This is a genomic window from Undibacterium sp. GW821-FHT07F11, from assembly GCF_059418665.1.
Window position 1 is genome coordinate 173015 of record NZ_JBWKQH010000005.1, and the last position, 115343, is coordinate 288357.

Below are 115343 nucleotides of genomic sequence, written 5' to 3' on the forward strand. Positions count from 1 at the left end.
CCGGCGATGTTTTTAGCGACGCCTTTGATTTGGTCTTTGTTCATGATTTTTCCTTTAGTGTTTAGTAGCAAGCACATTTGCTTGATTTAACTAGATATGAAGAGCAATCTGATTCAGATAAGAATCTGCCACACAACAAATTTATGCTCTTCCCTGCCTTGTCTCTGTGCGCTGGCACACTCTGCAAGAGAAATTTCAAAAAAACGCCTGCTTATGCTGTGTTAATGAAATATATATTGAGCAATGTTCGATACCGCACAGATGAGTAGTGGAGCTGACATCAGAATCGGGCATCGGACTTTTCCGACGCTGCAATTGTTGATGGCAGATGATTGATTTGCCTGATATTCACACCTAAGGGGAAAAATATGAATAGAAAATTAGCCATGATGCTGGTTTGTACAGCTACACTGAGCAGTGCAGTTTGGGCTGCTGCAGATGAAAAATCAGTTGCTTATACCGCTGCAAAAGAAGCTGCAAGCACTGAGTTCAAACTGGCTAAAAGTAAATGCGACGCGATTACAGGCAATCCAAAAGATGTATGCCTGGCCGAAGCTAAGGCTGCCCGTGTGCATACTGAAGCAAATGCCAAGGCAGAATACAAAAATACCGTGGCAGCACGCACCACTGCCAGAAAAGATATCGCCGATGCTGACTACGATGTAGAGAAAGCCAAATGTGGCAGCATGACTGGCAATGATAAGGATGTCTGTATCAAGCAGGCAAAATCTAATAAAGTCGCTGCCGTATCAAATGCCAAGGCAGATAAAAAAGTGGTCGATGCCCGCGTTGATGCGAATGACGATAAGGTCAATGCAGAATACAAAGTGGCGATAGAAAAATGCGATGCCTTGTCCGGTCAGAGTAAAGATAACTGTGTCTCCGCTGCAAAATCGAAATTCGGTAAATAAATTTACTTCAGCGCAAAGTCGTAGTCGATATATCTAAGTATCAGGTGGCTTTGTGTTTAGTTGATATACGTAATTCCAATTAATTCTTGAAAGAAAAAAATGAAAATCGCTCAACGCATGATGACTATGGTATTCGTCGGTTCCATGATGGTAATCACTGGCTGCGCCTCAACTTCGACCAAAGAAGGCACTGGTGAATACATTGATGACTCCGTCATCACGACTAAGGTCAAGGCAGAAATTTTTAATGAACCTACACTCAAATCAGCAGAAATCAATGTTGAAACTTTCAAAGGCACCGTGCAACTCAGTGGCTTTGTGAGTTCAAATGCCAATATTGAAAAAGCAGTTGCAGTTGCGCGCAGTGTCAAAGGTGTACGCTCTGTGAAAAATGATATGCGTGTTAAATAAGATTTACTTCGCATGAAGAAACGCTGTCAGATGACAGCGTTTTTTTTCGCCCAAAGAATGCTGGCCACTTAGCCTGGCCAGCATTCTTTCCACGCAGTCTCGCCTGCTCTGCTTGATAAATAAAACCTGTCCGGCTGATCATACAGATAGCTCAATATGCGGATGAGTAATCCGATTCTTGCTACTTGCCAGACACAGAAAGTACCAGCGAGCTTGCAGTTGCAACGTATCCCTATCTTCTGTAGCAGCGGCTTTAGCCACGAATGGCTGCGGAAACTGACACAACCGGTAAGGCAAAGCATTCGCGGCTAGAGCCACTCCTACGAAATTATCGAAGCTTGCCTGAGCGCTTTTTCGAATCCCGTGTTGATAATTCCAGCGCATCAACCCGCGCTTGGGCAGAGTTTCCTTGCAGGTACATGCACACTGCTATTTCTTTGCTTTGTAAAGCAAAGGCAATGCTCATTTTAAGAACTCGACTACAGATAAAAAAACGGGAGCCCAAGCTCCCGTTTTCCTCATGCAGCATTGATTATTTTACGCGTTTTTCAACTGTAAATTGTTCAATCTCTACACGGCGGTTAGGTTCCAGGCAAGCGATCAGGTCAGCGCGTTTTTTGTTGTTGCAAACAACAACTGGATTGCTTTCGCCTTTACCTACGGCATTCAGCCTCTGTCCATCGACACCCTTATCGTTCAGATAGGTTTTGACGGAATTGGCACGCCTCTCAGACAATTTCAGATTGTATTGATCTGAACCGATGCGATCTGCATAGCCAGTGATCACTACCTGATTGATTTGCGGATTGGCATTCAACGCTGCAGCGATGTCATCAAGTTTTGGTTGCGGGATGCTCAGCAATGAACTATTGAAAGCAAACAACTCGGTCGCCGACAGTGTTATTTTTTGATAGACCGGTGGCGGTGGTGCAACTGGCTCAGGTGGTGGCGGTGGTGCTTGCACGACTACCGGTTCTGGAGGTGGCGGAGGTGTGTAGCTGGCAGTTTTAACTGCTGCCTTCGGCTTGTCGAATGCATAGTTCAGACCAAATGACAGGTGGGAATTGCTGGCTTGGCTGAATCCAAAGTCATTGTTATGCAGATAGCCATGCACTTTACGCCATTCTACTTGCGCAGACCATTGATCACTCAGGGTAAACTGCGCGCCCAGGCCACCGCTGACTGCAGGGGCTGTGCTGTCGCCAGCTTTCAGACCGCCATTGCTTCTGTCACGGTTTGCTGCAATGCCTAATACCAGGTAGGGACGAAATGCTTCACGGGAAAACAGATACAGCACATCAACGCCAAGGGCATTTTGCTGATAGCGTTTGCCATTGTCTGTGGCGCGCGTGTAATTGGTATTGATTTGTGCATCCCAGTTTTGCGCCAGTGGCTTACCCAGACGCAGGCCGACGCCATAACCACGGTTGCCCGCGCCAAAGGTTTCATCTGTTTCTGCCGCATGGACGCTGCCACCAATGTACCAGGATGGATTGTAATCTTCTGCCATTGCGCTGCCTGCGCAGAACAGCAATGCCAGTGCAGAGGGAAGTGCTTTTAATTTGCTCATGGATATTCTTTCTAAGTATGTAAATGCAAGGAAAATGTTGTGCTAATCCGGAATGTCACGAAAACGTATTTTTCCCGTTTGGGGAATGAGTTTTACGTAATTTAATCCTGACCGACAGACTAAAGCCCCGACGATATTCCATCGGTGCGCTGCCGCACAATGTGGTTTTTTTGCATTAAGAAGGGACTTTTTGCGCTCAGCTTGCAGATACAATTGGAAAAAAGGATAGGGCGTCGAAGAAAGTTTTCTTCGCTCCGTATCGTGAATTTTTCATGTAGCAGCACCTATTTTCCGCACGGAAAATCTTCGATTGGCTACAGCGCAACTGGCCGTGGGTAGGGATAGGGTAGGAGAATGCAGGCTGTGGGAAATTGATAGCCGATGCTATTGCTGCCGACTATCATTTCATATGGCCGGTACAGATCAGTACGCAGACCGTGTTGCCAGTGACTAATATTTATTTTTGCTGCCTTACTGTCTTATTGTTTTACACCTTCATTTTTCATCGCTTCCAGTTTGTCGTAACCGATAGCCGCTGAAGCAGTTTTGATGGTCGCCATATCGACGTTGTCACCATGGGCTTCTACCAGGAAACGGCCGCCAACCAGCAGGCTGTATTCGCTGGACGGGCCATCTTTCTGGAATCTTTCATGAGTGGGACGGCCATTCACTTTGCCCATCTTTTCATAGCCAGTGTCCGTCTCTTTATCCTGCTCCATCATACCCCAGGCGAACATGGCGCCAAACATCTTGCTGCCACCGGTATCGGTGATTGTCATCCTGATCTGATGATTGTTTTCATCGCCATAGCGGGCTTCTGCCTTGGCAATCTTGAACTCACCCATGGCAGATTTTTCACCTTCGAGGCTATTGCGTTTCAAATTGCCTATGGCTTCAGGGAACAAGGCTTTTAACTTGTCTTTGTCCACAACTTCTGCCTGGCTGCCACCACCCAGCGCTACACCCAGTGCTTCGGTTGCTGCCTTCATTTCAGCCTGTGGGTCACCAGATTTTTTAGCTTCCTCCATCTTCTTATTGGCTTCTTCCATTTTCTGGCCCATCTTTTCCAGCTCGCCCAAGGCACCGCTGGTTGCGGGAGTGCTGCTTGAGGTATGCATGCTGCCCGCGCCGTACATCGCGCTGCCGCCAATAGCACCGATTACCATGCTAAACACCACCATCAGCACTATGGAGCAGATGACAGAGACTGCCGTATAGGCCGTAGCCTTTTCTTCGGGAGCTTTCATCAGTACCGGCAAGCCCAGGTACAGTATATAAATGCCATACAAGCCGGCAAGGAGGCTGAGCACGCTTAATGATGGCAGCAAGGATAAAATGCCTGCCAGCCATGATGGTGTAAAAGAATAGACGGCGAGCTTCAATGCCTGTGCCGGATTTTTTTCTGCGCCAAATTGTGGAGCCAAAGCATCGATAATCAATGAGATCAGGTAAACCCCGATAAAGGCAAAAACAAAGCTCAATACCATCGCTGTAATACCGGTAACGATAGGGAGCCGTATATTACCCAGCATAGGCACACCAAAACCAATAATGCTCATGCCAATAAAACTGGCTACTGCAGGGATGGCAGCGAGTGGTGCTACATAATTTTTAAACAGATCAGCCGTGCTGGTGGTTTCTGCGGCAATAACGGGCCATTCGCTTTTTGGCGTCAGTGTAATATTTTTCGCGCGTTCAACGAGATTCATGGGTTTTTCCTTTAATAAAGGGTAAGGTCGGTATCTGCGACCAAAAACAGGAAAACTGAAGAAAACAGGCTACTTAGCTTTTGACTAACTGACAAAGTTTATTACAGTTTTTTGCAAGTTGGACAAAATTAAGCGCTTTTCTGCAGTTTTCCACACATGAAATCTCATGTCTTGCTAGGTGTCATCATTTTCTATCATGGGCAGGAACTGTATCCCCGTTTTATTGACCAATTCCTTATAGCTTATGGGTTTGCTGGCATGTGCCTGGTCTGTGTTTTCTACCCAGTGCGCCCAGGCACGCCCACTGGCGGGGTCATATACCAGCTTGAACAGGTATTTGGGCACCCAAATCTTATTGTTTCCAATCGTCGCCGGGCGGGAGTCGTAAACCGGGCCGGTAATAACATAAACATCGCCCGATGCCCGCAACACATACTGGCGCGTGGCTTTTTCTATGGCGGCCCAGGTTTTGCGGTTATTGGCCGGTGCCTGCGGCACCATATTCGCCAGTGAAAAGCTTTGCGCCATCGCCGTACTGTCTGCCATATCGGCAGCCGGGGCCATATGGCCACGGTCATAACCAGAGCCCTTGTAGTCATCCAGCTCAGCCCTCTCCGTACGGGGCAACCTGGCATCAGCATAGAACTGATCACTGCGCTCATTTTCTCTCGCCTTGTAAATAATCTGGCGATTCAGCCGTTCAGCGACATAGATGGGCGTGTGGCTTTTACCCGAGTGCAGTACAGCAAATGCCGAGAAACAAAGGGCGCGCGGGCGCATGTCAGTGGATGTACGTATGGCCGGGATCTGTCCTTTGGCAAAGAACTGGCGACATCCGGCAAATTCCCCCGTGCTTTGCGTTGGAAAATTGAGAAAAGAGACATCAAAAAAAGAAAGATCAACAAAAGAGAGATTGATGACAGCAAAAACGAGCAGGGGACTGAGTTTGGTGAGTTTTTTTAGCATGAATATGAAAGCAGATACCGGGTAGAGGCAAGCCTGATGTGAGTCAAATCCATTTATTGAGCAGAATGCGAAAGGGCTGGATTCTATATGATTTTTCTCGGGGTATCTTGCTGGTAAGTAAATACCTGTATTGTCAGATGGAGATGGCCTGTAACAAATGGAGACTACTTTGACAATAAAATACTTGCCTATTTGACCTGATTGACAGACCATGCGGCAAATTAAAAAATGAATATTGCTCTAGATGTTTTCCACTGTAATCCTGACTGCCGCCAGAAATAAATTGCTCAAGTTGGAAACGCGCTGGGTATTGCCAGGCTTGTTTCTGCTTGAAGCCTTGCTGTATTGCCTCGATGAGTTCACGGGGCCGCATAGTTTTTATGCGCCGTTTTATATCTTCCCCGTTGCCTTTAGCGCGGCCTTGCTTTCCCGGCGCATGACATTTTTCTTTGTCATGCTCTCCAGCCTGGCCAGGGCGCAGGTATTCAGTCAATTTTTCCAGGCGGGTAGTCTGGTGCTGCTGGCATTTGATATTGCACAAAGCATGTTGTTGTATGGCGCAATTGCAGTATTGGTGATGATGGTCAAAAGCATGCATCAACGCTTGCTCAGATATGCCGAATATTTGCGTGCCAATATCAGGCAGATGCGCCAGCAAAGGCGCAACAGAGCCAGCATACGCAGGGCTTTGCCAGATGATGCCGATAGCATAGTGAAGCTGGCCGTGAATGGCGCGCAAAACGGTGATTTGTCGGAAGACATCTCAAATGCGGTTTTGCAGCGTACGTTGGCTACCGCTTTCAGACAGGGCATAGTCGAGGGCCAGACAGTCAGGCATACCTGGGCTGGCGGCCAGCAAAAAGTGCCGGTCGAATTCTGGGTTTCCATCATCAATGGCCGCATGGCCGGGTTTTTCATGCTGTATGGTGTCGATAACCAGCAAGGCTCAGAGCGTGAATTGCATGCCATGGTAGTGGCAGATGAATACCGTGGCCTGGGCATAGGTGCAGCCATGACCGATTTCTTTTGCATGCATTTTAAAAATCGCCGCCTGTTTGCCGCTTGCAAGACAGGTTCAAACATGATGAAAATGTTGAGCCGGCGGGGCTTCAGTTTGTTCTGCACGACGGAAAACGAGTATGTCATCATAGAACGGCATAACTGAAACTTGCCCAGGCTTCAATTCCTGTGCAGGGCATCCCACTGCAAGCCAAACTTGTTGAGATATTTCTTCAGCCTGTCTGCGTCATTGGGATTGGCTTTATTGCTGCGCGAAGCAGCAAACAATTTCCGGCCTGCTTCCGACATATTTTTAGAACGCAAGCAAACCGAGATGACAGCCTGCAATTGCACGGCATCAAATAAATCCAGTTGAGCTACTTGCTCTGTATCCAGATAGTCATCCAAATCCACCTCGTGCGTTTCCCTACCGTCCTCTTGTGCATGTGACCACAGGCGTTGCAGGCGCTTGATTTCTTCACTGGCATTCTGATCATTGATGCGTCCGGCATCGGCCAGTGTCGCCATACGTGTGACAGATGCTGATAAATCACGGAAATTACCTGCCCACACGGCTTGAGCGGAGGTCGCGAATTCCATATAACTGTCTTTCGCTTCTTTATTGAAACGCACCATCTGCCCGTTCTCGGCACTGTATTGCGATAGCAGATAATCGATATTCGGGGCAATGTCTTCAACCCGGCCACTCAGGCCAGGCAATTCATACGACCACAGATTGATACGGGCATACAAGTCTTCACGGAAACGGCCTGCTGCTACTTCCTTGCCCAGGTCACGGTTGGTGCCCGCAACCAGCTGGAAATCGCTTTGCACTTCATGATCGCCGCCAACCGGGAAAAAGCGTTTTTCTTCCACCGCCTTGAGTAGCATAGCTTGTTCGTCCAGGCCCAGTTCACCAATTTCATCGAGAAACAGCAATCCCTTGTGTGCTGTCCTCAGCAAACCAGGGCGGTCAGACATGGCACCAGTGAACGAACCTTTGATATGGCCAAACAGGGTGGAACCCGCGCCATCACCGCGCAGGGTGGCGCAGTTGACTTCGACAAACTTGCCTTCCAGTCTGTGCCTGGCTTTTTTCAGTTCAAAGATACGTCGCGCCAGGAAAGACTTGCCCGCACCAGTCGGGCCCATCAACAGAATCGCTGCCTTGGACTTGATGGCGACACGCTCTATCTCATCGATCATGGTATTAAAGCGCGCATTGCGGGTGGCAATGCCAGACTTCAAAAAAGCCACACCTTCTTCCTGCTCACGACTAAAGCGTTGGGCGATCTGATCATAGCGTGACAGATCCAGATCGATGATAGTCATCTCACCTGAATTTGCTTTGGTCTGACGGCGCGGCGGCGACGTTTGCAAGAGCTTGCCTGGCAGGTAATTGGCCTCTGTCATCAGGAATAGGCAAATCTGTGCCACGTGGGTGCCGGTGGTGATATGCACCCAGTATTCTTCTTTGTCGGTATCGAAGGGATAAGACTTGGCAAAGTCAAACAGGCAGCCGTACACATCTTCAAAATCCCAGGGATCTTTTATTTCCAGCTGATGTGAACGTAGCTTCGTTTCTGGTGAGGTATCGGCGATATCCTTTTCCAGTTGTGCGAGCAATGGCTCATGCTGGCCGCTGTAGAGCAAATCAATGCGATCAATGACGATATCTTCATGCTGGGTCAGCGCAACAGTGGGGCGCCATTTTTCCCAGCGACCACTGCCACGGCCACTATCGAGTTGCGTGCCTATAAAACCAATGACGACTTTTTTCTTCTTAATCATTTTTGATAAATATTTATCTGTTTGGATAATTATATAGGAAATTAGGTCTATGAGTTGATCTTGTGAGTTGTCATTGATTTCTTTATTTATCTATTTAAATCAATAACTTAAGAAGACGTGTGGCGCTATGGCGCAGACCTGGCACGCCCATTGCAATAGATGGAGCGTAGGGCATGCAGGCATGAAGGGAGTGCCACCACCGAAAACGATTGAGTCCTGGGTGGGCTGGATAAAACCAGATGCAGTCTAAGTATTGTCATGAGCAAGGTTGCAGATGCAGGTTGCCGCTCCCAGTAAGGGTGTCAACTGGCGCGCGTTTCCAATCATGGCAGTGGCCAGAAGTAATGCTCTGGTTGTTGCATTGTGCGGGTTCGAATCCCGTCGTGTCCACCAGATCAGAGAAGTCTGAAAGAGTTTAATAAAAAGAAAAAAGGAAATGAAATGGTTAACACACAATTGTTCCAAAGTTTGAAAAACTCACTGACAAACAAATTTTTGCCAGTCACAGATACAACAAATTTTTCTGGCGTAGCAGCCTACAAATTCACTGCCGAACACAAGCTGGCGCAATATGCAGCTACCGGTTGCCTGAACGCGACTTACTACGCCAGTGCAGAAGCACAACTGGCAACAGTGCTGGATTTGACTAAAGAGGTGTCCCCTCTGTTCGTGGCGCAAACGGCGATTTACTGCCGTGAACGTGGCTATATGAAAGACATGCCAGCCTTGCTGGTGGCAGCGCTGACCATGCGCAATGCAGTGGAGTTGCCGCGTACTTTCAAGCGTGTGATGAACAATGGCAAGATGCTGCGTAACTTTGTGCAGATTGTCCGTTCAGGTGCGATAGGTCGTAAGTCTTTGGGCTCTCGTCCTAAAAAATTGGTACAGGCATGGCTGAATACTGCCAGCGAAAAAGAACTGCTGTCAGCAGCGGTGGGTACTACACCATCACTGGCGGATGTTGTGAAGATGGTGCATCCAAAACCAGTCGAGGCATGGCGTGAAGCCTTCTTCGCCTGGTTGATAGGCAAGCCATACAAGGCAGAAGCTTTGCCACCTATAGTGTCAGCGTTTGAAGCATACAAGAAAGACCGCAGCCTGGCTTTGCCGGACGTGCCTTTCCAGATGTTGACAGCGATGGATTTGACGACAGAAGACTGGGCGCAAATCGCCCGTCAGGCTGGCTGGCAGATGTTGCGTATGAACTTGAACACCTTTGGCCGTCACGGCGTGTATGCCTTGCCAGGCATGGTGGAGTTGATCGCAGCTAAATTGAGTAATGCAGAAGCGATTGCCAAGGCCAAGGTATTTCCTTACCAGTTGATGGCAGCTTACAAGGCAACGAATGAAGAAGTGCCATTGCCTATCAAGAATGCCTTGCAGGATGCGATGGAAATCGCCTTGAGTAATGTGCCAGAAATATTTGGTAAGGTCGTGGTCTGTGCTGACGTGTCCGGTTCCATGTCGTCAGCAGTCACAGGTTACCGTGGCTCTGCAACGACAGCAGTACGTTGCATAGACATCGCTGCCCTGGTAGCAGCTGCCATGTTGCGCAAGAATCCATCGACCCTGGTCTTGCCGTTTGAAAACCAGGTCGTGAAATGTGATTTGAACCAACGTGACAGCGTGATGACCAATGCGCAAAAGCTGGCAGCGATAGGTGGTGGCGGAACCAATTGCAGTGCACCACTGGTGAAATTGAACAAAGAGGAGGCGCAGGCTGACCTGGTGATTTTTGTCTCTGACAATGAATCGTGGATGGATGCAGGTCGTAGTCGTACCACTGCAACCATGGCGGAATGGAATGTGTTCAAGCAACGCAATCCACAAGCCAAACTGGTGTGTATAGACATTGCGCCTTATGGCACGACACAGGCAGCAGAAAGAGACGACATTTTGAATGTAGGTGGGTTTTCTGACGCCGTATTTAAGATCATCGCTGCCTTTGCTGCTGGTCAGCTAAGTGCAGAGCATTGGGTAGGTGAAGTAAAGGCAATTGATATTTAGAGAACCGCTGGCGGGGCAAATGCAGTATGTGTCTCGCCAGTCCAGGTAGCAAAAGTTTTTGAACGCAGCATGAATGTAAATGTGATTACATATGAAAACTGTAAAATCACCTTTAAACCTTGTCATGTCGTGCTTCAAAAACCATGTGAGTGTGGTCTTGAGTTTGAAATGCAGTACGAATGCGCGGGCGATTACATCCCAAAAAATCGCAGGCAATCCTTGTCGTACAGTATTTCTCAATACCGCAATCAGATGTCGCAATACAGGTTTTGAATATGGCTTGAACGCTGACGTGATTACATTTGAAACGTAATATCACCTTCTATTTTTGTCATGCCGTATTCAATAAATATCATTGTTGCAGTTTTCTTGAATACTCTATGAATGTTCATGTGACTACATTTGCAATGTTCACAGCAATTCTTGTCATGGGGTAGTCAGGGAAATAGATTTGTAAAGGTTTTGAATGAGTTAAGAATGCTGGCGTGATTACATTTTGCGAAAATGAGACTTCACTTCAAACTCTTGTCTTGCCTTGTTCAATCAGGTTGTACCCGAATGCCATCAGGATTACATCGGTTAAATTGGTTCGACTCCAGTCTGGTCTGCACCGCAAGGACAGATCAGAAAGTCCTGGTAACACTTGTCGGGGTTTTATTATAAAAGTAGAGACGTGATGATAAGTGGAAAACAAAGAAGATCAGAAATCATGGAAAAGCGGCGTGCCCGCATACCCGTGAAAGAAAGTTTCGATGTTTATGCTTTGCCAGTTCCAGTTGGTGCGATTCCAGCGAATCGCGAGACATTAAGACACAACAATACTTGTGGCCTGTTGCCTTTGTTTTATGTGGACTATGCCTTTAACTGCAGGGATTGTGAGTCAGCACAGATTTGGACAGCGAAGCAGCAAAAGTGGTGGTACGAGATTATGCAGGGAAACATCAATAGCGTCGCTATACGATGCCGTCCTTGTCGCAAGACAGAGCAACACAGAAAGAAACAAGCCAGAGACATCCATTTAAGTGGCCTGGCAACAAAGCACAAACAATAAATTTTCCAGGCGAATGCCAATGAACATGCAACGGTCCTAAGGTGGTGAACAGATACATGAAGATGTATTCTTGGTCTGGTGTAGCCTGGGTACTGACTCTGACAAGAGTTTCCCGGCCGTCGATTTCACATCTCCTTGTCGCCGCAGTATTTAAAAAATGAAAGTTTGGAAATGAAAGAGTTTGTGTGGTGAGGCAGTAAGTAAGAATTTAGGCGAATGCTGGTGAAATTACATCACTTTTAATGAGGCGGTCGCGGGTTCGAAGCCCGTCACGAAATCTCGGTTTCGTGTAGCTCAGTTGGTAGAGCACCTGTGGGTAACCACATACATTTCACCCAATATTGTCGCCACCCTAATTTGAAAAAGAAAAAAGAGAAAATATGAAACACGAAGATTATGATGTAGTGCAGTACAAAGATGGTCGTCCTATCAAAATGTGGACCAAAGGTGTTCCCGTTGAAGAAGAGGCCAAACAGCAATTGGCGAATACGTCCCGTTTGCCTTTCATCTACAAACATATTGCCGTGATGCCGGACGTGCATCTGGGTAAAGGTTCTACCATCGGTAGCGTGATACCTACCCTGGGTGCGGTGATACCGGCTGCTGTTGGTGTGGATATCGGTTGCGGGATGATGGCTGCCAAGACCACCTTGTTTGCCCATGATTTGCCAGATAACCTGGGCCCTTTGCGTACCGCGATAGAAAAAGCCATACCGCATGGTATGTCACCTAAGACCCGTAGCTTCAAAGGCCGTGATAAGGGGTCTTGGGAATCGCCACCAAGCGCTGTGGATAATGCTTGGGCAGAATTGAAAGACGGTTTCGATGAAATCTGCTTGAAAACACCACGTTTGAGAAACACCAATAACTATCGTCACCTGGGGACTTTGGGTAGTGGTAACCACTTCGTTGAAGTATGCCTGGATGAAGCCAATGCCGTATGGTTCATGTTGCACTCAGGTTCTCGTGGAGTAGGTAATGCGATTGGTAGCCATTTCATTGAACTGGCCAAGCAGGATATGCGTACCCATTTCATTAACTTGCCTGATCAGGATCTGGCTTATTTGCCAGAAGGTACTGAGCATTACAAGGACTACATTCAAGCAGTAGGTTGGGCGCAGAAATTTGCGCGTATGAACCGTGAAGTAATGATGCAGAATTTGATTGCTGCCGTGCGTACCGTGATCAGCAAACCGTTTGAAACCCATGTAGAAGCGGTGAACTGCCATCATAACTATGTACAGAAAGAGCATCACTTCGGTAAGGATGTATTGGTAACCCGTAAAGGTGCAGTATCTGCGCGTGCTGGTGAGTTGGGTATTATCCCAGGTTCCATGGGCGCAAAAAGCTTCATCGTGCGTGGTAAAGGGAATGAAGAAAGCTTCCATAGCTGCAGCCACGGTGCAGGCCGTACCATGAGCCGTACCGCAGCCAAGAAGCTGTACACTGTTGCTGATCAGATCGCCGCAACAGAAGGTGTGGAATGCCGTAAAGATGCCAACGTGATTGATGAAATCCCTATGGCATATAAAGACATCGACGCTGTGATGTTGGCCCAAAGCGCCCTGGTAGATGTGGTGCACGTATTGAAGCAGGTAGTGTGCGTTAAGGGTTGATTTTGCGAGTTCAAGACCTCTGTAATCAGAGGTCTTGAACTTGATTTGAATTGAAAATAAAAATAATGAATAAGAAAATGATAGAGCTGGATGGCTCTTTGGGCGAGGGTGGCGGGCAGATTTTGCGTACGTCTTTGAGCCTGTCCATGATTACCGGTCAGCCGTTTCGCATCATCAATATCCGTGCTGGCCGTGCCAAGCCGGGCTTGTTGCGCCAGCACTTGGTTGCGGTGCAATCGGCTGCGGCAGTCAGCGGTGCACAGGTGACTGGTGCAGAACTGGGTTCGACCACGCTGGAATTCATTCCATCGGGCATCTATGGCGGTACTTATCAGTTCGCCATAGGCAGTGCTGGTAGTTGTACCCTGGTGTTGCAGACTTTGATACCAGCATTGCTGTATGCCGATAAACCTTCGAGTATCAAGATCACAGGTGGTACACATAATGACATGGCACCACCTGCGCAGTTTTTGCAAAAGGCCTATGGCCGGGTATTGCAGCAAATGGGTGCAGATATCAGCTTTGAATTAAAGCGCTATGGTTTCGTCCCTGCTGGTGGTGGTGAAATCATCGCCCAGGTACAGCCATGCAAGCAGTTGAAGAAAATCGACCTGCTGGAGCGCGGCGAAAGACTCAAAGGCTATGCTGAAAGCTTTGTTGCCGGCGTACCTGTCGATGTTGCCAAACGCGAGCTTGAATGTGTAGGTGCGGGCATGGGCTGGACTACAGATCAATTGCTGGTGCGCGGCCTCAGCAATGACCAGGGGCCTGGCAATGTGCTGCTGATTACGCTGGAACACGAACAGGTCACCGAAGTGTTTTGCGGTTTTGGCGAAAAAGCCGTCAAGGCAGAAAACGTCGCCAAGCGCACAGTGCAGGAATTGCGTGAGTATGTCGCATCTGGTGCGGCCTTGGGCGAGCACTTGGCAGACCAGGTCATGTTGCCATTTGCACTGGCGGGTGGTGGCAGCTTTACTTGCAGTGTTGTATCGCAACATGCCAAAACCAATGCGGATGTGATAGCCAGGTTTTTGCCAGTCAGTACAGAATTCAGGCCACAGGATAAACGCTTCATATACACGATGAAGCACAATTAAAAAGGAGAGCGAGATGAAACTTGCAGAAGCCTTGCTATTACGAGGCGATTTACAGAAAAAACTGGCATCCATGCGTGAACGCATCGTGCGCAATGGTTTGGTACAGGAAGGCAATACGCCACAGGAAGATCCTGAAGCCTTATTGCTGGAAGCCTATGCCGTGACCACGGAACTGGAAAAGATGGTGTTGGCGATTAATGCCGCGAACATGGCGAACAAACTGCCAGATGGCCGTAGTCTGACAGCTGCCATTGCCGAACGCGATAGCTTGATACAACGCCATGCCTTGTTGCAGGCGGCCATAGGATCGACGCATAAAGAACCAGATCGCTATAGCGCACGTGAAATAAAATGGGTGTCCGTATTTGATGTGAAAAAATTGCAGAAGCAGTCAGAAGACCTGGCCAAGAAATTGCGCGAATTGAATGCGAAGATTCAGGAAAGTAACTGGCAGGTAGTGTTGTAGCTGAGCTTGTAAAGTTTTCGGAACATAGGGTGAGCGTGGAACCCCGGCCCGATGACAGGGGGTGGAAAATATACTGGGATCGCTAACCGAGCGCGATGGGCAGCGCCAACAAATGACAACTCAGCCTATCACATCGCACTGTTGAAATTGCATACTGCAAACTTAACCACCACACGCTGGCTATGTTCCATTTTATTTTTATATTTACGATGCCTTGAATCGAGCGTCAAAAATACTTATACGTATATTTCTCTCAACATGAAAATAACTGTCGAACCAAAATCTAAATCGTATTCAGGAAAAGTGTTCACTGGCGTTAGTGAGTTATCGCTCGGCGCTACTGGTCTTCGTATTGTTGTTGCTGCTACTGATGAGACTAGTAAGAAGCGTACCTTGATAGAAATTCATTTTGAGGAGGCAAGAGGTTTTCGAGTTCTTGACGAAGGCGATCTTATTCCTTATTGGCAAAGTAAAGTATTTGAGCCTGGATACTGCCTGTTTGAAATCAAGTCTGGTGGTTGGCTAGAACAAGAAAGGCAATTTCCAGGGATGTTGGCAATTACAGAAGCGGTAGGCGATTTCAGGGAATGGTTTATTTGCACTGAATACAATTGCGTTAATGTTCTAGCCGTGAATCCACCATTGATCAGAGAATTTTCTTGATGCGATGCACGTCTGATACTTATCTCTAATCCCTGATAGCCAAGCTTTTGCTGAACTGAGTGTCAATATTTTTTTTGAATTCTATTGACACAGTAATTTAATCTCGTGCAGAATCGAGTCTCTTCGATATGCAGCAATATAAAAAATTCGCAGCAATCCGATTTTTTCATCAACACCCAATTCAAGAAAGGAACGGCCATGCCACGGAATACGGCTAGTAAGAACAATCAATACTTTTAGCCCCGTGCACGACGCTCGGGGTTAAGGCAAATCGCCAACCCGAGCCGGTCGTTTTTTTCAAAAACCCCGGTGAGGAAACTCGTCGGGGTTTTTACTTTTCAGCAGCTGATTTTTTGTTGGAACGCCAGAACTTGCATTGCCTTGCGCCATGCAGGCAGGGATGGTGTTCGCCAGAAAAAATATGCAGCCTTATTGGCAAAGAAAAGCAGCCAGATATGTTCCACGCAAGCAACACGATTTGCTGAAGCGGCAGGAGTAACTGTCTGAAAAAACACCGGCATGACAAGAAGGAAAATTGTATGCCTATAGCTCAAAGTTTGCACAAGGCCAAAGTACCTGTGCATATATTTACCGATGATGTTGATCACACTGCCATACAGCAGTTGCTCAATATCGCTAATCTAAACATCGTCCATCCCCACGTTGCCGCCATGCCTGATGTACATGCGGGTGTGGGGGCTACGGTAGGCAGCGTAATACCTACCCGTGCCGCCATCATCCCGGGTGCTGTGGGTGTCGATATCGGTTGTGGCATGAATGCCGTGCGCACCACGCTGACAGCCAGCCAGTTGCCTGACAATCTGGCGAAACTGCGCAGTGCTCTGGAAGCCGAGATACCAGTCGGTTTTCGCCAGCATGCCTGGAACAGGATGCGCGGGTCTGCGCTGGTCAGGGTGGGCAAGCCCTTGAATGACAGGCTGGACAAGATCGTTGCCAAGCACAAAAGCATCATGCGCATGCTGCCAAAGTTTTACCAGACCTGGATTTGCCAGTTAGGTACCCTGGGTGGTGGTAATCATTTCATTGAAGTGTGTATCGATGAAGAGCAGCGCGTCTGGATCATGTTGCATTCTGGTTCGCGCGGTGTGGGCAGTGTCATCGGCAAGCATTTTATCTGGGCTGCCAGAAAAGAAATGTGGCGACATCAGATACATTTGCCGGACAAGGACTTGTCTTATTTTACTGAAGGCTCGGAATTGTTTGATGACTATGTCGAAGCGGTGCAGTGGGCGCAGGATTATGCGCTGGCCAACCGCAGTGAAATGATGCGCAGGGCACTCGCTGTGCTTGAGAAAGAAGTGACCAGTTTCAAGCTTGATGGTGAAGCCATCAATTGCCATCACAATTATGTGTCGCAAGAAACGCATAATAATGAAAACCTGTTCATTACCCGCAAGGGGGCGATTTCTGCCCGCATGGGTGAGATGGGAATTATCCCTGGCAGCATGGGGGCGCGTAGTTATATCGTCAGGGGCAAGGGTAATCCTGAATCATTCTGTTCCTGCTCGCATGGGGCGGGGCGCAGGATGAGCCGGGGTGAGGCCAGAGAGACGTTTGATGCTGATGACCTGGCAGCACAGACTCAGGGTATAGAATGTCGCAAGGATAAGGGAGTAGTGGATGAAATTCCGGCTGCCTATAAGGATATCGATGCAGTCATGGCGCATCAGCGTGATCTGGTTGAGATTGTGCATACCTTGCGTCAGGTTGTTTGCGTGAAAGGATAAGAGATGAAGATCACTGTCAAATTACCCAAACCGCGAAATCCACTGGCAGTAGTGGCAAAGCAACGGAATGCCGGTGTCCATGGCGCACTCAATCCCAAGCGTACTGAACGCAGGCAAGAGAAGCAGCGTTTGCAGCAACTCAAAAGCGGGCGATTGAAGGATGAAGAGTAAGTAAGCAACTGGTCTTAAGCCGGGCGCTCATTTGGCAACAAATGGGCGCTTTTTTATTTGCATGGCTTGAAATACTTTGCTACGTGCCGTGAGTGCTGGATAGAATTGCTGCATTAAAAATATAAAACTGCGCCTGGTCGCAGACGGGGGATACACCATGATGCGGCAAAACCGGTTACAAGCCATAGACCTCTTGCGTGGTCTGGTCATCGTGCTGATGGCACTGGATCATACCCGCGACTTTTTTGCGGTCACCCCATTCGATCCATTGGATTTGCAGCAAGGTTCGCCAGGCTGGTTCTGGACGCGCTGGATTACGCATTTATGCGCACCCATCTTTGTGACCCTGGCGGGTATGTCGGCTTTCTTGCGGGCGCAACAGCGTGATAAAAAAGATATGACACGCTATCTGCTGAGCCGGGGTGCCTTGCTGGTTTTGCTGGAATGTACCTGGGTCAGCTTCAGTTGGCAATTCGGTTTCAATGTCTTTATTCTGCAGGTGATCTGGGCGATAGGCGTGGCGATGATGGCGCTGAGCCTGCTGATCTGGCTGCCACGTTGGGCGATTGCCCTGGTTGCGACTGCTCTGATACTGCCACATAACCTGCTCGATGGCATGCATGCCAAAGGCAGCCATGTCTTGTTCATGGCCTGGCACCAGGGTGGCTTTTATCCCCTGACTGACAAACTGGGTATAGTGTTTGCCTACCCGCTTATGCCATGGATAGGCTTGATGGCTGCAGGCTATGCACTGGGGCCGGTGATGTTGTGGGAACCTGTCAAACGCCAGCGTTTCTTGTTTTCAGCAGCGATAGTTTTGTTTGCGAGCTTCTTGGTGTTGCGCAGTGGCAATTATTATGGTGACCCTGACTTCTGGTCAGCACAAGGCAAGGGCTGGTTTGTGGATTTCATGTCTTTTGTGAAGGTGCATAAATATCCACCTTCCTTGCTTTACCTGTGCATCACGCTCAGCATAGGCTTGGGTACCCTGGCTTTGATGGACAGGTATGTGAAAAAACCCTTACCGCTATTGATGCTGTTTGGCAAGACGCCGATGTTCTTTTATCTGGTGCATATTGCACTGATCCATGCGCTGGGTTGGATTTACATGCAGCTGCGTTACGGCCAGATCGTTGATTTCCGCAAGCCTGAAGCGACACCAGAGTATGAAGCATCGCTGCTGGTTTGTTACCTGGCGTGGTTGTTTGCCTTGGCCCTGATGTGGGGGTTGACCAAATTATGGTTGGCGCGCAGGTCGCAAGCAGTTGCTACACCAGGCACTGCCTAAGACTGTATTTTTTGTTTTTGAGTAGCTGTATACAGCATGAGTCCCAGCAGGCTGATACAGGCAAAAATGGCACCTGCGTAAAAGGTAAAAGCGGATCCAAATTCCTGCCACAGCAACCCCGCGACAACACTGGCCAGCAACAGGCTGACACCACTGGCCAGATTGAAAAAACCAAAAGCGGTACCTCGCAAATCAGCCGGAGCACTGGCAGCGACCATGCTGGACAATAAACCCTGGGTCATGCCCATGTGTACTCCCCATAGGGCAATCCCCGCAGCCAGTCCATACCATTGCTGGCTATAGCCGAGAACCACATCTGAGGCCACCAGCACAAGCAAGCCCCAAGCCAGCAATTGGGAGTGCGATATCCGGTCAGACAGTTTGCCAAACGGGTAGGCTGTCGCTGCATATACCAGGTTCATGGCGACCATGATGAGGGGGACATAAGCGATGGGTATTTGCATTTGCTGGGCGCGCAGTATCAAAAACGCTTCGCTGAAGCGGGCCAGGGTAAATATGCTGCCCAGTGCCACCACCCACCAATAAGCTACGCCCATGCGGCGCAGATTGTGCATGCTGATGGGGTTGCCAGGCTTGTCTGCTAACTTGTTATCTGGCTCGTCTACGCCGACGAAAAGCAAGACCATCGCGGCAAGACCAGGGATGGCCGCCAGCCAGAATATCCGCCGGTAATCATTCATCCACAGTAGCATCAAGGCGGTTGCCAGCAAGGGGCCCACCACGGCGCCTATGGTATCCAGCGATTGTCGCAAACCGAAAGCTGCGCCGCGTATTTCGGCTGGGGTAATGTCCGTGATCAAGGCATCGCGTGGTGCGCCACGTATGCCTTTGCCTATTCTGTCCATCATGCGGGCTGTCAGCAGCATGCCCATGCCCTGGGCGATGGCAAACAGGGGTTTGGTGAAGGCACTCATGCCATAGCCAAACACAGCCAGTGCCTTGCGTTTGCCCAGGCGGTCACTCAGCGCACCTGAAAACACTTTGACGATGAGGGTGGTTGATTCAGCGATGCCATCTATCAGGCCAACGGCAAACACGCTGATGCCCAGCGTGCCGACCATGAACATGGGCAGCAGGCTATGTATCATTTCTGAAGAAATATCCATGAGCATGCTGACAAAACCGAGTACCCAGATACTTTTAGGCAGTGAAGGTTTGCTCATGTGGGCATCTTCCCGTGGAGGTAATGATGGGAGTGTGCCTTAATTTGTGGATTGTGGGAATGCTGTCTTGCTTGTTGCAGCGCAAACCAGCTCCGGGAAAGTCCCGAAGCCGGTCCAAGAAAGGTCAGGCCTTATTTACCTGCATCTTGCGCAATCTTGCGCATGGTTTCCAGCGTTGCCCCTGGCGTGATCAGGTTGCCGTCATAACGCAGTTCTATGAGAGCTGGAAGATTGTGTTTGCGGCTATGCTCCAGTGCACGTTCGAGGGCGGGGGCAAATTCTGCTGTGGTATTGACGACTTCACCACTGCCGCCAAAGGCGCGGGCCAGCGCGGCAAAATCCGGGTTGTGCAATTCTGTGCCGGAGACACGTGCCGGGAATTCTTTTTCCTGGTGCATGCGTATGGTGCCATACATGCCGTTATTGAAGACGATGATGACCACGCCTGCCTTGTATTGCACGGCAGTTGCCAGTTCCTGGCCATTCATCAGGTATTCACCATCGCCGGCAAAGGTGATGACGGTGCGTTGCGGGTCTATGATCTTGGCGGCAACGCCAGAGGGTACGCTATAGCCCATGGCACCAGAGGTGGGGGCCAGTTGCGTGCGCATGCCGCCGTAAGGGAAGTAACGATGCGCCCAAGTCGCATAATTGCCTGCGCCATTGGTGATGATGGTGTCTTTTGGGGCCAGACGTTTGATGTCCTGCACCACTTGCCACAGATTTAACGGGGCGTTTTCCTTGGAAAAAATCGCAGGCTCGGTTTGCCAGGCCAATAAATCAGCGCGTGCTTCGCTGACTGTTGTCTTCCATTTGGTGGCGGCATCCAGGCCTTCCATTTCGGCCAGTGCTTCTGCAATTTCCTTCATGCCGCTATTGATCATCAGATCAGCCTGGTAGACACGGCCCAGTTCCAGCGCATCGCTGTGGATGTGTACCAGCTTTTGTTTTGGCACTGGCGCTTCCAGCACGCTGTAACCGCTGGTGGTCATTTCACCGAGGCGCGGGCCTATGGCAATGATCAGGTCTGCATCTTTCAGTCTTTGCGCCAGCTTGGGATTGATGCCTATGCCTACATCGCCTATGTAGTTGGGATGGGCATTGTCCATCAAGTCCTGGAAGCGGAAGGCACAAGCCACAGGCAGGTGATTGCTGGTGGCGAATTCGCTGATGTGCTGACATGCCGCCTTGTCCCAGCCGCTGCCACCCAGCAACAGCACAGGGCGTTGCGATACAGTCAGCATATTGCGCAGTTGCGCCAATTGCTGCGGCGAGGCAGATGCCTGCACCGGCGTGTAATGACGGGTGTCGGCAACTTCTGCCACCTGGGCCAGCATGTCTTCTGGCAATGCCAGTACGACAGGGCCGGGGCGGCCACTGGTCGCTACCTGGAAGGCGCGGGCGATGTACTCTGGCACGCGGTCGGCGCGGTCTATCTGGGCTACCCATTTCGCCATCTGGCCAAACATGCGACGGTAATCTATCTCTTGAAAAGCTTCTCGTTCTACAAAATCATTGCCAACCTGGCCTATGAACAAAATCATGGGTGTCGAATCCTGATAAGCCGTATGCACGCCGATAGAGGCATTGGTGGCCCCCGGCCCACGCGTGACAAAGCAGATACCTGGTTTACCGGTCATCTTGCCATAGGCGTCTGCCATGAAGGCTGCGCCGCCTTCCTGGCGGTTGATGATGAAACGTATGGGGCTGTCATGCAGGGCATCCAGCACCGGCAAATAACTCTCGCCAGGTACACCGAAGATGGTATCGACACCGTGGACTTGCAGGGCATCCACAATCAACTGGCCGCCAGAACGTGATTTCAGCATGATAGACAATGAAAAAAAGTAAAAGCAGTACGCTACCAGAAAGCCTGCTTAATTTGCATCGTATTTGAGGCTTGTGCACGGAATTATCATTGAATAGGTTAGATTAACTAACCCTGAATGAGGTAAAATAGCGCCCGAAGCAGGCCAGACAATCGCTGGTTGCCTTGAGCAATCAAGGTGACGGGAGGAAGGTCCGGACTCCATAGAGCAGGGTGACGGCTAACGGCCGTACGTTGAAAGCCAGGGCGCAAGCTTTGGTATAAGGCGAGGAATAGGGCCACAGAGACGAGCGTATTAAGTTACGGTGAAACGCGGTAACCTCCACCCGGAGCAATTTCAAATAGGCACGCGTTGATGTGGCTCGCGGAGCGTGCGGGTAGAAAGCTTGAGCGGCGGAGCAATCCGTCGCCTAGAGGAATGATTGTCATAGCAGACGGCAGCAATGCATTATGCCGTAACAGAATCCGGCCTACCGGCCTGCTTCAACTTATTTAGATTTGCACAAAATCGCCCCAGTTGCACTCAGTTCACTATTTAGCTCCCGCCTTTACCTTCCTTGTACTAAAGTACTGTCTTCGTCGCTACGGTGAAGGCGGGGTTTCAGACAATATATTGTCTGCCGGCGTAACGAACCGCCCTTGCAAGGGCGGTTTCCTAAAGCATGGCCTTGCTGGGACAATTTTGTGTAGGTCCTATTATTTAATTTGCACATTTCTTTGGCTTCGTCCCAAACATCCTCACAATATGCGGCAGTCTGCTCCAGAATGTCGCCACCAAGCATCATTCCTTGCAAGCAAGTCCTTGTTCTGAAAATACCAGTGGTACACTGGTGCAATGAGTTCTACTGACCCTGTATCTACAAAAAAATTGCAAAACGCATGGAGACTGGCGGTCTGAAAAAAGAGCGCGATGTGCCTATACTGGCATTCGCTATTTGCATCTGCCTGATTGCAGTCGCGATCATAGCGCAGAGCTGGTGGTCTATAGCCCAGGACAAGACGCTGACCATCAATGCTGCTCAGGAGCATAATTTCCTGGCCGTGCGCATGCTCGAAGAACATGTCAGCGAAGTCATGCGCGGTGCGGTGCGTGTTACGACCGTGGCAAGTGAAGAAGTCCTCTCTGAAACTAAAGTAACTGCTGCAGAAGCCCGGCAGTTGCAGCAAATCCTCGCCATGCAAAGGCAGGAGTCTGAATCCATACACGCGCTTTCTGTATTTGATTCTCAAGGAAATTGGCTTGCATCCAGTCAGATGGGGGTGGTTGTACCTGCGCCTGAAAGAGTCGCAAACCAGCGCCATATAAAATTTTTGCTTGAGCATCCTGAAGATACCAAAGTAGTACTGGGCGAGGCTTATCAACTGAGCCAGACTGGGCAGTGGATTTTACCTGTGCTTAAAAATTTTTTTGATAAAACTGGCAAACGCGCAGGTTTGATGCAGGCTGATATTCAGCTCCGTTATCTCTATGATTTCTATGAACGTATTGCTCTTGGCAGTGGTGCCAGCATCGTCTTGTATGATGAATCTGGTAGGAAATTGGCTGCTGCTGGCTTGAAAGAACGCGATTACTCCAGGTCTGTACTGGACAACATCATCCGCAAAAAGACACCGGAAGGGGCCTTGCGGGATGAAGATGAAGAGGGTAAAGCCTGGTTGATCAGTTATCGCAAAATCAGTGATTTCCCCTTGATACTGGTCTATGCGCGCGAGAGTAATGTCATATTGACAGACTGGAATGCCAGGGTAACGCAAAAGATCATGGTGACAGCGGCGACTGCGGGCTTCATTTTTTTATTGGCCTTGCTGTTGTTATGGCAGATTCGTCATTTGCGTGATTCCAAAAACCGTCTGGAAGCCAGCGAGAGCCGTTACCGGCTTATTTATCAGGGGGCACAAGATGCCATCCTGCTCATTAGCCGTGACTATATCTATGTCGATTGCAACCCGGCTGCTGTGGCCTTCTTTGGCGTCAATACCCAGGAAGAAGTGATAGGGCGCAAGGTGGGCAGTTTCTCACCCAGTATCCAGTCAGTGGCTGGTTATGCCTCCCAGGACAAGGACGTACTGGTCGCTACCCTGATAGACCAGGCTTTTAAAGGGCAGCCACAGCGCTTTGAATGGGTCACAGTCAGGAATGACCAGATACAGCACACAGAAATTTCCCTGAGCCGGGTCGAGGTCGATGGCGAAATGCTCTTGTTTTGTGTGGAGCGTGATATCAATGCTCGCAAATATAGTGAATTACTGATCGCCGGGCAAAATCGTCTGCTGAAACTCATCGGTGGTGAAGAGGAGTTGACTTCCATACTGGAAGCCATCAGCCAGTTTGTGGAAAAGCTTTGCCCTCATTGGCGTTGCGGGATACAACTGCTGGCCGATGACAGGCGAAGCTTTGCCCATGCTACCGGCAGTCGCTTCCCTGAGGTTTTGCTGGCGCAGATACCTGGCATGACAGTAACCCATGGCAGCGGCATCTGGTCTGAGACCGCATTGACCATGGAGCCTATCTGGTTGCGTGAGTTTTTGCAGGCACCTGCCATGCAATTCGTGAACGGGGTAGAAACCCTGGTTGAATTCTCTTCTTGCTCAGCCTGGCCCATCTTTGGCAAGAATGGTCAGTTGCTGGGCAGTTTCAGCCTGTTTTCTTATAGCCGCGAGCCACTCAGCGAAAAAGATCTGGGCCTGGTCAGGATTACGGTGGATATTGCCGGTATTGCCATAGAAGGCCGCCGCTCCGAAAAGAAAATCATGCAGCTCGCCCATTATGATGAGCTGACGGGTTTGCCTAACCGCTTCCTGTATAACCAGCATCTGGCTCGTTCGCTGGCGATTGCCGAACGTAATCGCAGTCAACTGGCCGTGCTCTTCCTTGATCTTGACCGCTTCAAAAACATCAATGACACTTTTGGCCATGACGAGGGTGACAATGTCTTGCGCACCATTGCACTCAGTTTCCGGCAATGCCTGCGCGAGTCCGACATCATTGCCAGGATAGGCGGTGACGAATTCATCCTCCTGATAGACCAGTTCAATGAGGCGCGCGACCTTGGCGACGTTGCTGACAAGCTCTTGTATGCTGCTGCCCAGCCTTTCGAGATAGATGGGCAGGAATGCCAGCTCAGTGCCAGCATAGGCATTGCTACCTTCCCGGCTGATGGCAGGGATGCCCAGACCCTGTTGAAAAATGCTGACATTGCCATGTACAAGGCAAAAAACAAGGGCAAGGACAATTACCAGTTCTATGCCTCGGAAATGAATACCCATACCGTCGAGAGGCTGGCCTTTGAAGCGCGCCTGCGCAAGGCACTGGAGCGACGCGAGTTTGTCGTCCATTACCAGCCCAAGCTGGATGTCAAAACCGAGCGCATCGTCGGTGCCGAGGCGCTGGTACGCTGGAACCACCCAGAACGCGGAGTACTGTCTCCGGTTGAATTCATTGCCCTGGCAGAAGAGGCAGGCCTGATCGCCCGCCTGGGTATGCTGGTACTCGATATTGCTTGCCGTGACATCCTGAGTTTCCGCAATGTTGACAAGGATTTTGGCCGGGTGGCAATCAATCTGTCGGGTGCCCAGTTCAATGATGCGCACATGCTGGAAGAGGTCAAAAGCGTCGTCGATTTCTGGCGCGTGCCCGCCAATTCCATCGAGTTTGAGATTACCGAAAGCATGGTCATGCATAACCGTGAGCAGGCAATCTTGCTCATGGATGGCCTCAAGGAGGCTGGCTTTACGCTCTCCATAGACGATTTTGGGACTGGCTATTCTTCCCTGGCCTACCTGAAGCGCTTTCCTGTTGATAGCGTCAAGGTCGATCGTTCCTTCATTAAAGACATACCTGACGACCCAAATGACACCGCCATCGTGCTCGCCATTGTCGCGATGGCACATACCCTGGGCATTAAAGTCATTGCCGAGGGAGTGGATTCCGCCATACAGCTGGAAACCTTGCGTGAATGCAAATGCGATGAATTCCAGGGTTTCTATTTCAGCAAGGCTGTCCCGGACAAAGAGTTTTTGCAATTATTGCAACGTCAAAGAAGGGAAACTTAATAGCTATATATCGTCATGCCGCCGACCGGGCATGCTGCACTGAATTACCTCACTATTTCACCTGCTTTTGGCTTGAAAACCTGCCCATGCAGGCCAATTTTCAGCGATAATCTGCACCCTTGTTCATCACCTTTAGTACAGCAACGTTTATAAATTGTCACTTCAGCGGCTAAAAAGCGGCGATCTCCTCTTTCTTGCAGGCATTTTCCTTAAGTCCCCCATCCCAAAACGCAACAGTCCGGGATAAACACATGGTTATATGTAAGGCGCTACTTTCACTGTGCGGTGTAAGTGCCTAATTTATCAGGATAAATTGTCTGGGCTTGACTGAGCTTCACCTCAAGTGTTGGCGCTAAGTCCTTGACTTCATTAGAAATTTTTCCAAATTACCCCATAAATACGCTTGACCGGGCTCAAGTCATCCTCTAAAGTGGGCAATAGTGTGAAAAAGTGTAATTTTGTGGCATAAAATTCCCGATTTCGCTTACATTCCATGCGTGGCCGGACATACAGATTTTCAGGAAAAAGGTAGATAGCGTGTTTCAGGGGGCGTCCTCACTCAATCTCGATGCAAAAGGCAGGATGTCCATCCCTGCCCGGCACCGTGACGCGCTCAATGTGCAGTGCGAAGGCCGGATTACCCTGACACGCCACCCTGACGGTTGCCTTTTGCTCTTCCCGCGCCCTACCTGGGAATCTCACCGCGAACAAATCGCTGCCTGGCCCATACAGGCACGCGACTGGAAACGTATTTTTCTCGGTAATGCCTTCGATGTGGAAATGGATGGCGCTGGTCGTATCCTGGTCGCGCCTGAGTTGCGCAGTGCAGTAGGCATGCAGCGTGACGTCATGCTCTTGGGTATGGGCAGCCATTTTGAGATTTGGGACGCTGCCAAGCTGGCAGAAAACGAAGCAAAAGCCATTGCTGGCGGTGCTCCTGATGTATTAAACAATTTTTCTTTCTGATCGCGGGCAATGAGTATTCAGCAAGCGGCAGATTTTACGCACCAGACTGTGCTGTTGCATGAGGCTGTAGACGCCCTCGGCATCACAGATCAGCGTGCCAGCGGGATTTATGTAGACGGTACCTTCGGCCGTGGCGGACATAGTCGCCTGATCTTGTCGCAACTGGGTAGCAATGGCCGCCTGATTGCTTTTGATAAAGACACCCAGGCTATCGCCAGCGCAGCAGAAATACAAGACCCGCGTTTCCATATCGTGCATGACAGTTTTGCAGCTATTGGTGAGGCTTTGCCTGACTGTGGTGTTGGCAAGGTCGATGGCATCCTGATGGATTTGGGCATTTCATCCCCGCAAGTGGATGATGCCAGCCGGGGTTTCAGTTTCAGATCAGATGGTCCGCTCGACATGCGCATGGATACCACGCGTGGCATATCGGCTGCCGAATGGCTGGCGACTGCCGAAGAAGAACAAATTACGGAGGTTATAAAAAATTATGGGGAAGAACGGTTTGCTTTTCAGATTGCAAAGGCGATTGTTGCTCGCAGGAAAACAGACGCCATTCGTGGAACACGACAGCTCGCAGAAATCGTCGCACACGCCGTCAAAACTCGCGAGAAGGGTAAAGACCCGGCAACTCGCACCTTTCAGGCTATACGGATTTTCATCAATCAGGAGCTTGAAGATCTCGAAATAGGTTTGGCAGCAGCTTACGACGCATTGGCACCGTATGGACGCATGTCGGTCATCAGTTTCCATTCACTGGAAGACCGCATCGTGAAGCAGTTCTTTGCTTCCAAGGTCAAGGTGGAACAGCCTGACCGTCGCTTGCCGATACGTCATATCGATTTGCCGAAACCGCAAATGCGCTTGCTGAACCGCATCAAGCCTACCGAGGTTGAGGTCAGTGCCAATCCGCGTTCGCGTTCGGCCATTTTGCGGGTAGCAGAGCGTTTGCCAGAGGTGGGCGTATGAGTACCCGCTGGAACATTATTCTGGCAGCGGCATTGATCACTTGTGCTCTGTCATTGATTAATGCGCAGTACCAGGCACGTCGCCTGTTTATAGAGCTGGAGCGTGAACAAAGTTTAAGCAAGCAATATGAATTGCAATGGACGCAACTGAAACTCGATCAATCCACTTACGGCAAGCATGCGCGCATAGAAGCAACAGCGGCGCGTGAATTGAATATGGTGGCAGTGACACCCGATCGTACCCAGTACCTGAAAGCGGTGGAGACAAAATGAGCAGATCAGCCAGTACATCCCGTACCGCCGCTGCACGCGGCGTCGCCTTTTCTTCCAGCCCTGTGCTGGACGTGAAGCTGCCTGCCTGGCGTTCACGCTTCGTGCTGTTCCTGTTGTTTGCCGCCTTCATCGCCCTGATCGCCAAAGCCCTGTATCTGCAAGGATTTACCAAGGACTTCTTGCAGAAGGAAGGGGCTAACCGCTACGCCCGTACGCTGGAGTTGCCAGCCACCCGCGGCAAGATTACTGACCGCAATGGCCAGGTGCTGGCCTCATCCGTACCTGTAAAAGCCATCTGGGCCATTCCTGATGATGTGCTGGAAGCGCCAAAAGAAAAACTGCAGCAACTGGCCAAATTGCTGGACATGACTGAGGCTGAATTGCGCAAGAAGCTCGATTCTGACCGTCAGTTTGTCTATCTGAAACGCCAGGTCGAGCCTGCTGTTTCTGACAAGGTCGTGGCGCTGGGCATAGCCGGTATAGAAACCCGCAAAGAATATAAACGCTTTTACCCAGAAGGCGAAGTCATGGCCCATGTGGTCGGCTTTACCAATGTAGAAGATGTAGGACAAGAAGGCATAGAGCTGGCATCGGAAAAAAACCTGGCGGGTAAGACCGGGAGTCGCCGTGTCATCAAGGACAGGCTGGGCCATATTGTTGAAGATATACAAGCCGTACGCGAACCGCATGACGGCAAGGATTTGACGTTATCGATAGATAGCAAGATTCAATACATTGCTTTCACTCACCTGAAAGAAGCAGTAGAAAAACATAAGGCCAAAGCAGGTGGCGCAGTGGTGCTGGACGTGCAAACCGGTGAAGTGCTGGCGTTGGTGAATCTGCCCACGTACAATCCCAATGATCGTTCTGCGCTGACTGGTGCGCAATTGCGTAACCGTGTCATGACCGACACTTTTGAGCCTGGCTCCACCATGAAACCGGTGACCGTGGCACTCGCTTTGGATACTGGCAGGGTAACACCTGATACCGTATTCCAGACTGCGCCTGGTGTCATGGCCATAGGCCCGGCATTGATACATGATGCGCACAAACAGGGCTCTTTGACAGTAGCGCAAGTCATACAAAAATCATCGAATATTGGTACGGTAAAAATGGCATTGCAAATGCCACCACAAGAAATGTGGGAGATGTTTACTACCCTGGGTTTTGGCCAGCAACCAAAATTCGGTTTCCCTGGCGCGGTGGCCGGGCGTTTGCGTAATTACAAAAACTGGCGTCCTATTGAGCAGGCCACCATGAGCTATGGTCACGGTATCTCGGTATCGCTCATACAGATGGCACGCGCCTATATGATTTTTGCCAGGAACGGTGACATGATCCCGCTGACTTTCCAAAAGTCGGCTGAGTTGCCACAAGGCTCACGCGTGATTTCTGAAAAAACTTCAAAACAAATGCGCCTGATGATGGAAGCCGTGACCGAACCGGGTGGCACTGCTACCCAGGCGCGCATCGCTGGTTACCGTGTTGCAGGTAAAACTGGTACTGCCCACAAGCTTGAGGGTGGCCGCTATGTCAATAAATATGTGGGTGATTTCGTCGGCTTTGCGCCAGTATCCAATCCGCGCGTCATCGTCGCGGTCATGATAGACGAACCCAGCTCTGGCGGTTATTACGGTGGCACCGTTGCTGCCCCGGTATTTGCGGCCATTACGGCGAACGTCTTGCGTTCGCTGAACGTGCCGCCTGACTCATCCGTCACCAGCATTATTCCTGATACCAGCGTACAGGAAAGCATGTAATGACACAGAAAAATATAACTATGACAGCAATACTGGACTGGCTGAAGCAGCATGCGCCGAATGCGCAATTGCGCTCAGATTCCCGCTCCATACAAACTGGGGATGTCTTCTTCGCCTTGCGCACCCATATCACTGATGGCCGTGCGCATATCGCCCACGCAATTGCCAATGGCGCAGTCGCCGTGGTATATGAAGCTGATAATTTTGTGTGGGATGAAACACTAAACACTCCTCATCTTGCAGTGCAGGATTTGCAGGATGTGGTTGGCCATGTTGCTCATGCCTGGTACGGCCAGCCTGATCAGGGCTGGTTTAATGTGGCCGTGACCGGCACCAATGGCAAGACTTCCTGCTCGCAATGGATAGCCAGGGCACTGTCACTGAGTGGCACACCTGCTGCCGTTATCGGTACGCTTGGCATAGGCCAGTATCGCAATGGCATCCTCGGACAACTGGCCGAAACTGGTTACACCACACCAGACGCGATAGGTTTGCAGCAAAAACTGGCAGACCTGCAGCGCGATGGCGCACAGGCACTGGCGATAGAAGCTTCTTCCATAGGTTTGCATCAGGGTCGTTTGAACGGCCTGCATTTTGATGTGGCGGTCCTGACCAATCTGACACGTGATCATCTTGATTATCATGGTGATATGCAAGGCTATGCGGCTGCAAAAACCAGACTTTTTGACTGGCAGGGGCTGGGTACTGCTGTCATCAATCTGGATGATGCCTATGGTCTGGAATTGTTGAGGCATTTGCAAGCCAGTCAGCCAGCTACAAAACTGCTGGGCTACAGTCTGGAAAAAGACCTGGTGCCAGGTGTTGATGCACTGATCGCCAGCAATCTGAAAACCAGCCATGCAGGCACCAGCTTCCATCTGGAATCCCCTTTTGGCGCGGCGCAAGTCAAGACTCAGCTCATAGGCAAGTTCAATGTCAGCAATATCCTGGCGGTACTCGCCGTATTGCTGAGCAAGGGCATTGCCCTGAGCAAGGCGGTAGGCATCATAGAAAAACTGACGCCTGTTCCTGGACGCATGCAATTGCTGGGCACTGCCGGTCATGTCATGGTCGTTATTGATTATGCGCACACACCAGATGCGCTGGAAAAAACCCTGGAAGCCTTGCAGCAGGTTGCGCAAGAAAGAACCGGGGCCTTATGGTGCGTGTTTGGTTGTGGTGGTGACCGTGACCCAGGCAAACGTCCGCAGATGGGCAAGATTGCTGAGCTGGCGCAACATGTCGTTGTCACCAGTGATAATCCGCGCAGTGAAAATCCATCGCAGATCATAGAAGATATCCTCAAAGGCATGACAGGCACGCCGCAAGTCATCGAAGATCGCGCCAATGCGATCCTGTATGCGATCAAGCATGCAGATCATCATGATGTGGTTTTGCTGGCTGGCAAAGGGCATGAAACCTATCAGGATATCAATGGGAAAAAATGGCCATTCTCTGATGAAGAGCATGCCGCGCTCTCACTCGCTACCGTGGCAACCAGCGGTAATATGAAGAGGGGAAGCTGATGGAGTTCTCTCTTCAGGAATTGCAGACTGCCTTACCTGCGGCCAAGTTGACTGGCGATGCTGGTGTCATTATCCGCATCACTGGCCTGACTACCGATAGCCGCAAAGCCGGCTCTGGTGATCTGTTCGTCGCCTTGCGTGGTGAAAATTTTGATGCGCATGATTTCTTGCCGCAAGTAGCGGCTGCTGGTGCCGCTGCAGTGATTGCCGAACATCTGCCAACAGACTTCAATCTGCCGGCTTTGCAGGTAGCAGACAGCAAACTGGCACTGGTAAAAGTAGGCCGTTTCTGGCGTCAAAAATTTGACTTGCCTGTCATTGGTGTGACAGGCAGTAATGGCAAGACCACCGTCAAGGAAATGATTTCTTCGATTTTGGCCGCAGCCTTTGGTATTGATGGCCGCCTGGCGACTGCAGGTAATTTGAATAATGAAATCGGTGTTCCTCTGACCATCATGCAATTGCATGCAGAGCACAAGGCCGCTGTTATAGAAATGGGCATGAACCATCCTGGCGAAATCGCCTTGCTGGCATCTGCTGCCATGCCCACCGTGGCCCTGGTCAACAATGCCCAGCGTGAACATCAGGAATTCATGCAAAGCGTGGAAGCAGTGGCGCGCGAAAATGGCGTGGCGATACAGTGCCTGCCAGATGATGGCGTAGCTGTATTCCCTGCCAACGATACTTACACAGCTTTATGGCAATCCTTTGCGTCTGAACGCGGTCAGCGTAAAACCCTGACTTTTGGTCTGACGCCCGATGCTGATGTGCATGCGACTTACCTGCCCAGTGTGTTTGGCAGCGACCTGCAAATCAACCTGGCAGGTCAGATCTTGTCAGTGCGCCTGAGCGCAGCTGGTCAGCACAATGTCTTGAATGCACTCGCCGCTGCAGCTTGCTGCCACGCAACCGGCGTCAGCAAAGAAGCCATCGTTGCCGGTCTGGAAAATTTCGCACCTGTGAATGGCCGTTTGCAACGCAAGCAAGCCAAATCTGGTGCAACCGTCATTGATGACAGCTATAACGCCAATCCTGATTCTGTACGTGCCGCAATAGATGTGCTGGCACAAATCGGTGGCGACACAGCCCTGGTACTCGGTGACATGGGCGAGGTTGGTGAAAACGGTGCGCAATTTCATCATGAAATTGGTGAGTATGCGCAGCAGCGGGGTATCAAAAAATTGTTCTTGCTGGGTGAACTGGTTGCTCATGCAGCGCAAGGCTATGGTGTCGGTGCACAGCATTTTGCCAGTGTAGAAAACCTGTGCCAGAACCTTGATGCGCAAACTGCGGCTGACACCATAGTGCTGGTAAAAGGCTCACGCTTCATGAAAATGGAAAGAGTCGTTGCTCATCTGCTGGCAGCAGACGAAGCAGATAAAAACACATTACAACAAAAAATAATAGGGAATCACTAGTATGTTGCTCTGGTTGGCTGAAATGTTAAAGCAGGATATAGGCTGGCTGCGCGTATTCGGGTTTATTACCTTCCGCGCAGTATTTGCCACAATGACGGCCATCTCCATCGGTATTTTTGCTGGACCAGCGGTCATACGCATGCTGACCAGGCTCAAGGTAGGCCAGGCTGTACGCAGCTATGGCATGGAAACACATCTGGTTAAATCCGGCACGCCGACCATGGGTGGTGTACTGGTCTTGATTTCCATTGGTATTTCCACTTTATTGTGGGGAGATTTGAGCAACCGTTTTATCTGGGTCGTGATGATAGTCACGCTGGGCTATGGTGCAGTTGGCTGGGTCGATGATTATCGCAAGGTAGTTTATAAAGATCCTGAAGGCATGCGCTCCAGGGAAAAATATTTCTGGCAATCGCTGATAGGTTTGATCGCTGCTTTTTACCTGGCGTTTTCAGTCTCCGCACCAAGTAACTCAAAAGTGCTGGAATTGTTTATCGCCTGGGTACAGTCCGGTTTCAATATGGACTTGCCACCGAAAGCAGATCTGATCGTGCCTTTCTTTAAAACCGTCAGCTATCCCCTGGGTGTCTGGGGTTTTATTGCGTTAACCTACTGCGTTATCGTCGGTACCAGCAATGCCGTGAATTTTACTGATGGACTGGATGGCCTGGCCATCATGCCTACCATCATGGTCGGTTCAGCGCTTGGTCTGTTTGCTTACCTGACCGGTAATGTGGGTTATGCCAAATATCTGTTGATACCGCATATACCAGGTGCCGGTGAGTTGCTGATTTTCTGTGGTGCGATGGCAGGGGCTGGTCTGGCTTTCCTCTGGTTCAATGCTCACCCTGCGCAAGTATTCATGGGTGACGTAGGAGCGCTGGCCTTGGGTGGAGCACTGGGTACCGTGGCAGTCATCGTCAGGCAAGAGATCGTGTTGTTCATCATGGGTGGTATTTTCGTGGCCGAGACTTTGTCCGTCATGCTGCAAGTCAGTTACTTCAAATACACCAAGAGGAAATATGGCGAAGGCCGCCGCTTGTTGCTGATGGCACCTTTGCATCACCACTTTGAAAAAAAGGGCTGGAAAGAAACCCAGGTTGTCGTACGTTTCTGGATCATCACCATGTTGCTGGTCTTGATAGGCTTGTCTTCCCTGAAGTTGCGTTAAAAAGTGAATAAGTAGTTTGATGTTTGTTTTGTTGGATAGAAATAGCAGATATGGATTTTTCGGGTAAACATGTACTGGTTCTGGGCCTGGGTGAAACCGGGCTGGCGATGGCGCAATGGTTGCTGCGCGCCGGTGCGCGACTGCGTGTTGCTGACACTCGTGAAGCACCTGACAGATTACTGCAATTGCAAGCCTTGTCGGATCAGGTGGAATTTATTGGCGGTGCTTTCAGCCCGGCTTTGCTTGATGATGTTGAGTTGATGGCAGTCAGCCCTGGCTTGTCACCTCTGCGTGAGCTGCAAGAACTGTTACCTGTTGCTGCTGAAAAAAATATCCCGGTCTGGGGCGAGATAGAATTATTTGCCCAGGCACTGCAGGCTTTGAAAGCCGAGCGCGAATATCAACCTAAAGTCATCGCCATCACCGGCACCAATGGCAAGACCACCGTCACCAGCCTGGTTGGTTTATTAGTGGAGCGCGCTGGCCTGACAGTTAAAGTCGCCGGTAATATCAGCCCGGCTGTACTCGATGTTTTGCGTGAGTGCCTGGAGCAAGACAGTTTGCCGCAAGTCTGGGTGCTGGAGTTGTCCAGCTTCCAGTTGCACACTACGCATAGCTTGCAAGCCGATGTGGCGACAGTGTTGAATATCAGCCAGGATCATCTGGACTGGCATGGCAGCCTGCAAGCTTATTGCACTGACAAGGCAAAAATTTTTGGCGAACAGACTTTGCAGGTCCTGAACCGCGATGATGCGCTCGTCATGTCCATGGCTAAGCCGCTTGGTAATGTCGTCAGCTTTGGTGTTGATGCACCAAAACATCTGGCTGATCTGGGTTTGCTGAATGAACATGGCATGGGTTGGCTGGCAGTAGCAAATCCGGCAGAAGATGCACCAGTAGTGACGAATAGCCGTCGCAAGAAAAAAGAAGTAGAAGAAATGCCGGTCATCGTTAGTCGTCTGATGCCTACCGATGCCCTGCAAATCCGTGGCCAGCACAATGCTGCGAATGCCCTGGCTGCCCTGGCTTTGTGCCGTGGCATAGGTCTGTCATTTGCTCCCTTGTTACATGGTCTGCGTGATTACAAAGGTGAGCCGCACAGGGTAGAGCAGGTTGCCAATATCGCTGGTGTTGATTATATCGATGACAGCAAAGGTACCAATGTAGGTGCGACAGTCGCCGCCTTGAAGGGCCTGGGCCAACAATCCGATGCATTGCACAAGCGGATTATTTTGATTGCCGGTGGTGAAGGCAAGGGCCAGGATTTCTCTCCTTTGGCTGATCCGGTAGAACGTTATACCAAGGCTGTCATCCTGATAGGCAAAGCCAAAGAAGACTTGCAGCAGGCATTGGCGGTTACTGGTGTTTCTGTACATGATGTGACAACGCTGGGAATGGCAGTGCAGGCTGCGGCTGAACTGGCTGCAGATGGCGATATCGTTTTGCTCTCACCAGCTTGCGCCAGTCTGGACATGTTCCGCAATTATGCGCATCGTGCTGAGGTGTTTGTGGATGCCGTGCGCGAAATCGCACTGGCACGTGGGGAGGTTTGTTGATGCGTCAGCTCTTGCTCCCACTGCAAAGATGGTCTCCGTTTGGCGCAGCGCCAGCGAGTACCAACCTGGTCAGCCGGTCCAAGATGATGGACTATGACCAGCCTTTGGTGTGGGTGACAATTATCCTGATGCTGTTTGGTATGGTGATGGTGTATTCGGCTTCCATCTCTTTACCTGATTCACCCAAATACGCCAATTACAAGAATTCACATTTCCTCATGCGTCAGGCGATTTTCGTGGTGGTGGCCCTGATCGCCGGCGCTTTGGTGTTCCGCATCCCTGTCGCGGTCTGGCAAAAATATGCGCCGTATTTATTTGTTGCCACTTTGGTGTTGCTGGTGGCTGTACTGATACCTGGCCTCGGTAAAGGTGTGAATGGTGCCAAGCGCTGGCTGTCTTTCAAAGTATTGAATTTGCAGCCATCTGAATTGATGAAGTTGTTCATGGTTTTATATGCCGCTGACTATACCGTGCGCAAGCAAGAGTACATGCACAAACTGACCAAGGGTTTTGTGCCCATGCTGGCGGCGGTTGGCATCGTCGGTTTGCTGTTATTGCTGGAGCCTGACCTGGGTGCTTTTGGCGTTATCGTCTGTATCGCCATGGGCATCCTGTTTTTGGGTGGTATCAACGGCGTCTGGTTTGGTGGCATTGCTGCCACTCTGATCGGTATCTTTACTTCAGTGATTTTGTTATCGCCATGGCGGCGTGAGCGTATTTTTGCCTACCTTAGTCCGTTTGAAGAAGACCATGCGCTGGGCAAGGCTTACCAGTTGACGCATTCATTGATTGCTTTTGGCCGTGGCGAGTTATTTGGCGTAGGCCTTGGTGCCAGTGTACAAAAACTGCATTATCTGCCAGAAGCACATACAGATTTTTTGCTGGCTGTCATCGGAGAAGAGCTGGGCTTCGTTGGTGTCATGGCGGTGGTGCTTTTATTTTACTGGTTGCTGAAACGTGCTTTCGAAATTGGCAGACAAGCCATAGCGCTGGATCAGACCTTTGCCGGTTTGCTGGCCAAGGGCATCGGTATCTGGATAGGTGTGCAGGCGTTTATTAATATGGGGGTGAACCTGGGCTTGTTGCCTACCAAGGGTTTGACCCTGCCTTTGATGAGTTACGGTGGTTCTGGTGTCATGATTAATTGTGTGGGCCTGGCAATTTTGTTGCGTGTTGATTATGAAAACCGCGTATTGATGCGTGGAGGCCGTGCATGAGCCAGGCCATACAAAAAATGCCAAAAAAATTGTTGATCATGGCAGCAGGTACCGGTGGCCATATCTTCCCTGGCCTGGCGATAGCCGACATCATGCGTGAACGCGGCTGGCAAGTCAGTTGGCTGGGCACGCAAATTGGCATGGAAGGGCAGATAGTCCCTAAACACAATATCGTCATGGACAATATTGATTTCTCTGGCTTGCGTGGCAAGGGTTTGTCGCATACGGTCAGCGGTGCTTTCAAGCTGGTCAAAAGTTTCTTTAGCTGCTTCAGCATCATCGGTCGTCGTAAGCCTGACGTGGTATTGGGCATGGGGGGTTATGTGACTGTGCCTGGCGGCATCATGGCTGCCTTGCGTGGCAAGCCTGTGGTTCTGATGAATGCTGATGCTGCCTTGCTGTTGTCGAATAAGGCTTTGCGTCCTTTCGCCAGCAAATTATTGTTTGGCCTGCCTTCGGCAACGGTGACTGCAGATAACAAAACAACTGTCATCGGCAACCCGATACGCAAAGAAATTTGCGAATTGCCTGCACCAGCAACACGTTATGCCGCACATACTGGTCCTTTGCGCATACTGGTGGTGGGTGGCAGCCTGGGTGCCAAAGTATTGAATGACGCAGTACCGCAGGCAGTGGCCCTGTTGCCAGAAACCCAGCGTCCACTGATTACACATCAGTCTGGCAAACAACATATAGAAGCCTTGCGTCAGAGTTATGCGCAGGCAGGTGTACAGGCCGAAGTGCTGGATTTTATTGATGACATGCCGCGCCGCTATGCCGAGGCTGATCTGGTGATTTGCCGTGCCGGTGCGATTACTGTGTCTGAACTGACTGCGGCCGGTGTGGCTAGCATACTCGTACCTTTCATGGCATCAAGTACTTCACACCAAAAAGAAAACGCCATCTGGATGGCAGGGCAAACAGCTGCCATCCATTTGCCACAAACTGAATTAAGCCCAGCCTTGCTGGCAGAGAAATTAAAAGTACTGGACAGAGCGCAATGCCTGGCGATGGCTGAAACAGCCTACGCCCTGGGGCAGCGCGAAGCCAGTGCCAACATTGCCCATATTCTGGAAGCATTAGCATGAAACACAAAGTAAAACACATCCATTTTGTAGGCATAGGTGGCTCGGGCATGAGCGGTATCGCCGAAGTCTTGTTGAACCTGGGCTACACTATTTCTGGTTCTGATCTCGGTAGTAATGCTGCATCAAAACGCCTGGCGCAACTGGGCGCCAATGTCGTGCAGGGTCATGCTGCTGAAAATATCGCTGGTGCCGATGCCGTCGTGACATCGACCGCAGTCAAGGGTGACAACCCTGAAGTCATCGCTGCCCGTGCCAAACATATTCCCATCGTGCCACGTGCAATGATGCTGGCAGAACTCATGCGTTTGAAAAGCGGTATCGCGATTGCCGGCACGCATGGCAAGACGACAACGACCAGCCTGGTTGCCAGTGTGTTAGCGCAGGGCGGCCTGGACCCGACTTTCGTCATCGGCGGTTTGCTCAATAGCGCCGGTGCCAATGCCAAACTCGGTAGTGGCGATTTCATCGTGGCCGAAGCCGATGAATCAGATGCTTCTTTCCTCAACCTCTTGCCAGTGATTGAAGTCATCACCAATATCGATGCTGACCATATGGAAACCTATGGCCATGACTTCGCCCGCCTGAAACAGGCTTTCATCGAATTTACCCAGCGTTTGCCCTTCTATGGTGTGGCAGTCTTGTGCCTGGATGATGCGAATGTGCGTGAAATCATGCCTTTCGTGTCCAAACCCATCGTCACTTATGGCTTTCATGCAGATGCCGATGTACGCGCAGTTGATGCCACAGCCGCCAATGGCAAGATGCATTTCACGGTAGTGCAAGATGGCTATGAGAATATGCAGGTCAGCCTGAACCAGCCTGGCATGCACAATGTACAAAATGCCTGCGCCGCGATTGCGATTGCGCGTGAAGTGGGTGTCAGCGATGAGGCAACCCAAAAAGCCCTCTCCGAATTCAATGGCGTAGGCCGCCGCTTTACCCGTTATGGAGAAATTGCTCTGGCAAATGGTGGCACTTTTGCCCTGGTTGATGACTACGGTCATCACCCTGTAGAAATGGCGGCGACTTTGGCAGCAGCACGTGGTGCTTATCCAGGCCGCAGGCTGGTGCTGGCTTTCCAGCCGCACCGCTATACCCGTACCCGCGATCTGTTTGAAGATTTCGTCCGCGTGATTTCTGATGCAGATGCAGTGGTGCTGGCAGAAGTGTATGCCGCAGGTGAGGCACCAATACTGGCGGCCGATGGCCGTTCCCTGTCCCGCGCATTGCGCGTCATGGGCAAGGTAGAGCCGGTATTCGTCGAAGATATTTTGGAGATGCCCGACAGTATTTTGCGGGTATTGAAAGACGGCGATGTGGTCATCGTCATGGGCGCAGGTTCCATCAATGCTGTGCCGGCAAAACTGGCGCAGTCAGTGTAAATGTAGAAAACAAGTGATCAGATCATCATGAGCGAATTGAATTTGAAATCTCTGGGCAAAGTAGGCGTGCTGTTTGGCGGGCGTTCGGCTGAACGTGAAATCTCCATCATGTCTGGTACTGGTGTACTGCAAGCCTTGTTGAGCAAGGGCATCGATGCCCATCCTTTCGACACGGCAGAACGCGGCATTGCAGAACTGGCAGCAGAAAAATTTGACCGCGTTTTCATCGCCCTGCATGGCCGCTACGGTGAAGACGGCAGTCTGCAAGGCGTGCTGGAACAATTGAATATCCCTTATACCGGTAGTGGTGTGATGGCATCGGCGATTGCCATGGACAAGATTTTTACCAAACGCATCTGGCAAACCTATGGCCTGAGCACACCTGCTTATGCCGTACTGACCGGTCAGACTGAATTGCGCCGAGTACCGGATGAGCTGGGTTTGCCTCTGATCATCAAGCCGCCACATGAGGGTTCTACCATTGGTATTACCAAAGTCGTGGGTTACTCCGACATGCAGGAAGCTTATGCCCTGGCTGCCCAGTTTGATGAAGTCGTACTGGCAGAAGAATTTGTCGAAGGCCGTGAACTGACAGTGGCGATTCTGGGCAAGGGTGAGCAGGCGTATGCCTTGCCGATTACTGAAATCGTGGCACCCGATGGTAACTACGATTACCAGAACAAGTATTTTACTGACGACACACAATACATTTGCCCGGCTGTGCTGGAGCAGGATCTGACGGATGCCATCCGCAAGATGGCTGTCGATGCTTATCGCGCACTGGATTGCGAAGGCTGGGCCAGGGTCGATGTCTTGTTGCGCAAGTCGGATAACAAACCGTTTTTGCTGGAAATTAATACTTCTCCAGGCATGACAGGGCATTCGTTGGTGCCCATGGCGGCCAAGGCAGTTGGCATCAGTTATGAAGACTTATGTGTAGAAATTTTGAAGACGGCAAGTTTGAAAATTAAATCTGAACAAAAAAAGTAAAAGAGTAAGAGCAAAAAAATGTGGCATGACAGCAAGCTGATGAACAATACCGCGAATGCCCTGTTTGGGCTGGTGCTGTTCATCCTGGTGTTGTCTGGTGTGTGGTGGGTAATACAAAGACCGTTTTTTACTTTGCGGGTGATCCGGGTGGAGGCCAGTAGTACAAGCGATAGTGCGGGTTTGCGGCACGTCAATCCACTCACGATCAGGAACACGGCTTTGCCCAAGATCAGGGGTAATTTTTTTACGGCGAATCTGGATGCGGTGCGGTCTGCATTTGAAACCGTGCCTTGGGTACGCAAGGCAAGTGTACAAAGAGAATGGCCCAACAAGCTTATCGTCACTTTGGAAGAGCATGTGGCACTGGGCACCTGGGGTGAAAATGGTCAATTGATTTCTGCCAAAGGCGATGTGTTTACTGCCAACCTGGCTGAGGCTGAAGATGATGCAGATCTGGTCGCCCTGAGTGGACCAGACGGTAGTGAAAAAGAAGTGCTGGCGCAATATGTGGAATTTAAGAACTGGTTTGCCAAAATTAATCTGGCACCAGACTCAGTAAATTATTCCAGTCGTTATGCCTGGAGTCTGAAATTGAATAATGGCATGCAGGTGCAATTGGGCAGGGTGCAGGATGCAACAACGCTCAAGAACAGGGTGGATAAGTTGATGACAGTTTACCCGCAACTGCTGGCCAGTTTGCAGGACAGTATTGAAAGTGTGGACATGCGTTATCCGAATGGCCTTGCGCTCAAATCGAGCCATAGCAATCTCGGATCAAAAAAGCAAACAAAAGCAAGTGGAAAGACATGACAAAAGACGCTAAAAATCTGATCGTTGGTCTCGATATCGGCACCTCAAAAATTGTGGCGGTCGTGGCAGAAGTCATGCCTGACGGCAGGCATGAAGTCATAGGCCTGGGCCAGCATGAATCCAAGGGCCTGAAAAAAGGTGTCGTCGTCAATATCGAGGCGACCGTCGAATCCATACAGCGCGCTTTGGAAGAAGCCGAGTTGATGGCTGACTGCAAGATACGCAATGTGTATACCGGTATCGCTGGCAGCCATATACGCAGCTTTAATTCCAGCGGCATGGTGGCGATCAAGGATAAAGAAGTCACCGCGGCCGACGTTTCGCGTGTGATAGAAACTGCCAAGGCAGTCAATATTCCGACTGACCAGCAATTGCTGCATACCTTGCCACAAGAATTTATCGTCGATAGCCAGGACGATGTGCGCGAACCGATAGGCATGAGTGGCATACGTCTTGAAGTCAAAGTGCATATCGTTACCGGTGCCGTTTCTGCGGTGCAGAACATCGTCAAATGCGTACGCCGTTGCGGTCTTGAAGTATCTGACCTGATCTTGCAACCGATGGCATCAGCTGAAGCAGTGCTGACCAAGGATGAAAAAGAGCTGGGCGTGGTGTTGATTGATATCGGTGGTGGCACGACTGACGTAGCGGTATTCAGTGAAGGTGCGATACGCCATACCGCAGTGATACCGATTGCTGGTGATCAGATCACCAATGATATCGCGATGGCTTTGCGCACGCCGACATCAGAAGCAGAAGAAATCAAGGTGCGTTTTGGTGTCGCCAAGCAGGTACTGGCTGATCCTTCAGATACGCTGGAAGTACCTGGTCTGGGCGATCGTGGCCCGCGCTCCTTGTCGCGTCAGGCTTTGGCGGCAGTGATAGAGCCGCGGGTGGAAGAATTGTTTGCGCTGGTGCACCAGGTGGTGCGCGAATCCGGCTATGAAGATGTGCTGTCGTCCGGCATCGTTTTGACAGGTGGTTCTGCTGCCATGCCAGGTATGGTCGAGATGGCAGAAGACATCTTTTTGAAGCCGACCAGATTAGGTATGCCGGCTTACAGTGGGCAGTTGGCAGATGTCGTGCGCAGCCTGCGTTATGCCACAGTTTTGGGGTTGTTGTTGGAAGCGAAGAAGCAGTATTTGCGCGGTCATCTGGTCACTAGGCAAGAAGGTTCAGCCAAAGCGGTCTGGCAACGCATGAAAGAGTGGTTTTTAGGGAATTTTTAGCTTGTATTTTGTATCTAAATTAGTGTAGTCATTTTATAATAGTTCGATATACAGTTATTAGTCGCTAGTCGTCACACCCCGGTGATGCCTAGCGACTGATAACTGCCTACCTGGAGGAGTCATGATGGAGTTCGATATGGTTGATAACGCCACACAAGGCACCGTAATCAAGGTTGTCGGCGTAGGTGGCGCAGGCGGCAATGCGGTTCAGCACATGATCAACAAAGGCGTGTCCGGCGTTGAGTTCATAGCAGCAAACACAGATGCGCAAGCACTGTTGCAGTCTAAAGCAAACAACGTGATACAGATCGGCGAGACTGGTCTGGGCGCAGGCATGAAACCGGAAGTCGGCCGCAAGCTGGCGGAAGATTCCCGTGCCCGCATTGAAGACGCATTGCGCGGCGCGCACATGGTATTTATCGCTGCAGGTATGGGCGGTGGTACAGGTACCGGTGCTGCTCCCGTAGTTGCACAAGTCGCCAAGGAATTGGGTGCACTGACAGTTGCGGTGGTTTCCAAGCCATTTTCTTACGAAGGTCAGAAATGCATGGACATCGCTGACGAAGGTCTGGAAGCCTTGTCTCAGCACGTCGATTCACTGATCATCATTCTGAACGAAAAACTCGAAGAGATTTATGAAGACGACAGCATGATCGAATGGCTGCAACATGCAGATGATGTCTTGAACAATGCCGTCGCCGGTATTGCCGAGATCATCAATGTACCTGGCCATATCAACGTCGACTTCAATGACGTGAAAACGATCATGGGCGAACAAGGTAAGGCCATGATGGGTACGGCAACGGCTTCTGGCGTTGACCGCGCACGCATCGCCGCTGAACAGGCAGTTGCATCACCACTGCTGGACGGTATTGATTTGTCCGGTGCCCGCGGCGTGTTGGTCAATGTCACGGCCAGCCGTGGTCTGAAAGGTAAAGAAATCAAGGAAGTCATGTCGACAGTACGCGCCTTTGCTGCACCGGACGCATCGATTGCCCAGGGTATCGCTTACGACGACAACATGGGTGACGATATCCGTGTAACGGTAGTCGCAACCGGCCTTGGCCGTGGCAAGAAAAACATTCAGCTGGTGCAAACACCAATGCTGCGTACAGGTACTCACAATGAAACAGTGATGGCCAGCCCAGTCATGACATCTGCCACCATCAGCACTGGTGCTACAACTGGTTCAGCAGGCTTTGATGGCTTGAGCAAACCTGCTGTATGGCGTCGTGAATCTGCATCAGAAACAGTACGTGCACTGGAAAAAAATGGCATGGAAACTTACGATATCCCAGCTTTCCTGCGCAAACAGGCTGACTGATTTATCTGGTTTTCAGCAGAGCGCCAGCTTCGGAAGAGGCTGGCGTTTTTTATTTGTCATATGGCTTTCTTCTTCAAAGGGGGCATTTGGATAATGTCCTTTGATGACTCCTTCCCCTTGAGAGGGAGGGGGCTCGTGAGTTTTTTTTGCAATACGCGATGTCGACGTTAAAGCGCCTGGATGTTCACACTTTTAACTTCTGCAAGAAAATTCTAGCTCAGGCATACTTGCGTCCTTCACTGTCGGTGTTGATATGGCTCAAACTTTCTGCTTTTTATGCGGAGGCGGCATACAGCAAGGCAATGAATATCCGAATACTTATCTAGGGAGTACATAAAATGACAATCAAGATTGGCGATACCCTGCCTGAAGGCAGCCTGGCAGAATTTATTGAAGTGGAATCAGAAGGATGCTCACTCGGCCCAAATACGTTCAAAGTTGCAGACCTGACCAAAGGCAAAACCATTGCGATTTTTGGTCTGCCTGGCGCGTACACGCCAACTTGTTCAGCCAAGCATGTGCCTGGCTATGTTGCACTGGCAGCAGATTTGAAAGCCAAGGGAGTTGACGAAATCTGGTGTATCTCTGTGAATGACGCATTCGTCATGGGTGCTTGGGGCCGTGATCAAAAATCCACAGGCATCGTTCGCATGATGGCTGACGGCAATGCCGATTTTAGCAAGGCGCTGGGCCTGGATGCAGATTTCAGCAAATTCGGCATGGGCACACGTTCCCAGCGTTATTCTCTGCTGGCTGTTGACGGTGTCGTCAAGCAATTGAATATCGAAGAAGGCGGCAAGTTTGAAGTGTCTAACGCAGAAACACTGCTGGCACAATTGGGCTAATCAGATTTTCTGATCGCATTAAATAAATAGCGCTGAGTGTAACTTCAGCGCTATTTTTTATCCTGCAAATATTTGCTATTCCAGCGACTTGCTCATGATATGTGACTGCACGCCATAACCCTGAGCGGCATAAAAATCCATGGCATTGCGGTTGAAGTCGAATACTTCCAGCCTGATCTCTACTGCGTCATGTTGACGTGCCCAACTGCTTGCACCATCCATCAATAACTTCCCTATGCCTAGCTTCTGATGTGAGTCAGAAACCACGATAGTCCCTATGCGGCAGATGCGACGCCGGTACAAAAAAGGGATGGTCGCATTTTCATGCCAGCTCATGGTGATAAAACCCAGGACTTGCTCTGCATCGCAGGCCAGCAATGCACAACCGACCGGATTTTCAAATGTGCCGTGCCAGAACTGGCGGTCAAGTTCACGATTCGGTTTTTGTACAAAAATCCTGGGGGCGGCAGCATGATGCTGGGCGTTGATCTGATCAGCGAGGTCGCACATGGCATCCAGATCAGTGACCTCTGCGGGACGAATTTGAATTGTTGTTTTTGTATTCATTTTTAATATGTGAAACAGCTAATTTTCCCCACTCCCGCATGGGAAATTGCCTGAAACGCTATAATAGCGCGATGTTAAAGCAAAGAACCATCAAACAAATAGTGAAAACCGTTGGCGTCGGCCTGCATTCCGGCACCAAGGTTGAGCTCGTCATGCGTCCGGCACCAGTAAATACCGGCATTATCTTTACACGTACCGACCTGATACCACCCGTGGTCTTGCCGGCCCAGGCGCTGGCTGTGGGCGATACCCGCATGGCTTCGACCTTGTCGAATGAACATGGCAAGGTGTCTACGGTTGAGCATTTGCTGTCTGCCTGCGCCGGTCTGGGTATCGATAATCTCTACATCGATGTCAGTGCAGAAGAAATTCCCATCATGGATGGCTCTGCTTCATCTTTTGTGTATTTATTGCAGCAGGCTGGCATGCAGGAACAAGACGCGGCCAAGAAATTTATCCGTGTATTAAAGCCAGTAGAAATCCGCGAAGGTACAGGTAAATCCGAGAAATGGGCCAGACTGGAACCTTTTAATGGTTTCAAATTGCATTTCTTTATTGAGTTTAATCATCCGGCAGTCGATGGCACGGTGCAAACGGCAGAAGTTGATTTTGCCAGCGCCACTTTTGTACAAGATGTTGCCAGGGCGCGCACTTTCGGTTTCATGCAGGATGTGGAAATGCTCAGGGGCATAGGCCTGGCACGTGGTGGCTCCATGGAAAACGCCATCGTCATGGACGAATACCGCATCCTGAATTCAGATGGACTGCGTTTTGATGATGAATTTGTCCGTCACAAGATACTGGATGCGATTGGTGATTTATACCTGATCGGCCATCCTTTCCTTGCCAGTTATACAGCCCACAAATCTGGTCACGGCTTGAATAATCAATTATTGCGCGCCTTGCTGGCACAGCCAGATGCGTATGAAATCGTCAGCTTTGACGATCTGGGCACGGCACCACCGACTTATGCCACCCAAGTGGACAGAGAGTGGGCGCTCGCTTAAAGTGCCGGCTTAAAATCAGTTGCCAGAGCGGTGACGCTCTATCAAGCGACTTAGTGCCGCCCGCAAATCTGCATTCTGAGGTGTATCCTCCAGCGCATGTTTCAGTTGCCCAAATGCCTGCAAGGCCTTGCCTGAAAAAGCTATTTGCTTTACGGCAACAGGTTTCTCCACGACGCGCCTGACTTGTACTTTAATCCGGATTGCGTTAATCTGCCATCCCCGTTCTTGCAAAAATGCTTGCAGTTTCGGGCATTGCTGCTTCAATTTGGTCGCCAGTGCGGCATTCGGCGCGGAAAGCGTTAACTGTCCCTCCGTTACTTGCATAACCTCACAAGAGGCAAATATCGGCGGCAGTATGGACCCACAGTCTTTTTGCAGCTTCAGATTGCGCTGCACTGTGGGTAGCAGCTGGGAGATTCTCTCATTACTGCGCAAAAAGTCACCGGCTTCGCTGGCTCCAGGCACTTTGCGACCGCGTTTAATGTTAATCGGATAGGTAGGGCGTGAGAATGTTGACATGCGCAATACCTTACCACAAACAGGACAGGCCAGCTCTCACAAGGAGCTATAGGTCATCCATCGTTTTCAGAGGAGCATATTGATGCAAATCATTTTGATGCACTCCCGTTTTACCCAGGCAAAGTCGGTGACTTTGTCTTCCCGTCATGTCATTTTTGGTTTGTTTGCATTCTTGCTTGTCATTACTTTCTGTGCCGCCCTGATGGCAGCCATGACCTTGAAGCTGGCCAATGCCGATTTACCATTTTTGCGCGATCTGGTGCCAGTGGCTGCAGCGAGTGGTGATACTGGCAATAAAGATAAGTATATGAAAGAAAACCTGGCGGCCATGGCGGCCAAACTGGGTGAGATGCAGGCGCAACTCATACGCCTCGATGCACTTGGTGAACGGGTACAGGGGCTGGCTGGTGTCAAGCCGGAAGAGTTCAATTTCAAGGAATTGCCTGGTCGCGGTGGCCCTGAGGTATCGACACAACCTGCTCAGGAATTGAATCTGGCTGAGTTCCAGGCGGCACTGGCAGCCATGTCGGTAGATATAGAACACCGCTCAGACTATATGAATGTGGTGGAAACCAAGCTCATGGGCTTCAAAGTGCAATCCAAGCTCTTGCCGACTATCCAGCCGGTAAACGTTGCTTATAATGCATCTGGCTTTGGCTGGCGACTTGACCCTTTCTCTGGCCGCAGTGCTTTTCATGAAGGCATAGATTTTTCAGGCCCTACCGGTACCCACATAGTTGCGGCAGCTGGTGGCGTCGTGGTGGCGGCCGAATATCATCCACAATTTGGCAATATGGTAGAAATTGATCATGGCGGCGAGATCATGACCCGTTATGCCCACTCATCCAAAATTCACGTCAAGCTCGGTGATATTGTGAAGCGCGGCCAGCACATTGCCGACATTGGCTCCACAGGCCGCTCAACCGGGGCGCATTTGCACTTTGAAGTCCATGTCAAAGGTGTACCACAAAATCCACATAAATTTTTGTCTGCAGGGGCTAATCAAGCCAATCTTGCCGCCTTGAATCAAAAATAACTTGAGATTGCTGATTCAGTCACCAACTGCAAGCTCATGTCTGGGAATTGTTTGCCTGATGCTCATCCAGTAATTGCCAAATCGTCTATTTTCTTGCTGAATTGGCAGGAGAATTGCGCAATTACTGGTTAATTGAGTGTCACATGGTAAAATCACAGGTTATCCTAATGTTGTTGTCAAATTAAGCACTATTTCAACAATTTTTTTAAGAATTTAACTTTCCGTTCATAGCATGTCATTCCTGACCAAGATATTCGGCAGCCGCAATCAGCGGCTTTTGAAGCAATACCAAAAGACGGTGCGTGAGATCAACGCATTGGAACCCAAGCTGGAAGCCTTGTCGGACGAGGCTTTGCAAGCCAAGACTGCCGAGTTCAAAGCACGTGTTGCGAACGGAGAGTCACTTGATGCCATCCTCCCGGAAGCCTTTGCAGTTTGCCGCGAGGCCAGCAAACGCGTCCTGAAAATGCGCCATTTTGACGTGCAGATGATAGGCGGCATGGTTTTGCATTATGGCAAAATTGCTGAAATGGGCACGGGTGAGGGTAAAACCCTGATGGCGACCCTGCCAATTTACCTGAATGCCTTGTCAGGCAAGGGCGTGCACGTTGTTACGGTCAATGATTACCTGGCGCAACGTGATGCTGAATGGATGGGGCAACTGTATGGCTGGCTGGGCCTGACTACCGGCATTAATCTGTCGCAGCTTGATCATGATGCCAAGCAGGCAGCCTATGGCTCTGATATCACGTACGGCACAAATAACGAATACGGTTTCGATTATCTGCGCGATAACATGGTCTATGAAGCCAAAGACCGCGTGCAGCGCAGCCTGAATTTTGCCGTTGTCGATGAAGTTGACTCGATTCTTATCGATGAAGCACGTACGCCTTTGATCATTTCTGGTCAGGCTGAAAATCACACCGAGCTGTACTACAAAATCAATGAAGTGCCAAAACTGCTGACCCTGCAAATCGGTGAAGAAACACCCGATGGCAAAGGCAAGATTGAGGTACCTGGTGATTACACCAAGGATGAAAAAGCCCATCAGGTCTTGCTGACTGAAGCAGGTCATGACAAGGCAGAAAACATACTCACTCAAATGGGTTTGCTGCCTGAGGGCGCATCCCTGTATGACGCTGCCAACATCACCCTGATCCATCATTTGTATGCTGCCCTGCGTGCGCATGCCCTGTATTTCAAGGACCAGCACTATGTAGTGCAAAATGATGAAATCGTCATCGTTGATGAATTCACTGGCCGTATGATGACAGGCCGTCGCTGGTCTGATGGTTTGCATCAGGCGGTTGAAGCCAAAGAAGGCGTGCGCATCCAGAATGAAAACCAGACACTGGCATCGATCACTTTCCAGAATTATTTCCGTATGTATTCCAAACTGTCAGGCATGACAGGTACGGCGGATACTGAAGCTTATGAATTCCAGGAAATCTACGGCCTTGAAACTGTGGTCATTCCACCTAACCGTCCTTCCCAGCGCAAGGACAGGCAAGACCAGGTCTACAAGTCTGCGCAAGAAAAATACAATGCCATGCTGGTTGATATCCAGGATTGCTATGAGCGTGGTCAGCCAGTGTTGGTCGGTACGACCTCGATTGAAAATTCTGAACTTCTGTCTGGCATATTGGAAAAGGCAGGTTTGCCACACAATGTACTGAACGCCAAACAGCATGCCCGTGAAGCGGAAATCATTGCCCAGGCCGGTCGTCCAAAAGCCATCACTATTGCTACCAATATGGCAGGCCGTGGTACGGATATTGTGCTCGGTGGTAATGTCGCCAAGCAAGTGCAAATGATAGAAGCCAACGCTGATTTGTCTGATGCAGACAAACAGGCGCAATCGCAAAAACTGCGCGATGAATGGCAATCCCTGCATGAAACTGTGGTCAATGCTGGCGGCTTGCACATTGTTGGTACCGAGCGTCATGAATCCCGCCGCGTGGATAATCAATTGCGTGGTCGTTCTGGCCGTCAGGGTGATCCGGGTTCTTCCCGTTTCTACCTGTCGCTTGACGATACTCTGTTGCGTATTTTTGCTGGTGACCGTGTCCGTGCCATCATGGACAGGCTGAAAATGCCTGAAGGCGAACCTATCGAAGCAGGCATCGTTTCACGCTCCATAGAATCGGCACAACGCAAGGTTGAGGCACGTAACTTTGATATCCGCAAGCAATTGCTGGAATACGATGACGTCGCCAATGACCAGCGTAAAGTGATTTACCAGCAGCGTAATGAATTGCTGGAAGCGCAGGACATGGCTGAACTGATTTCTTCGCTGCGTCATGGCATGTTTGAAGACATCGTACGTGAATATGTACCGGCAGAATCAGTTGAAGAACAGTGGAATATCCCTGGCCTGGAAGCTGTCTTGCGCGATGAATGGGCGCTGGATTTGCCGCTGACGCAAATTCTGAAAGATGATGCCAATATCACGGATGAAGATATTCTGGAGCGTGTGCAAAAAGCCGCCAATGAAGTGTATGACGCCAAGATCGCCATCGTTGGTAAAGAGTCTTTTGCCGGTTTCGAGCGCAGTGTCATGCTGCAAAGCATAGATACGCACTGGCGTGAACATCTGGCGGCGCTGGATCATTTGCGTCAGGGTATACATCTGCGCGGTTATGCACAGAAAAATCCTAAACAGGAATACAAACGCGAAGCTTTCGAGCTGTTTGGTCAGATGCTGGAAGCCATCAAGAATGAAGTGGTCAGGAAGGTGGTCACTGTGGAAATACAATCCCGTGACGAGATTGATGGGGCAGAAGAAAGACTGACACAGTCGCAGATAGAAAATGTCCATTATCAACATGCTGACTTTGATGCAGATGCAACGCCAGAAGAAATGCTGGCACCTGATGCAAGCTTTGGTACTGATCAGCCAGAAATCAGTTATGCCCTGAAAGTAGGCCGTAATGACCCTTGCCCTTGCGGCAGTGGCAAGAAGTTCAAACAATGTCATGGCAAGCTTGCCTGATCATTGAGTAGTATAAAAACAAAAGGCGGCCATTGGTCGCCTTTTGTTTTTTTGTCATCCGGCATCAATTTAGTAATTCCTCACACCCTCACTTGACGCAAGTAAAGCCCAGAGTTAAAGTGAACGGGCGTGCTTATTTGAGCATTCATTCTATATTCTGGAATCTCAACTTGTGATGACCAGACCTGAGGGGGCTTATGGACTTGAACTTTAACGATGCAGAGCTGGGTTTTCGTCAACTGGTCCGTCATTTTCTGCAAACTTCATTACCCCAGGCCATCAGCCATAAAGTGCACCATGGAATAGCACTCGAAAAAAACGACTATCAGCAGTGGCAAAAAATATTGCACGCCCAGGGCTGGGGCGCCTCATCCTGGCCTGCTGCTCATGGTGGCACTGGCTGGTCTGCTGTGCAGCGCTATATATTCGAAGAAGAATGCGCCGCTGCCGGTGCGCCTCGCCTGCCACCTTTTGGTATCAAAATGGTGGCACCCGTCATTATGGAATTTGGTTCACCCGAGCAACAGCAGAGATTTTTGTCAAAGATACTGTCCGCCGATGAATGGTGGTGCCAGGGGTATTCTGAGCCGGGTTCTGGCTCTGACCTTGCTTCCGTCAAGACCACGGCTGAACGCAGGCGTGACAGCGAAGGCGAATACTATGTAGTGAATGGTCAAAAGACCTGGACTACGCTGGCGCACTATGCTGACTGGATATTTTGCCTGGTACGTACAGACCACGAAGCCAAGGCCCAGCGCGGTATTTCATTCCTGCTCATAGACATGAAATCCCCCGGCGTCACTGTCAGGCCCATCATCACCATGGACTGCGCACATGAAGTCAATGAAGTCTGGTTTGATGACGTCAAAGTGCCAGCAGCTAACTTGGTGGGTGAAGAAAACAAGGGTTGGACTTATGCCAAGTTTTTGCTGGGACATGAGCGCACCAATATTGCGGGCATAGGCATAGCCAAACGCGAGCTGGCCAGACTGAAAAGAGTGGCCGCGCGTGAATTCAAGAATGGTAAACCGCTCATGGAAGATGCTGCTTTTGCTACACGCGTAGCGCAGGTAGAGATAGACTTGATGGCGCTGGAAATGACCAATCTGCGGGTCTTGTCTGCGGAAGAGCAAAGTCATGCACCCGGGCCGGAAGCATCGATACTAAAGATCAAGGGTACGGAAATACAACAGGCAATTACTGAATTGCTGGTGCAGGCAGTAGGTGAGCAGGCCTTGCCTCTGCGAGACCGTCAGGATACCAGCGAGCTGGCCAGCCCGCTTGCCATCAATTACCTGAACATGCGCAAGCTATCCATCTATGGTGGTTCAAATGAAATACAAAAAAATATCATTGCACAAATGATCATGGGGCTTTGACCCCACGCTGTGAGCGCAGTTTATGACATTGATGTGATGAACCTGGCTATTGCGCGTGAAATTTCCTCAGCGCAAACATGCTTCGCAGTGCAACAAAATGCCCTACAATGTCGGCTTGATTTCAACGCAAGGAAAAACCATGGCCGTTAATTCCCCCATCCCTGTGGCTGCAGATTTGAAACCGGTAGCTGGCATACGCCTGGGCTATGCCGAAGCTGGCATACGCAAGCCCAACCGCAAAGACGTACTAGTCATGGAACTGGCCCCTACGGCAACCGTCTCCGGGGTATTTACGACCAACCGCTTTTGCGCGGCACCTGTGCAAGTCTGCAAAGCGCATCTGGAAGGCCTGCATATGGCATCCAGCCCTATCCGCGCGCTGGTGGTGAACACTGGCAATGCGAATGCCGGTACCGGCGATGCTGGCCTGGCTGCAGCGAATGCAACATGTGCTGCCCTGGCAGAACTGTTGGGTTGTGAAGCTTCCCAAATCCTGCCATTTTCTACTGGCGTGATCCTTGAACAGTTGCCGGTCGACAGGCTGGTAGCTGGTTTGCCAGCAGCTATAGCAAACCTGACAGCGGATAACTGGTTTAATGCCGCTAGCGCCATCATGACTACCGATACCCAGCCCAAGGCGGCATCGGCGACAGTGGAAATCAACGGTAAAACCGTGACCATGACAGGCATCAGCAAAGGCGCAGGCATGATCAAGCCAAATATGGCGACCATGCTGGGCTATCTGGCGATTGATGCCAAGGTTGCGCAAAATGTGCTGGATCACATGGTCAAGCAGGCGGCTGACAAGTCTTTCAATTGCATCACTATTGATGGTGACACGTCCACCAATGATTCCTTCATGCTCATCGCTACAGGTGCGGGTGAAGTTGAAGTCAATGATGTCGAGACACCTGAATATGCCGCATTGGCAGAAGCCGTGACTGCGCTGTCGCAAAAACTCGCCCACATGATTATCCGTGATGGCGAAGGCGCGACCAAGTTCATGACCATTGCAGTGGAAGAAGGCCGTGACGTAGAAGAGTGCCGCAAGATCGCTTACTCCATCGCCCATTCTCCACTGGTAAAAACCGCTTTCTTTGCCTCTGACCCTAACTTGGGCCGCATCCTGGCAGCCATCGGTTATGCCGGTGTGAATGACCTGGATGTCGGCAAACTGAACCTGTATCTGGATGATGTCTGGGTCGCCAAGAATGGTGGCCGTAATCCTGAGTACCGTGAAGAAGATGGCCAGCGCATCATGAAACAGAGCGAGATCACCATACGCGTCAAACTGGCGCGCGGCGATGCGGCAGCGACGGTGTGGACGTGCGATTTGTCGCATGACTATGTCTCCATCAACGCCGACTACCGCTCCTGATCTGGAGAGATAATGACGCAGCTTGATCAATTTCTCTTGCGTGCCGAGCATTTGCTGGGCAGGCTGGAAAACATTCTGCCAGCCAGCACACCAGCACCTGACTGGAATCTGGGCTTTGCCTATCGTTGGCGCAAACGAGGTGGCCAGGGTTATTTGCAGGTCGTGCGTCATGCTTCGACCATAGCACTGGATGACTTGCGCAATGTCGCTGCACAAAAAGCCCAGATAGAACAAAACACCAGGCAATTCGTCCACGGCAAACCAGCCAATAATGTCTTGCTGACAGGTGCCCGTGGTACGGGTAAGTCATCGCTGATCAAGGCTTGCCTGAACCAGTTTTCTGACCAAGGTTTGCGACTCATTGAAGTTGATAAAGCTGACCTGGCTGACTTGCCGGACATTGTCGACTTGATCGCCGAGCGCCCCGAGCGTTTCATCGTCTTTTGTGATGACCTGTCCTTTGAAGAAGGTGAGGCTGGTTACAAGGCTTTGAAGGTGGCACTCGATGGCAGTATTTCTGCTCAGTCTGATAATGTGCTGATCTACGCCACCTCAAACCGCCGCCATCTCTTGCCAGAGAAAATGTCAGACAATGCCAGCTATAAATATAGCGATGATGGCGACCTGCATCCGGGTGAAACGGTAGAAGAAAAAATCTCCCTGTCTGAGCGCTTTGGCCTCTGGGTTTCTTTCTATCCTTTCAAACAGGATGATTACCTCGATATCGTCGCTTACTGGCTGGGCAGCATGGGTTGTACTGCTGCGCAGGTAGAAGAGGCGCGTGGCGATGCCCTGCGCTGGGCTTTGCAGCGCGGTTCGCGTTCTGGCCGTGTAGCCTGGCAATTTGCCCGCGACTATGCTGGCAAGCTGGCGGAGTCCTGAGATGGGTGCAAAACCTGTAGATGTTGCTGTCGGCATCCTGATGAAAGCCAATGGCGATGTCTTGCTGGGGCAGCGTCCCGCTGGCAAACCCTATGAGGGGTATTGGGAATTCCCAGGCGGCAAGGTTGAGCCTGATGAATCCATACTCGACGCTCTCAAGCGCGAATTTCTCGAAGAGCTGGGCATACAAGTGTTGACTGCCGAACCATGGTGCGGCGTAGAGCACATTTACCCGCATGCCCATGTCAGGCTGCATTTCTATATCAGCCGTGAATGGCGAGGTGAACCGCAAAGCCTGGAAGGACAGGCATTTGCCTGGCAGGGTAGTGTAGAGCTCACGCCTTTATTACCTGCCACCATACCGCTGTTGGAATGGCTGGATTTGCTGCGCAAGGACGAGGTCAGTCTGGTTGCTGCAGCTTGAGCACATAACTTAATTTCATTTAATTAGCTTGAATCTTGCAACCAGTGCGCTGGTTTGCGATCCCATTTATCTCCCATCACCCTGAAGAGCATCAGAGCAAACATTAGCTTGTTGGCTCTGTCCCTTTTTCAATCCTGCTTCCTTACACTTTATTGCCACCTGTCTATACTTGGTATCAAGTGCTGCCTGTCTCTTGTCATCAAACTGTCTTTTTATGACAAACAATCCGTAGTATCACTTATTGTCGGATACTTTTTGGGCTGAGATTATCTGTGCTTTATTTTATTACTGATATGTATTGAAAACAATACAGTGTATTGAAAATAGTACAGTGTGCAATTTTTAGTACGCAATAGAGGGTGTTCTCTAGTGCTAAAAGTAGAGGAAAAGTAGTGGCTGTATTAAATTCAATACAGAATTTTGGGTGATTCCAAAATAAATTTTTTAAGTCCTTGAATTTTATCAATAAAATTTTGTGGCACGACGATTGCTATGACTAGTCGCAGTTTCCTTATATGCGATGGAGTGGTGAAATATGAAGCAAGTTGCTGGAATAGCAGGTGCAGTACTTCGTATTGACTTACAGGCAATACGTTATAACTATCGTCTGTTGCGCGGTTTATTGGGCACGGCGAAATGTGGTGCCGCAGTCAAGGCGGACGCTTATGGTGTGGGTGCGGTGCAAGTCGTACAGGCATTGTATGCAGAAGATTGCCGGGATTTCTTTGTCGCCCATTTGCAAGAGGCGATCATTATTCGTGAACATTTGCCTGCGGATGCAGCCATCTATGTCATGCATGGCTCACCAGTTGGGCATGAGGCGGAATTATTGAAATATAACTGCACACCAGTATTGAACAGCCTGCCACAAATGCTGGCCTGGCGTGCATTGGCGCAAAAAGAACAGCGCCGCCTGCCCGCTATCGTGCAGGTTGATACCGGCATGGCCAGAATGGGCTTGTCCGCAGCTGAGGTACGGCAATGGCAGGCCGATGCCAGCTTGGCCGATGGCATAGACCTGCAATACATCATGAGCCATCTGGTCAGTGCCGAAGACCAGGCTAACCCAGTCAATCAACAGCAGTTGCAAGCCTTTAATGCCTTGCGTGCGCAAATCCCGGCTTGCCAGGGTTTGCCAGCCAGCCTGGCCAATTCTTCTGGCATCTTCCTGGGGAAAGACTTTCATTTCGACATGGCCCGTCCTGGCGCTGCCTTGTATGGTGTTGCTCCTGTCGCTGGTCAGGCCAACCCCATGCGTGCCGTTGCCCACCTGCAAGGCCGCATTATACAAACCCGTGAAATCCTGGCTGACACTGGTGTCGGTTATGGATCGACCTGGCGCAGCAACCAGACCACCCGCATAGCCACCGTTGGTGTCGGTTATGCCGATGGCTGGATGCGCAGCCTCAGCAATCGTGGCCTTGCCCATATAGCTGGCCAGGCCGTACCCATGGTCGGTAATGTATCGATGGACACAATCACTCTCGATGTTACTGCAGTCGCCGCAGAACATCTGCAACCCGGCGCACTGGTAGACCTGATTTCTGCAGACAACACGGTAGATCAGGTAGCAGCACGCGCTAACACCATAGGCTATGAAATCCTGACCAGTCTGGGAGGCCGCTATGAGCGTACTTATAGCAATTAAACCTCATTCGTTATTGACGCACAGTTAAAGATAACTGTAGTGCAGCAAAACTTCAGAACAACAGACAAACAGATCAATCCAGCAGTGAGCCGGGAGAAATAAAATGAAAATAGTTATATTGGGTGCAGGTGTTATCGGAACAGCGTCAGCGTATTATCTTGCCAAAGCAGGCCATGAAGTTACCGTCATCGAGCGCCAGCCAGCAGCAGGCCTGGAAACCAGTTATGCCAATGCGGGCGAAGTTTCTCCAGGTTATTCTGCGCCATGGGCGGGCCCCGGTGTTCCCCTGAAAGCGATCAAATGGCTGATGATGCAGCACAGCCCGCTGGCAATACGTCCCAGCTTTGACCCAAGTATGTGGCGCTGGGTCACGCAGATGCTGATGAATTGCACCAGCAAGCGCTATGAAATCAATAAAGGCCGCATGTTGCGTATGGCTGAATACAGCCGCGATATCTTGCAACAATTGCGCAGTGATACCGGCATCAGCTATGACGAACGTACCCAGGGTACGCTGCAATTGTTCCGCAATCAGCAGCAACTCGATGGTGCAGAGGCCGATATCGCCATCCTGAAACGTTACGATGTACCTTATGAAAAACTGGACAAGGCCGGTTGCCTGAAAGTGGAGCCTGCACTGGTCAACGTGCAGGATAAATTTGTCGGTGCCCTGCGCCTGCCAGGTGATGAAACTGGCGATTGCTTCAAATTTACCCAAAGTCTGTCCAAATTCGCGCAAGAACTGGGTGTCCAGTTCAAGTACGGTGTCAGCATACAAAGACTGGTCAAGAGTGGCGATACCATCACTTCTGTCATCACCTCGGAAGGTGAGATCAAGGCAGACTGCTTTGTATTGGCCCTGGGCAGTTACTCCCCGATTCTGCTGAAAGAATTGGGCATCAAGATTCCTGTTTACCCTATCAAGGGCTATTCGATTACCGTCCCCATTACCGACGCACAAAAAGCGCCGGAATCGACGGTCATGGATGAGACCTATAAAGTCGCAATTACCCGTCTGGGCGACCGCATACGTGTCGGTGGTACCGCCGAAATCACTGGCTATAACCTCGACCTGCGCGCAGACCGTCGCGCCACCCTGGAACATTCCGTAACAGACTTGTTCCCTGGTGGCGGTGACGTCAGCAAAGCCGAATTCTGGACTGGCCTGCGTCCCATGACGCCGGACGGCACGCCTGTCATTGGCCCTACACCTTACCGTAACCTGTACCTGAACACCGGCCACGGTACGCTGGGCTGGACCATGGCTTGCGGTTCTGGTCAGTTTATTGCTGACGTGGTTTCTGGCAAACGCCCGGCTATTTCTACTGAAGGTTTATTCATGGACCGTTACGGCAGCGTCAACAGTCCTATTTTTATACACAAGGAGTTGGCATGAATCCAATTGAAGAATTACTGTCATCAACCCAGGTTTTTTCTGATGCCAACCTGAATGCGCGGTTTTTTACCGCCATAGAATTGCTGGCACAAATCATGATGGTAATGCCGCGCACTGCGAACATCACCACCTTGGCTCAAGCCACGGGCAAGACCCCGCGCCTGATACGTTCTATCCTGTCGGTGCTGAGTAAGGATGCCCTGGTCAGCCGTGACAGCAAGGAAAAAGACGCCTGGCATTGCCGTGACTGCAATGGCATCATCACCCTGGCAGATGTCTACCGCAGCTTTGTCAATGCTGAAGAACGCGCTGCCGCCAAGGCAATCGAGAAGTCAGTCCAGGAAGACGAGGCAGAAGTGCCACAGGAAAGACGTAATACCCGCACTTCCAGCCAGCAAAGCGTGGATCTGCTGATGATGCAAGTTAAAATGACGCTCAATCGCGCAGTCTTGCAACAACTGGAGCAATTTGACCTGGGCCGTTTGCGTGGCCTGGCTTCCAACAGCGCCTTCCGTCGCCAGCATGCCCGTCCACGTGGTTATATCCCAGAACCGTATTAATCATACTTGATCAGACTTTCATCGTTTCATCACAAAGCAACGCATGCGCATCAATATCCAGTTCAAGGACAGAGTAGGTATTGCCCACGAAATACTGGCGGTATTGGCGCGTCGCGGGCTCAATGTGGTGGCGGTTGAAGTTGATCCACCCAATATATATATCGACAGCCCTGAACTGCTGGAATTCATGCTCCCCTCATTACAGGCTGACTGCCAGTCTGTACGTGGGGTGGGTGAAATCAAGGTGCTGGATGTCTTGCCCGGCATACGTCGTCGTCTCAATCTCGATACCATGATGGCCGTCATGGAGGATCCGGTGCTGGCGATTGATGCCAGCGGGCATATCGTGATTGCCAATGTTGCTGCTGCCACGGCAACCCGCATGAGTGAAACCAGTCTGTGCCAGCGCAGCCTGAACCAGGTGCTCGATGATGCTGGCATACAGGAAGAATTGGTCAGCTGCGGTTTCCGCCTGCCCAGTCGTGAAGTCAGCCTGAATGGTGAGCCTTATTTCATGGATGTGACGCCGGTATCAGAGCCTCAGGGTCTTGATATTACCCATGGTCGCTCGGTAGGTGCGGTGCTGACCTTCCACGCTCCTACCCGCATAGGCGACCGTCTGCATGCCTTGCAACACTCAGAAGGTAGCGGCTTTCATTTCATCATCGGTGAATCAGAACAGATACGCAGCCTGAAAACCAAGGCAGCGCGCGTGGCCGTGGTCGATGCGCCTTTGCTGATCACAGGCGAGACCGGTACCGGCAAGGAATTGCTGGCTCAGGCTTGCCACGGTGTCAGCGGCCGCAGTAGTGCGGCTTTCCTGGAACTGAATTGCGCAGCCTTGCCAGAAAGCCTTGCCGAGAGCGAATTATTTGGCTATATGTCCGGCGCCTTCACCGGTGCCCAGCGCGGCGGCAAGCCTGGCCTGTTTGAAATGGCTGACGGTGGTACGGTCTTTCTCGATGAGATAGGCGAGATGTCGCTGTACCTGCAGGCCAAACTCCTGCGCTTCCTGAATGACGGCAAGTTCCGCCGCATAGGCAGTGATAAAGAGGTCAAGGTGAATGTGCGCATCATCAGCGCCACTCACAGGAACTTGCGCAAGATGGTGCAGGAAGGCAGTTTCCGTGAAGATCTGTTTTACCGCCTGAATGTCTTGCACCTGGAAATGCCAGCGCTGCGCGAACGTCCTGACGATATTTTGCCGTTAGCCAGGCATTTCATAGAACGTGCGTGTACCCAGGCGCAAAAACCGGTATGTCGTTTGAATTCATCGGCCTGTGCAGCCCTGGTATCCAACCACTGGCCTGGCAATGTCAGGCAATTGCAGAATGTGGTGTTCCGTGCAATTACCATGTCAGACCAGCGCGTGCTGGAAGCGGCAGACCTCGATTGGGCCGAAGGCAGTATTACGGCAGAAGTGGTGAAGAGCGATGCCACCGAGAGCTGGGAGTTGTCAGTGAACGCCTTTGAACGCAGTTTGCTGGAAAACCTGTATCCGCAATATCCATCCAGCCGCAAGCTGGCGACACGCCTGGCGACTTCGCACTCAATGATCGCCACTAAGCTGCGTAAATACGGTATCCCGCAAAAACGCTAAAAACATGTTGACGATCTTGAGCGCGAGCGCAACCGGAGTTCATGCGGGGGCTCATGCGCTGCTCAAAAGGCTCATGTACTAAAGTACATTTCGCTTTTTGCGCTGCGTTTTATATTACGCTGACCCCGCTGACGCACGCCCGCTACAGATCGTAAACACGTTCTAAGTCAGTGACGTGGCTTATTCAGCCAGTTCTTCCGGGTCTTCAGGTAAGTTGACTGCAGGTATTGTGTATTTCTCTTCAGCCCAGGCACCCAGATCAATTTGCTTGCAGCGTTCAGAGCAAAAAGGACGCCAGCGGTTCGCTTCTTTCCATTCCACCTTGGTTTTGCAGGTGGGACAATCAACAAAAGTAGCCATGTTCAGAAATTACAGAGAGTCAGGTCAAACGGGATATCGTTTTCGTAGGCCTTGGGCTTCATGTCGCCATCCTGGGACATAAAACGTATCCACAACATATATTTATTGGCAGAAATTTCGGGTATGGCCCCAAGTTCTTGCAGGACATTGACACGCAATAGCTGATAAACCTTGCCTTGCAGCATCTGCTGATAGCTGCCAGCCTGGGCAATGACTTTCGATGTGGCGCCAGATTCACGTAGCAGGCGCAAGACCACATTAATGGCATCAAACAGCGGGGCGATAGGGGCAAACCAGGCGCTGATGTCGGCAAAGCGCTTTTCTGCCGGATTTTTTTGCCAGGCATGGTAGCTGGGCAAGTCAAATTCGCAGGCCCCGCCAGGGATGATGGTGCGGCCGCGTATGCTCATCAGCCATTCATTGTCACGCACGTTCTGGCCGGTTTTTCCTGTGCTGCCAACCAGGCCGCTACTGGCGCGGTCTACGTCATCCAACACTTTGTCCAGCATGTCTGCCTGCACATTGGGATTGGATTTGAAACTGATGAGCGTATGTCTTTGTCTTTCGAGTTCTTGCAAGAGATCGGATTTGAGGTCGGCACGACCAGCGACTTCCAACATTTCGAAAATGGTGGCAAGGGCAACGTGATGCTGCATGGGGTCAGACTGATGTAAGAAAAACGTGAATTTTTCGTATAAGTCTTCCAGCCGCAATAACGTGCGAATACGCTCGTTAAAAGGGTATTCGTAAACAATCAAAATAGTTTCCCTGTCAAAATTTGGTGCCAATCAAAGCTGCACATGATTCTGAACCATACTGTGTGAAATTACAAACACCGCGTGCAGATTTCCATTATATTTTTTTGTAGGGAAATGTTGCATGCGCTGCGCATCTTCACTTGTTGCTCCCTGCAAAAATCAGATACTGCCTGTGCAGACGTAAAACTTCTTCCCGTATATTTTTCAGGTCACCGTCATTGACGATGACATCATCTGCTGCAGCCAGTCTGTCCTGTCTTGTGGCCTGGTTACGCATGATCGCTACTACCTGCTCCCTGCTTAACTGATTGCGTGACATGACGCGCCTGATCTGCGTCTCTTCATCACAATCGACTACCAGAATACGGTCTACTCGTTTCTTCCAGTTGCCAGACTCAACCAGCAGGGGGACGACAAAAATGCGGTAATCGCCCTTGGCTGCTGCCGCCGCGCGCTCGGTTTCCGTGCGTATCAATGGATGCAGTATGGCTTCCAGCTTGAGTTTTTGCGCAACATCTGCAAACACCAGTTGTCGTATGGCAGCTCTGTCCATGGCACCATCTGCTGCGATAAATTCGTCACCAAATTGTGTGCGTATGGCGGGGATGGCCAAGCCACCCGGTACTGTCAACTGATGGGCGATCAGGTCGGTATCAATGAGCGCTGCGCCCAGTTCGCCCAGCATATTGGCAATCGTGGTTTTACCACTGCCTATGCCACCTGTCAGACCCAGTGAAAATCCAGATGAAACTCCCCCGGTCATTACAAGGTACTCAGATAAAAGTCGACAATTTGCCGGCCCCAGATCAGGGCAATCAAACCGGCACCAGTCAGATAGGGGCCAAAAGGTATCTCAGTTTCCCAACCAAATTTCTTCGAGACGATTTGTGCGATGCCTATGATAGAACCAACCAATGTTGATAATAAAATAATGACAGGCAGCATGCTCCAGCCCATCCATGCGCCAAAGGCTGCCAGCAATTTAAAATCACCATAGCCAAAACCTTCTTTGCCGCGTGTCAGCTTATAAATCCAGTAGACGGACCACAGTGACAGGTATCCGATAACGGCACCTAATACCGCGTCTTTCAAGGGGACAAAGCCGCCGTAGGCATTGAGCAGCAAACCCAGCCACATCAAACCCAGCGTCAGGTCGTCCAGCAGCAATTTGTGATCAAGGTCGATGAAAGTCATGGCGATCAGCAGCCAGACGAAAACCACGGCAGCCATGCCGACTACGCCACTACCGAAGTGCCAGATCATGCCCGCAGTGAGCAAGGCCGTCAGTGCCTCTATCAGCGGATAGCGTATGGAGATTTTGGCCTTGCAGCCTGTGCATTTGCCACCAATGACGAGGTAGCTGATGACCGGTATATTTTCCAGTTCAGTAATCTTGTGCCCACAATGCGGGCAGGCAGACCCTGGCAGCATCAGATTGAATTTATCCTGATGTGGCAATTCTTCCTGGCGTTGCTCGGCAACAAAATTATCTACCTCGCGCAAGTACATTTTTGGCAGACGGTAGATCACCACATTCAAAAAGCTGCCGATCAAGAGCCCCAATAGCCCGAAGGCTATTGTGGACAAATAATCATGCGGCATTGCAAAAAGTAATACTTCCATTATCCCGCAACCGAACCCATTTTGAAGATAGGCAAGTACATGGCAACCACCAGACCACCAATGACCACACCGAGAATCACCATGATGATAGGCTCCATCAGACTCGATAGTGCAGCAACGGCTTCATCAACTTCATCTTCATAAAAGTCGGCAACTTTACCCAGCATTTGATCCAGCGCGCCTGATTCTTCACCGATCGCCACCATTTGGGTGACCATGGATGGGAATACATTGGAATTTTGCATGGCTACCGTCAGGCTGGTACCTGTACTAACTTCAGTCTGGATTTTGATCGTCGCATCCAGATAGACGGCATTACCGGCAGCGCCACCAACAGAATCCAGCGATTCAACCAAAGGTACACCCGCCGCAAACATGGTCGCCAGCGTGCGCGTCCAGCGGGCTATGGTTGCTTTTTTTATCACATCGCCAAAAATCGGTGCCTGTAACAGCAATCTATCCATGGTTTGCTGCATTTTCAATGAGCGGCGCCATGTCTGGAAAAAGAAGTAAATACTGCCAAACAGGCCACCAAAGATGATGTACCAGTATTTGACGAAATTGTCAGAAATGTTCATGACGATCAGTGTTGGTGCCGGTAACTCTGCGCCAAAGCTGCTGAACGCCTGTTTAAACGCAGGAACCACCCAGATCATGATAACGGCGGTGACGATGAAAGCGATACCCAGAATGGCAATAGGATAAGTCAGTGCTGACTTGATCTTGGCCTTGATGGCCATGGTTTTTTCTTTGTAGATGGCCAGACGGGTCAGCAAGTCTTCCAGAATACCAGCTTGCTCACCTGCACCCACCAGATTACAGAACAGCGGGTCAAAATACAGTGGAAATTTGCGGAAAGCCGCGTTCAGGCTGGTCCCGGTTTCTACGTCACCACGGATATCCTGCAATAACTTGGACACTGAGGGGTTGCTATGGCCTTTAGACACAATATCAAAAGATTGCAACAGAGGTACACCTGCCTTCATCATGGTAGCCAATTGGCGCGTGAACAAGGTGATGTCCTTGTCAGTAATTGCCTTGCCCGAGGTATAACTCTTCTTTTTTAATTTGGTAACAAGGATGCCTTGTCTGCGCAAGGTGGCATTCACGATGGCTTCACCGCCAGCACGTGTCTCACCCCTGACGACCTTGCCAAATTTGTCCTTGCCTTCCCAGGCATACAATTGCTCTTTGGGTTGGCCTGCTTTTGCCGATTTTGCCAGATTGGTTGCCATATTAATTTTCTCTTATTATTCGTTGGTACATCCGAGGACTTCTTCGAGGCTGGTCAGTCCCTGTCTGACTTTCATTAATCCGGATTGACGTAAATTCCTGATACCCTCGCGTTGTGCCTGTTCTTCAATATCAAGGGCACCGGCGCTGGCAAGAATCAGGCGTTCTATAGGCTCTGAAATAGGCATCAACTGGTAGATGCCGACACGCCCCTTATAACCGCCGCCATTACAGCGTTCGCAACCTACCGGGCCATAAGGCTTCCAGGTACCATCCAGATCATCATCCTTGAAACCGGCCTGCAGCAAGACTTCATCGAGTATCTCAACAGGTTTCTTGCAAGTGCACAGACGGCGTGCCAGCCTTTGTGCCGTAATCAGGATGACAGATGAAGCGATATTAAACGGGGCCACACCCATATTCATCAAGCGGGTCAGGGTGGCTGGCGCATCATTGGTATGCAGAGTGGAAAACACCATGTGGCCGGTTTGCGCAGCCTTGATGGCAATATCGGCGGTTTCCAGGTCGCGAATCTCACCGACCATGATGACATCAGGATCCTGACGCAAGAAAGACTTCAGGGCCACGGCAAAAGTCAGGCCAGCTTTGTCGTTGACGTTGACCTGATTTACGCCAGGCAAGTTAATCTCCGCCGGATCTTCTGCCGTCGAAATATTGATGCCAGGCTTATTGATAACGTTAAGGCAAGTGTACAGAGAGACAGTTTTGCCGGAGCCTGTGGGCCCTGTGACCAGCACCATGCCGTAGGGGCGTTGAATGGCATCCAGCAAAATGGCTTTATGGTCTGGATCGTAGCCCAGGGCATCAATACCCATCTGCGCTTGCGAACCGTCCAGGATACGCATAACGATCTTTTCACCAAACAGGGTAGGCAAGGTGCTCACACGAAAGTCGATGGACTTGTTGGCATTCAATTGCAATTTCATGCGACCATCTTGCGGAATACGTTTTTCCGAGATGTCGAGTTTGGAAATAACCTTGATACGGGAAGACAGTTTGTCCTTGATGGCCAGTGGTGGCTGGGCAATCTCCCGGAGCTCACCGTCGACACGGAAGCGTATGCGATAGAATTTTTCGAAAGGCTCAAAATGTAAATCTGATGCACCAAGATTAATGGCGTCAATCAGCATTTTTTGCAGGAACTTGACAACAGGTGCATCATCAATTTCTGTTGCTTGCGCTTCTGCAGCTGCACCTGCGCCGAGATCATCTTCCTTGAATTCCAGCTCAAATTCATCGCCACCGATTTCGTTCAGACTTTGTTCAGAAGACTTACCCAGTTTTTCCAGTAATTTGACCAAGGCATCGTGTTGCACGATGATAATGTCTATGCCCAGGCCAGTCTGGAATTTGACCTGATCCAGGGCAGAGTTATTGGTCGGGTCAGATATCGCCAGCGAGACTTTATTGCCTTTTTTGGCAATGGCAATCAGGCGCTGCGACTGCATGAGTTTTTGATCGACCAGTTTTTCGGGGATCTGTGACTCATTGATCAGTGATAAATCCAGCAAGGGGTAGCCAAAGGCGTCTGAGCAAAATGTTGCCAGATCGCGCGCGCTGACCGTGCCACTTTGCGTCAGTGCATCAATGAAACCGCTTTTATCTGCCTGTGCTTTCTTATTGACAGTGTCAACCTGGGCAGGGGTCAATAAGTTGGCCTGCGTCAACGCTCTTGCCAGGCCAGAGCTTGGCATCTGGGATGCTGAATTTGGTAAGACTGCGGACATAGGATCTTTTGAGTAAAATTTGCCAATACAATCAGTTGCTTCAGGATAATGCAACTAAGCCTGTTATTTGTAAAGTCGTTCCCTAGCGCGCAGGCCTGGGAATGGGCAAAAAATGCAGCGCTGCAACAGCTGCATCAAGTTTTAAATCTATCTGCTATTGACGACAAAGATTTACCGCTTCTTTACTCTGTATAGAATGTTTTCTGGCAAATTGCCACGCCGAATTTACCAGTCTTTTATTTCCGTGGCGGCGCACGGATTTTAAGCAGGGGTGCGACCCTGCTTAATTTTGTAACAATCTGTTAAATCCACTCAATTTGCGATTTAATGATTCCTGCCAACTGCAAAGGCGCACAGCTTGACCATTGCCTGTTTATACTGATTGTCTGGCCAGGCTGAAATGGCAGCGGCTGCACGGTCCGCCGCTTTCACAGCTTCATTTTGTGTATATGCAAGCGCACCTGACTGAGTAATTGCAGCCAGTATGGCATCAAATTTGGATTCATCGCCGTTTTCTATGCAGGCGCGCACCAGTTCGCGTTCTTCTGCCGTACCGTTTTTCATCAGATAGATCAAAGGCAGGGTAGGTTTGCCTTCGCGCAAGTCATCGCCAACGTTTTTGCCTATGTCTTCGGCATTGCCAGAATAATCCAGCACATCATCAATCAATTGAAAAGCCGTACCCAAAGATCGGCCATATTCGCCGGCAGCTTCGATCTCTGCCTGATTGGCTCCAGCGATGAGTGCACCGATTTCTGCTGCCGCTTCAAACAGCTTGGCGGTTTTTGAGCGTATTACCTGCAGGTAGCGTTCTTCAGTCACGTCAGGGTCATGCATATTCAGCAACTGCAAAACTTCGCCTTCAGCGATGACATTCGTTGCATCCGCCAGGATTTGCATGATTTGCATGCTATTGATGGACACCATCATCTGGAAGGCGCGAGAATACAAAAAGTCACCGACCAGCACTGAGGCAGCATTACCAAACAAAGCATTGGCGGTCTTGCGGCCACGGCGCATGGAGGACTCATCCACCACGTCATCATGCAACAGGGTAGCTGTATGGATGAATTCGACGATGGCGGCCAGCTCATGATGATGCTTGCCCTTATACTGGAAAGCATTTGCCACCAGCAGGACCAGTACCGGGCGTATGCGTTTGCCACCTGCGCTGATGATGTATTCAGCGATCTGGTTGACCAGGGCAACTTCTGAGTGCAATTTGTTGCGAATTACCTGATTCACTTCGTCCATATCGACGGCGATCAGTTCAGTGATGGGGTTTTGGTTGTTTGTGGCAGACAAGGGAGAACCTGCATAAGAATCCGGGATGAGCGCGATTATACGATGCAGTGCTGGTATTTGCTTGAATTGCACCAGTTCTCTTGCGCTTCATCCATTTATCAGCAGCCAATTGCTTGTTTACTATGGGTGTGCTGAAAAAATATGCAAATAGTCTTTGACGCTTTTGGCTGGATTATGTACAATTTGGGGTTTTCCCGACTTCCCAGGTGTGTTTTTGTCTGGCGGGGAGAAAATTCCTAATTTTTATTTGATGAGGTTTCACATGTACGCGGTCATAAAAACCGGTGGCAAACAATATAAAGTTGTCGCTGGTGAAAAACTTAAAGTAGAACAGATACCTGCAGACATTGGCTCCGAAATCACCATTGATCAAGTGCTCGCATTGGGCGCTGGCGAGACCATTAAATTTGGTGCTCCATTGGTCGCAGGTGCTACGGTGCTGGCTAAGGTTATAGATCACGGTCGTCACGACAAAGTGCGCATTTTCAAAATGCGTCGTCGTAAGCACTATCAGAAACGTCAAGGCCATCGCCAAAACTACACTGAATTGCAAATCGTTTCTATCAACGGCTAATCTGTAGATCAGCAATCAATCTACCTGTATAAGGAGCTAATTAAAAATGGCACACAAAAAAGGCGGCGGCACCACGCGCAACGGTCGTGACTCAGAATCAAAACGCCTTGGCGTTAAAGTTTACGGCGGCCAGGCTATCAATGCTGGCGGTATCATCATTCGTCAACGCGGCACTCGCGTACACGCTGGTGAAAACGTTGGTATGGGCAAAGACCATACTTTGTTCGCACTGGTTAACGGCAAAGTACAATTCGCAATCAAAGGTGCAGCACGTCACCAGTTCGCAATTGTAGTTGCAGACGCAGCAGCGTAATGCTTTGAAGTAATTCAAAGCAGGGCGCAAGCCAGTATGATAAAAAGGCTCTGCCATCGGTAGGGCCTTTTTAGTTGGATCAGTCTCCGATCCAACTCATTGCGGCAATCCTTTACCGCAAGCTCACCTCTCCGTAAGTACGCCCTGCATAAGCAGTTTGGTGTTTACCCTTTTAATTTGAAGAAATCCTGTATAAATTTATTGTTCCATCAGGTTACAAAAATTTATACAAGCTTTTTTAGGTGGTAAAAATGAAATTTATTGATGAAGCCCGTATCGAAGTAATCGCCGGCGATGGTGGCAATGGTGTGGCATCCTTTTGCCGTGAAAAATTCCGTCCATTTGGCGGCCCTGACGGTGGGGATGGCGGCCGTGGCGGCAGTATCTGGGCTGTAGCTGACCGTAATATCAACACTCTGGTTGATTATCGCTATTCCAAATTGCATAAAGCCAAAGATGGTGAAAATGGCCGTGGTGCAGACTGTTATGGCAAAGGCGCTGACGATATCCGTCTGCGCATGCCAGTTGGCACGCAAATTTGCGACAGAAATACCGATGAAGTCATCGCCGATCTGACTGAACATGGTCAGGAAGTTGAACTCGTCAAAGGCGGCGAGGGCGGCTGGGGTAATATCCACTTCAAGACTTCGACCAACCGTGCGCCACGTCAGCGCTCTGATGGTAAAGAAGGTGAACGCCGTGAATTGCGCCTGGAATTGAAAGTACTGGCTGACGTAGGTCTCCTGGGTTTGCCAAATGCCGGTAAGTCGACTTTCATTACTGCAGTATCGAACGCACGCCCGAAAATCGCTGATTATCCTTTCACGACCCTGCATCCTAACCTGGGCATGGTCCGTGTCAGCCATGAAAAAAGCTTCGTCATCGCCGATATTCCTGGCCTGATCGAAGGCGCAGCTGATGGTGCTGGTCTGGGCATACAGTTCCTCAAGCATTTGCAGCGCACAGGTTTGCTCTTGCACATCGTTGATCTGGCACCGTTTGATGAAGCCGTCGACCCTGTCAAAGAAGCCAAGGCCCTGATCAAGGAATTGCGTAAATACGACGAAAGCCTGTATGAGAAGCCACGCTGGCTGGTTCTCAACAAGCTCGACGTGCTGACTGAAGATGAGCGCAAGAAAAAGGTTAAAGACTTTATTAAGCGCTTTGCCTGGAAGGGCCCAGTCTTTGAAATCTCCGCATTGAATCGTGAAGGTTGCGAAGAGCTGGTGACCGAAATCTATAAATATCTGGAAGAAAAGCGTACGCATGAACAGCGTTCGCAAGAAACCACGATGAAAGAAGAGGCGCAGGGTATCTTGTCCATTGATCCGGATGATCCGCGTTTTAAAGTAATAGAAGACTAAAAAAAGACCTGGTGAAAGCCAGGTTTTTTTATGTCTGCCATTAACTGATCATCAGTTGCTAATCAATTGTTCATCAAGCGCCTCGTACCCACGAACAATTGAATATCAATGATTATTTTGATATTGAAATAATTTCTTTTTAATAATGAAAATCTCATAAAAAGTAGAATATAGCTTTTAAATGTGAATTAAATTTAGATTGCAACGAAAGTATCCATATAAAGTATAATTTTGATTTGTTTGCCGCTTTAGAGTGGCAGCGTCGCCAAATCACATTCGTATTCATTTATGCAATCTGTCATTCAGCAAGCAAAACGTTTGATTATCAAAGTAGGTTCATCTCTGGTCACCAATGATGGCAAGGGGTTGGACAAGCAAGCCATTGCCAAATGGGCTGCCCAGATCGCTGGCCTGCGTGCCATGGGCAAGGAAGTCGTCCTGGTCAGCTCCGGTGCCATTGCTGAAGGCCGGCAACGCCTGGGTTTTGACAAGCGACCGACCGCCATCCACGAATTGCAGGCTTGTGCTGCCGTGGGCCAAATGGGCCTGGCACAAATTTACGAGAGCAGCTTTCGCGAGCATCAGCTAGGTACGGCTCAAATCTTATTGACGCATGCCGACCTGGCAGACCGTGAACGTTACCTGAATGCGCGGTCGACGCTGTTCACCTTGCTGCGCCTGGGCATAGTCCCCATCATCAATGAAAATGACACGGTGGTTACTGATGAAATCAAGTTTGGTGACAATGACACCCTTGGTGCTCTGGTCGCTAATTTGATTGAAGCCGATGCCCTCATTATCCTGACCGACCAAAAGGGCTTGTACACCGCTGACCCCCGCAAAGACCCGAATGCCACCTTCGTCCATGAAGCCAGGGCAGGTGACCTGACGCTGGAAGCCATGGCTGGCGGTGCTGGTTCCAGTCTTGGCAGTGGCGGCATGCTGACCAAGATACTGGCAGCAAAACGAGGTGCCCGTTCAGGCGCGCATACCGTCATCGCCTGGGGTCGTGAAGACAATGTCTTGCTGCGTCTGGCGCAAGGTGAAGCCATAGGTACACAATTGATTTCGCAAATGGCACCAATGGCTGCGCGCAAGCAATGGATGATGGATCATCTACAGACCTTGGGCCAGGTCGTACTGGATGCCGGCGCAGTGCAAAAACTGACACGCGAAGGCAAGTCCTTGTTGCCGATAGGCGTGCTGGATGTGCGCGGTGAATTCAGTCGTGGTGCAGTAGTTACTCTTTGCGATGAAGCGGGTACGTCAGTGGCCAGGGGATTGATTAACTATTCAAGCGCAGATGCACGCCGCATCAAGCGCCATGCTTCTTCTGAAATTGAATTCATACTTGGTTTTGTTGAAGAATCTGAACTCATACACCGCGATAATTTGGTTTTGTTATAAATCAGACATAAAAAATGGGCGGATGAATTTGTTCAAATTCATCCGCCCATTTTATTCCTGCATCTTGTTACAGCATTTTAGTAATACGACATCTTTTTCCCGCGCAGCTTGTCCAGCAACACACTGGCTTTGCCTGCTATGGTTTTGCCTTCGCAAAAATAATCAGAGAACAAAGTAGCATGCTGTTTGTTGGCGCCAGTGTTGATGATGGCATCCCACTGATTGCGGCGCGAACGCGACCAGGTGCCGTCCGGACGGCCAAAGGCATATAGTTTGACTTCATACGATTGACAGCGCAGGCCTTCATAACTGATGTTCTTGGCACCACCAGAACTGGTGGCAACCAAGGTGTAGCGTATGGTGCCATCCGTTGCTACGGTGAGAGACTTGGTGTCAATTGCAAAAGACTGGCTGGGGCTCTTGTAAAAATTCAAGAGATTTTCGGCCTTTGGTGCTTCAGGCAATTGCAGCGCGACTTCATGCCATTCCTTGTCATCTTCTTCAAGGTCCGCTGCATGGGCAAAGCTGACTGGCAGCAAGGCGAGGGTAATGATGACGATATGACCTAATTTTTTATTCAACATAAATTATTTGGATTCTTCCGGCTCGGTTTTCTTGCAATCCTGATTTTTTTGCGACTGCTGCGACTGCTGCGATTGTTGCGACTGTTGCTGATTACGCAAATAGCGGCTGCGATTGGAGTTGGGATGCTCGGTACGGTGCACATAGCGTGACAATTCCTGCAAGGCCAGTTGATACACGCCGCGCTTGAATTCAATCACTACATCCAGAGGTACCCAATAGTCATGCCAGCGCCATGCATCAAATTCAGGATGGGTGCTGGCCCGCAGATTGACATCGCAATCACGGCCTATCATGCGCAACAGGAACCAGATCTGTTTTTGCCCGCGATAATGCCCGCGGATTTCACGCTTGATAAAATGATCCGGCACTTCATAGCGCAGCCAGTCACGGGTACGACCTATGACTTTGACATGCTCAGGCAGTAAGCCGGTTTCTTCTTCGAGTTCCCGGTACATGGCCTGTTCTGGGGACTCACCATATTTAATGCCCCCCTGGGGGAATTGCCAGGAGTGCTCGCGCACCCGCTTTCCCCACCAGACTTCATTGTTGGCGTTTAGCAAAATTATGCCAACGTTAGGGCGGAAGCCTTCACGATCCAGCATGTTCAACCTCAAAACTTTCTGTGGCTAAACGGCTTGCTCCTGCAATAGATAGCGTAGAGAGCGTTTGTTTCGTCGAAAAATACCGCTTTTTTCAGCGGACAGCCCCCATGGAGGCGAACAAATCGCAGTTTCCTTCATCAAATGTGCAAAGAGTGGGCGCATTAGCCAGCTAATCCTTTAAAATTGAGTTGATTATAACCCTCCATTTAAAAAGAATCACTGTCATGCGTGCTACACGATTTTTTATTTCTACACAGAAAGAAGCTCCTGCCGATGCCGAGATCGTCAGCCATAAACTGATGATGCGTGCGGGCATGATTAAACGCCTCGGTTCCGGCATCTATAACTACATGCCCATGGGCTTGCGTATTATCCGCAAAGTAGAGAATATTGTTCGTGAAGAAATGAATCGCGCCGGTGCGATAGAAATGCTGATGCCCGTCGTGCAACCTGCAGAACTCTGGCAAGAAACTGGCCGCTGGGACAAGATGGGCCCGGAGCTCATGCGCGTCAAAGACCGCCATGGCCGCGATTACATCATCCAGCCTACTTCGGAAGAAGCGATCACGGATGTCATACGCACAGAAATCCGCTCTTATCGCCAGTTGCCGGTGAACTTCTATCACATCCAGACCAAGTTCCGTGACGAGCGCCGTCCACGTTTTGGTCTCATGCGTGGCCGTGAGTTCACCATGAAGGATGCCTATTCCTTTGACCGCGATGTCGAAGGCATGCAAAAGTCTTATGAAATCATGTACGACGCCTACACCCGTATCTTCCAGCGTTTTGGCCTGGAATTCCGTGCGGTAGCTGCCGATAATGGCGCGATTGGTGGTTCTGGCTCACATGAATTCCACGTCATTGCCGACACTGGTGAAGACGCGCTGGTGTATTGCCCGACTTCTGATTACGCCGCCAATATGGAAGCAGCAGAAGCTTTGCCGACACAAACCAGCCGCCCAGCCGCTGCTGCCGCGCTGACCAGGACTGCCACGCCTGGTAAAGCCAAGTGTGAAGATGTTGCGCAATTGTTGGGTATTCCGCTGGAAACCACGGTCAAGTCCATCGTGCTGGCTGTTGATGCAGAAAAAGACAGCGGCAAGCCAGCACAAATCTGGCTGCTGCTGTTGCGCGGTGACCATGAACTCAATGAAGTCAAGGCAGGCAAGATCGCTGGCATGGCCAACTACCGCTTTGCGACTGAGGCTGAAATTGTCGAACATTTTGGCACCAAGCCAGGCTACCTCGGCCCTATAGGTACACAAAAACCAGTCAATATCGTGGCTGACAGAACCGTTGCCAACATGGCTGACTTTGTCTGTGGCGCGAATGAAACTGACTTCCACTTCACCGGTGCCAACTGGGGCCGCGATTTGCCTGAGCCAGCAGTTGCTGATTTGCGCAATGTCGTGGCTGGTGATCCATCACCAGATGGCAAAGGTGTGCTGGCTATCCAGCGCGGTATTGAAGTTGGCCATGTATTCCAGCTCGGCACCCGCTATTCCGACGACATGAAAGCCACTTTCCTTGATGAAAACGGCAAGCCACAATTACTGCAAATGGGTTGTTATGGCATAGGCGTCACCCGCATCCTGGGCGCAGCCATAGAACAGAATTTTGATGACAAGGGCATTATCTGGCCAACGGCGATTGCACCGTTTGAGGTCGTCATCTGCCCTATGGGCATGGACCGCAGCGAAGCCGTCAGGACCGAGGCTGAATCGCTGTACCACGCCTTGCTGGCGGCTGGTGTTGACGTGATACTGGATGACCGTGGCGAACGCCCTGGTGCCATGTTTGCGGACTGGGAACTGATAGGCGTACCGCACCGTGTCGTCATTGGTGACCGTGGCCTCAAGGAAGGCAAGCTGGAATATCTGGGCCGTCGTGATACTGAAGCCAGCATTGTGCCTGTGGCCGGGATGCTGGCCTTCATCCAGGCCAAGATGGCTGATAAATAAGCCGCAGGATGAAGTATTTTTTCTTGCGCTTTTGCGTCTGGTGCAAAGGAAGATGTAGCGATAGCAGCAAGTTTGGTCTGCAAGCCATGCAAGTGATCCATGTGATGTATGCAGGGTGGAAAAAATCCACTCTGCATCTGGCTGTCTGCCTGCTGGCGGTTTCTGTGTTACCAGCGCAAGCCGGTAATCAAAAAGAAGAAGCCATGGCAGACTCTGTACGTCTTGCGCTGGCCAAAGCTGTGTCTGATTCCACGCCACCTAAACCTACGTTTGCCAATATCGAAGAACGTATTAAATACCTCAACTGGCAGGGGGAGATGGCCACCCGCCTGAAGCGGCGCATCCCCGATTTGCAGACCCGCAAGGAATTGCTGGATGCCATCTGGTATGAATCCAAGCGAGCTGGTCTGGATGTTGCCATGGTCATGGGTTTGATACAGGTAGAGTCTGCCTTCCGCAAGTATGCGACTTCTGTGGTTGGTGCGCGCGGTTATATGCAGGTCATGCCATTCTGGTCGCGCGTGATTGGTGATGGCGACGCAAAAAAACTGTTTCAGATGCAGACAAACCTGCGTTATGGCTGCTCGATTTTGCGACTGTACATAGATATGGAAAAGGGTGATCTTTACCTGGCCCTGGGTCGCTACAATGGTAGCCGTGGCCGCCCTGAATATCCAAAAGCCGTACTGTCCAACTGGAAGAACTGGGAATTCACCGGCTGATTCATTTGTTGAGTAAAATCGGCCTCGCTGCTCAGGTAGCAATTGACGCTACTCCAAGTCTTGTAAAACTATCCTTTTAATAAATGACGGGTCAAGTATGATCGGGCATTCCAAAATGCCCGATCATATTCAGGATAAACCAAGACCGGACATGCAGGCACTCTATTACCACCAAGAATTTGGCAGTACAGACTGGCGTAAACTATTGCGCTCACGCTGGCAATTGTTGCTGACGGTATTGCTTGTCCACCTCTTGTTAATCATATTATGGCCAAGTATCACCAGGCATAAAAACGAAGCGAGCGCCCCACTGGCGTTTGTTGTGCGCATGCTGGAAGCACCAGAACAACACAAGCCTGAGAAGTTTGTGCCTGCGACCAAACCACTGCTGCCACCCAGTCAATTGCCTGTGTCAAATAAACCCCGCACACCGGCCGGGCCAGCTACGCCCAGCATACCCATTACCAGTAACGCAGATACAGGCATCACCACTGTCCCGGCAGCGAATGCAGAAGCAGGCACACCCACATTGACTGGTGAGAGCCCTGTCGTCATCCAGCGTGACATCAGCAAAGTCATCAAGCAGGTGGAGCGCGAAATGCCGAACCGCATTCTGACAGATATCAAGCCAGAAAAATCATCCATGGTGCAATTCGGCATCAATGTCGCAGCTGCTGCCCGCCCACGTGGCACCAGCTACCAGAACATCACCATGTCAGATGGCACCGCCATGACCAAGGTGACGACATCAGCAGGGTCATATTGTGTGATAGGTGCCAAGCCCGGCGCAGATATCACCAGGACTCCTGGCATACAAACTGTCAGTTGCGGCAGTTATTGAGGTGAGGGCAGATCCATGCTGGCAGTTTCTTATCGCCCGGCTGCTCAAGGGAATGCATGGCGTATATTGCTCGGAGTCCTCTTGTTACACGCGGCTTTGTATATGCTGTGGCCGCAGTTGAAAGCGATGCACAGGGATGAATTGACTCAGGCAATGAGTGGCAGCCTGATTTTTTTGAAACAGCCTGAGCAAGTGAAACTGACACCGCGTCTGCCAGTAACACAGGATTTTGCAGAACCATCCCGGCAAGGCAAATTCATACAGGCACCACGACACAGTTCTGCTATCAGTGTTACTGACCAGGCGACTGTCAGTGACAAGCAGGGATCGATTCATTCGGTCGAACAAGAACGGACAAGTCCCCCAACAGAAGCTACCATTACCCGTGATACGCGAGAGATTTTCAATGGCCTGAAAAAAGATTTTCAGTACCGTGATCAGGTCAGTGCCAAAGTAGCGCCTTCGGCGATGGGGAAATTTGGTGCGGCGGTAAAGTCAGCATCTGCCATTATGCGTGAAAACTATAAACATGAAGTGCAGATCCTTGGTGATGGCAGGCCAGTGTCAGAAGTAGCGACGCCTTATGGCACCTATTGCATCGCGCATCGCAAGCCGGGTGAAATTCTGGGTAATGAGCAACCTGCCGTGCCTGGGGCTTGCGTCAAGTTTTAATCCGAATTCAAAGGCAGAAAACAAAAATGCCCGCGCGATGCGGGCATTTTTGTTTGGGATGGGACTGACTGCTTCCCTTGAGTTTCCCAAAGCAACTACGGAAATCTCTTCCTGAAAATCAGGACAGATGACCGGAAATGAGTTTAGTCATTTCAAACATGGACACTTGTTTCTTGCCATCGAAAACGGCTTTCAATTTGTCATCCGCGTTGATGTTGCGTTTGTTTGCTTCATCTTGCAGTTTGTGTTTCTTGATGTATTCCCATACTTTTTTAGTGACTTCAGTACGAGGAATCGCTGCTGCGCCGATGACTGCTGCCAGAACTGGAGAGATAGTCATAGGTTTCATGAACGCTGCATTTGGCTTGCGTGCTGCTGCTGGTTTGGCCGCCGCTGCTTTTTTAGGAGCTGCTGCTTTTGCTGCCGGTTTAGCTGCTGCCTTTGGAGCTGCTGCTTTCGCTGCCGGTTTAGCTGCTGGTTTAGCCGCTGCTTTAGCTGCCGGTTTTGCTGCTGGTTTCTTTGGTGCTGTTGCCATAAATAGCCTCCTTCACAAATTTCGTGGACGGAGCTTTGATCGTTTTGAAAAGCTCCTGCATTGCGTCACTTCACGCATCGCTAATAGTGGTGCGGTTTTTACAGGGATGCAAGTGTTTTTTGTGGGTTTTTAGTGAAAAAGTGCAGGAATTTGCCTGTCGTTGGATTTCCGCATAAAAAAATGCCGGATTAGCGCCATTTTGGCTGCTATCCGGCATTTTTCCATAGGGGGAAATGCGAACAGAAATACTGAGAAAAATTTAGCGGAATTTAGAACTCATTTCATAAATAGGATGAGTGCGAACAAGACGATTTGGGATGCAGTGCAAGGCGTGACCTGCAGCTAAGGCTCCTGCCTTAGCAAAGGGCACAACGCTGCAATGCGCCCAAATCGTCAGTTCCCGAAGGGTTTGCCTCATAGCGCGTGCTGGACTGCGTTGGACTCGTTATCAATAGCACCGCTATTGACTGCCTCGTCCGCCTTGCCAGCCCACGTTATGAGGCAAACGCATCTCACCCTATTTATGAAATGAGTTCTAGCAAAATCTGGCAAAACTTAGCGCTTGCCCGGCATCATGCCCTTCATGCCGCGCAACATCTTCATCATGCCGCCACCGCGTAATTTCTTCATCATGGACTGCATTTGCTCAAACTGCGCAAGCATGCGGTTGACTTCCTGTATTTGTACACCAGCACCGGCAGCGATACGGCGTTTGCGCGAAGCCTTGATCAATTCTGGCTTGGATCTTTCTTGCGGCGTCATGGAATTGATCATGCCTTCCATACGGCGTACCTGTTTTTCAGCCTGATCCATATTGGCACCGCTGGCTGCCTGCTGCATTTGTGCCGGCAATTTATCCATCAGGTTAGACAGGCCACCCATATTCTTCATCTGCGAAATTTGCATCTTGAAGTCATTCATGTCGAACTTGCCGCCATCCTTGATCTTGTGTGCCAGATCCTGAGCCGCGGCCACATCCATGCCTTTTTGCGCCGACTCCACCAGCGCCAGGATGTCACCCATGCCCAGAATGCGATTGGCCATGCGGGTGGCATCGAAGGATTCGAGGCCATCGAGTTTTTCAGCAACACCGACAAACTTGATTGGTTTGCCCGTGATATGACGTACTGACAGGGCGGCACCACCGCGTGCGTCACCATCAAGCTTGGTCAGCACCACACCAGTCAAAGGCAGGGCATCATTAAAGGCTTTTGCCGTATTCACGGCATCCTGACCCAGCATGGCATCGACCACGAACAGGGTTTCTATCGGCTTGACGGCAGCGTGGACGGCAGCAATCTCTTGCATCATCGCTTCATCTATACCCAGGCGACCGGCAGTATCGATGATCAGCACATCGTGATAATGTTTTTTTGCGTAATCAAGTGCGGCCAGCGCAATGTCCACTGGTTTATCGGTAGGCAAGGACGGGAAAAAGTCTGCACCGACCTGCGATGTCACTGTCTGCAACTGGCCTATTGCGGCGGGACGGTAAACGTCGGCAGAAACTGTTAATACCTTTTTCTTTTTTTGTTCGCGCAGATATTTAGCCAGCTTACCCACAGTGGTGGTTTTACCCGCACCCTGCAGACCTGCCATCAGGATGATCGCCGGTGGCTGGCAATTAAAACTCAGTTGAGAAGCATCTTCACCAAGGTCGGCACCCATCAGGGTAGCCAGTTCTTTCTGTACCACACCGACCAGTGCCTGGCCTGGCGTCAGGGAAGAAATGACTTCTTCACCCATGGCTTTTTCTTTGACACGGGCAATCAGTTCACGTACTGCAGGCAGGGCGACGTCGGCCTCCAGCAAAGCCATGCGTACTTCACGCAACATCTCAGCGGTATTGGATTCAGTCAGGCGGGCTTCGCCGCGCATGGTCTTGACGACTTTGGCTAGGCGCTGGGTAAGATTATCGAGCATGTTGGCTTAGGGGGTGTTAAGAAAAAATCAATAGGGCTGTGTTCACTGCTGCCTGTCACAGGCGATAGTAGCAACTCAGTGATAACAACAAGCAGGCATTTTACCTGAACCCGTGACAGAGTCCGGCATTTCGCCTAATGTGCAGAGTAGATGCGGGCGAAATTCTGAAAATCCAGAATAATTTCAAAATGCCGTGCGGATTTTCAGACGCATGAGGGATAGTACTGATATATTTTGCTTTAAAAATCAGTTAAAAACAGGGTGCGGGTCTTCATTCGTGCTTGGTATGAAGTCTGCTAATAAGAGCGCTATCCCAGAGCTTGTGACAAAGTAAAGATGGCTGGACATTCTGCAATGTCAGTCTGATTTTGTCGCCGGTTCAAAAATAGACGCTCAATAATCTGGAGACAATCATGAGACGACTTCATCGTGCCTGGCGCTTGCCACGCATACTTACCCTGTGCACCCTGATTGCTTCGTCCGGCTATAGCCTGGCAGAGGAAGGCGTCACTGACAATAGCATATTAATAGGACAAACCGTGGGGCTGACAGGGCAGATTGCCGGGCCAGTCAAAGAAATGAATGCCGGAGCTGCGGCTTATTTCAACCAGATCAACAAGAATGGTGGCGTGCATGGCCGCAAGATAGAACTGCATATCGTTGATGACAAGTTCGACCCCGCCATCGCCGCCACCAACGCTGAGGCGCTGATCAAGAAAGACCATGTCTTTGCCCTGTTCCAGTCCCGTGGTACACCGCATACCCAGGCCATCCTGCCCATCCTGGCGTCCAGCAAAGTGCCACTGGTGGCACCGAGTACCGGTGCGGCAGTGTTCCATAACCCGGTTAACCGCTATGTCTTCAATGTCAGGGCCAAGTATCAGGATGAAGTTCAAAAAGCTGTGGAACAGTTTTCCACCATAGGCTTGAAAGATATCGCCATCGTGCATGTCGATGATACTTTTGGCAGTGACGGCCTGGCGGGTTTTACCAGTGCGATGGACAGCTTCAAATTAAAACCCTCTCTGATCAGCAAGTATGACAGGGCAAAGCCGGATGTGGCCAAGGCGATTGATGAGGTTGTCAAATCGCCAGCCAAGGCGCTGATCATTGTGGGCTCAGCCACCACGGTGTCAGAAATTATCCGTGGCTTGCGTGCCAAAGGCAGCAGCATACAAATCATGACCTTGTCGAATAATGCTTCGCAATCCTTTATCGATTCTCTTGGGCCGGTAGCGACTGGCATCATGGTCTCGCAGATCATGCCGGCACCTCACCTGGTCTCAAGTACCCTGGGGCAGGAGTTCAAGACCATTGCCAAAGAAAATGGTGTGGCACCTTCGTATGCCGCGATGGAGGGCTTTGTCTCTGCCAAATTATTAGTAGAAGGTTTGAAACGGGCAGGCAAGGGGCTCACGCGCGAAGGCCTCATCCGTGCACTGGAATCCATGCACAAGGTGGATCTGGGCGGTATTACAGTAACTTATGGCGAACGAGATCATAGCGGTAGTGAGTTTGTGGATTTGACGATGATAGGTCGTGACGGTAAATTTTTGCGCTAGTTCATGTTAACAAGCCAGTGCGAAAACACGGAACGTGCGGTGGACATAATCCGGGTTTTCGCATCGAGTCTGGCAAGTCCGTATAAAAACTTGAATGAAATCAGTTGTTTACTAAAATCCTGATGCTGGCACAATATCTGCTAATCAGTACGTGTAGGAAAAAATCAAATCAAAACTCAGGAGACAAAGATGTTCAAAAAGATTTTGCTTGCCACTGTTATTACTTCAGGATTATTCGCCAGCGCAGCCCAGGCCGAAGAAGTTGTCCGCTTGGGTAATCTGAAATTTGCCCACTATGGCGCAGTGTCCTATATCAAGGAAATCGCCCCTAAATGCGGTATCAAGGTAGAAGAGCGCGTATTCGCCAAAGGGCTGGACGCCATGCAAGCCGTCATCGCCGGTGAGCTTGATGTGGGTGCAGTGTCTTCAGAAGCAGTGATTTCTGCCCGTGCCAGTGGTACACCGATTTATCTGGTGGCCGGTTTTGCCAAAGGTGGTGCACGCCTGGTTGGACGTACTGACCTGGGCATGAAGACGGTCAAGGATTTGAAAGGCAAGAAAGTTGGCGTTACCCGTGGCGGTATTCAGGATATCTTGCTGGCAGCCGAACTGTCACAGCATGGTCTGACGTATTCAGATCAGCCAGGCAAGGACGTGCAAATCATTTACCTCGGTTTCCCTGATCTGAACCAGGCTTTGCTGGGCAAGAATATTGATGCCATCATGCAATCTGAGCCTTATTCTTCCCAGGCCATCAACAAAGGTTTTGGGAATGAAATCATCAAGCCTTATGACACACCGATAGGTGAACCAGTGCGCACCATGGTCATGACTGAGAAGTTCTACAAAGAGCGTCGTCCGGTCGCCGAAAAATTTATGCGCTGCTTTGTCGAAGCCACTAAAACCTTCATCGAAAACAAGGAGCTGGCTGAGAAATATGTGCGTGAAAACATGTTCAAAGGCCAGGTCAGTCATGAAGACTTCGTCAATGCCATAGAAAACTCGCCTTACACCTATGACGTGACAGCTGAGCACATACAGATCACTACTGATCTGATGCAAAAATACGGTGTAGGCAAAATGCTCAAGCCGCCAGTCGCCAGAGAGTGGGTAAAAACCGATCTCCTGGAACAAGCCAAGAAGAGCTTGAACATAAAATAAGCATCAGGTAAGTCTGTAGCTTGAGCAAAGGGTGAGCCTGCTTTTTTGAGCAAAATCTGCTCACCCAGCTCCTTAATTCTTGAAGGAAAAATCATGAAATTCAAATGGCGTGAAATGGGCGCGGGGTTGATTGTGCCTGTTATTCTGATTGCGATCTGGCATATGTTTTCTACTAATGGCTGGGTCAACCCGCAAATGCTTCCACCTCCAGGCGAGGTTTTACTAAAATGGATTGCCTATGCAACTCCGGCAGAGGCTCATGACGCTGCACAGGGAAACATATTGCAATGGATATTTTCAGGTGAACTAGTACGCGATACCATGGGAAGCTTATACCGCGTCGTGGTGGGGTTTCTGATTGGTGCTGGTCTGGCCTTACCTCTAGGCCTTTTCATGGGGGCAAATCAGTTTGTGTATACGCTGCTGAATCCTTTGGTTCAGTTGCATCGTCCAATACCACCGATTGCCTTCATTCCTTTGGCGATTTTGTGGTTTGGTTTGGGAAATGCCCCAGCTATTTTTCTCATTGCGCTGGGCGCATTTTTCCCAGTTTTGATGAATACCATCGCTGGCGTTCGTCATGTTGATGGTATCTATATCAGGGCTGCCCGCAACTTGGGGGCAAGTCAAATGACTATGTTCACCAGAGTGATGCTGCCAGCTGCCGTCCCTTATATTTTATCCGGTGTGCGTATTGGTATAGGTACAGCTTTTATTGTCGTAATCGTCTCAGAAATGATTGCTGTTAATAATGGACTTGGGTTCCGCATTTTGGAAGCACGTGAATATTTTTGGACCTCAAAAATTATTGCGGGAATGTACAGCATAGGACTTCTTGGCTTGATGATCGATATCGCGATGAATAAACTGAATAATTATTTGCTGCGCTGGCACCGTGGACTGGAGAACTGAGATGAACCCTACCCATATTAAAATTGAAGCTGTGAATAAGATTTTCAAGACAGCGGATAAAGAAGTCGTAGCCTTGCGGGATATCAATCTGGAGATACCGGAAGGCCAGTTTGTCTGCCTGCTAGGTCCTTCAGGCTGCGGCAAGTCGACTTTGCTGAATGCGGTTGCCGGTTTTTCTTTGCCAACTTCTGGTCATATTATTGCAAATGGGCAGAAAGTCAGCGCCCCTGGTCCGGACCGTGGCATGGTGTTTCAGGAATATGCACTCTTTCCCTGGATGACGGTTGAACAGAACATCGCCTTTGGCCTGGAAATCAAGGGCATGGGCAAGGCAGAAATCCAGCAGCGTGTCGCCAGCCTGCTGGCTATGCTGGGTCTGAGCGATTTTAAAGCACGTTTCCCCAAGGATTTGTCTGGCGGTATGCGGCAGCGCGTTGCAATTGCCCGTGTATTGGCGCTGGATTCGCCTATTATGTTAATGGATGAGCCCTTCGGTGCATTGGATGCCCTGACGCGCCGCAATCTGCAGGACGAGTTGCTGCGCATCTGGTCAGAACTGAAAAAAACCATTATCTTCGTTACCCATAGTATAGAAGAGGCAATTTATCTGGCTGACCGTATCGTCGTCATGACTTACCGGCCAGGCACGGTGAAAAAAGATTTGATCGTTGAATTGCCACGCTCACGTGATCCTTCTGACCCGGGTTTCAATGCCTTGAAGCGAGAACTGGGACAACTGGTCATGGAAGAACAGCAAAGACACCATAATGATGAGCTGAAGATGGCGGCAGTAGATTGATCAACAAGTAGAAAGTAGTAACTGGACGTACCCATAAAAAACATAAGGAGAGACATCATGCTGAAATTCGCACGAATTGTAGTAGCGGGATTGGTTTTCTTGCTGGGCGCGTCCAGTCAGGCGCAAAGCACCCATGGCACGGCCCCCGAGGCCGTCGCCATGGTGCAAAAAGTGATTGCCAGTATCAAGGCGAATGGCAGGGACAAGACTTTTGCTGATGTCAATAATCTGCAAGGCCCTTTCCGTGACCGCGACCTGTATGTCACGATCAATGATATGAATGGCAAGAATCTGGCTCACGGCGCGAATGCCAAGATGCAGGGCAAGGACCTCATGGATTTAAAAGATGCCGATGGCAAGCTGTTTGTGCGTGAGCGTATGGAGCTTGCCAAAACCAAGGGCAAGGGTTGGCAAGACTATAAGTTCGTCAACCCTGTCTCTAAACAGATAGAACAAAAATCCATGTACTTTGAAAAGTATGAAGACATTGTTATCAACTGCGGTATTTATAAGTAAAAACTTGTGACGGCGCCGCCTACCGAAAATGCCCGTGGGCGGCGCCTGGTTTTTATCTGCGTTGCAGCGGCGAGCATCGCACTGGTGGTCGCCAGCTATTTTGTGGCTGTCAGCATCGCCAGGGACAACAGCCGTCAGGCTGGTGACCGGCAGTTACAGATCATTGCCCTTGATATTGAGTCTGTGCTGGAGCGTTATGAAACCCTGCCCTTCGCCATTTCTTATTTGCCGCTGACGGCAGAAGCCTTGCAGCAAAAGGGCGATGCCAGTCAGATACAGGCTCTGAACCTGAGTTTGCAAGAGTTGGCTGAGCAAGCCAAAGTTGCTGCAATCTACCTCATGGATGTGCAAGGCAATACCATCGCCGCCAGCAACTGGAATACTGAGCAAAGTTATCTGGGGCAGAATTTTGCCTTCAGACCCTACTTTTCTGAAGCCTTGAAACAGGTCAAGCCCGGACATTTTTATGCAATAGGCAACACCACAAATATTCCTGGCTATTTTATTTCCCAGCCTGTCTATCCACCCGGTAGCAAGCGCGGGACGCAGGCACCGATAGGAGTGATTGCCGTCAAGATCATCCTGAATGAATTTGAGCAAGCCTGGCGCAGCAGCGAAGAACCTATTGCACTCAGCGACAGACATGGAGTGGTGTTTTTAAGTAATCGCGCATCCTGGAAATATCATAGCCTGCAAACGCTGACGCCGGCCGTGCAGCAAGACCTGAAAGCGACTTTGCAATATGGTGGCAAGCATATAGATGCAATTGCCAAATTGCCGCTGGCAGAAAAAAAAGGGTATGACGAATATTTGCAAAGGCAGATAGGGCGCCTGAATTGGCAGTTAATGTTGTTCCCCGATCAGGGTAAAGTCATGCGGACGGGTTTGCAATCAGCCTTGGTAGTTGCCCTGATATTGGGGATAACGCTGGCTTTTGCCGCTGTACTTGACCAGCGCCGCCGCAGGCTGGAAGAAGGGAGGCTGGCACAACGCGCTTTGAAAAAAGCGGCAGACGAGCTGGAGCTGCACATCGCTGAACGCACCAGGCAATTGACACAGGCGAATGCAGAACTTGAAAGCCGTTACCTGACACTCAAACAGACCGAAACCCTGTTGCGATCTACCCAGAATGAAATGGTACAGGCGGGCAAACTCGCCATGCTGGGGCAGATGGCCACCGGCATTACCCATGAATTGAACCAGCCACTGACTGCGATACGTGCCTTTGCCGACAATGCCATCACCTTCATGAGCCGGGGCAAGGCAGAGCAGGCTTTGGCCAACCTTGAACATATCAGTCATGCCAGCGAACGCATGGGCAGCATCATTGCTCAGCTAAAAGGTTTCGCCAGAAAAAGTCCGAATGCGATTGCCGAAGTGGATGTGCAGACAGCTATCCAGTCTGCTGTCAGCTTGTTGCGCAGCGAGACCGACAGGCGCGGCGTTATCCTGCAAGTGTATGTTGCCGAAGCTGTCAAGGTGCTGGGTGACACCGTCAGGATAGAACAAGTCTTGATCAACCTGATACGCAATGCGCTGGATGCAGTAGAAAATAGCCGTGTCAAGGAAGTCGATGTCAGACTTGGTAGTGAGCAGGGGATGGCAAGGATCACAATTGCCGACAGTGGTACTGGCATACCCGAGCATGTCGCCGGTCATTTGTTTGAACCGTTTTTTACCACCAAGGAAATTGGCCAAGGATTGGGCCTGGGGCTGGCGATCTCTTCTTCCATCGTGCAGGCAATGAATGGCAGCCTGGTAGCGAATAACCGTCCAGACGGTGGTGCTGAATTTACAGTCTGCATCCCGCTGGCTGATCGCGCATGACTGCATATAGTAAGGAAACAGTATGACTCAAATGCTCGCTATATTAATAGAGGATGAACAGGCAGTGCGCCTGGCAACGACCCAGACGCTGGAGCTCGGTGGTTTTGAGGTGCAGGCCTGTGCCAGTGCAGAGCTGGCAGATGCCTATATCAAGGATGGCTATGCCGGCATTATTGTTACTGACGTACGCCTGCCCGGCAAGTCAGGACTGGAGGTTCTGGAAAAGGTGCGGGCCATCGATGCCGAACTGCCCGTCATCATCATCACCGGCCATGGCGATGTCAGCATGGCGGTGGAGGCCATGCGCCACGGCGCTTATGATTTTTTGGAAAAACCTTTTGCGGCTGAAAGATTGCTCGATGCCTGCCTGCGCGCCCAGGAAAAGCGGCGGCTGGTCATGGAAAACCGCAAGCTCAAATTGTCCTGGCTAAATCATTCCGCGACGCCAGATTTGATAGGCCAAAGCCCGCAAATAGAAAAAGTCAGGAAATTCATACAAAGCATAGGGCCAACCCAGGTCGATGTATTGATCAATGGCGCGACCGGTTCCGGCAAGGAAGTGGTGGCGCGACAATTGCATCTGGCCAGTGGCTGTAAAGGCGAATTTGTGGCCATCAATTGTGGTGCCCTGCCTGAATCTGTATTCGAGAGCGAAATCTTTGGTCATGAAGCCGGTGCCTTTACCAGCGCCCAGAAACGCCGTATAGGCAAGCTGGAGTATGCGCATGGTGGCACGGTATTTCTTGATGAAATTGAAAGTATGCCGCTGAACCTGCAAATCAAACTGCTCAGGGTTTTGCAAGAACGCAGTCTGGAAAGGTTGGGGGGTAATCAATCAATCGCGCTGGATTGCCGCATTATTGCCGCAACAAAAGTGGATTTGCTCAAGCTCAGCGCGCAAGGACAGTTCCGCGAAGACTTGTATTACCGCCTCAGTGTCATCAGCATGCATTTACCAAGATTGAATGAGCGGCGTGAAGATATTCCCTTATTGCTCTCGTATTTTGTACAAAGGGCGGCCCTGCGTTATCAAAAGCAGGTGCCAGCCTGGTCAGCCGCACAAATGCAGCACTGGATGCAGGCTGACTGGCAGGGTAATGTGCGTGAGTTGCGCAATTTTGCTGATCAACTGGTGCTGGGTGTGGCTGAATTTGCTGATCTGCCAGCTTTGCAAAGTGAACAAACCCAATCAGCTGCTGCCTCCAGCCTGCCTGAAAAACTGGATGTGTATGAAGCCAGCCTGATACAGGCTGCGCTCGAAAAGAATGCCAGTAATGTGGCTGCAGCAGCGGAATCATTGGGCATCCCCAAGAAAACCCTGTACGACAAGATCAAAAAATATCAAAAAACTTTATCGCCGATCAATCCGGTGACAGGATAGAGCGGGCCTGTGGAAACTGCTGAACATGCATAATCCAACTTTTCAGGCGACATGGTGTAAACTTGTCCCATGCAAATCTATCTATCATTTCTTGCCGCTGCCTTATATATATTGAGCATAGTCCTGCCAGGACGCTGGCTGACGCTCACGAATGTCGTCAGTGCACTGGCCTGGCTGACGCATGGCGTGGCTTTATGGCTGACTATTTTTCCTGACCATGCGCTCAGGGTAGGCTTTGCTGTCATGTTGTCAGCTGCGCTATGGGTCTCGGTCTTTGTGTGCTGGCTGGAAAACCGCAATGCCTCTCTTGACGGTTTGCGCCTGTTGCTGATGCCGAATGCTGCCATGATGGCTGTCCTGCCCAGTTTCTTCCCTGGTAGCCTGATTGCTCTGGCTGGCAAGACTGCCATGTTCCCCTGGCATGTGGTGATTGCCATGCTGGCCTATAGCACGCTGACGATAGCGGCTTTTCATGCAGTCGTCATGACGGTGCAAGACAAGCACTTGCATCAATTGCGCACAGCTCAGAAGGCGGAATGGCTGAATGCCTTGATAGACAGACTGCCAGCATTGCTGACCATGGAAAAGATACTGTTTCGTTTTGTGCTGCTTGGTTTTGTCTTATTGACACTGACTGTTTTGTCGGGCGTGATATTTTCAGAACAGGTACTGGGCGTCGCCTTCAAATGGGATCACAAGACCCTGCTTTCACTCTTGTCCTGGCTCTTGTTTGCCATTTTGTTGACAGGGCGCTACTGGCGTGGCTGGCGTGGCAAGACGGTATTGAGTTTCACCCTGTCAGGCTTTATCACCTTGTTGCTGGCCTATGTCGGTAGCCGCTTCGTGCTGGAAGTCTTGTTGCACAGGAGCCTGTCATGAGAATCCTGTTCTGGTTAGGCTTGCTGGTCCTGATCATCCTGGCCTTGAAAAAGAAAATGCAGCCACCCAGTGCCGGGTCTGGTAGTAGCGGGTATCCGGGAAGCCCTGCAGGCCCGGAAAATGCTGGACCACGGAATACTGAATCAGCCGAAACCATGGTCTGTTGCGCGCATTGCCAGATTTATTTGCCAGCATCAGAAGCCGTGCAACGTGGCGGGCAAGTGTACTGCAGTCAAGAGCATGCTGACCTTGCATGAGCCTGCCTGACGACACCCTGCTGATGCCTGAAAACCGCGCAGCAGCATCTGAGCCATCGCATTCTTTCTGGCGTTCACTGCAAACGCTGAATGCTTCACGCATTGTGGTGGCCGCCAGTTTGCTGATCTTGCTGAGTTTGCGCAGTGGCAAAGATATCTGGACCAGTGAACCTTTGTTCGGTCGGGACATAGGCCTGATTTATTTGTCAGTGGCCATAGGCTTTGTGGTGCTCAAGCAACTGTACCCACGCCGTTTCATGTGGCAACTGAGCACCCAGATACTGCTGGACATCATCATCATTTCAACCATGTATCTGGCGAGTGGTGGTAACAAGAGCGGCCTGGGTATCCTGTATTTGTTCCCGCTGGCAGGTGCAGCGATACTGAGCCCCCTGCTCTGGTCTTTCTTTTTTACTTCCATCGTCGTCCTGTTTTTATTGGGAGAGAGTGTTTATCATTATCTGCAACTGGCAGACGGGGCACCCTTTTCGCAATCAGGCTTATATGGCGCAGCCTATTTTGCTGTGGTGTCTGTGGTCAACCGGCTGGCGCACAATCTCATCAATCAGGAGCAACTGGCAGTGCAGCGCGGTAATGCGCTGGCCATACAGCAAGCCATCAACCAACTGGTGATTGCCGACATGGGTGATGGCATTTTGGTGCTGGACCAAAACGGCAGCATGTTTGAAATCAATCCCGCTGCAGCACGTATGCTGGGGGGGAATCTGAGCAAGGAAATGATAGGGGTAGAGTTGGGCAGCATTGCGGCTTTACGTCCGATTGTTGAAGTGCTCAATAATATGCAGGCGCGTCCCAGTCTGCCTGACCGTCGCAAAGAAGAAGAAATTTCCTTCGTTTCCATACGCTGTTATCTCGATGATCCTAAGCCGGAACTGGGCGAAATGGCAGCCGATACTGCCACCAGGGAACGTACGGAGCGTGAGCGCCCACACTTTGTGACGCATCTGAAACTGCGCTTTGTCGCAATCAAGGGGGTCAATGCGGGTGGCCTCAAGGAACGTAATGGCAGCTATACCATCATCTTCATGCAAGATGTATCAGATATAGAAAATCAGGCGCAGCAACTGAAGCTGGCTTCCATGGGACGCCTGACGGCCAGTATCGCCCATGAGGTGCGTAATCCGCTGTCATCAATTTCTTATGCCGCCTCACTATTGAATGAAGACCTGGGTCATCCCGGCCAGGAAAACAAGCAGGCACAACGCCTGCTGAAGATTGTTGATGATAATGTGGCACGTTTGAATCAGCTCATAGAAGATATCCTGAAGCTCTCACGCAAGGCACAATCGGATGTGGAGCCTTATCAGGTTATGGACCAGATTGAAGAAATGGTCAGGGATTTTGTAGAAACCCGCAATTTGCCTACCAACTTTATTGTCGTCGTTAAAGACAAGAACTTCCTGGTGAACTTTGATCCCAGTCATTTGCGTGAAGTGGTGTTAAATCTTTTGTCGAATGCAATACGCTATGCCAGCGGGCAAACGGGTAGTATCAAACTGTTTGCCTATATTAATAGTAGCGGCCGGCAAGAGTTGCATATACAAGATGACGGTCCGGCAATTCCTTACGAAGTCCGCTCCCATCTGTTTGAGCCGTTTTATACTACATCGCGTATGGGTACCGGTCTTGGCTTGTATATGGCAAGGGAGTTGTGTTTGAATAACCATGCTTTGCTTGATTATGAATATCGCGTTGAAGAAACCGAAGAAGGCAAGAGCGAGCCCAGCGGGCGTTTTGTAATTAATTTCTCTGGATATAGTGCATGAGTATGAATGAAGTTGTGGTCTGTCCTCGCATCCTGGTAGTGGATGATGAGGCGCATCTGCGCGAATTGCTGGAGATTACGCTCATCAAAATGGGGCTGGATGTAGACAGTGCAGAAACCCTGGCATTGGCACGTGCCCATCTGAGCAAGCGCAGCTATGCTCTGGTATTGACAGACATGCGCCTGCCTGATGGTTCTGGCATGGAACTGGTGCAGGAAGTGAATGCCCTCTATAAGAATACGCCTATCGCCGTGATTACTGCTTTCGGCAGTGCCGACAATGCCGTGGTTGCCTTAAAGGCTGGTGCTTTCGATTATGTCTCCAAGCCGGTTGCCCTGGATCAGTTGCGTAAGCTGGTCAGGTCTGCGCTGCAAACCAATGAGGTTCAAAAAGTACAACTGACGACGCCGGAAAAGTTGAGCATCCCTGCCAACTCTTTCATGATAGGCCAGTCGCAAGGCATGCAAGAAGTGAGGGCGCAGATCAGTCGTCTGGCACGTAGCATGGCGCCTGTCATCATTACTGGTGAGTCTGGTAGCGGCAAGGAACTGGCCGCCCGGGAAATACATACCAGTAGTGCCAGGTCTGACAAGCCCTTTATTGCCGTCAATTGCGGTGCGATTCCCGAGACTTTGATGGAGGCCGAATTTTTTGGCTATAGAAAAGGGGCATTTACCGGCGCTGCTGATGACAGGGAAGGTTTTTTTCAGGCCGCCAATGGCGGTACCCTGATGCTCGATGAAGTGGCTGACCTGCCTCTACCCATGCAAGTCAAGTTATTGCGTGCCATACAGGAAAGACGGGTGCGCAAGGTGGGGGCTACCGTGGAAGAAGCGGTAGATGTACGTATTATTAGTGCTACCCACCAGAATCTGGCTATCTGTGTAGAAGAAGGGCGCTTCCGGCAAGATTTATATTATCGCCTCAATGTCATCGAATTACACTTGCCACCTTTGCGCGAACGGCTGGAAGATATCGTCGAACTCTCGAGCAATATCCTGAAAAAACTGACTGGCAATGATATTAATATGTCAGTCGAGGCAATCGATGCCCTGATCAGTTACGATTTTCCCGGCAATGTGCGCGAGCTGGAAAACATACTGGAACGTGCCGTTGCATTTGCTAACGATGGCTGCATCGAAGTAACCGACCTGGCTTTGCGCGGCACCAGAAAAATGCCTGACTTACCCATCGTGCAGCCGGTGCCTACCGAGGTAGTCATTAATAACGGGCATGTTGCGCCAGTTGCCCTACCTGTTGCCGGGCTGGATGTATTTTCAGCGCCGAGCTTGCCCTGTTCACTTCCCGATTATCTGGAAAACGTAGAGCGCGAAATGATACGTCGTGCTTTGCACCAGACCCGCAACAACCGCACCCAGGCGGCAGAGTTGCTGGGTGTGAGCTTCCGCCAACTGCGTTATCAGATACAGAAACTGAAGATACAGGAATAATCATTTACCTGTTTCTATCTTTGATGACGAGTCAGGCCGCATGTGCCTGACTTCTCATGCACCCACTTGCGCGGGATAGTCTTAGCCGCAAGACCATCATCGTCCTCGCTTCATTGATCTTATTGCCTCACTTTCTTATTTCCTTTTTGTGTGCATTCGTCATGGGCTTGCAAGACCCTGCTCCTAGCATGTATTTGCACGTTAGTGGCCGCTCTCGGCTGAACTTACGCATTTCTGTGCTTTGCGAAAGTCAACACCTCGTACACATATTTACAGAAAAAATAATTCAATTAATTAAATAAAAAGCGGTTGCATATCGTTTGATGCAGCACTAGAATTAGGGCAAATAAAAATTAGCGCACTAGATGTAGTGGTTTTAAGAATTTGTTTGTTTTCTTGCCTTGCTTCAATTTCCCTCATGTTTTGCAATTGAATTTGTGTTTGATGTAAACAAAATAAACCGGATTTGGCGAATTTTCGCTGCATCCGGCTGTGAGCCTTATTGTGTCTTGCCTGCTTAACTACCTAGTCGCTTCACTGTTTAACCCATGTCCGGCAAAGTCGTCTTTCTTCAACTTTGCTGGCAAAAAATAACACCGCATCCGGAGGATCAATGCACTCTTCTATTGAAACATCTACTACGTCCAAACCAGAACTGGGATCGGTTTTGAACATGGCAGCAACACCTGCCACCAATAGCCTGAATAGTTATAGCGAATACCGCATCATTCGCCGTAATGGTTCGGTGGTTGGCTTCGAACCATCCAAAATCGCCATCGCCATGACCAAGGCGTTTCTGGCAGTGAATGGTGGACATGGTGCAGAGTCCGCCCGGGTGCGTGAACTGGTAGAACAACTGACAGCCAGCGTAGTTGCAGCCTTGTTGCGCCGCCAGCCTGCTGGTGGTACTTTCCATATAGAAGATGTGCAAGACCAGGTTGAGCTGGCGCTGATGCGCTCAGGTGAACATGATGTCGCCCGTTCTTATGTCCTGTACCGCGCCAAACGCATGGAAGAACGCCGTCGCGTGAATGATGCGCCTGGACATGCTGAAGCCGTTGCACCACAATTGCACGTCATCGTTGATGGTCAGTCCCGTCCGCTGGATGTGGCAGAAGTGCGCAAGATGATCGCCGCTGCCTGCCTGGGTCTGGACAAGCTGGCTGATCCTGATGCGATTCTGGCTGAGACTTTGAAAAACCTGTACGACGGTGTACCGGTAGAAGAATTGTACAAGTCCGCCATCCTGGCCGCCCGCGCGCTGATGGAAAAAGAACCGGCCTACAGCCAGGTCACCGCACGTTTGCTCTTGCATACAGTCCGTAAAGAAGTGTTTGGCAAAGAAGTGGTGCAACAGGATGCCGCCGCAGAATACCTCGAATACTTCCCGAAATTCATCAAGAAGGGTATCGAAGCAGATTTGCTGGATGCCAAACTGGGTCAGTTTGATTTGAAGAAACTGGCGAATGCCCTGGTTGCTGACCGCGATCTGCAATTTGGTTATATCGGTCTGCAAACTTTGTATGACCGTTACTTCCTGCACGTACGCGGTACCCGCATAGAAATGCCTCAGGCTTTCTACATGCGCGTCGCCATGGGTTTGTCGTTGAATGAAATCGATCGTGAAACCCGCGCGATAGAATTTTACAATCTGTTGTCCAGCTTTGATTTCATGAGCTCGACACCGACCCTGTTCAATTCCGGCACGCAACGTTCACAACTGTCCTCTTGCTACCTGACGACAGTTGCCGATGACCTCGATGGTATCTACGAAGCCATCAAGGAAAATGCACTGCTGGCAAAATATGCCGGTGGCCTGGGTAATGACTGGACACCAGTCCGCTCGCTCGGCGCGCATATCAAAGGTACCAATGGCAAATCTCAGGGGGTTGTCCCGTTCCTGAAAGTCGTCAACGACACGGCTGTGGCCGTTAACCAGGGCGGTAAACGCAAAGGTGCAGTGTGCGCCTACCTGGAAACCTGGCACATGGATATCGAAGAATTCCTCGACCTGCGTAAAAACACCGGCGATGACCGCCGCCGTACGCATGACATGAATACATCGAACTGGATTCCTGACCTGTTCATGAAGCGTGTCATGGAAAAAGGTGACTGGACCTTGTTCTCCCCATCCGATGTACCTGACCTGCATGATAAATTTGGTAAGGCTTTCGAACAGGCTTATGTCGCTTATGAAGCAAAAGCTGCCAATGGCGAACTGACCTTGTCCAAAAAAATCCCGGCGCTGGACTTGTGGCGCAAGATGCTGTCCATGCTGTTTGAAACTGGCCATCCATGGATCACCTTCAAAGATCCTTGCAATATCCGCTCGCCACAACAGCACGTCGGCGTGGTCCACAGCTCCAACTTGTGTACAGAAATTACCCTGAACACTAACGACAGCGAGATCGCGGTATGTAATCTGGGTTCGGTCAACATGCCTGCCCACATGAAAGACGGCAAGCTGGATCACATTAAATTACAAAAAACTGTGCGTACAGCGATGCGTATGCTGGATAACGTCATCGACATCAACTACTATGCAGTGAAGAAGGCACGCGATTCCAATCTGCGTCACCGTCCTGTCGGTCTGGGTATCATGGGTTTCCAGGATTGCCTGCACATGATGCGCATCCCTTATGCATCGATGGATGCCGTACAGTTCGCTGATACTTCCATGGAAGCCGTCTGCTACTACGCTTATTGGGCATCGACTGAACTGGCTGAAGAACGTGGCCGTTACAGTTCTTATCCTGGCTCTTTGTGGGACCGTGGCATCCTGCCGCAAGATTCCCTGAAGATGCTGGCCGAAGAACGCGGCGGTTATCTGGAAGCTGACTTCTCAGAAACGCTGGATTGGTACCCACTGCGTGACCGCATCAAGAAATTTGGCATGCGCAATTCCAATTGCGTGGCGATTGCGCCGACTGCAACAATTTCTAACATTATTGGTGTAGCGGCCTGTATCGAACCGACTTATCAGAACCTGTATGTGAAGTCGAATCTGTCCGGTGAATTTACCGAGATCAATGAACATCTGGTGCGCGATCTGAAAGACCGCGGCATGTGGGATGAAGTCATGATCTCTGACCTGAAGTACTTTGACGGCAGTCTGGCCCGCATTGACCGCATCCCGGAAGATCTGCGTGCACTGTATGCGACTGCATTTGAAATCAGTCCATCCTGGCTGGTTGAGGCGGCTGCGCGTCGTCAAAAATGGATAGATCAGGCACAATCCCTGAACATCTATATGGCAGGTGCATCCGGTAAAAAACTGGATGAGACTTATAAACTGGCATGGTTGCGTGGTTTGAAAACTACTTACTACCTGCGTACCATTGGTGCGACACACACTGAAAAATCCACCAGCAAAACTGGTGCATTGAATGCGGTGGGAGTCGATGGCAACGGCGGTGGTTATGGTGCAGCGTCTGCTGGCATCACCGCAGCAGCACAGGAAACCGATGGCCCGGCCTGCATGTTGCGTCCAGGAGATGCCGGTTTTGAAGAGTGCGAAGCCTGCCAATAAGTGTTCAATCATTGTCATAAAGTTTTATGACAATGCGCAAGCCAGGCCGCAAGACCTGATGGCCTGAACGTTGCGGGAAGAAGCCTGGCTTCTTCCCCGAAAAAATAAGCTGTTACAAAAAGTAAGGAATTAATAATGTTATCTTGGGATGATGAAGTTCAGCCGACCAGTCCAGCAACCCCGGCAGCGCGTCCAATGAGTGCTCCGTCCGGTGCCCCATCAGGTGCACCAGTCAGCGGCATGGATTTGCAAGCACGTTTGCAAACACAGGAAGTCGCCCTCAATCCTGCCCTGGTCAACAAACCAGTTGCTGCGCCAACGCCTGCAGCCACCGCCAGCGGCGAAGTGACAAGGCGTGTCAATGCTGCCGACAAGCGCATCATCAACGGCACCACTGACGTCAATCAGTTAGTCCCTTTCAAATACAAATGGGCCTGGGATAAATATCTGGCAGGTTGCGCCAATCACTGGATGCCGCAAGAGATCAATATGCAACGCGATATTGAACTCTGGAAAGACCCGAATGGTCTGACGGAAGATGAGCGCCGCCTGGTGAAACGTAATCTGGGGTTTTTCGTGACCGCTGATTCTCTGGCCGCCAACAATATCGTACTCGGTACTTACCGCCACATCACGGCACCTGAATGCCGTCAGTACTTGTTGCGCCAGGCGTTTGAAGAAGCTATCCATACTCACGCTTATCAATACATCGTTGAATCGCTGGGTCTGGATGAGGCAGAAATCTTCAATGCCTACAATGAAGTTGACTCTATCCGTGACAAGGACCAGTTCCTGATTCCTTTTATTGACGTGCTGACCAACCCTGAATTCAAGACTGGCACAACCGAGGCAGACCAGACTTTGCTCAAGTCACTGATCGTATTTGCCTGCCTGATGGAAGGCCTGTTTTTCTATGTCGGCTTCACACAAATTCTGGCGCTTGGCCGTCAAAATAAAATGATGGGCGCGGCTGAACAATATCAATACATCTTGCGCGATGAATCGATGCACTGCAATTTCGGAATCGATTTAATCAATACAATTAAGATGGAAAATCCGCATTTGTGGACGCCAGCATTTCGTGATGAAATTAAATCGTTGTTTTTGCGTGCTGTGGAGTTGGAATATCGTTACGCAGAGGATACAATGCCGCGTGGAGTGCTCGGTTTGAATGCGCCAATGTTCAAAGGTTATTTACGGTTCATTGCAAATCGCCGCGCACAACAAATCGGTCTTGAAGCGCTGTTCCCTCAGGAAGAAAATCCTTTCCCTTGGATGAGTGAAATGATAGACCTGAAAAAAGAGCGCAACTTTTTTGAGACACGTGTGATTGAGTATCAAACTGGCGGAGCCCTCAACTGGGAATAAGCGCTGAAGACAGCGAACGCCAAAATCCGGATCAGGGATTTCTGATCAAGTAGTGCGAGCAGGTTGATTGAAGTTTTTAATGTGATGTTGAATTTGGGTTTGCAAGACCCCAGATAGAAAAGGCAGTCACAAGAAATCATTAAATCAGGAAACGCCGCAAGCTGTCAGTGTCCCCCGGGATTGCTCATGATTTGCACAAGATGTAAAACGCGAGAGGCCTCACCAAACTGAATGGACAGTCATAGACAACATTGTTTTGAACTGTTAGTGCCGCAATACCTGGCTACACTGGGTATTGTGGCTATTGGTCTTTGTGTTTCACAAAAGAATACCGACGTCTGTAGCTAATGCAGGCGTTTTTTGGGTTTGCCGCCAGGCCAGGAGCCGGCATGGAACCTATTTATGGTCTGTAGCGAGTGTCAGCGGGGTCAGGGTGACAAAAACGCAGCGCAAAGAGCGGAATGTACTCCAGTACATGAGCATTTTGAGCAGCGCATGATCCCCGGTCACGCCCGCGCTTAAGATCATAAACAGGTTCTAAAGCGAACCATGATGGCTGAAGCGCCCCATCAATAGAGGGGATGGAGCAGTTCGGCCGGTGCAGAATTCATTAGCGCAAACAGCGATCATGTTTGTGCCGATGAATAATCCGCTTGAATGGATCGAGCGGATTTAATTTTTATCTGATTTTTTCCATCAATCGAAGGAGAAACAAAATGGCAACAGCACCACAACCGTCCCCGGACGAACCAGTAGCAGCGAAGAAGCCTGCTGCAAAAAAAGCCGCAGCTAAAAAAGTAGCAGCTAAACCAGCAGCAAAAGCAGCCGCGAAGCCAGCAGCAAAAGCTGCAGCTAAACCGGCAGCCAAGGCAGCTAAACCAGCCGCTAAAAAAGCAGCAGCTAAACCAGCAGCTAAAGCAACTAAGGCAGCCGCCAAGCCAGCAGCAAAAGCTGCAGCAAAACCAGCAGCCAAGGCAGCTAAACCAGCCGCTAAAAAAGCAGCAGCTAAACCAGCAGCTAAAGCAGCAAAGCCAGTAGCGAAAAAAGCAGCGGCAAAGCCAGCAGCAAAAGCAGCAGCTAAACCAGCAGCAAAAGCAGCCAAGGCAGCTAAACCAGTCGCTAAGAAAGCAGCAGCTAAGCCAGCAGCAAAAAAAGCAGCAGCTAAACCAGCAGCTAAGGCAGCTAAGCCAGCAGCGAAAAAAGCCGCAGCAAAGCCAGCAGCTAAAGCAGCAGCTAAGCCAGCAGCAAAAAAAGCAGCAGCTAAACCAGCAGCTAAGGCAGCTAAGCCAGTAGCAAAAAAAGCAGCAGCAAAGCCAGCAGCTAAAGCAACTAAGGCAGCAGCAAAGCCAGCGGCTAAAGCGGCAGCAAAGCCAGCAGCTAAAGCAACTAAGACAGCAGCAAAGCCAGCGGCTAAAGCAGCAGCTAAACCAGTCGCAAAAAAAGCAGCAGCCAAGCCAGCAGCGAAAGCAGCAGCTAAACCTGCCGCTGCAAAGCCAGCAGCAGCGAAGCCAGTCGCAAAAAAAGCCGCGGCTAAGCCAGCCGCAAAAAAGGCCGCTCCAGCAAAACCAGCGACACCTGATGCAAAAACCGTTGTAAGTCCAAATGCAGCATGGCCTTTCCCAACTGGTAATCGCCCGGCATAATCTTTGATATGCTTGGTGGCCTGGTTTTATTCAGGCACAATACCCACTGTCTGATTCGTCATGCAGTGGGTTTTTTTTAAGGGTGCGTCGTGTTACTGAATAATTTAATTTATGTTATCAAAGCTGTCACGGGTGTATTTGCCGGCTTTTTGTTACTGCGTTTCTGGATGCAGGCACAGCGGATACGGCCTCCTGCAGCACTGGCGCAGGCAATTTTTAAATTAACAGACTGGCTGGTGCATCCTATCCGCCGCATCATTCCCGGGTTTGCCGGTTATGACTGGGCGACACTGATAGGCGCCATGCTGGTTGCTCTGGTTACTGCAGGCTTTATAGTCTGGCTGGCGCTACCCATATTCATGATTGAGCAGGTTTTCATCGTGGCGGGGATCATGATGGCGCAATGGATAATTTATGAGGTCATGGCCTTGCTCTTGCTGGAGGTGCTGTTTAGCTGGGTAAACCCAAGCGCACCTTTTGCACCTTTTGTCCGGGCTTTGAACGAGCCCATCCTGAGGCCAGTAAGGAAGCTGATTCCTGCAATCGGTGGCCTTGACTTTTCCCCCTTGATTATTTTGATCTTGTTGCAGGTTTTGATTAACTCTATCTCTTAGCTTTATTCAGCGCTGCCCATGCGGGCTGTCGATTGCCGTATCACCAGTTGCGACTTCAACATTTCGCGCCTTAAGGGCGCCTCCGGGTCGACAATGCGGTTGACCAGTATCTGTGCCGTCAGATTACCTATGGCCTGTTTGGGCTGCGCTATCGTCGTCAATGGCGGGGTGCTGAAAGAAGCCAGGGCAATATCATCGTAACCAATAACGGACAAGGCTTCCGGTATCTTGATGCCAGCTTCATTGGCTGCCCTGATGCCACCTATCGCCATCAAATCATTACTAGCAAAAATCGCCGTAGGCCGCTGGGGCAGCGCCAGTAATTGCTGGAAAGCGTTAAAACCACCCTGGCTGGTAAAGTCAGCATGCAGCAGATATGCGCTGTTGAACTCCAGCCCTGCTTCCTGCAAGGCGCGGCGGTAGCCGGTGACGCGGTCGCCGCTGGGTAGCAGGATATCGGGTCCGGCAACGCAGGCAATACGCTTGTGACCAAGTCCTATCAGATAACGGGTTGCTTCATAACCACCCTGTTCATGGTCAGCTTCAATAAAGTCTGCCACCACACCCGATACTTCGCGATCCACCAGCACCTTGGGTATGCCTTCGTCAGCCAGTAATTGCGTCAGTTCTTCATCTGAACCGGATGACACCAGGATCAGGCCATCGATACGTTTTTCCATCAGCACGCGGATATAGGCAGCCTGCTTCTTTGGGTCATCGTAGGAGTTGCACAGGATAATGTTATAGCCCAGCTTGAATGAAGCGTCTTCTATCCCCTGTATGATTTCTGCAAAATAGGGATTGGAATTATTCGGTATCATCATGCCCAGGGTGTGGGTGCGGTCGTTCTTGAGGCTGCGGGCAACCGCGCTGGGAATATAGCGCAATTCCTGTATCACGGCCAGCACACGCTCACGCGCATCTTCACTGACGACACGGGTATTATTGATGACGTGAGAAACCGTGGTCGTTGAAACCCGGGCTTTCTCTGCGACTTGCTTCATTGTTGCCATAAGATTCCTGCCTTTCTGTGCCAAGATTATGACGCAGGATGAGGCCGGTGGCGCATATTTTCTGTAATAACTATTGTGTACTAATAATATAGAGGGATTTCTGATGAACGATCTTGTCATTCGCAATGCCAGTTTGCCAGATGGGCGCAAGGGTATCGATATCGCCATCCAGGATGGCCGCATCAGCGCTGCTGATGTCGCTTTGGCTGTTAGTGCGGCAGAAGAAATCAATGCTAATGGCAACCTGGTGACACCGCCATTTGTCGATGCCCACTTCCATATGGATGCAGTGCTCAGCTATGGTTTGCCGCGGGTTAACCAGTCCGGCACTTTGCTCGAAGGCATAGCCTTGTGGGGCGAACTGAAACCGATATTGACACAGGAAGCGCTGGTCGAGCGGGCCATGCGTTATTGCGACTGGGCAGTGGGGCGGGGTTTGCTGGCAGTGCGTTCACATGTTGACATCTGTGATGACCGTTTGCTGGCGGTGGAAGCCTTGCTGGAAGTGAAACGCCGCGTTGCGCCTTATCTGGATTTGCAACTGGTGGCATTCCCGCAAGATGGCATCTTGCGCAGCGCCACGGCCATGGATAATCTCAAGCGTTCCATCGCCATGGGTGTGGACGTGGTCGGCGGCATACCGCATTTTGAACGCACCATGGCTGATGGCGCAGAATCGGTACGCCTGCTGTGCGAGTTTGCTGCAGACAAAGGCCTGCGAGTCGACATGCATTGTGATGAATCGGATGACCCTTTGTCGCGCCATATAGAAACCCTGGCGTATCACACGCACAGGCTGGGTATGCAGGGGAGGGTGGCAGGTTCTCACCTGACCTCCATGCATTCCATGGACAATTACTATGTCAGTAAATTATTGCCATTGATACGTGAAGCTGGCGTGGCTGCCATTGCCAATCCCCTCATTAATATTACGCTACAAGGCCGTCACGATACTTATCCCAAGCGTCGTGGCATGACGCGCGTGCCGGAGATGCTGGCCGCTGGCATAGAAGTCGCCTTCGGCCATGACTGCGTGATGGACCCCTGGTATAGCCTGGGTTCTGGTGACATGCTGGAAGTCGCACAAATGGGTCTGCACGTGGCACAGATGACGGGGCAAGATGCCATGCGCCAGTGTTTCCAGGCAGTGACGACTGCACCAGCGCGCATACTGGGCCTGGAAGGGTATGGGCTGGACGTGGGTTGCAATGCCGACCTGGTGATACTCGATGCCAGCGACCCGGTGGAAGCAATACGTTTGCGTGCCACCCGCACCCACGTGCTGCGCCGCGGCAAAATCATCAGCCAGACGCCGGTGCCGCATGCGAATTTGAATTTGCCGGGACGGCCAGGACAGGTGGATTTCAGATCGAAGAATTGAACATACTAATATATAAGGGAGCTTGATTTGCAAGCTCCCTTATTTATATGGTTTCTGATGGCCCGAGTATCAGAGCTGCGCGAAAGCTTTTTCAGCCGCAGCAATCGTATCGGCAATGATGGCATCATCATGTTGTGCAGAAACGAAGCCAGCTTCAAATGCCGATGGTGCCAGGTAGACGCCCTGGTCCAGCATCAGGTGGAAGAAACGATTGAATCTTTCCTTGTCACTGACCATCATGGCGGCATAAGAACTTGGTACTTCATTTGCAAAATACAGGCCAAACATGCCGCCAACCGCATCTGCGCAAAAGGTGATGCCTGCAGCTTTGGCGGCGGCGCTCAGACCATCTACCAGTTTGCGGGTTTGTGCTGTCAGGTTTTCATAAAAGCCTGCCTGCTGGATAATTTTCAGAGTGGTCATGCCCGCTGCCACGGCGACCGGGTTGCCTGACAAAGTGCCAGCCTGATAGACGCCACCCAAAGGTGCCATGTGCCCCATCAAATCGGCGCGACCACCAAAGGCTGCTACCGGCAAACCACCACCGATGACCTTGCCCAGGCAAGTCAGGTCAGCCTGCACGCCATACAATGCCTGCGCACCATGCAGGCCTACACGGAAGCCACACATCACTTCATCAAAAATCAAGATGCTGCCATGTGCAGTACACAGCTTGCGCATGGTGTTGATGAATTCTTGCGTTGCACGGATCAGGTTCATGTTGCCAGCCACCGGTTCAACGATTACGCAAGCGATCTGGTCGCCGATGGACTTGAACACCTCTTCCAACTGCTCGCAATTATTATAGTCAAGCACCAGGGTGTGTTTACTGAAGTCTTCCGGTACACCGGCAGAAGTCGGGTTGCCAAATGTCAGCAAGCCACTGCCAGCCTTGACCAGTAAAGAATCTGCATGGCCGTGGTAACAACCTTCAAACTTGATGATCTTGTCACGCTTGGTGGCGCCACGCGCCAGGCGCAAGGCACTCATGGTGGCTTCTGTGCCGCTGGACACCAGGCGTACTTGTTCTATGCTGGGCACGAGTTTACAGATTTCTTCTGCCATCTCGATTTCACCTTCGGTCGGTGCGCCAAAGCTCAGGCCGCGGGCGGCTGCTTCCTGCACTGCACTGATGACTTCAGGATGGGCATGGCCAACGATGGCCGGCCCCCAGGAACCTATGTAATCGATATAGCGTTTGTCTTCTGCATCCCAAAAATAAGGGCCAGCGGCGCGCGTAATGAAACGCGGCGTACCACCAACGGAGCGAAAGGCGCGCACAGGAGAATTCACGCCACCAGGCGTGGTCTTTTGGGCGCGGGCAAACAGGATGTCGTTTTTATCGGTCATGATGGAGCTTCAGTAAGTGATGATGCAAATGAGATAGAGTAAAAAATCAGGTGCTCTATAAATAAGGACTTATATTTATATATAAGAGGGGCACAGGTTCTAACTGGTTTCTCTGGCCCAGAAATAACGGTCCGGTATCAGCCTGCCCATGCCCAGTCTTTGCGCATGGCTTAAGGCAGCGTGGGTAAACTCCTGGGCTTCCAATACAGCTTCCGGGATTTCCAGCCCATTCGCCAGCAGTGCAGCAATTGCCGCGGACAGGGTAGAGCCTGCGCCCGCATGCGAGCCTGGCAGGCGTTGCCAGGTATCGCGCCTGACTACACCGGATTCATTATATAAAGTGTTAACCACTTCACCAGTTTCACCCGAAGTGCCCGTGACTAATATATACTCGCAGCCGGATTCGATCAGCGTCATGGTATCGGCGGCCAGATCTTCGGTTTCAGGTTCAGCTTCAGCCTCAGCGCTCTCCTTCCAGGTTTCTGCCAGGCGCGACAGTTCTACTGCCGAGATCATGAGCAGGCTGGCCTGGGGTATCAGCAATTCACGGATCGCCAGTACCAGGTCTTCGGCTTCAGGGCCTTGTTCTGTCAGGGCAGCATTGAAGGGGTCGAGTACCAACGGCAGTTCTGGATAGTCTGAAACGATCTCGGCGATGACGGTGACATTCTCGACACTGCCTGCCTGGCCTACTTTAAAGGCCAGCACAGGCATGTCTTCCAGCACGGTGCGGGCCTGTTCGTCGACTAAATCTCCATCAAGTGGATGTAAATCATCGATTTGCGACGTATCACCAGTTAAAATGGCGGTGATAACGGGTAAGCCATAACAGCCCATGGCCGCAAACGATGCCAGATCAGCATGGATGCCAGTGGCAGCAACAGGATCTGATGCGCCAAAGCTAAGTATTAGTGGAGAAATTTGGTTTTGCACGTTGGGTAGATTAATATAGCTGACTTCGTGAGGACTTAAATTACTCGCGCAAATGCCATTAGTAACACATTGCAAATAGAATATTTGCAGCAGTTTCAATATTTTACTTGATTGAAGGGTTTTAGTCGTGACTGATACGGTAACGGAAAAGGTAGTTTTCAAGGCGTGGATGTGCTTGATTTGCGGTTGGGTATATGATGAAGAGCAAGGTTCACCTGAAGACGGGATTCCGGCCGGTACCAAATGGGAAGATGTTCCCATGAACTGGACCTGTCCCGAATGCGGCGCACGGAAAGAAGACTTCGAAATGGTGGCAATCTGATCGATTTGTCGATTTTGATGTTGCTTAATATGTTTATTCAAGGAAAAAAAGCGCAAATGTGCGATTTTTTGTTACAGTGATATGTAACCTTAATACTGCCGGGAAGAGATGATTTTATGTCAACGTTGACAGGCAACGAGAACTTGAAAATCATGGTGATTGACGATAGCAGCACCATACGCCGTTCGGCCGAGATTTTTCTTGGGCAAGCCGGATACAAAATAGTGTTGGCTGAAGATGGCTTTGACGCACTCGCCAAGATTAACGATTCTCATCCAGACCTGATTTTTTGCGATATCCTCATGCCAAGGCTGGATGGATATCAAACTTGCGCTTTGATTAAAAAAAGTGCGAAATTCCGGGACACACCGGTAATCATGTTGTCTTCTAAGGACGGTTTATTTGACCGTGCCCGCGGTGCGATGGTCGGCTCTGATGAGTATCTGACCAAGCCTTTTACAAAGGATAGTCTGCTGAAAACAGTAAGAAATTACACTTCGGCGACCTAGATTTATATAGTTAAGTTAGTTAATGTGAGGTAAAACAAGATGGCCATTCAAAAAATTCTGGTAGTAGACGATTCTCCAACAGAACGCTATTTCCTGACCGACGTATTGGTGAAAAATGGTTTTTCAGTATCAACAGCTGAAAACGGTGAAGAAGCCCTGAGCAAAATCAAGGCTGATAAACCACAGTTGATCTTGATGGACGTGGTCATGCCTGGGCAAAATGGTTTCCAGATTACCCGCGCGATCGCCAAAGATCCTGATACGCAAGACGTTCCCGTGATCATCTGCACCAGCAAAAATCAGGAAACTGACCGTATCTGGGGTTTGCGTCAGGGTGCCCGTGATTACCTGGTGAAGCCTATTGATCCGGCAGAACTGCTGGCGAAGATTTCTGCCCTCGGTTAATCCGTATAGACAAGTATAATTCTTGTATCAACAATAAGATATCTTCGGATTGCCTCATGAATCAGACTGTGCGTGAAACTGCTGCAGCAAATCTGGACGTTGTCAAACCTGAAAAGGGCGTGCGTCGTACCCGTTTGCGTGAATTTCAGGCGCAGCTGGTTGAACGCATGCAAGCTGCCCAGCGCGGTGGCTATACGAAACTTAGCCAGTTGGGCATTATGATAGGACAGGGACGTTATCTCCTGGATTTGCGAGAATCCGGAGAAATCGTCAGTGCAGGTACCCTGACCAGGGTGCCTTTGACGCGCGATTGGTACATCGGGCTCTCCAATATCCGCGGTAATTTAACTGGTGTCGTCGATTTGCCGCGCTTCCAGGGTATGGATAATACCAAGCTTGATACACAATGCCGGATCGTTGCTTTTGCTCCCGGCATGGCATTTAACAGCGGTTTGCTGGTATCCCAGGTTCTAGGTTTGCGTACAGTTTCAGAGATGGAAGAAATCCCTTTTGAAGACAATCAGTTTGAGAGCAAGGCCTGGTTGAGGAAAAAGTACAGGGATAAGGATGGCAACATCTGGTTTGAGCTTAGTCTGGCCACTTTGGTACAGGACCAGGATTTTTTGCAAATAGGTATTTAAGTCAGTACGTGCACTCTAGCAGTACTGACAGCTTTTCAATCGTTTAGGAGACTTAGTAATGGCATTTAATCTACCGTTCTTGTCCAAAGATAAAGAAAATCCGGAAATTGACGGAGCAGAAGGTTCGGCAAGGTCGTTCGGGAATGCTGATTCGATTGAAATTGAAGAAGCAAGCAATGTAAAAATGCTGACACCGGAGCAGGAAGCGGCCGCCGCTACTCCTGTTGTGGCAGAAACTGCTGCTTCAAAAGTTGAGTCGTATGGCGACGCCACCTTTATCGGTGACGCGCTGGAAAAGGGCAGCGGTATGCGCCTGCCCATCATTGGCGGTATGTCAGTTCGTCGTCAGACCAACTTCTTGCTCGGTACCATGGCATTCTTCCTGTTGCTGGGTGGTGTCTCCGTGTACCTGAACTCTGAACAATCGACACTGATATCGACGCAGGCACAGATCGCCGGTGAGGCGCTGATGCACTCGCAGCGTATCGGTAAAGCGGCACCAAATGCGATTCAGGGTAACGTTGAAGCGTTTAAACAGCTCAAGGACAGCCGTAGCGAATTGAATGCCGATTTGAGTGTTCTGCTGAGTGGTGGTCCTTACCAGGGGCGTGTCGTCAAACGTGCTGACTCTACTCTTGAGCCAGTCGTCAAAGAGGCGCAAAAAGCCTGGAATAACTCCAATAAGGCTGCGGAAACAATCTTGAACCGTCAGAAAGAATTGACGGGTTTCGGTCAGACTCTGCAAAAAATGAATGCCCTGTCCCCAATCCTGCTGGAATTGACGGAACAAATCTCTACCCTGAAAGTACAGGGCGGCGGTTCGGCTCGTGAAATTAATGCTGCCGGTCAGCTGGTCATGTTGACCCAGCGTCTGGGTCGTAGTGCGAATGAATTCCTGACTTCCGAGGGTGTTAATCCTGAAACGGCATTCTTGCTGGGTAAGGATACAAATACTTTCCGTGATCTGGTCGATGGTTTCCTGAAAGGTAGTGACGTATTGCGCCTGACAGCCACCAAGGATGCAGATACTCGCGACAAACTCACTGAGCTGCAAAAAACCTTCTCTGAATATCAGGTATGGGTTTCCAGCATTCTGGGCAATCTGCAAAACTTTATTGCTGCAAAACAATCCGAACAGCTGGTGTTTAACGAGAACGAAGATCTCAAAAACAAACTGTCCAAATTGCAGAAAACCTATACGGCTGAACAAGATGGTACCAGTATCTATTTCTGGGCCATGTTGGGTTCTGCCTTCTTCGCTCTGCTGGCTGCGGTAGGTATCGGTTTCGTTCAGTTGCAGGAAAGCCGTAACCGCGCTAAAGAAGCGAATGATCGTCGTCTTGAAGCTGCGGCACAAATGATGCAAGCGCAGAAACAGGAAGAAGAAGCGAAAGCTGCGAACGATCAGAATCAGGCCGCGATTTTGCGACTGATGAATGAATTGCAAGAGGTTGCGGATGGTGACTTGACTGTGCAGGCGACGGTTTCTGAAGATATCACGGGCGCGATTGCCGACTCGGTTAATTACACGGTGGAAGAGTTGCGCGGCCTGGTAGGTCGTGTTACCGCAACTGCAGAACAGGTTACTTCAGCATCTACACAAGCGCAGAATATTTCCAGCGATTTGTTGACTGCGTCTGAACAACAGTCACGCGAGATTTCTGATGCTGGTCAGGTGGTTCTGACGATGGCGGCTGAAATTACTGACGTATCCCGCTCTGCGAATGAATCAGCACTGGTTGCGCGTCAGTCGGTTGCTGCGGCAGAGCAAGGTGCCCATGCGGTGGAAAACGCCATCAAGGGTATGAACGAGATTCGCGAGCAAATCCAGGAAACTTCCAAACGTATTAAACGTCTGGGTGAGTCTTCACAAGAGATTGGTGAGATCACGGAACTGATTTCCGACATTACCGAACAAACCAACGTTCTGGCGCTGAATGCGGCGATTCAGGCGGCATCTGCGGGTGAAGCAGGTCGAGGCTTCTCGGTGGTTGCGGAAGAGGTTCAGCGTCTGGCGGAACGTTCAGCTGAAGCGACCAAGCAGATTGGTGCGCTGGTTCGTACGATTCAAACAGATACCCATGACGCGGTTGCCGCGATGGAAAAATCCACGCAGGGTGTGGTCGAGGGAGCAAAACTGTCAGATGCGGCCGGTACGGCGCTGTCTGAAATCCGTAGCGTTTCCAACCGTCTGGCGGAACTGATTCAAGGTATCTCGCTGGCGACGGAACAACAAGCTACCTCAGCCAACGGCGTTGCGCAAAATATTCAGCACATTTTGACCATCACCGAGCAAACGCAGCATGGTACGCAGCAAACTGCGGTTTCCATTAAAGAATTGTCCATGCTTGCGGAAGAACTCAAGAACTCTGTGTCACGGTTCCGGGTTGCCGCCTGATTTTCACGCCCCGGTTGTGAGAGTGGACTGTAACAGTGAAAAGCGAAGTGCCTGCCATGTGCGCGCCGACCAGGACTGCGTTGCAAATACTCGCGATAGCCCCGCTATCGCTGTGTTTTGCTCCTAGCCCTGATTCGCCGGGCACATGTCTTTCACTTGCGCTTTCACTGTTACAGCCCACTAGCTGCAACCCTATCATATTTGCACGGCAATGGACTGCGGTCCATTGCCCTTGAGTTTGCGGAGTACGCATGACATCCGATTTATCAAAATCGCCAGATCTCCCACAGGAACAGTTCGACATCGGGCCGCTATCCTGGGTGATGGGAGAAGTGCGGGAAGCAATCACGAACGCTGGCAAGATGCTGACGGACGCACTTGGCCAGGACACTGAAACCCGTCCCACCACTTTATTGCATGCAAAAAGCTATCTGCATCAGGCCCATGGTGCCTTGCAGATCGTTGATATCGATGGTGTATCCATCGTTACAGAAACCATAGAAGAATTGCTCGAGCGCCTGCAAAGTGGGCAGCTTGAAATGACACAAGCGAATGTCGAAGTCATCGTCGATGCCTTCCATGCGGTCTTGCGCTATCTGGAAGACTTGCTGTCTGGTTCGCTGCACCAGCCGGTACGCCTGTTTCCGTATTACCGAGCCCTGCTGGAACTCAAGGGTGCCGAGAGAATACATCCGGCCGACTTGTTTTTCCCGTCCCTGTCCGCCAAAGAGCAAATACCTGAACTGGCCGTCAGCAGCAAGGCTGTGGCAATCAGTTATACCGGCTTGCGCCAGCGTTTCGAAAAGCTATTGCTGACGGTATTGACTAGCAAGGACAAAGAACAACAACGCGCCGCCACGCAATCCATGCATGACATGATTGCGGAAATCGAAAATGGCCAGACCAACTCACAAGCCAAGGCTTTCTGGGTCGTCATGCGTGCTTTTGTTGAAGCCGTAGGTCATGGTTCCATCGACAACCAGCAATATGTCAAACAGATATTTGGCCGCATCAATCTGCAAATCCGTCGTCTGGTAGAAGGTGTCAGTACCATCCCGGAACGTCTGTTGCGCGATGCCCTGTTTTTCCTGGCTCAAGTTGAAAATCCTTCCCCTTTTGTCACCAGGGTACGCAAGGCTTACCAGCTGGACGATACGGTGCCGCTTGATTACGACAAAAAAAATTATGGTCAGATCACTGCAGGTGCACTGACAACGGCAAAAGAACAATTGTCGGCTGTCAAAAATCTGTGGGGCAGGATAGCCAATGGCGAAACTGGCCTGGCAGAAAAATTCTCACAAAAAATGACCGACCTGGCCGATACCGGCGCAGGTCTGAATGCTCCCGCACTGGCAAAACTCCTGCGCGAATTGAACGGTATTGCCCGCAGTGTCGCGCATTCGCCCGATGGCAGCAAACTGGGTATAGAACTGGCAACCAGCTTGCTGTTTGTTGAGCATGCACTTGATCACATAACGCGCCTGCCCGCGCATTTTGCCGAGCGTGCTGAAGAAATTACCACCCGTCTGTTATCTGTCGTGTCAGGTGAAACACCACAAACCCAGGCCAGTTGGATGGGTGAGATTTCCCGTGAAGCACAGCAGCGTCAGACCATGGGTGTACTGGTTGCTGAAATGCAATCCAGCCTGCGCCATATAGAAAAAGTGCTGGATGAGTATTTCCGCAATCCTGCTGACAAAGAAACCCTGAAACCTATCGATGGCAATCTGCATCAGATCGGTGGTGCCCTGGCCATGCTGGATCAGGACGATGCGATGGCTGCAGTAGAGCATACCCGTCAGATGATCAGCGGCTTCAAAGAAGAAGATGCAGTTGACCCGGTTGCGCAAGCTGCCTCTCATGAAAACGTGGCGCAAAACATAGGTGCGCTGTCGTTCTTCATCGAGACTCTGCAATCTCAGCCAGATACCGCGAAAAAGAAATTCAGCTTCGACAAAGAAGCAGGCTTGTTCCGTTCCAATTTGCTGGAAGCCCAGGCAAGCAAAGAATTGTTGCCTAGCGCAGACATACATTTGCCTGGTGACGAAGCACATGGTCAGGAACCCAAGGTCGCCGTATTGCAGACCGCCGAGCAGGAACTGGCTCAGCAACAGCAAGAGTCTGCCCGTTTGGCTGCATCGCTTGCTGAAACCCCAGAAGACGCAGGCTTGCAAGCACAACTGAAAAGCTCGCTGGAATCAGAGCGTTCAGTCGCTATTTTGCTGGACGATACTGCTGCGTCGGAACGTGCCAAATCTGCCATCGCCCTGCTGGCACAAACTGATGCTGCAAGTGGCTCGGGTGCCTTGCAGGAAATCGTCACGACACCACCAGCCGAAACAGTCGCCGCATCTGCACCAGCCCAGGATATTCCTGATGGCGATGATGCCATTGACGCTGAATTGCTGGAAATTTTCCTCATGGAAGCTGATGAGGTGCTGGAGTATGTCCAGACCACCTTGCCGCTGTCCAGAAAAGATACCAATAACCAGGAATACCTGACCAGTTTGCGCCGTTCCTTCCATACCCTCAAAGGCAGTGGCCGTATGGTTGGCCTGATGGTATTTGGTGAAGCCGCCTGGAGTATAGAGCAGGTCATGAACCTGTGGCTGTCTGATTCTCGCAGTGGTGATGAAAACCTGTATGCCCTGCTGGAACGCACTGCGCGTGAAATGGTAGAGTGGGTCGGTGAATTGAAGCAGAACGGCGTTTCTTCACGCACTGGCAAAGCCATTATCGCTGCTGCTGAACGTGTCAAAGCCGGCGAAGATTATCAGGACATTCCTGAAGTAGTTACCGCCCCGGTAGTTGAGCCCGTCCTTGCTGCTCCGGTGCTTGAAGAGGTTGAAGCAGCGGCCTTGCCAGAAACTCTTGAAATTGAGGCCGTCGCTACTCCTGTCGTTGAAGATACAACTGCGGAAGCGCTTGCTCCGGTGACTGCAGATGCTTCTTCCGAATTCGACGCATTTGAGTTTACACCAGTAGAGATGGTGAATGTCGAAGCACCTGCCGTAGCAGAAGTACCGGCAGCAAGTGAACCTGTCGAAGTACCTGAGCCTGCTGCGGAAGTGATTGCAGTTGCACCTGTATTCGCCAGCTTGCCTGAGCTGACACTGGATGCTCCTTCCCTGGCCGAAGAATCAGTTTTGCCAGAAACCAGCTTGCCGCTTGATCGTGCGCTGGAAGTGGCTGTTGCGGCAGAAGATATGCCAGTTCCGGAAGCTGAAGAACTGGTGGCTGATTTGCCGCTGGAAGCTGTACAAGAAGAAATTCTCGTCTCTTCAGCCTTAACAGAAGAAACTCCGCTGGAAGTTCTGACTGAAACAGTCGCAGATATCCCGACGCTGGAATTGCCAGAAGCCATAGAATTGACGGCGCTGGCAGAGACAAAACTGCCTGTAGCAGAAGCAGAGTCTGTGGACGCAAGCCTTGATAGCCTGGTATCTGATCTCGCTATGGCGGATGAGTTGACTGAAGCAGCCTTGCCAGTTGAGATTGCTGCCAGCGAAGAAGCCGCAAAAACACAGGAAGTACCAGAAGCTGCAGAAATTGCGACTGCAAAAATCATCGATTTCCCTGACTTGTCAGCGCCTGCACCTAGTGTGGACGACAACATCAAGCGCATCGGCGATATAGAAATCAGCTTGCCGCTGTATTCCATTTACATGGCAGAAACTGATGAAATCGTCCGTTTCCTGGTACAGGATTTCGCTGAATGGAGACATGAGCCACATCGCCACGTTTCTACGCATGCCATCCATGCCAGCCATTCTCTGGCCGGTAGTTCTGCAACTGTAGGCCTCAAGCCTTTGCAGGAACTGGCGCATAGCCTGGAATTTGTCTTGCAGAGACTGGAACGTCATCCTGTCGTACTGCTGGAATCAGAATACGATGTACTGGATCGTTCTCTGGATTCTGCCAAACGCATGCTGCAAAAATTTGCCTTGTCAGAAATGGCGGCATCCGCACCTGAAGAAATTCGTCAGCTTGAGCATTTGTTGCAAGTCGTCATCGAGCGTTCCAACGCTGGAGCAGATGAAGAATTCATCACATCCACAAATGAAAAACTTGATCCGGTCACTTTGTCAGAAGAGCTGCAACCTGTCGATCTGATCGCAGCGGAAGCCTTGACTGCAGATACGCTGGAAAGTTTGCCTGCACTTGAAGTCAGTGAACTGGCCGAAGCTGTTGATACGCACGAATTGGCAGCCTCGCCAGCGGAAGAAGTAAAAACTGCCGAAGTAATAGCTGACGAGGTAATAGCTGCTGAAGTAACCGCTGCTGAAGTAACTGCTGATATCCCAGTAGTCACAGAAACTTTGTCTGAAGCAGAAATCAATCTGGATGATGCAGACGTGCTGGAGGCTTTGCCTGTTCTCGAAGACGCATTGCCTGAAGAATTGATTGCCGATTTGCCGCAGGAAGCAGAAATCGTTGTTGCCGAAGCTTTGCCAGAACCAGAAGCTCCTGCAGAAACCATTACTGACCGCATCGGCTCTATCATGCTGGATGCCATGGATGATATTCATCCAGTGGAAGCACATGCCGAGCTTGCACCTGTCGTTGAGGCTGAACCAGCTGCTGAACCAGAAATAGTTGAAGTAGCAGCGCCGGCCGCCGCTACTCCGGTGGCCCAGCCTGCGGTTGTTGAATATGCAGCTCAGACCAGTGATGGTACTGTGCAGATCCGCGATGATCTGGATATGGACTTGTTACCTGTCTTCATAGAAGAAGGTAATGACTTGCTGCCTATGGTCGGTCAGTTGTTGCGTACCTGGCAGGAAAAGCCAGACGACATGGCAGCACCGCAATCCATTGCCCGTATCATGCACACCATCAAGGGTAGTGCACGTATGGCTGGTGCCATGGCGCTGGGTCAGCACATTCATGATATGGAATCACGCATCGAAACTCTGATGCATGGCGGTAGCGCGGTCCGCGTATCACTGCTGGATGATTTGCTGGCACGTCACGATCACAGCATGCACATGTTTGACCGCTTGCTGCATCCTGAAGCACATGCAACCCCGGCACAAGCTGATGCACCGCTGACTGCTGCCCAAGAACTGGATCAGTTCCAGGAACAAATGGCGGCTACTAATACAGATGCGCCAGTGGTCATCAATGAATTGGTGAACCTGACACCTGTTGTGCCGCTCATGACCCGCGCCATACCGGCCAGGGAAGTTGCTGCACCAGTTGCAGTAGCAGCCAATACGCCAGCCACCCTGGTGCGTGTGCGTGCCGACATTCTTGACCGTCTGGTTAACCAGGCCGGTGAAGTTTCCATCTCGCGTTCACGTCTGGAAAATGAAGTCAGCACCTTGCGCTCATCCCTCAGTGAGTTGACAGAGAACGTCAACCGTCTGCGCGATCAGTTGCGTGAAGTAGAGATTCAGGCCGAGACCCAGATCACCTCACGTATGGCGCATTCTGGCGACCGTGAATTTGATCCACTTGAATTTGACCGCTTCACCCGCTTGCAAGAACTGACGCGCATGATGGCCGAAAGCGTCAGCGACGTTGCTACCGTACAAACCAACTTGACCCGTACTATTGACGGTGCATCCAATGACTTGCTGGTACAAGCGCGTTTGACACGTGACTTGCAACAGGATTTGATGCGCGTACGTATGATTCCTTTCGCCAGTATTTCCGAGCGTCTGTATCGCGTGACCCGCCAGACTTCCAAAGAAGTCGACAAGCGCGTGAATCTGGATATTCGCGGTGCAACGGTAGAGATGGATAGGGGCGTTCTTGAAAAAATGGCAGGGCCTTTCGAGCATTTGCTGCGTAATGCGATTGTCCACGGTATTGAAAGCCGTGAAAACAGGCGCAATCACGGCAAAGAAGAAACCGGTGAATTGCTGATCGAAATCCGTCAGGAAGGTAATGAAGTTGTGATCCGCTTCAGCGATGACGGACAGGGCTTGAACCTGACCCGCATTCGCGAAAAAGCGCTCTCTGTCGGCTTGATTTCTAATGAAGATCATCCTAATGAGCTGGAAACAGCCAATATGATTTTCGAACCTGGTTTCTCGACAGCGACTGAAATTACTGAACTCGCCGGTCGTGGTGTAGGTATGGACGTGGTCCGTTCTGAAGCTGCATCGCTGGGTGGTCGTGTTGAAGTCATCAGCAATGAAGGCAAGGGCGCTGAATTTACTATTCGCCTGCCTTTGACGCTGGCAGTGACGCAGGTCGTGTTGCTGAGTTCTGGTGGCCGTACATTTGCCGTACCTTCCGTTCTGGTCGAGCAAGTACAGCAACTGAAATCAAATGCCCTGGCCAATGCCTACAACGAAGGCGCAGTCATGTGGCAAGGTCAGCGTGTGACCTTGTACTACCTGTCCTCCATGCTGGGCCAGGACGATGCCACGCCGATGACACAACAATACAGCCCGTTGCTGATCATGAAGAGCGGTGGCGAGCGTGTTGCGATTCACGTCGATGACGTTCTGGGTAACCGCGAGGTGGTTGTTAAAAACATCGGCCCGCAACTGGCACGTATGACAGGTATCGCCGGCGCGACCGTACTCGGTTCCGGTGAAATCGTTCTGATCCTGAACCCGGTACCGCTGGCACAACGCATGGAACATGAACATGCGCGTCTGCAGCAACTGGGTACAGAAGCCACTCCTGAAATGGGCGCGGTTGCCAACCTGCATGCAGCAACGGAAGTGGCTGAAACCAAAGCCCAGCCAGTACAGGGCTTGCGTACCCAGCATACTGTCATGGTAGTCGATGACTCCCTGACCGTACGCCGCGTGACCCAGCGTTTACTGACACGTGAAGGTTATCAGGTCATCCTGGCAAAAGACGGTATTGATGCGCTGGAGCAGTTGCAGTCCGTCACACCAGACGTGATGCTGGTCGATATCGAAATGCCACGCATGGATGGCTTCGATCTGACCCGTAACGTACGCAGCGATTCACGTACCAGCCATATCCCTATCATCATGATTACTTCGCGTACTGCGGATAAGCATAGGAACTATGCGAAAGAACTCGGCGTGAATGAGTACTTTGGTAAGCCTTATCGTGAGGATGATTTGTTGGGGGCGATTATGGGGTTCCTGGGTAAAGATGCAGCGGTGATTGTGTAAGCCTGCTGTAGATTTAAGTTGCTCAAAAAGCAGAGAGTGATCTCTGCTTTTTTGTTTTGCTTTTAGCTTTATGTGACCGCTAATACACATCGGCTGAATCACCGTAAACTAAATGTCGTCATTCCTGCGTAGGCAGGAATCCAGCGGCGTCCATAGCAGGCCGTACATTGATTTACTGGTGCACATTTTTGAATACCTGCATTCGTTGATTACGATTGCAGGCCGGTGGTAGACCGGCGGCTACTTACCTTTTTGCTTCGCCAAAAAGGTAAGCCAAAAAGGCGACCCAGGCGTAACCGCCCCTGCGGGGTTCCCATTTGTGCAGTGCAGAAAAATGGGAAAGTCCGAAAACTCGCCTGCGGCTCAAACATCGGCCTTTCTTTTTCCATTTTCTGTACCGCACAAACGGTGTCTACACATGGGAACTGCAAAAATCAAAAGCAGATACAACTGCAACGGCAAAGTCAAAACCAACGGCAACGTCAAAAGCAACGTCAAAAGCAACGTCAAAACCACATCAACACATTGCTATCAGCACTGGTTCTTCAAACTTTTAAGCGTCACTCATCCTCATTATGAGCAGCCACTTTCTTCACCACCGCATACCGCGTCAATGTTTGCTTGCGCGCCACGTCATGTTCGACGAGTGGGAACGGATAATCCCTGCCTATCTTAATCCCAGCCTGTTCCAGCAATAGCGGTGCAGTTTTCCATGGTGCATGGATGCTGCGCTTATCCAGTTTTGATAATTGCGGCAGGTAGCGTTTGATGAACTTGCCATCAGCATCAAATTTTTCTGACTGGGTGATGGGATTGAATATGCGGAAGTAGGGCTGGGCGTCGCAGCCGGATGAGGATGCCCATTGCCAGCCGCCGTTGTTGGCGGAGAGGTCGAAGTCGTTCAGGTGTTCGGCGAAATACGCTTCGCCGCGGCGCCAGTCTATGCCGAGGTCTTTGATGAGGAAGCAGGCGGTGACCATGCGCAGGCGGTTGTGCATGTAACCGGTCTGGTTCAGTTGCAGCATGGCGGCATCGACCAGGGGGTAGCCGGTGCGGCCTTCGCACCAGGCGGCGAAGTTGGCGTCAGCTTGCGGGCCGGTTTCCCATAGTATGGCATCGTAGTCTGGCTTGAACGAGCGGCTTGCCACGTGCGGGTGGTGATGCAAAATCATGAAATAAAAGTCGCGCCAGACCAGTTCAGACAACCAGATTTCTGCTCCGCGATTGGCAGATATGCGCATTTGCTGCACGGCTTCCTGCACCAGTTGCCGTATCGATATCGTGCCAAAGCGCAGGTGGACTGACAAATAGGATGGTCCCTTGATCGCCGGGAAATCGCGCGACTGGTCATACAGTTTCATGCGGCCGACAAAGTCTTCCAGCAAACTGCGTGCGCCCGACATGCCGGCGGCGACTGGCATGCGGCGCTCAGCGGCCAAGGCAAAACCCATTTCGGCCAGCGTCGGTATGGTTTGTGCTGACATGGTGCTCAGCTTGTGCGCATATTTTTCTATGGGGTAAGAGCGCGAATAAAAGTCGCTGCCTTCTGCATGGAATTTTTTCAGCCAGGCATTTTTGTAGGGTGTAAAAACAGAGAAGGGCGCGTTCGCCAGCGACAAGACTTCAGCCTTTT

The 115343-nt window shown here is 50.6% G+C and carries 94 protein-coding genes and 1 other RNA gene (2 of these 95 running past the window's edge); 70 read left to right on the plus strand and 25 right to left on the minus strand.

Going from position 1 to position 115343, the window contains the following annotated elements; all coding sequences use genetic code 11:
• Positions 1-44, minus strand: partial view of a CsbD family protein gene (locus AC07OI_RS14145; protein ID WP_492703390.1) — the start only. It extends 151 nt beyond the left edge of the window; 44 of the gene's 195 nt are visible here — the first part of the coding sequence; its start codon is at positions 42-44; its stop codon lies off the left edge, out of view.
• Positions 45-368: 324 nt separating this feature from the next.
• Here AC07OI_RS14145 and AC07OI_RS14150 point away from each other — a divergent pair, with 324 nt between their 5' ends.
• Together AC07OI_RS14150 and AC07OI_RS14155 are read left to right on the plus strand one after the other, a co-directional pair.
• Positions 369-911 (plus strand): hypothetical protein, encoded by a 543-nt coding sequence (locus tag AC07OI_RS14150; RefSeq protein WP_495257688.1) that lies wholly within the window; start codon positions 369-371, stop codon positions 909-911.
• 99 nt (positions 912-1010) lie between these two features.
• Complete coding sequence (locus AC07OI_RS14155) at positions 1011-1322, plus strand: BON domain-containing protein (RefSeq protein ID WP_492703392.1); 312 nt, start codon at positions 1011-1013, stop codon at positions 1320-1322.
• Positions 1323-1854: 532 nt separating this feature from the next.
• On the opposite strand, the gene AC07OI_RS14160 is transcribed toward AC07OI_RS14155, so the two are convergent.
• From AC07OI_RS14160 to AC07OI_RS14170, 3 genes are all read right to left on the minus strand, one after another.
• On the minus strand, positions 1855-2892 hold the full coding sequence (locus AC07OI_RS14160) for an OmpA family protein (protein WP_492703393.1): 1038 nt from the start codon (positions 2890-2892) through the stop codon (positions 1855-1857).
• A gap of 479 nt (positions 2893-3371) precedes the next feature.
• The gene (locus AC07OI_RS14165) at positions 3372-4601 is read right to left on the minus strand and encodes a Yip1 family protein (RefSeq protein ID WP_495257689.1); all 1230 of its coding nucleotides are present in this window, start codon (positions 4599-4601) and stop codon (positions 3372-3374) included.
• A 174-nt stretch (positions 4602-4775) separates the two neighbouring features.
• Positions 4776-5567 carry a DNA/RNA non-specific endonuclease gene (locus AC07OI_RS14170; RefSeq protein ID WP_495257690.1) on the minus strand — a complete coding sequence of 264 codons (792 nt, stop codon included), beginning with the start codon at positions 5565-5567 and terminating at the stop codon, positions 4776-4778.
• A gap of 244 nt (positions 5568-5811) precedes the next feature.
• On the opposite strand from AC07OI_RS14170, the gene AC07OI_RS14175 reads away from it, so the two are divergent.
• Positions 5812-6732, plus strand: a complete 921-nt coding sequence (locus AC07OI_RS14175; protein WP_495257691.1) for a GNAT family N-acetyltransferase — start codon at positions 5812-5814, stop codon at positions 6730-6732.
• A 14-nt stretch (positions 6733-6746) separates the two neighbouring features.
• On the opposite strand, the gene rtcR is transcribed toward AC07OI_RS14175, so the two are convergent.
• A complete protein-coding gene (rtcR, locus tag AC07OI_RS14180; RefSeq protein WP_495257854.1) occupies positions 6747-8354 on the minus strand; it encodes an RNA repair transcriptional activator RtcR in 1608 nt (535 codons plus the stop codon).
• 444 nt (positions 8355-8798) lie between these two features.
• On the opposite strand from rtcR, the gene AC07OI_RS14185 reads away from it, so the two are divergent.
• The 9 genes from AC07OI_RS14185 to AC07OI_RS14225 all read left to right on the plus strand — a co-directional run bounded on the left by AC07OI_RS14185 (position 8799) and on the right by AC07OI_RS14225 (position 18464).
• On the plus strand, positions 8799-10364 hold the full coding sequence (locus AC07OI_RS14185) for a vWA domain-containing protein (protein WP_495257692.1): 1566 nt from the start codon (positions 8799-8801) through the stop codon (positions 10362-10364).
• Between the two features lie 709 nt (positions 10365-11073).
• The gene (locus AC07OI_RS14190) at positions 11074-11415 is read left to right on the plus strand and encodes a zinc-ribbon domain containing protein (protein ID WP_495257693.1); all 342 of its coding nucleotides are present in this window, start codon (positions 11074-11076) and stop codon (positions 11413-11415) included.
• A gap of 380 nt (positions 11416-11795) precedes the next feature.
• The gene (locus AC07OI_RS14195) at positions 11796-13031 is read left to right on the plus strand and encodes an RtcB family protein (RefSeq protein ID WP_495257694.1); all 1236 of its coding nucleotides are present in this window, start codon (positions 11796-11798) and stop codon (positions 13029-13031) included.
• 65 nt (positions 13032-13096) lie between these two features.
• Positions 13097-14128 (plus strand): RNA 3'-terminal phosphate cyclase, encoded by a 1032-nt coding sequence (gene rtcA / locus AC07OI_RS14200; RefSeq protein ID WP_495257695.1) that lies wholly within the window; start codon positions 13097-13099, stop codon positions 14126-14128.
• 13 nt (positions 14129-14141) lie between these two features.
• Positions 14142-14594 (plus strand): DIP1984 family protein, encoded by a 453-nt coding sequence (locus AC07OI_RS14205; RefSeq protein WP_495257696.1) that lies wholly within the window; start codon positions 14142-14144, stop codon positions 14592-14594.
• Between the two features lie 51 nt (positions 14595-14645).
• Entirely contained in the window at positions 14646-15257 is a 612-nt protein-coding gene (locus AC07OI_RS14210) for a hypothetical protein (RefSeq protein WP_495257697.1), read from the plus strand.
• A 539-nt stretch (positions 15258-15796) separates the two neighbouring features.
• Positions 15797-17005, plus strand: a complete 1209-nt coding sequence (locus tag AC07OI_RS14215) for an RtcB family protein (protein WP_495257698.1) — start codon at positions 15797-15799, stop codon at positions 17003-17005.
• Between the two features lie 3 nt (positions 17006-17008).
• Positions 17009-17176, plus strand: a complete 168-nt coding sequence (locus AC07OI_RS14220) for a hypothetical protein (RefSeq protein WP_495257699.1) — start codon at positions 17009-17011, stop codon at positions 17174-17176.
• Between the two features lie 157 nt (positions 17177-17333).
• Positions 17334-18464, plus strand: a complete 1131-nt coding sequence (locus tag AC07OI_RS14225; protein ID WP_495257700.1) for an acetyltransferase domain-containing protein — start codon at positions 17334-17336, stop codon at positions 18462-18464.
• Here AC07OI_RS14225 and AC07OI_RS14230 read toward each other — a convergent pair.
• Together AC07OI_RS14230 and AC07OI_RS14235 are read right to left on the minus strand one after the other, a co-directional pair.
• Positions 18461-19648: an MFS transporter gene (locus AC07OI_RS14230; RefSeq protein ID WP_492703406.1), complete on the minus strand. Its 1188-nt coding sequence runs from the start codon at positions 19646-19648 to the stop codon at positions 18461-18463. The genes AC07OI_RS14225 and AC07OI_RS14230 overlap by 4 nt on opposite strands.
• Positions 19649-19779: 131 nt before the next feature.
• Positions 19780-21477 carry a thiamine pyrophosphate-binding protein gene (locus tag AC07OI_RS14235; protein WP_492703407.1) on the minus strand — a complete coding sequence of 566 codons (1698 nt, stop codon included), beginning with the start codon at positions 21475-21477 and terminating at the stop codon, positions 19780-19782.
• 136 nt (positions 21478-21613) lie between these two features.
• Here AC07OI_RS14235 and rnpB point away from each other — a divergent pair.
• The 18 genes from rnpB (at position 21614) to AC07OI_RS14325 (ending at position 44052) form a co-directional block, all read left to right on the plus strand.
• An RNA gene (rnpB, locus tag AC07OI_RS14240) (RNase P RNA component class A) lies at positions 21614-21965 on the plus strand.
• A gap of 390 nt (positions 21966-22355) precedes the next feature.
• Positions 22356-25529 (plus strand): bifunctional diguanylate cyclase/phosphodiesterase, encoded by a 3174-nt coding sequence (locus AC07OI_RS14245; protein WP_495257701.1) that lies wholly within the window; start codon positions 22356-22358, stop codon positions 25527-25529.
• A gap of 537 nt (positions 25530-26066) precedes the next feature.
• Complete coding sequence (mraZ, locus tag AC07OI_RS14250) at positions 26067-26495, plus strand: division/cell wall cluster transcriptional repressor MraZ (protein ID WP_495257702.1); 429 nt, start codon at positions 26067-26069, stop codon at positions 26493-26495.
• Between the two features lie 9 nt (positions 26496-26504).
• Entirely contained in the window at positions 26505-27464 is a 960-nt protein-coding gene (gene rsmH, locus AC07OI_RS14255) for a 16S rRNA (cytosine(1402)-N(4))-methyltransferase RsmH (RefSeq protein ID WP_495257703.1), read from the plus strand.
• Complete coding sequence (gene ftsL / locus AC07OI_RS14260) at positions 27461-27736, plus strand: cell division protein FtsL (RefSeq protein WP_495257704.1); 276 nt, start codon at positions 27461-27463, stop codon at positions 27734-27736. Before rsmH ends, ftsL begins: the two co-directional genes overlap by 4 nt.
• Positions 27733-29496 (plus strand): peptidoglycan D,D-transpeptidase FtsI family protein, encoded by a 1764-nt coding sequence (locus AC07OI_RS14265; RefSeq protein WP_495257705.1) that lies wholly within the window; start codon positions 27733-27735, stop codon positions 29494-29496. Before ftsL ends, AC07OI_RS14265 begins: the two co-directional genes overlap by 4 nt.
• The gene (locus tag AC07OI_RS14270; protein ID WP_495257706.1) at positions 29496-31022 is read left to right on the plus strand and encodes a UDP-N-acetylmuramoyl-L-alanyl-D-glutamate--2,6-diaminopimelate ligase; all 1527 of its coding nucleotides are present in this window, start codon (positions 29496-29498) and stop codon (positions 31020-31022) included. The genes AC07OI_RS14265 and AC07OI_RS14270 overlap by 1 nt, the downstream gene beginning before the upstream one ends.
• Positions 31022-32440, plus strand: coding sequence for a UDP-N-acetylmuramoyl-tripeptide--D-alanyl-D-alanine ligase (locus tag AC07OI_RS14275; protein WP_495257707.1), 1419 nt, complete (start codon positions 31022-31024; stop codon positions 32438-32440). The genes AC07OI_RS14270 and AC07OI_RS14275 overlap by 1 nt, the downstream gene beginning before the upstream one ends.
• A 1-nt stretch (position 32441) precedes the next feature.
• Positions 32442-33611, plus strand: coding sequence for a phospho-N-acetylmuramoyl-pentapeptide-transferase (mraY, locus tag AC07OI_RS14280; RefSeq protein WP_162039863.1), 1170 nt, complete (start codon positions 32442-32444; stop codon positions 33609-33611).
• 50 nt (positions 33612-33661) lie between these two features.
• Entirely contained in the window at positions 33662-35167 is a 1506-nt protein-coding gene (murD, locus tag AC07OI_RS14285; RefSeq protein ID WP_495257708.1) for a UDP-N-acetylmuramoyl-L-alanine--D-glutamate ligase, read from the plus strand.
• The gene (gene ftsW, locus AC07OI_RS14290) at positions 35167-36384 is read left to right on the plus strand and encodes a putative lipid II flippase FtsW (protein WP_495257709.1); all 1218 of its coding nucleotides are present in this window, start codon (positions 35167-35169) and stop codon (positions 36382-36384) included. Before murD ends, ftsW begins: the two co-directional genes overlap by 1 nt.
• Positions 36381-37472 carry an undecaprenyldiphospho-muramoylpentapeptide beta-N-acetylglucosaminyltransferase gene (gene murG, locus AC07OI_RS14295; protein ID WP_495257710.1) on the plus strand — a complete coding sequence of 364 codons (1092 nt, stop codon included), beginning with the start codon at positions 36381-36383 and terminating at the stop codon, positions 37470-37472. Before ftsW ends, murG begins: the two co-directional genes overlap by 4 nt.
• Entirely contained in the window at positions 37469-38854 is a 1386-nt protein-coding gene (gene murC, locus AC07OI_RS14300) for a UDP-N-acetylmuramate--L-alanine ligase (protein WP_422949573.1), read from the plus strand. Before murG ends, murC begins: the two co-directional genes overlap by 4 nt.
• Positions 38855-38881: 27 nt before the next feature.
• Positions 38882-39844 (plus strand): D-alanine--D-alanine ligase, encoded by a 963-nt coding sequence (locus AC07OI_RS14305; protein ID WP_492703419.1) that lies wholly within the window; start codon positions 38882-38884, stop codon positions 39842-39844.
• An 18-nt stretch (positions 39845-39862) separates the two neighbouring features.
• Positions 39863-40654, plus strand: a complete 792-nt coding sequence (locus AC07OI_RS14310) for a cell division protein FtsQ/DivIB (protein WP_495257711.1) — start codon at positions 39863-39865, stop codon at positions 40652-40654.
• Complete coding sequence (gene ftsA / locus AC07OI_RS14315; protein WP_110255262.1) at positions 40651-41883, plus strand: cell division protein FtsA; 1233 nt, start codon at positions 40651-40653, stop codon at positions 41881-41883. The genes AC07OI_RS14310 and ftsA overlap by 4 nt, the downstream gene beginning before the upstream one ends.
• A 124-nt stretch (positions 41884-42007) precedes the next feature.
• Complete coding sequence (gene ftsZ, locus AC07OI_RS14320; RefSeq protein WP_495257855.1) at positions 42008-43207, plus strand: cell division protein FtsZ; 1200 nt, start codon at positions 42008-42010, stop codon at positions 43205-43207.
• A 338-nt stretch (positions 43208-43545) separates the two neighbouring features.
• Positions 43546-44052, plus strand: coding sequence for a peroxiredoxin (locus tag AC07OI_RS14325; RefSeq protein ID WP_110255260.1), 507 nt, complete (start codon positions 43546-43548; stop codon positions 44050-44052).
• A gap of 75 nt (positions 44053-44127) precedes the next feature.
• On the opposite strand, the gene AC07OI_RS14330 is transcribed toward AC07OI_RS14325, so the two are convergent.
• Positions 44128-44619, minus strand: a complete 492-nt coding sequence (locus AC07OI_RS14330) for a GNAT family N-acetyltransferase (protein ID WP_495257712.1) — start codon at positions 44617-44619, stop codon at positions 44128-44130.
• 71 nt (positions 44620-44690) lie between these two features.
• On the opposite strand from AC07OI_RS14330, the gene lpxC reads away from it, so the two are divergent.
• Positions 44691-45626: a UDP-3-O-acyl-N-acetylglucosamine deacetylase gene (gene lpxC / locus AC07OI_RS14335; RefSeq protein ID WP_495257713.1), complete on the plus strand. Its 936-nt coding sequence runs from the start codon at positions 44691-44693 to the stop codon at positions 45624-45626.
• Positions 45627-45641: 15 nt separating this feature from the next.
• Here lpxC and AC07OI_RS14340 read toward each other — a convergent pair whose 3' ends face one another.
• On the minus strand, positions 45642-46145 hold the full coding sequence (locus AC07OI_RS14340) for a DciA family protein (protein ID WP_495257714.1): 504 nt from the start codon (positions 46143-46145) through the stop codon (positions 45642-45644).
• An 82-nt stretch (positions 46146-46227) separates the two neighbouring features.
• On the opposite strand from AC07OI_RS14340, the gene AC07OI_RS14345 reads away from it, so the two are divergent.
• From AC07OI_RS14345 to AC07OI_RS14390, 10 genes are all read left to right on the plus strand, one after another.
• Positions 46228-47181, plus strand: coding sequence for a M23 family metallopeptidase (locus AC07OI_RS14345; RefSeq protein WP_492703424.1), 954 nt, complete (start codon positions 46228-46230; stop codon positions 47179-47181).
• A 232-nt stretch (positions 47182-47413) separates the two neighbouring features.
• Positions 47414-50173 carry a preprotein translocase subunit SecA gene (gene secA / locus AC07OI_RS14350; RefSeq protein ID WP_495257715.1) on the plus strand — a complete coding sequence of 920 codons (2760 nt, stop codon included), beginning with the start codon at positions 47414-47416 and terminating at the stop codon, positions 50171-50173.
• Between the two features lie 197 nt (positions 50174-50370).
• Positions 50371-51552: an acyl-CoA dehydrogenase family protein gene (locus tag AC07OI_RS14355; RefSeq protein ID WP_492703426.1), complete on the plus strand. Its 1182-nt coding sequence runs from the start codon at positions 50371-50373 to the stop codon at positions 51550-51552.
• Between the two features lie 139 nt (positions 51553-51691).
• Positions 51692-52930: a bifunctional glutamate N-acetyltransferase/amino-acid acetyltransferase ArgJ gene (gene argJ, locus AC07OI_RS14360; RefSeq protein ID WP_492703427.1), complete on the plus strand. Its 1239-nt coding sequence runs from the start codon at positions 51692-51694 to the stop codon at positions 52928-52930.
• A gap of 12 nt (positions 52931-52942) precedes the next feature.
• Positions 52943-53812, plus strand: a complete 870-nt coding sequence (locus AC07OI_RS14365; protein ID WP_495257716.1) for an ATP-binding protein — start codon at positions 52943-52945, stop codon at positions 53810-53812.
• A gap of 1 nt (position 53813) precedes the next feature.
• Positions 53814-54236: an NUDIX domain-containing protein gene (locus tag AC07OI_RS14370; protein WP_495257717.1), complete on the plus strand. Its 423-nt coding sequence runs from the start codon at positions 53814-53816 to the stop codon at positions 54234-54236.
• A gap of 535 nt (positions 54237-54771) precedes the next feature.
• Positions 54772-55884 (plus strand): alanine racemase, encoded by a 1113-nt coding sequence (gene alr, locus AC07OI_RS14375; RefSeq protein ID WP_495257718.1) that lies wholly within the window; start codon positions 54772-54774, stop codon positions 55882-55884.
• Positions 55885-55987: 103 nt separating this feature from the next.
• Positions 55988-57280, plus strand: coding sequence for a D-amino acid dehydrogenase (locus AC07OI_RS14380; protein WP_492703430.1), 1293 nt, complete (start codon positions 55988-55990; stop codon positions 57278-57280).
• Positions 57277-57840 (plus strand): hypothetical protein, encoded by a 564-nt coding sequence (locus AC07OI_RS14385; protein WP_495257719.1) that lies wholly within the window; start codon positions 57277-57279, stop codon positions 57838-57840. The genes AC07OI_RS14380 and AC07OI_RS14385 overlap by 4 nt, the downstream gene beginning before the upstream one ends.
• A 43-nt stretch (positions 57841-57883) precedes the next feature.
• Positions 57884-59440 (plus strand): sigma-54-dependent transcriptional regulator, encoded by a 1557-nt coding sequence (locus AC07OI_RS14390; RefSeq protein WP_495257720.1) that lies wholly within the window; start codon positions 57884-57886, stop codon positions 59438-59440.
• A 180-nt stretch (positions 59441-59620) separates the two neighbouring features.
• Here AC07OI_RS14390 and AC07OI_RS14395 read toward each other — a convergent pair whose 3' ends face one another.
• The 7 genes from AC07OI_RS14395 to ispB all read right to left on the minus strand — a co-directional run bounded on the left by AC07OI_RS14395 (position 59621) and on the right by ispB (position 66467).
• Entirely contained in the window at positions 59621-59800 is a 180-nt protein-coding gene (locus tag AC07OI_RS14395; protein ID WP_162039882.1) for a DNA gyrase inhibitor YacG, read from the minus strand.
• 2 nt (positions 59801-59802) lie between these two features.
• Positions 59803-60558 (minus strand): cell division protein ZapD, encoded by a 756-nt coding sequence (gene zapD / locus AC07OI_RS14400; protein WP_492703644.1) that lies wholly within the window; start codon positions 60556-60558, stop codon positions 59803-59805.
• A 136-nt stretch (positions 60559-60694) separates the two neighbouring features.
• Positions 60695-61321 carry a dephospho-CoA kinase gene (coaE, locus tag AC07OI_RS14405; protein ID WP_492703433.1) on the minus strand — a complete coding sequence of 209 codons (627 nt, stop codon included), beginning with the start codon at positions 61319-61321 and terminating at the stop codon, positions 60695-60697.
• Positions 61321-62181, minus strand: coding sequence for a prepilin peptidase (locus AC07OI_RS14410; protein WP_492703434.1), 861 nt, complete (start codon positions 62179-62181; stop codon positions 61321-61323). The genes coaE and AC07OI_RS14410 overlap by 1 nt, the downstream gene beginning before the upstream one ends.
• Positions 62181-63416, minus strand: coding sequence for a type II secretion system F family protein (locus tag AC07OI_RS14415; RefSeq protein ID WP_492703435.1), 1236 nt, complete (start codon positions 63414-63416; stop codon positions 62181-62183). Before AC07OI_RS14415 ends, AC07OI_RS14410 begins: the two co-directional genes overlap by 1 nt.
• Positions 63417-63431: 15 nt before the next feature.
• Positions 63432-65162 carry a type IV-A pilus assembly ATPase PilB gene (gene pilB / locus AC07OI_RS14420; protein ID WP_492703436.1) on the minus strand — a complete coding sequence of 577 codons (1731 nt, stop codon included), beginning with the start codon at positions 65160-65162 and terminating at the stop codon, positions 63432-63434.
• Positions 65163-65486: 324 nt separating this feature from the next.
• Positions 65487-66467, minus strand: coding sequence for an octaprenyl diphosphate synthase (gene ispB, locus AC07OI_RS14425; protein WP_492703645.1), 981 nt, complete (start codon positions 66465-66467; stop codon positions 65487-65489).
• A 262-nt stretch (positions 66468-66729) separates the two neighbouring features.
• Between ispB and rplU the strand changes: the two genes are divergently transcribed.
• The 4 genes from rplU to proB all read left to right on the plus strand — a co-directional run bounded on the left by rplU (position 66730) and on the right by proB (position 70125).
• Entirely contained in the window at positions 66730-67041 is a 312-nt protein-coding gene (rplU, locus tag AC07OI_RS14430; protein ID WP_110255243.1) for a 50S ribosomal protein L21, read from the plus strand.
• Positions 67042-67087: 46 nt separating this feature from the next.
• Complete coding sequence (rpmA, locus tag AC07OI_RS14435; RefSeq protein WP_492703437.1) at positions 67088-67354, plus strand: 50S ribosomal protein L27; 267 nt, start codon at positions 67088-67090, stop codon at positions 67352-67354.
• A 251-nt stretch (positions 67355-67605) separates the two neighbouring features.
• Entirely contained in the window at positions 67606-68718 is a 1113-nt protein-coding gene (gene obgE, locus AC07OI_RS14440; RefSeq protein WP_110255241.1) for a GTPase ObgE, read from the plus strand.
• 288 nt (positions 68719-69006) lie between these two features.
• Complete coding sequence (proB, locus tag AC07OI_RS14445; RefSeq protein WP_495257721.1) at positions 69007-70125, plus strand: glutamate 5-kinase; 1119 nt, start codon at positions 69007-69009, stop codon at positions 70123-70125.
• A gap of 77 nt (positions 70126-70202) precedes the next feature.
• Here proB and AC07OI_RS14450 read toward each other — a convergent pair whose 3' ends face one another.
• Together AC07OI_RS14450 and AC07OI_RS14455 are read right to left on the minus strand one after the other, a co-directional pair.
• Positions 70203-70709 (minus strand): CNP1-like family protein, encoded by a 507-nt coding sequence (locus tag AC07OI_RS14450; protein WP_492703439.1) that lies wholly within the window; start codon positions 70707-70709, stop codon positions 70203-70205.
• Between the two features lie 3 nt (positions 70710-70712).
• Positions 70713-71312, minus strand: coding sequence for an RNA pyrophosphohydrolase (locus AC07OI_RS14455; RefSeq protein ID WP_495257722.1), 600 nt, complete (start codon positions 71310-71312; stop codon positions 70713-70715).
• Between the two features lie 224 nt (positions 71313-71536).
• On the opposite strand from AC07OI_RS14455, the gene AC07OI_RS14460 reads away from it, so the two are divergent.
• From AC07OI_RS14460 to AC07OI_RS14475, 4 genes are all read left to right on the plus strand, one after another.
• Positions 71537-73273 carry a proline--tRNA ligase gene (locus AC07OI_RS14460; RefSeq protein ID WP_495257723.1) on the plus strand — a complete coding sequence of 579 codons (1737 nt, stop codon included), beginning with the start codon at positions 71537-71539 and terminating at the stop codon, positions 73271-73273.
• Positions 73274-73359: 86 nt separating this feature from the next.
• Positions 73360-73995, plus strand: a complete 636-nt coding sequence (locus AC07OI_RS14465; protein ID WP_495257724.1) for a lytic transglycosylase domain-containing protein — start codon at positions 73360-73362, stop codon at positions 73993-73995.
• Positions 73996-74110: 115 nt separating this feature from the next.
• Positions 74111-74836, plus strand: a complete 726-nt coding sequence (locus AC07OI_RS14470; protein ID WP_495257725.1) for a hypothetical protein — start codon at positions 74111-74113, stop codon at positions 74834-74836.
• A gap of 15 nt (positions 74837-74851) precedes the next feature.
• On the plus strand, positions 74852-75508 hold the full coding sequence (locus AC07OI_RS14475) for a hypothetical protein (protein ID WP_495257726.1): 657 nt from the start codon (positions 74852-74854) through the stop codon (positions 75506-75508).
• 118 nt (positions 75509-75626) lie between these two features.
• On the opposite strand, the gene AC07OI_RS14480 is transcribed toward AC07OI_RS14475, so the two are convergent.
• Both AC07OI_RS14480 and ffh read right to left on the minus strand, forming a co-directional pair.
• Positions 75627-76043: an SWIB/MDM2 domain-containing protein gene (locus tag AC07OI_RS14480; RefSeq protein WP_495257727.1), complete on the minus strand. Its 417-nt coding sequence runs from the start codon at positions 76041-76043 to the stop codon at positions 75627-75629.
• 555 nt (positions 76044-76598) lie between these two features.
• A complete protein-coding gene (ffh, locus tag AC07OI_RS14485; RefSeq protein WP_492703445.1) occupies positions 76599-77966 on the minus strand; it encodes a signal recognition particle protein in 1368 nt (455 codons plus the stop codon).
• A gap of 413 nt (positions 77967-78379) precedes the next feature.
• Here ffh and AC07OI_RS14490 point away from each other — a divergent pair, with 413 nt between their 5' ends.
• From AC07OI_RS14490 to AC07OI_RS14550, 13 genes are all read left to right on the plus strand, one after another.
• Positions 78380-79528 carry an ABC transporter substrate-binding protein gene (locus tag AC07OI_RS14490; protein ID WP_492703446.1) on the plus strand — a complete coding sequence of 383 codons (1149 nt, stop codon included), beginning with the start codon at positions 78380-78382 and terminating at the stop codon, positions 79526-79528.
• A gap of 189 nt (positions 79529-79717) precedes the next feature.
• Complete coding sequence (locus AC07OI_RS14495) at positions 79718-80689, plus strand: ABC transporter substrate-binding protein (RefSeq protein WP_495257728.1); 972 nt, start codon at positions 79718-79720, stop codon at positions 80687-80689.
• A gap of 93 nt (positions 80690-80782) precedes the next feature.
• Positions 80783-81601, plus strand: coding sequence for an ABC transporter permease (locus tag AC07OI_RS14500; RefSeq protein ID WP_495257729.1), 819 nt, complete (start codon positions 80783-80785; stop codon positions 81599-81601).
• A gap of 1 nt (position 81602) precedes the next feature.
• Positions 81603-82400: an ABC transporter ATP-binding protein gene (locus AC07OI_RS14505; RefSeq protein WP_495257730.1), complete on the plus strand. Its 798-nt coding sequence runs from the start codon at positions 81603-81605 to the stop codon at positions 82398-82400.
• Positions 82401-82457: 57 nt separating this feature from the next.
• A complete protein-coding gene (locus AC07OI_RS14510; protein ID WP_492703450.1) occupies positions 82458-82916 on the plus strand; it encodes a cache domain-containing protein in 459 nt (152 codons plus the stop codon).
• Positions 82917-82922: 6 nt separating this feature from the next.
• Positions 82923-84743, plus strand: a complete 1821-nt coding sequence (locus AC07OI_RS14515; RefSeq protein WP_495257731.1) for a sensor histidine kinase — start codon at positions 82923-82925, stop codon at positions 84741-84743.
• A gap of 31 nt (positions 84744-84774) precedes the next feature.
• Positions 84775-86124 carry a sigma-54-dependent transcriptional regulator gene (locus AC07OI_RS14520; RefSeq protein WP_495257732.1) on the plus strand — a complete coding sequence of 450 codons (1350 nt, stop codon included), beginning with the start codon at positions 84775-84777 and terminating at the stop codon, positions 86122-86124.
• A gap of 69 nt (positions 86125-86193) precedes the next feature.
• Entirely contained in the window at positions 86194-87003 is an 810-nt protein-coding gene (locus tag AC07OI_RS14525) for a cytochrome C assembly family protein (RefSeq protein ID WP_492703453.1), read from the plus strand.
• Positions 87000-87260 (plus strand): PP0621 family protein, encoded by a 261-nt coding sequence (locus AC07OI_RS14530; protein ID WP_492703454.1) that lies wholly within the window; start codon positions 87000-87002, stop codon positions 87258-87260. Before AC07OI_RS14525 ends, AC07OI_RS14530 begins: the two co-directional genes overlap by 4 nt.
• Positions 87257-89047, plus strand: coding sequence for a two-component system sensor histidine kinase NtrB (locus AC07OI_RS14535; protein WP_495257733.1), 1791 nt, complete (start codon positions 87257-87259; stop codon positions 89045-89047). The genes AC07OI_RS14530 and AC07OI_RS14535 overlap by 4 nt, the downstream gene beginning before the upstream one ends.
• Positions 89044-90498: a sigma-54-dependent transcriptional regulator gene (locus AC07OI_RS14540; RefSeq protein WP_495257734.1), complete on the plus strand. Its 1455-nt coding sequence runs from the start codon at positions 89044-89046 to the stop codon at positions 90496-90498. Before AC07OI_RS14535 ends, AC07OI_RS14540 begins: the two co-directional genes overlap by 4 nt.
• 673 nt (positions 90499-91171) lie before the next feature.
• Positions 91172-94027 carry a ribonucleoside-diphosphate reductase subunit alpha gene (locus AC07OI_RS14545; RefSeq protein WP_495257856.1) on the plus strand — a complete coding sequence of 952 codons (2856 nt, stop codon included), beginning with the start codon at positions 91172-91174 and terminating at the stop codon, positions 94025-94027.
• A 135-nt stretch (positions 94028-94162) separates the two neighbouring features.
• On the plus strand, positions 94163-95395 hold the full coding sequence (locus tag AC07OI_RS14550) for a ribonucleotide-diphosphate reductase subunit beta (RefSeq protein WP_495257735.1): 1233 nt from the start codon (positions 94163-94165) through the stop codon (positions 95393-95395).
• Between the two features lie 679 nt (positions 95396-96074).
• Here AC07OI_RS14550 and AC07OI_RS14555 read toward each other — a convergent pair.
• Positions 96075-96848 carry a hypothetical protein gene (locus AC07OI_RS14555; protein ID WP_495257736.1) on the minus strand — a complete coding sequence of 258 codons (774 nt, stop codon included), beginning with the start codon at positions 96846-96848 and terminating at the stop codon, positions 96075-96077.
• A 279-nt stretch (positions 96849-97127) separates the two neighbouring features.
• Between AC07OI_RS14555 and AC07OI_RS14560 the strand changes: the two genes are divergently transcribed.
• Positions 97128-97652, plus strand: a complete 525-nt coding sequence (locus AC07OI_RS14560; protein ID WP_495257737.1) for a YggT family protein — start codon at positions 97128-97130, stop codon at positions 97650-97652.
• Between the two features lie 2 nt (positions 97653-97654).
• On the opposite strand, the gene AC07OI_RS14565 is transcribed toward AC07OI_RS14560, so the two are convergent.
• Positions 97655-98665, minus strand: a complete 1011-nt coding sequence (locus AC07OI_RS14565; protein ID WP_495257738.1) for a LacI family DNA-binding transcriptional regulator — start codon at positions 98663-98665, stop codon at positions 97655-97657.
• 103 nt (positions 98666-98768) lie between these two features.
• On the opposite strand from AC07OI_RS14565, the gene AC07OI_RS14570 reads away from it, so the two are divergent.
• Positions 98769-100046: an amidohydrolase family protein gene (locus tag AC07OI_RS14570; RefSeq protein ID WP_495257739.1), complete on the plus strand. Its 1278-nt coding sequence runs from the start codon at positions 98769-98771 to the stop codon at positions 100044-100046.
• Positions 100047-100115: 69 nt separating this feature from the next.
• Here AC07OI_RS14570 and hemL read toward each other — a convergent pair whose 3' ends face one another.
• The gene (hemL, locus tag AC07OI_RS14575; protein ID WP_495257740.1) at positions 100116-101396 is read right to left on the minus strand and encodes a glutamate-1-semialdehyde 2,1-aminomutase; all 1281 of its coding nucleotides are present in this window, start codon (positions 101394-101396) and stop codon (positions 100116-100118) included.
• 99 nt (positions 101397-101495) lie between these two features.
• Positions 101496-102329 (minus strand): bifunctional hydroxymethylpyrimidine kinase/phosphomethylpyrimidine kinase, encoded by an 834-nt coding sequence (thiD, locus tag AC07OI_RS14580; protein ID WP_495257741.1) that lies wholly within the window; start codon positions 102327-102329, stop codon positions 101496-101498.
• A 169-nt stretch (positions 102330-102498) separates the two neighbouring features.
• Between thiD and AC07OI_RS14585 the strand changes: the two genes are divergently transcribed.
• The 6 genes from AC07OI_RS14585 (at position 102499) to AC07OI_RS14610 (ending at position 113710) form a co-directional block, all read left to right on the plus strand.
• Positions 102499-102651: a rubredoxin gene (locus AC07OI_RS14585; RefSeq protein ID WP_110255217.1), complete on the plus strand. Its 153-nt coding sequence runs from the start codon at positions 102499-102501 to the stop codon at positions 102649-102651.
• A 116-nt stretch (positions 102652-102767) separates the two neighbouring features.
• Positions 102768-103160 (plus strand): response regulator, encoded by a 393-nt coding sequence (locus AC07OI_RS14590; RefSeq protein ID WP_186952119.1) that lies wholly within the window; start codon positions 102768-102770, stop codon positions 103158-103160.
• Positions 103161-103199: 39 nt separating this feature from the next.
• Entirely contained in the window at positions 103200-103565 is a 366-nt protein-coding gene (locus AC07OI_RS14595) for a response regulator transcription factor (RefSeq protein WP_186952120.1), read from the plus strand.
• A 56-nt stretch (positions 103566-103621) separates the two neighbouring features.
• Complete coding sequence (locus AC07OI_RS14600) at positions 103622-104206, plus strand: chemotaxis protein CheW (protein WP_492703464.1); 585 nt, start codon at positions 103622-103624, stop codon at positions 104204-104206.
• Positions 104207-104264: 58 nt separating this feature from the next.
• Complete coding sequence (locus AC07OI_RS14605) at positions 104265-106604, plus strand: methyl-accepting chemotaxis protein (protein ID WP_492703465.1); 2340 nt, start codon at positions 104265-104267, stop codon at positions 106602-106604.
• Between the two features lie 251 nt (positions 106605-106855).
• The gene (locus AC07OI_RS14610) at positions 106856-113710 is read left to right on the plus strand and encodes a hybrid sensor histidine kinase/response regulator (RefSeq protein WP_495257742.1); all 6855 of its coding nucleotides are present in this window, start codon (positions 106856-106858) and stop codon (positions 113708-113710) included.
• 560 nt (positions 113711-114270) lie between these two features.
• On the opposite strand, the gene AC07OI_RS14615 is transcribed toward AC07OI_RS14610, so the two are convergent.
• Positions 114271-115343: the 3' portion of a cryptochrome/photolyase family protein gene (locus AC07OI_RS14615; protein ID WP_495257743.1), read on the minus strand. Its footprint extends 418 nt past the window's final position; only the last 1073 of its 1491 coding nucleotides appear in the window; the start codon falls outside the window, past its right edge — the gene reads right to left on this strand; the stop codon is at positions 114271-114273.

What these genes read in the sequence shown, in the direction of transcription:
- AC07OI_RS14150 (WP_495257688.1), top strand. Translation starts at nt 369, where the DNA reads ATGAATAGAAAATTAGCCATGATGCTGGTTTGTACAGCTACACTGAGC.
- AC07OI_RS14155 (WP_492703392.1), top strand. Translation starts at nt 1,011, where the DNA reads ATGAAAATCGCTCAACGCATGATGACTATGGTATTCGTCGGTTCCATG.
- AC07OI_RS14160 (WP_492703393.1), bottom strand. Translation starts at nt 2,892, where the DNA reads ATGAGCAAATTAAAAGCACTTCCCTCTGCACTGGCATTGCTGTTCTGC.
- AC07OI_RS14165 (WP_495257689.1), bottom strand. Translation starts at nt 4,601, where the DNA reads ATGAATCTCGTTGAACGCGCGAAAAATATTACACTGACGCCAAAAAGC.
- AC07OI_RS14170 (WP_495257690.1), bottom strand. Translation starts at nt 5,567, where the DNA reads ATGCTAAAAAAACTCACCAAACTCAGTCCCCTGCTCGTTTTTGCTGTC.
- AC07OI_RS14175 (WP_495257691.1), top strand. Translation starts at nt 5,812, where the DNA reads ATGTTTTCCACTGTAATCCTGACTGCCGCCAGAAATAAATTGCTCAAG.
- AC07OI_RS14185 (WP_495257692.1), top strand. Translation starts at nt 8,799, where the DNA reads ATGGTTAACACACAATTGTTCCAAAGTTTGAAAAACTCACTGACAAAC.
- AC07OI_RS14190 (WP_495257693.1), top strand. Translation starts at nt 11,074, where the DNA reads ATGGAAAAGCGGCGTGCCCGCATACCCGTGAAAGAAAGTTTCGATGTT.
- AC07OI_RS14195 (WP_495257694.1), top strand. Translation starts at nt 11,796, where the DNA reads ATGAAACACGAAGATTATGATGTAGTGCAGTACAAAGATGGTCGTCCT.
- rtcA (WP_495257695.1), top strand. Translation starts at nt 13,097, where the DNA reads ATGAATAAGAAAATGATAGAGCTGGATGGCTCTTTGGGCGAGGGTGGC.
- AC07OI_RS14205 (WP_495257696.1), top strand. Translation starts at nt 14,142, where the DNA reads ATGAAACTTGCAGAAGCCTTGCTATTACGAGGCGATTTACAGAAAAAA.
- AC07OI_RS14210 (WP_495257697.1), top strand. Translation starts at nt 14,646, where the DNA reads ATGACAGGGGGTGGAAAATATACTGGGATCGCTAACCGAGCGCGATGG.
- AC07OI_RS14215 (WP_495257698.1), top strand. Translation starts at nt 15,797, where the DNA reads ATGCCTATAGCTCAAAGTTTGCACAAGGCCAAAGTACCTGTGCATATA.
- AC07OI_RS14220 (WP_495257699.1), top strand. Translation starts at nt 17,009, where the DNA reads ATGAAGATCACTGTCAAATTACCCAAACCGCGAAATCCACTGGCAGTA.
- AC07OI_RS14225 (WP_495257700.1), top strand. Translation starts at nt 17,334, where the DNA reads ATGATGCGGCAAAACCGGTTACAAGCCATAGACCTCTTGCGTGGTCTG.
- AC07OI_RS14230 (WP_492703406.1), bottom strand. Translation starts at nt 19,648, where the DNA reads ATGAGCAAACCTTCACTGCCTAAAAGTATCTGGGTACTCGGTTTTGTC.
- AC07OI_RS14235 (WP_492703407.1), bottom strand. Translation starts at nt 21,477, where the DNA reads ATGCTGAAATCACGTTCTGGCGGCCAGTTGATTGTGGATGCCCTGCAA.
- AC07OI_RS14245 (WP_495257701.1), top strand. Translation starts at nt 22,356, where the DNA reads ATGGAGACTGGCGGTCTGAAAAAAGAGCGCGATGTGCCTATACTGGCA.
- rsmH (WP_495257703.1), top strand. Translation starts at nt 26,505, where the DNA reads ATGAGTATTCAGCAAGCGGCAGATTTTACGCACCAGACTGTGCTGTTG.
- ftsL (WP_495257704.1), top strand. Translation starts at nt 27,461, where the DNA reads ATGAGTACCCGCTGGAACATTATTCTGGCAGCGGCATTGATCACTTGT.
- AC07OI_RS14265 (WP_495257705.1), top strand. Translation starts at nt 27,733, where the DNA reads ATGAGCAGATCAGCCAGTACATCCCGTACCGCCGCTGCACGCGGCGTC.
- AC07OI_RS14270 (WP_495257706.1), top strand. Translation starts at nt 29,496, where the DNA reads ATGACACAGAAAAATATAACTATGACAGCAATACTGGACTGGCTGAAG.
- AC07OI_RS14275 (WP_495257707.1), top strand. Translation starts at nt 31,022, where the DNA reads ATGGAGTTCTCTCTTCAGGAATTGCAGACTGCCTTACCTGCGGCCAAG.
- mraY (WP_162039863.1), top strand. Translation starts at nt 32,442, where the DNA reads ATGTTGCTCTGGTTGGCTGAAATGTTAAAGCAGGATATAGGCTGGCTG.
- murD (WP_495257708.1), top strand. Translation starts at nt 33,662, where the DNA reads ATGGATTTTTCGGGTAAACATGTACTGGTTCTGGGCCTGGGTGAAACC.
- ftsW (WP_495257709.1), top strand. Translation starts at nt 35,167, where the DNA reads ATGCGTCAGCTCTTGCTCCCACTGCAAAGATGGTCTCCGTTTGGCGCA.
- murG (WP_495257710.1), top strand. Translation starts at nt 36,381, where the DNA reads ATGAGCCAGGCCATACAAAAAATGCCAAAAAAATTGTTGATCATGGCA.
- murC (WP_422949573.1), top strand. Translation starts at nt 37,469, where the DNA reads ATGAAACACAAAGTAAAACACATCCATTTTGTAGGCATAGGTGGCTCG.
- AC07OI_RS14305 (WP_492703419.1), top strand. Translation starts at nt 38,882, where the DNA reads ATGAGCGAATTGAATTTGAAATCTCTGGGCAAAGTAGGCGTGCTGTTT.
- AC07OI_RS14310 (WP_495257711.1), top strand. Translation starts at nt 39,863, where the DNA reads ATGTGGCATGACAGCAAGCTGATGAACAATACCGCGAATGCCCTGTTT.
- ftsA (WP_110255262.1), top strand. Translation starts at nt 40,651, where the DNA reads ATGACAAAAGACGCTAAAAATCTGATCGTTGGTCTCGATATCGGCACC.
- ftsZ (WP_495257855.1), top strand. Translation starts at nt 42,008, where the DNA reads ATGGAGTTCGATATGGTTGATAACGCCACACAAGGCACCGTAATCAAG.
- AC07OI_RS14325 (WP_110255260.1), top strand. Translation starts at nt 43,546, where the DNA reads ATGACAATCAAGATTGGCGATACCCTGCCTGAAGGCAGCCTGGCAGAA.
- AC07OI_RS14330 (WP_495257712.1), bottom strand. Translation starts at nt 44,619, where the DNA reads ATGAATACAAAAACAACAATTCAAATTCGTCCCGCAGAGGTCACTGAT.
- lpxC (WP_495257713.1), top strand. Translation starts at nt 44,691, where the DNA reads ATGTTAAAGCAAAGAACCATCAAACAAATAGTGAAAACCGTTGGCGTC.
- AC07OI_RS14340 (WP_495257714.1), bottom strand. Translation starts at nt 46,145, where the DNA reads ATGTCAACATTCTCACGCCCTACCTATCCGATTAACATTAAACGCGGT.
- AC07OI_RS14345 (WP_492703424.1), top strand. Translation starts at nt 46,228, where the DNA reads ATGCAAATCATTTTGATGCACTCCCGTTTTACCCAGGCAAAGTCGGTG.
- secA (WP_495257715.1), top strand. Translation starts at nt 47,414, where the DNA reads ATGTCATTCCTGACCAAGATATTCGGCAGCCGCAATCAGCGGCTTTTG.
- AC07OI_RS14355 (WP_492703426.1), top strand. Translation starts at nt 50,371, where the DNA reads ATGGACTTGAACTTTAACGATGCAGAGCTGGGTTTTCGTCAACTGGTC.
- argJ (WP_492703427.1), top strand. Translation starts at nt 51,692, where the DNA reads ATGGCCGTTAATTCCCCCATCCCTGTGGCTGCAGATTTGAAACCGGTA.
- AC07OI_RS14365 (WP_495257716.1), top strand. Translation starts at nt 52,943, where the DNA reads ATGACGCAGCTTGATCAATTTCTCTTGCGTGCCGAGCATTTGCTGGGC.
- AC07OI_RS14370 (WP_495257717.1), top strand. Translation starts at nt 53,814, where the DNA reads ATGGGTGCAAAACCTGTAGATGTTGCTGTCGGCATCCTGATGAAAGCC.
- alr (WP_495257718.1), top strand. Translation starts at nt 54,772, where the DNA reads ATGAAGCAAGTTGCTGGAATAGCAGGTGCAGTACTTCGTATTGACTTA.
- AC07OI_RS14380 (WP_492703430.1), top strand. Translation starts at nt 55,988, where the DNA reads ATGAAAATAGTTATATTGGGTGCAGGTGTTATCGGAACAGCGTCAGCG.
- AC07OI_RS14385 (WP_495257719.1), top strand. Translation starts at nt 57,277, where the DNA reads ATGAATCCAATTGAAGAATTACTGTCATCAACCCAGGTTTTTTCTGAT.
- AC07OI_RS14390 (WP_495257720.1), top strand. Translation starts at nt 57,884, where the DNA reads ATGCGCATCAATATCCAGTTCAAGGACAGAGTAGGTATTGCCCACGAA.
- AC07OI_RS14395 (WP_162039882.1), bottom strand. Translation starts at nt 59,800, where the DNA reads ATGGCTACTTTTGTTGATTGTCCCACCTGCAAAACCAAGGTGGAATGG.
- coaE (WP_492703433.1), bottom strand. Translation starts at nt 61,321, where the DNA reads ATGACCGGGGGAGTTTCATCTGGATTTTCACTGGGTCTGACAGGTGGC.
- AC07OI_RS14410 (WP_492703434.1), bottom strand. Translation starts at nt 62,181, where the DNA reads ATGGAAGTATTACTTTTTGCAATGCCGCATGATTATTTGTCCACAATA.
- AC07OI_RS14415 (WP_492703435.1), bottom strand. Translation starts at nt 63,416, where the DNA reads ATGGCAACCAATCTGGCAAAATCGGCAAAAGCAGGCCAACCCAAAGAG.
- pilB (WP_492703436.1), bottom strand. Translation starts at nt 65,162, where the DNA reads ATGTCCGCAGTCTTACCAAATTCAGCATCCCAGATGCCAAGCTCTGGC.
- rplU (WP_110255243.1), top strand. Translation starts at nt 66,730, where the DNA reads ATGTACGCGGTCATAAAAACCGGTGGCAAACAATATAAAGTTGTCGCT.
- rpmA (WP_492703437.1), top strand. Translation starts at nt 67,088, where the DNA reads ATGGCACACAAAAAAGGCGGCGGCACCACGCGCAACGGTCGTGACTCA.
- obgE (WP_110255241.1), top strand. Translation starts at nt 67,606, where the DNA reads ATGAAATTTATTGATGAAGCCCGTATCGAAGTAATCGCCGGCGATGGT.
- proB (WP_495257721.1), top strand. Translation starts at nt 69,007, where the DNA reads ATGCAATCTGTCATTCAGCAAGCAAAACGTTTGATTATCAAAGTAGGT.
- AC07OI_RS14450 (WP_492703439.1), bottom strand. Translation starts at nt 70,709, where the DNA reads ATGTTGAATAAAAAATTAGGTCATATCGTCATCATTACCCTCGCCTTG.
- AC07OI_RS14455 (WP_495257722.1), bottom strand. Translation starts at nt 71,312, where the DNA reads ATGCTGGATCGTGAAGGCTTCCGCCCTAACGTTGGCATAATTTTGCTA.
- AC07OI_RS14460 (WP_495257723.1), top strand. Translation starts at nt 71,537, where the DNA reads ATGCGTGCTACACGATTTTTTATTTCTACACAGAAAGAAGCTCCTGCC.
- AC07OI_RS14465 (WP_495257724.1), top strand. Translation starts at nt 73,360, where the DNA reads ATGCAAGTGATCCATGTGATGTATGCAGGGTGGAAAAAATCCACTCTG.
- AC07OI_RS14470 (WP_495257725.1), top strand. Translation starts at nt 74,111, where the DNA reads ATGCCCGATCATATTCAGGATAAACCAAGACCGGACATGCAGGCACTC.
- AC07OI_RS14475 (WP_495257726.1), top strand. Translation starts at nt 74,852, where the DNA reads ATGCTGGCAGTTTCTTATCGCCCGGCTGCTCAAGGGAATGCATGGCGT.
- AC07OI_RS14480 (WP_495257727.1), bottom strand. Translation starts at nt 76,043, where the DNA reads ATGGCAACAGCACCAAAGAAACCAGCAGCAAAACCGGCAGCTAAAGCA.
- ffh (WP_492703445.1), bottom strand. Translation starts at nt 77,966, where the DNA reads ATGCTCGATAATCTTACCCAGCGCCTAGCCAAAGTCGTCAAGACCATG.
- AC07OI_RS14490 (WP_492703446.1), top strand. Translation starts at nt 78,380, where the DNA reads ATGAGACGACTTCATCGTGCCTGGCGCTTGCCACGCATACTTACCCTG.
- AC07OI_RS14495 (WP_495257728.1), top strand. Translation starts at nt 79,718, where the DNA reads ATGTTCAAAAAGATTTTGCTTGCCACTGTTATTACTTCAGGATTATTC.
- AC07OI_RS14500 (WP_495257729.1), top strand. Translation starts at nt 80,783, where the DNA reads ATGAAATTCAAATGGCGTGAAATGGGCGCGGGGTTGATTGTGCCTGTT.
- AC07OI_RS14505 (WP_495257730.1), top strand. Translation starts at nt 81,603, where the DNA reads ATGAACCCTACCCATATTAAAATTGAAGCTGTGAATAAGATTTTCAAG.
- AC07OI_RS14510 (WP_492703450.1), top strand. Translation starts at nt 82,458, where the DNA reads ATGCTGAAATTCGCACGAATTGTAGTAGCGGGATTGGTTTTCTTGCTG.
- AC07OI_RS14520 (WP_495257732.1), top strand. Translation starts at nt 84,775, where the DNA reads ATGCTCGCTATATTAATAGAGGATGAACAGGCAGTGCGCCTGGCAACG.
- AC07OI_RS14525 (WP_492703453.1), top strand. Translation starts at nt 86,194, where the DNA reads ATGCAAATCTATCTATCATTTCTTGCCGCTGCCTTATATATATTGAGC.
- AC07OI_RS14530 (WP_492703454.1), top strand. Translation starts at nt 87,000, where the DNA reads ATGAGAATCCTGTTCTGGTTAGGCTTGCTGGTCCTGATCATCCTGGCC.
- AC07OI_RS14535 (WP_495257733.1), top strand. Translation starts at nt 87,257, where the DNA reads ATGAGCCTGCCTGACGACACCCTGCTGATGCCTGAAAACCGCGCAGCA.
- AC07OI_RS14540 (WP_495257734.1), top strand. Translation starts at nt 89,044, where the DNA reads ATGAGTATGAATGAAGTTGTGGTCTGTCCTCGCATCCTGGTAGTGGAT.
- AC07OI_RS14545 (WP_495257856.1), top strand. Translation starts at nt 91,172, where the DNA reads ATGGCAGCAACACCTGCCACCAATAGCCTGAATAGTTATAGCGAATAC.
- AC07OI_RS14550 (WP_495257735.1), top strand. Translation starts at nt 94,163, where the DNA reads ATGTTATCTTGGGATGATGAAGTTCAGCCGACCAGTCCAGCAACCCCG.
- AC07OI_RS14565 (WP_495257738.1), bottom strand. Translation starts at nt 98,665, where the DNA reads ATGGCAACAATGAAGCAAGTCGCAGAGAAAGCCCGGGTTTCAACGACC.
- AC07OI_RS14570 (WP_495257739.1), top strand. Translation starts at nt 98,769, where the DNA reads ATGAACGATCTTGTCATTCGCAATGCCAGTTTGCCAGATGGGCGCAAG.
- hemL (WP_495257740.1), bottom strand. Translation starts at nt 101,396, where the DNA reads ATGACCGATAAAAACGACATCCTGTTTGCCCGCGCCCAAAAGACCACG.
- AC07OI_RS14585 (WP_110255217.1), top strand. Translation starts at nt 102,499, where the DNA reads ATGTGCTTGATTTGCGGTTGGGTATATGATGAAGAGCAAGGTTCACCT.
- AC07OI_RS14590 (WP_186952119.1), top strand. Translation starts at nt 102,768, where the DNA reads ATGTCAACGTTGACAGGCAACGAGAACTTGAAAATCATGGTGATTGAC.
- AC07OI_RS14595 (WP_186952120.1), top strand. Translation starts at nt 103,200, where the DNA reads ATGGCCATTCAAAAAATTCTGGTAGTAGACGATTCTCCAACAGAACGC.
- AC07OI_RS14600 (WP_492703464.1), top strand. Translation starts at nt 103,622, where the DNA reads ATGAATCAGACTGTGCGTGAAACTGCTGCAGCAAATCTGGACGTTGTC.
- AC07OI_RS14605 (WP_492703465.1), top strand. Translation starts at nt 104,265, where the DNA reads ATGGCATTTAATCTACCGTTCTTGTCCAAAGATAAAGAAAATCCGGAA.
- AC07OI_RS14610 (WP_495257742.1), top strand. Translation starts at nt 106,856, where the DNA reads ATGACATCCGATTTATCAAAATCGCCAGATCTCCCACAGGAACAGTTC.